The 115,343-nt window shown below is 37.1% G+C and carries 108 protein-coding genes, 1 pseudogene and 1 riboswitch (1 of these 110 running past the window's edge); of the genes and pseudogenes, 68 read left to right on the forward strand and 41 right to left on the reverse strand.

Annotated elements, in window-relative coordinates; genetic code table 11:
* Positions 1-258 precede the first annotated feature (258 nt).
* Complete coding sequence (locus ACFSY7_RS07410) at positions 259-807, forward strand: hypothetical protein (RefSeq protein WP_380147402.1); 549 nt, start codon at positions 259-261, stop codon at positions 805-807.
* 47 nt (positions 808-854) lie between these two features.
* Here the strand turns inward: ACFSY7_RS07410 and ACFSY7_RS07415 are convergent, their stop codons facing one another.
* Complete coding sequence (locus ACFSY7_RS07415) at positions 855-2,645, reverse strand: carbon starvation CstA family protein (protein ID WP_380147404.1); 1,791 nt, start codon at positions 2,643-2,645, stop codon at positions 855-857.
* Positions 2,646-2,982: 337 nt separating this feature from the next.
* On the opposite strand from ACFSY7_RS07415, the gene ACFSY7_RS07420 reads away from it, so the two are divergent.
* Positions 2,983-4,032, forward strand: coding sequence for a hypothetical protein (locus ACFSY7_RS07420; RefSeq protein ID WP_380147405.1), 1,050 nt, complete (start codon positions 2,983-2,985; stop codon positions 4,030-4,032).
* Between the two features lie 151 nt (positions 4,033-4,183).
* Positions 4,184-4,549 (forward strand): hypothetical protein, encoded by a 366-nt coding sequence (locus tag ACFSY7_RS07425; protein WP_380147406.1) that lies wholly within the window; start codon positions 4,184-4,186, stop codon positions 4,547-4,549.
* 40 nt (positions 4,550-4,589) lie between these two features.
* On the opposite strand, the gene ACFSY7_RS07430 is transcribed toward ACFSY7_RS07425, so the two are convergent.
* From ACFSY7_RS07430 to ACFSY7_RS07455, 6 genes are all read right to left on the reverse strand, one after another.
* The gene (locus tag ACFSY7_RS07430) at positions 4,590-5,402 is read right to left on the reverse strand and encodes an undecaprenyl-diphosphate phosphatase (protein ID WP_380147407.1); all 813 of its coding nucleotides are present in this window, start codon (positions 5,400-5,402) and stop codon (positions 4,590-4,592) included.
* 67 nt (positions 5,403-5,469) lie between these two features.
* The gene (locus ACFSY7_RS07435) at positions 5,470-7,440 is read right to left on the reverse strand and encodes an FtsX-like permease family protein (RefSeq protein ID WP_380147408.1); all 1,971 of its coding nucleotides are present in this window, start codon (positions 7,438-7,440) and stop codon (positions 5,470-5,472) included.
* The gene (locus tag ACFSY7_RS07440) at positions 7,430-8,191 is read right to left on the reverse strand and encodes an ABC transporter ATP-binding protein (RefSeq protein ID WP_126991566.1); all 762 of its coding nucleotides are present in this window, start codon (positions 8,189-8,191) and stop codon (positions 7,430-7,432) included. Before ACFSY7_RS07440 ends, ACFSY7_RS07435 begins: the two co-directional genes overlap by 11 nt.
* A 91-nt stretch (positions 8,192-8,282) precedes the next feature.
* Positions 8,283-9,236, reverse strand: coding sequence for a sensor histidine kinase (locus ACFSY7_RS07445; protein ID WP_380147409.1), 954 nt, complete (start codon positions 9,234-9,236; stop codon positions 8,283-8,285).
* Complete coding sequence (locus tag ACFSY7_RS07450; protein WP_126991564.1) at positions 9,229-9,912, reverse strand: response regulator transcription factor; 684 nt, start codon at positions 9,910-9,912, stop codon at positions 9,229-9,231. Before ACFSY7_RS07450 ends, ACFSY7_RS07445 begins: the two co-directional genes overlap by 8 nt.
* Before the next feature lie 62 nt (positions 9,913-9,974).
* Positions 9,975-10,400, reverse strand: coding sequence for a hypothetical protein (locus ACFSY7_RS07455; protein WP_380147410.1), 426 nt, complete (start codon positions 10,398-10,400; stop codon positions 9,975-9,977).
* 209 nt (positions 10,401-10,609) lie between these two features.
* Between ACFSY7_RS07455 and ACFSY7_RS07460 the strand changes: the two genes are divergently transcribed.
* Positions 10,610-11,026: a pyridoxamine 5'-phosphate oxidase family protein gene (locus tag ACFSY7_RS07460; RefSeq protein WP_380147411.1), complete on the forward strand. Its 417-nt coding sequence runs from the start codon at positions 10,610-10,612 to the stop codon at positions 11,024-11,026.
* A 12-nt stretch (positions 11,027-11,038) separates the two neighbouring features.
* Positions 11,039-11,452 (forward strand): pyridoxamine 5'-phosphate oxidase family protein, encoded by a 414-nt coding sequence (locus ACFSY7_RS07465; protein WP_380147412.1) that lies wholly within the window; start codon positions 11,039-11,041, stop codon positions 11,450-11,452.
* Between the two features lie 153 nt (positions 11,453-11,605).
* Here ACFSY7_RS07465 and ACFSY7_RS07470 read toward each other — a convergent pair whose 3' ends face one another.
* Complete coding sequence (locus tag ACFSY7_RS07470; RefSeq protein ID WP_380147413.1) at positions 11,606-12,379, reverse strand: GGDEF domain-containing protein; 774 nt, start codon at positions 12,377-12,379, stop codon at positions 11,606-11,608.
* A 113-nt stretch (positions 12,380-12,492) separates the two neighbouring features.
* The gene (locus ACFSY7_RS07475; RefSeq protein WP_380147414.1) at positions 12,493-13,188 is read right to left on the reverse strand and encodes a hypothetical protein; all 696 of its coding nucleotides are present in this window, start codon (positions 13,186-13,188) and stop codon (positions 12,493-12,495) included.
* A gap of 300 nt (positions 13,189-13,488) precedes the next feature.
* On the opposite strand from ACFSY7_RS07475, the gene ACFSY7_RS07480 reads away from it, so the two are divergent.
* Entirely contained in the window at positions 13,489-14,106 is a 618-nt protein-coding gene (locus tag ACFSY7_RS07480; protein ID WP_380147415.1) for a hypothetical protein, read from the forward strand.
* A gap of 66 nt (positions 14,107-14,172) precedes the next feature.
* On the opposite strand, the gene ACFSY7_RS07485 is transcribed toward ACFSY7_RS07480, so the two are convergent.
* Positions 14,173-14,613 carry a hypothetical protein gene (locus tag ACFSY7_RS07485; RefSeq protein WP_380147416.1) on the reverse strand — a complete coding sequence of 147 codons (441 nt, stop codon included), beginning with the start codon at positions 14,611-14,613 and terminating at the stop codon, positions 14,173-14,175.
* A 417-nt stretch (positions 14,614-15,030) separates the two neighbouring features.
* Between ACFSY7_RS07485 and ACFSY7_RS07490 the strand changes: the two genes are divergently transcribed.
* Positions 15,031-16,116, forward strand: a complete 1,086-nt coding sequence (locus tag ACFSY7_RS07490) for a C40 family peptidase (protein WP_380147417.1) — start codon at positions 15,031-15,033, stop codon at positions 16,114-16,116.
* Between the two features lie 106 nt (positions 16,117-16,222).
* Here ACFSY7_RS07490 and epsC read toward each other — a convergent pair whose 3' ends face one another.
* Positions 16,223-17,152 carry a serine O-acetyltransferase EpsC gene (gene epsC, locus ACFSY7_RS07495; RefSeq protein WP_380147419.1) on the reverse strand — a complete coding sequence of 310 codons (930 nt, stop codon included), beginning with the start codon at positions 17,150-17,152 and terminating at the stop codon, positions 16,223-16,225.
* 237 nt (positions 17,153-17,389) lie between these two features.
* On the opposite strand from epsC, the gene ACFSY7_RS07500 reads away from it, so the two are divergent.
* Genes ACFSY7_RS07500 through ACFSY7_RS07515 form a run of 4 tightly spaced genes read left to right on the forward strand, consistent with a single transcriptional unit; the run spans position 17,390 to position 20,304 of the window.
* On the forward strand, positions 17,390-18,493 hold the full coding sequence (locus ACFSY7_RS07500) for a helix-turn-helix domain-containing protein (RefSeq protein ID WP_186439571.1): 1,104 nt from the start codon (positions 17,390-17,392) through the stop codon (positions 18,491-18,493).
* Position 18,494: 1 nt separating this feature from the next.
* On the forward strand, positions 18,495-18,686 hold the full coding sequence (locus ACFSY7_RS07505; protein ID WP_126991553.1) for a PLDc N-terminal domain-containing protein: 192 nt from the start codon (positions 18,495-18,497) through the stop codon (positions 18,684-18,686).
* Entirely contained in the window at positions 18,683-19,540 is an 858-nt protein-coding gene (locus ACFSY7_RS07510) for an ABC transporter ATP-binding protein (RefSeq protein WP_139993702.1), read from the forward strand. Before ACFSY7_RS07505 ends, ACFSY7_RS07510 begins: the two co-directional genes overlap by 4 nt.
* Positions 19,537-20,304 carry an ABC transporter permease gene (locus tag ACFSY7_RS07515; RefSeq protein WP_126991551.1) on the forward strand — a complete coding sequence of 256 codons (768 nt, stop codon included), beginning with the start codon at positions 19,537-19,539 and terminating at the stop codon, positions 20,302-20,304. Before ACFSY7_RS07510 ends, ACFSY7_RS07515 begins: the two co-directional genes overlap by 4 nt.
* A gap of 69 nt (positions 20,305-20,373) precedes the next feature.
* On the opposite strand, the gene ACFSY7_RS07520 is transcribed toward ACFSY7_RS07515, so the two are convergent.
* From ACFSY7_RS07520 to ACFSY7_RS07530, 3 genes are all read right to left on the reverse strand, one after another.
* Complete coding sequence (locus ACFSY7_RS07520; RefSeq protein ID WP_126991550.1) at positions 20,374-20,640, reverse strand: GNAT family N-acetyltransferase; 267 nt, start codon at positions 20,638-20,640, stop codon at positions 20,374-20,376.
* Between the two features lie 255 nt (positions 20,641-20,895).
* On the reverse strand, positions 20,896-21,891 hold the full coding sequence (gene bioB, locus ACFSY7_RS07525; RefSeq protein WP_126991549.1) for a biotin synthase BioB: 996 nt from the start codon (positions 21,889-21,891) through the stop codon (positions 20,896-20,898).
* Position 21,892: 1 nt separating this feature from the next.
* Entirely contained in the window at positions 21,893-22,480 is a 588-nt protein-coding gene (locus ACFSY7_RS07530) for a biotin transporter BioY (protein ID WP_029500246.1), read from the reverse strand.
* Positions 22,481-22,809: 329 nt separating this feature from the next.
* Here ACFSY7_RS07530 and ACFSY7_RS07535 point away from each other — a divergent pair, with 329 nt between their 5' ends.
* From ACFSY7_RS07535 to ACFSY7_RS07560, 6 genes are all read left to right on the forward strand, one after another.
* Positions 22,810-23,265: a hypothetical protein gene (locus ACFSY7_RS07535; RefSeq protein ID WP_029500245.1), complete on the forward strand. Its 456-nt coding sequence runs from the start codon at positions 22,810-22,812 to the stop codon at positions 23,263-23,265.
* A gap of 141 nt (positions 23,266-23,406) precedes the next feature.
* Positions 23,407-23,634: a hypothetical protein gene (locus ACFSY7_RS07540; RefSeq protein WP_029500244.1), complete on the forward strand. Its 228-nt coding sequence runs from the start codon at positions 23,407-23,409 to the stop codon at positions 23,632-23,634.
* A gap of 230 nt (positions 23,635-23,864) precedes the next feature.
* Positions 23,865-24,476, forward strand: coding sequence for a TerD family protein (locus ACFSY7_RS07545; RefSeq protein WP_126991548.1), 612 nt, complete (start codon positions 23,865-23,867; stop codon positions 24,474-24,476).
* A gap of 16 nt (positions 24,477-24,492) precedes the next feature.
* Complete coding sequence (locus tag ACFSY7_RS07550) at positions 24,493-25,074, forward strand: TerD family protein (RefSeq protein ID WP_126991547.1); 582 nt, start codon at positions 24,493-24,495, stop codon at positions 25,072-25,074.
* Positions 25,075-25,311: 237 nt separating this feature from the next.
* Complete coding sequence (locus ACFSY7_RS07555) at positions 25,312-26,931, forward strand: YceG family protein (protein WP_380147421.1); 1,620 nt, start codon at positions 25,312-25,314, stop codon at positions 26,929-26,931.
* Positions 26,932-26,943: 12 nt separating this feature from the next.
* Positions 26,944-28,023, forward strand: coding sequence for a toxic anion resistance protein (locus tag ACFSY7_RS07560; RefSeq protein ID WP_139993714.1), 1,080 nt, complete (start codon positions 26,944-26,946; stop codon positions 28,021-28,023).
* 22 nt (positions 28,024-28,045) lie between these two features.
* Here ACFSY7_RS07560 and ACFSY7_RS07565 read toward each other — a convergent pair whose 3' ends face one another.
* The gene (locus ACFSY7_RS07565) at positions 28,046-29,533 is read right to left on the reverse strand and encodes a primase C-terminal domain-containing protein (protein ID WP_380147422.1); all 1,488 of its coding nucleotides are present in this window, start codon (positions 29,531-29,533) and stop codon (positions 28,046-28,048) included.
* A gap of 990 nt (positions 29,534-30,523) precedes the next feature.
* Here ACFSY7_RS07565 and ACFSY7_RS07570 point away from each other — a divergent pair.
* The 4 genes from ACFSY7_RS07570 to ACFSY7_RS07585 all read left to right on the forward strand — a co-directional run bounded on the left by ACFSY7_RS07570 (position 30,524) and on the right by ACFSY7_RS07585 (position 34,837).
* On the forward strand, positions 30,524-32,338 hold the full coding sequence (locus ACFSY7_RS07570) for an XRE family transcriptional regulator (RefSeq protein ID WP_380147423.1): 1,815 nt from the start codon (positions 30,524-30,526) through the stop codon (positions 32,336-32,338).
* A 150-nt stretch (positions 32,339-32,488) separates the two neighbouring features.
* Positions 32,489-33,484, forward strand: a complete 996-nt coding sequence (locus ACFSY7_RS07575; protein ID WP_380147424.1) for an LLM class flavin-dependent oxidoreductase — start codon at positions 32,489-32,491, stop codon at positions 33,482-33,484.
* A 241-nt stretch (positions 33,485-33,725) separates the two neighbouring features.
* Complete coding sequence (locus ACFSY7_RS07580) at positions 33,726-34,547, forward strand: ParA family protein (protein WP_126991541.1); 822 nt, start codon at positions 33,726-33,728, stop codon at positions 34,545-34,547.
* A 2-nt stretch (positions 34,548-34,549) separates the two neighbouring features.
* Complete coding sequence (locus tag ACFSY7_RS07585; RefSeq protein WP_126991540.1) at positions 34,550-34,837, forward strand: DUF5388 domain-containing protein; 288 nt, start codon at positions 34,550-34,552, stop codon at positions 34,835-34,837.
* 219 nt (positions 34,838-35,056) lie between these two features.
* Here ACFSY7_RS07585 and ACFSY7_RS07590 read toward each other — a convergent pair whose 3' ends face one another.
* Both ACFSY7_RS07590 and ACFSY7_RS07595 read right to left on the reverse strand, forming a co-directional pair.
* Positions 35,057-35,638 carry a hypothetical protein gene (locus ACFSY7_RS07590; protein WP_380147425.1) on the reverse strand — a complete coding sequence of 194 codons (582 nt, stop codon included), beginning with the start codon at positions 35,636-35,638 and terminating at the stop codon, positions 35,057-35,059.
* Positions 35,639-35,815: 177 nt separating this feature from the next.
* A complete protein-coding gene (locus ACFSY7_RS07595) occupies positions 35,816-36,223 on the reverse strand; it encodes a VOC family protein (protein ID WP_380147426.1) in 408 nt (135 codons plus the stop codon).
* Between the two features lie 76 nt (positions 36,224-36,299).
* Between ACFSY7_RS07595 and ACFSY7_RS07600 the strand changes: the two genes are divergently transcribed.
* Positions 36,300-37,091 carry an NUDIX hydrolase gene (locus tag ACFSY7_RS07600; protein ID WP_158621047.1) on the forward strand — a complete coding sequence of 264 codons (792 nt, stop codon included), beginning with the start codon at positions 36,300-36,302 and terminating at the stop codon, positions 37,089-37,091.
* 121 nt (positions 37,092-37,212) lie between these two features.
* Here ACFSY7_RS07600 and ACFSY7_RS07605 read toward each other — a convergent pair whose 3' ends face one another.
* Entirely contained in the window at positions 37,213-39,477 is a 2,265-nt protein-coding gene (locus ACFSY7_RS07605) for a right-handed parallel beta-helix repeat-containing protein (protein ID WP_380147427.1), read from the reverse strand.
* A gap of 417 nt (positions 39,478-39,894) precedes the next feature.
* Here ACFSY7_RS07605 and fabG point away from each other — a divergent pair, with 417 nt between their 5' ends.
* From fabG to ACFSY7_RS07620, 3 genes are all read left to right on the forward strand, one after another.
* Positions 39,895-40,623: a 3-oxoacyl-ACP reductase FabG gene (fabG, locus tag ACFSY7_RS07610; RefSeq protein ID WP_126991535.1), complete on the forward strand. Its 729-nt coding sequence runs from the start codon at positions 39,895-39,897 to the stop codon at positions 40,621-40,623.
* A 188-nt stretch (positions 40,624-40,811) separates the two neighbouring features.
* The gene (locus ACFSY7_RS07615; protein WP_380147428.1) at positions 40,812-41,063 is read left to right on the forward strand and encodes a hypothetical protein; all 252 of its coding nucleotides are present in this window, start codon (positions 40,812-40,814) and stop codon (positions 41,061-41,063) included.
* A gap of 60 nt (positions 41,064-41,123) precedes the next feature.
* Positions 41,124-41,312 carry a hypothetical protein gene (locus ACFSY7_RS07620; RefSeq protein ID WP_126991534.1) on the forward strand — a complete coding sequence of 63 codons (189 nt, stop codon included), beginning with the start codon at positions 41,124-41,126 and terminating at the stop codon, positions 41,310-41,312.
* 122 nt (positions 41,313-41,434) lie between these two features.
* Here ACFSY7_RS07620 and ACFSY7_RS07625 read toward each other — a convergent pair whose 3' ends face one another.
* Together ACFSY7_RS07625 and ACFSY7_RS07630 are read right to left on the reverse strand one after the other, a co-directional pair.
* Positions 41,435-41,680: a hypothetical protein gene (locus ACFSY7_RS07625; RefSeq protein WP_126991533.1), complete on the reverse strand. Its 246-nt coding sequence runs from the start codon at positions 41,678-41,680 to the stop codon at positions 41,435-41,437.
* 154 nt (positions 41,681-41,834) lie between these two features.
* Entirely contained in the window at positions 41,835-42,203 is a 369-nt protein-coding gene (locus tag ACFSY7_RS07630) for a VOC family protein (RefSeq protein WP_380147429.1), read from the reverse strand.
* 158 nt (positions 42,204-42,361) lie between these two features.
* Here ACFSY7_RS07630 and ACFSY7_RS07635 point away from each other — a divergent pair, with 158 nt between their 5' ends.
* From ACFSY7_RS07635 to phaZ, 3 genes are all read left to right on the forward strand, one after another.
* Positions 42,362-44,401 carry a bifunctional metallophosphatase/5'-nucleotidase gene (locus ACFSY7_RS07635; RefSeq protein WP_380147430.1) on the forward strand — a complete coding sequence of 680 codons (2,040 nt, stop codon included), beginning with the start codon at positions 42,362-42,364 and terminating at the stop codon, positions 44,399-44,401.
* Positions 44,402-44,568: 167 nt separating this feature from the next.
* On the forward strand, positions 44,569-44,829 hold the full coding sequence (locus ACFSY7_RS07640; protein ID WP_126991666.1) for a metal-sensitive transcriptional regulator: 261 nt from the start codon (positions 44,569-44,571) through the stop codon (positions 44,827-44,829).
* Positions 44,830-44,950: 121 nt separating this feature from the next.
* Positions 44,951-45,793 carry an intracellular short-chain-length polyhydroxyalkanoate depolymerase gene (gene phaZ / locus ACFSY7_RS07645; protein WP_126991531.1) on the forward strand — a complete coding sequence of 281 codons (843 nt, stop codon included), beginning with the start codon at positions 44,951-44,953 and terminating at the stop codon, positions 45,791-45,793.
* Positions 45,794-46,095: 302 nt separating this feature from the next.
* Here phaZ and ACFSY7_RS07650 read toward each other — a convergent pair whose 3' ends face one another.
* Positions 46,096-46,767, reverse strand: a complete 672-nt coding sequence (locus ACFSY7_RS07650) for a YczE/YyaS/YitT family protein (RefSeq protein WP_380147431.1) — start codon at positions 46,765-46,767, stop codon at positions 46,096-46,098.
* A gap of 117 nt (positions 46,768-46,884) precedes the next feature.
* On the opposite strand from ACFSY7_RS07650, the gene ACFSY7_RS07655 reads away from it, so the two are divergent.
* Entirely contained in the window at positions 46,885-47,787 is a 903-nt protein-coding gene (locus ACFSY7_RS07655) for a LysR family transcriptional regulator (protein WP_380147432.1), read from the forward strand.
* A 260-nt stretch (positions 47,788-48,047) separates the two neighbouring features.
* On the opposite strand, the gene ACFSY7_RS07660 is transcribed toward ACFSY7_RS07655, so the two are convergent.
* Positions 48,048-48,512 carry a hypothetical protein gene (locus tag ACFSY7_RS07660; protein ID WP_380147433.1) on the reverse strand — a complete coding sequence of 155 codons (465 nt, stop codon included), beginning with the start codon at positions 48,510-48,512 and terminating at the stop codon, positions 48,048-48,050.
* Between the two features lie 351 nt (positions 48,513-48,863).
* On the opposite strand from ACFSY7_RS07660, the gene ACFSY7_RS07665 reads away from it, so the two are divergent.
* The 7 genes from ACFSY7_RS07665 to ACFSY7_RS07695 all read left to right on the forward strand — a co-directional run bounded on the left by ACFSY7_RS07665 (position 48,864) and on the right by ACFSY7_RS07695 (position 59,688).
* Positions 48,864-49,598, forward strand: coding sequence for a glucose 1-dehydrogenase (locus ACFSY7_RS07665; RefSeq protein ID WP_126991527.1), 735 nt, complete (start codon positions 48,864-48,866; stop codon positions 49,596-49,598).
* A 145-nt stretch (positions 49,599-49,743) separates the two neighbouring features.
* Positions 49,744-50,421, forward strand: a complete 678-nt coding sequence (locus ACFSY7_RS07670; protein ID WP_380147434.1) for a response regulator transcription factor — start codon at positions 49,744-49,746, stop codon at positions 50,419-50,421.
* A gap of 32 nt (positions 50,422-50,453) precedes the next feature.
* Positions 50,454-55,490, forward strand: a complete 5,037-nt coding sequence (locus ACFSY7_RS07675; RefSeq protein ID WP_380147435.1) for an AAA family ATPase — start codon at positions 50,454-50,456, stop codon at positions 55,488-55,490.
* Between the two features lie 87 nt (positions 55,491-55,577).
* Positions 55,578-57,185: an HD-GYP domain-containing protein gene (locus ACFSY7_RS07680; protein ID WP_380147436.1), complete on the forward strand. Its 1,608-nt coding sequence runs from the start codon at positions 55,578-55,580 to the stop codon at positions 57,183-57,185.
* Between the two features lie 110 nt (positions 57,186-57,295).
* Positions 57,296-57,772: a hypothetical protein gene (locus tag ACFSY7_RS07685; protein WP_380147437.1), complete on the forward strand. Its 477-nt coding sequence runs from the start codon at positions 57,296-57,298 to the stop codon at positions 57,770-57,772.
* A 149-nt stretch (positions 57,773-57,921) separates the two neighbouring features.
* Positions 57,922-58,713 (forward strand): hypothetical protein, encoded by a 792-nt coding sequence (locus ACFSY7_RS07690; protein ID WP_380147438.1) that lies wholly within the window; start codon positions 57,922-57,924, stop codon positions 58,711-58,713.
* 93 nt (positions 58,714-58,806) lie between these two features.
* The gene (locus ACFSY7_RS07695; protein ID WP_380147439.1) at positions 58,807-59,688 is read left to right on the forward strand and encodes a VOC family protein; all 882 of its coding nucleotides are present in this window, start codon (positions 58,807-58,809) and stop codon (positions 59,686-59,688) included.
* Between the two features lie 74 nt (positions 59,689-59,762).
* On the opposite strand, the gene ACFSY7_RS07700 is transcribed toward ACFSY7_RS07695, so the two are convergent.
* Complete coding sequence (locus ACFSY7_RS07700) at positions 59,763-60,098, reverse strand: four-helix bundle copper-binding protein (RefSeq protein WP_380147440.1); 336 nt, start codon at positions 60,096-60,098, stop codon at positions 59,763-59,765.
* 99 nt (positions 60,099-60,197) lie between these two features.
* On the opposite strand from ACFSY7_RS07700, the gene ACFSY7_RS07705 reads away from it, so the two are divergent.
* Both ACFSY7_RS07705 and ACFSY7_RS07710 read left to right on the forward strand, forming a co-directional pair.
* Complete coding sequence (locus tag ACFSY7_RS07705) at positions 60,198-60,815, forward strand: HAD family hydrolase (protein ID WP_380147441.1); 618 nt, start codon at positions 60,198-60,200, stop codon at positions 60,813-60,815.
* A gap of 43 nt (positions 60,816-60,858) precedes the next feature.
* Positions 60,859-61,695, forward strand: a complete 837-nt coding sequence (locus tag ACFSY7_RS07710) for an aldo/keto reductase (RefSeq protein ID WP_380147442.1) — start codon at positions 60,859-60,861, stop codon at positions 61,693-61,695.
* Positions 61,696-61,859: 164 nt separating this feature from the next.
* On the opposite strand, the gene ACFSY7_RS07715 is transcribed toward ACFSY7_RS07710, so the two are convergent.
* Both ACFSY7_RS07715 and ACFSY7_RS07720 read right to left on the reverse strand, forming a co-directional pair.
* The gene (locus tag ACFSY7_RS07715; RefSeq protein WP_380147443.1) at positions 61,860-63,404 is read right to left on the reverse strand and encodes a diguanylate cyclase domain-containing protein; all 1,545 of its coding nucleotides are present in this window, start codon (positions 63,402-63,404) and stop codon (positions 61,860-61,862) included.
* Positions 63,405-63,419: 15 nt separating this feature from the next.
* Positions 63,420-64,760: a sensor domain-containing diguanylate cyclase gene (locus ACFSY7_RS07720; protein ID WP_380147444.1), complete on the reverse strand. Its 1,341-nt coding sequence runs from the start codon at positions 64,758-64,760 to the stop codon at positions 63,420-63,422.
* Positions 64,761-65,419: 659 nt separating this feature from the next.
* Here ACFSY7_RS07720 and ACFSY7_RS07725 point away from each other — a divergent pair.
* The 10 genes from ACFSY7_RS07725 to ACFSY7_RS07770 all read left to right on the forward strand — a co-directional run bounded on the left by ACFSY7_RS07725 (position 65,420) and on the right by ACFSY7_RS07770 (position 73,871).
* On the forward strand, positions 65,420-65,875 hold the full coding sequence (locus tag ACFSY7_RS07725; RefSeq protein ID WP_380147445.1) for a tetratricopeptide repeat protein: 456 nt from the start codon (positions 65,420-65,422) through the stop codon (positions 65,873-65,875).
* Between the two features lie 449 nt (positions 65,876-66,324).
* On the forward strand, positions 66,325-66,729 hold the full coding sequence (locus ACFSY7_RS07730; protein ID WP_126989299.1) for an acyl-CoA thioesterase: 405 nt from the start codon (positions 66,325-66,327) through the stop codon (positions 66,727-66,729).
* Positions 66,730-66,882: 153 nt separating this feature from the next.
* Complete coding sequence (locus ACFSY7_RS07735) at positions 66,883-67,374, forward strand: RNA polymerase sigma factor (RefSeq protein ID WP_139993762.1); 492 nt, start codon at positions 66,883-66,885, stop codon at positions 67,372-67,374.
* Positions 67,374-67,922: a zf-HC2 domain-containing protein gene (locus ACFSY7_RS07740; RefSeq protein WP_380147446.1), complete on the forward strand. Its 549-nt coding sequence runs from the start codon at positions 67,374-67,376 to the stop codon at positions 67,920-67,922. Before ACFSY7_RS07735 ends, ACFSY7_RS07740 begins: the two co-directional genes overlap by 1 nt.
* Positions 67,909-68,583 (forward strand): YfjL-like protein, encoded by a 675-nt coding sequence (locus ACFSY7_RS07745; RefSeq protein ID WP_380147447.1) that lies wholly within the window; start codon positions 67,909-67,911, stop codon positions 68,581-68,583. The genes ACFSY7_RS07740 and ACFSY7_RS07745 overlap by 14 nt, the downstream gene beginning before the upstream one ends.
* A gap of 93 nt (positions 68,584-68,676) precedes the next feature.
* On the forward strand, positions 68,677-69,114 hold the full coding sequence (locus ACFSY7_RS07750) for a hypothetical protein (protein ID WP_126989303.1): 438 nt from the start codon (positions 68,677-68,679) through the stop codon (positions 69,112-69,114).
* A gap of 180 nt (positions 69,115-69,294) precedes the next feature.
* Positions 69,295-69,735, forward strand: coding sequence for a MarR family winged helix-turn-helix transcriptional regulator (locus ACFSY7_RS07755; RefSeq protein WP_380147448.1), 441 nt, complete (start codon positions 69,295-69,297; stop codon positions 69,733-69,735).
* Positions 69,732-70,358 carry a nitroreductase family protein gene (locus ACFSY7_RS07760; protein WP_380147449.1) on the forward strand — a complete coding sequence of 209 codons (627 nt, stop codon included), beginning with the start codon at positions 69,732-69,734 and terminating at the stop codon, positions 70,356-70,358. The genes ACFSY7_RS07755 and ACFSY7_RS07760 overlap by 4 nt, the downstream gene beginning before the upstream one ends.
* 388 nt (positions 70,359-70,746) lie before the next feature.
* Positions 70,747-71,811, forward strand: coding sequence for a LysM peptidoglycan-binding domain-containing protein (locus ACFSY7_RS07765; protein ID WP_380147450.1), 1,065 nt, complete (start codon positions 70,747-70,749; stop codon positions 71,809-71,811).
* The gene (locus tag ACFSY7_RS07770) at positions 71,808-73,871 is read left to right on the forward strand and encodes a M60 family metallopeptidase (protein WP_380147512.1); all 2,064 of its coding nucleotides are present in this window, start codon (positions 71,808-71,810) and stop codon (positions 73,869-73,871) included. The genes ACFSY7_RS07765 and ACFSY7_RS07770 overlap by 4 nt, the downstream gene beginning before the upstream one ends.
* A 48-nt stretch (positions 73,872-73,919) precedes the next feature.
* On the opposite strand, the gene metE is transcribed toward ACFSY7_RS07770, so the two are convergent.
* Complete coding sequence (metE, locus tag ACFSY7_RS07775; RefSeq protein WP_380147451.1) at positions 73,920-76,205, reverse strand: 5-methyltetrahydropteroyltriglutamate--homocysteine S-methyltransferase; 2,286 nt, start codon at positions 76,203-76,205, stop codon at positions 73,920-73,922.
* Between the two features lie 149 nt (positions 76,206-76,354).
* Positions 76,355-76,532, reverse strand: a riboswitch (cobalamin riboswitch).
* A gap of 245 nt (positions 76,533-76,777) precedes the next feature.
* Here metE and ACFSY7_RS07780 point away from each other — a divergent pair.
* Positions 76,778-77,914, forward strand: a complete 1,137-nt coding sequence (locus tag ACFSY7_RS07780; protein WP_380147452.1) for a SpoIIE family protein phosphatase — start codon at positions 76,778-76,780, stop codon at positions 77,912-77,914.
* Between the two features lie 138 nt (positions 77,915-78,052).
* Here the strand turns inward: ACFSY7_RS07780 and ACFSY7_RS07785 are convergent, their stop codons facing one another.
* The 3 genes from ACFSY7_RS07785 to ACFSY7_RS07795 all read right to left on the reverse strand — a co-directional run bounded on the left by ACFSY7_RS07785 (position 78,053) and on the right by ACFSY7_RS07795 (position 82,063).
* Positions 78,053-78,880 carry a CheR family methyltransferase gene (locus ACFSY7_RS07785; RefSeq protein WP_139993781.1) on the reverse strand — a complete coding sequence of 276 codons (828 nt, stop codon included), beginning with the start codon at positions 78,878-78,880 and terminating at the stop codon, positions 78,053-78,055.
* Entirely contained in the window at positions 78,880-81,600 is a 2,721-nt protein-coding gene (locus ACFSY7_RS07790; RefSeq protein ID WP_380147453.1) for an ATP-binding protein, read from the reverse strand. Before ACFSY7_RS07790 ends, ACFSY7_RS07785 begins: the two co-directional genes overlap by 1 nt.
* 121 nt (positions 81,601-81,721) lie before the next feature.
* On the reverse strand, positions 81,722-82,063 hold the full coding sequence (locus ACFSY7_RS07795) for a hypothetical protein (RefSeq protein ID WP_126989313.1): 342 nt from the start codon (positions 82,061-82,063) through the stop codon (positions 81,722-81,724).
* Between the two features lie 317 nt (positions 82,064-82,380).
* Between ACFSY7_RS07795 and ACFSY7_RS07800 the strand changes: the two genes are divergently transcribed.
* Positions 82,381-83,889, forward strand: a complete 1,509-nt coding sequence (locus ACFSY7_RS07800) for a glycine betaine uptake BCCT transporter (protein WP_380147454.1) — start codon at positions 82,381-82,383, stop codon at positions 83,887-83,889.
* Positions 83,890-83,936: 47 nt separating this feature from the next.
* On the opposite strand, the gene ACFSY7_RS07805 is transcribed toward ACFSY7_RS07800, so the two are convergent.
* From ACFSY7_RS07805 to ACFSY7_RS07825, 5 genes and pseudogenes are all read right to left on the reverse strand, one after another.
* Positions 83,937-84,656 (reverse strand): hypothetical protein, encoded by a 720-nt coding sequence (locus ACFSY7_RS07805; protein WP_380147455.1) that lies wholly within the window; start codon positions 84,654-84,656, stop codon positions 83,937-83,939.
* Between the two features lie 252 nt (positions 84,657-84,908).
* Positions 84,909-85,025: pseudogene (locus ACFSY7_RS07810) on the reverse strand (IS3 family transposase); the annotation flags it as partial.
* A 247-nt stretch (positions 85,026-85,272) separates the two neighbouring features.
* The gene (locus ACFSY7_RS07815) at positions 85,273-86,769 is read right to left on the reverse strand and encodes a succinate CoA transferase (RefSeq protein WP_126989316.1); all 1,497 of its coding nucleotides are present in this window, start codon (positions 86,767-86,769) and stop codon (positions 85,273-85,275) included.
* A gap of 196 nt (positions 86,770-86,965) precedes the next feature.
* Positions 86,966-87,910 carry a LysR family transcriptional regulator gene (locus ACFSY7_RS07820; protein ID WP_126989317.1) on the reverse strand — a complete coding sequence of 315 codons (945 nt, stop codon included), beginning with the start codon at positions 87,908-87,910 and terminating at the stop codon, positions 86,966-86,968.
* Positions 87,911-87,931: 21 nt separating this feature from the next.
* Positions 87,932-88,801: a LysR family transcriptional regulator gene (locus tag ACFSY7_RS07825; RefSeq protein WP_380147456.1), complete on the reverse strand. Its 870-nt coding sequence runs from the start codon at positions 88,799-88,801 to the stop codon at positions 87,932-87,934.
* 112 nt (positions 88,802-88,913) lie between these two features.
* Here ACFSY7_RS07825 and ACFSY7_RS07830 point away from each other — a divergent pair, with 112 nt between their 5' ends.
* The 6 genes from ACFSY7_RS07830 (at position 88,914) to ACFSY7_RS07855 (ending at position 95,220) form a co-directional block, all read left to right on the forward strand.
* A complete protein-coding gene (locus ACFSY7_RS07830) occupies positions 88,914-90,095 on the forward strand; it encodes an acetyl-CoA C-acetyltransferase (protein ID WP_380147457.1) in 1,182 nt (393 codons plus the stop codon).
* Between the two features lie 116 nt (positions 90,096-90,211).
* A complete protein-coding gene (locus ACFSY7_RS07835) occupies positions 90,212-90,676 on the forward strand; it encodes a DinB family protein (protein WP_380147458.1) in 465 nt (154 codons plus the stop codon).
* Positions 90,677-90,721: 45 nt separating this feature from the next.
* On the forward strand, positions 90,722-92,515 hold the full coding sequence (locus tag ACFSY7_RS07840) for a M3 family oligoendopeptidase (RefSeq protein WP_380147459.1): 1,794 nt from the start codon (positions 90,722-90,724) through the stop codon (positions 92,513-92,515).
* Positions 92,516-92,606: 91 nt separating this feature from the next.
* Complete coding sequence (locus tag ACFSY7_RS07845) at positions 92,607-93,482, forward strand: DMT family transporter (protein ID WP_380147460.1); 876 nt, start codon at positions 92,607-92,609, stop codon at positions 93,480-93,482.
* An 87-nt stretch (positions 93,483-93,569) separates the two neighbouring features.
* A complete protein-coding gene (locus ACFSY7_RS07850) occupies positions 93,570-94,790 on the forward strand; it encodes a DUF819 family protein (RefSeq protein WP_380147461.1) in 1,221 nt (406 codons plus the stop codon).
* Between the two features lie 229 nt (positions 94,791-95,019).
* Positions 95,020-95,220: a hypothetical protein gene (locus ACFSY7_RS07855; RefSeq protein WP_380147462.1), complete on the forward strand. Its 201-nt coding sequence runs from the start codon at positions 95,020-95,022 to the stop codon at positions 95,218-95,220.
* On the opposite strand, the gene ACFSY7_RS07860 is transcribed toward ACFSY7_RS07855, so the two are convergent.
* Positions 95,213-95,623 carry an SLAP domain-containing protein gene (locus tag ACFSY7_RS07860; RefSeq protein WP_380147463.1) on the reverse strand — a complete coding sequence of 137 codons (411 nt, stop codon included), beginning with the start codon at positions 95,621-95,623 and terminating at the stop codon, positions 95,213-95,215. The genes ACFSY7_RS07855 and ACFSY7_RS07860 overlap by 8 nt on opposite strands.
* Before the next feature lie 79 nt (positions 95,624-95,702).
* Between ACFSY7_RS07860 and ACFSY7_RS07865 the strand changes: the two genes are divergently transcribed.
* A complete protein-coding gene (locus tag ACFSY7_RS07865; RefSeq protein ID WP_380147464.1) occupies positions 95,703-96,497 on the forward strand; it encodes a helix-turn-helix domain-containing protein in 795 nt (264 codons plus the stop codon).
* Positions 96,498-96,616: 119 nt separating this feature from the next.
* Here the strand turns inward: ACFSY7_RS07865 and ACFSY7_RS07870 are convergent, their stop codons facing one another.
* Entirely contained in the window at positions 96,617-97,561 is a 945-nt protein-coding gene (locus ACFSY7_RS07870) for a 5-oxoprolinase subunit C family protein (protein ID WP_380147465.1), read from the reverse strand.
* Positions 97,558-98,268, reverse strand: a complete 711-nt coding sequence (gene pxpB, locus ACFSY7_RS07875; RefSeq protein WP_380147513.1) for a 5-oxoprolinase subunit PxpB — start codon at positions 98,266-98,268, stop codon at positions 97,558-97,560. The genes ACFSY7_RS07870 and pxpB overlap by 4 nt, the downstream gene beginning before the upstream one ends.
* Before the next feature lie 220 nt (positions 98,269-98,488).
* On the opposite strand from pxpB, the gene ACFSY7_RS07880 reads away from it, so the two are divergent.
* The 8 genes from ACFSY7_RS07880 (at position 98,489) to ACFSY7_RS07915 (ending at position 109,410) form a co-directional block, all read left to right on the forward strand.
* Positions 98,489-99,247 (forward strand): LamB/YcsF family protein, encoded by a 759-nt coding sequence (locus tag ACFSY7_RS07880; protein ID WP_139993810.1) that lies wholly within the window; start codon positions 98,489-98,491, stop codon positions 99,245-99,247.
* Positions 99,248-99,264: 17 nt separating this feature from the next.
* A complete protein-coding gene (locus ACFSY7_RS07885) occupies positions 99,265-100,467 on the forward strand; it encodes an NRAMP family divalent metal transporter (RefSeq protein ID WP_380147466.1) in 1,203 nt (400 codons plus the stop codon).
* Positions 100,468-100,472: 5 nt separating this feature from the next.
* Positions 100,473-101,267: a putative hydro-lyase gene (locus ACFSY7_RS07890; protein WP_380147467.1), complete on the forward strand. Its 795-nt coding sequence runs from the start codon at positions 100,473-100,475 to the stop codon at positions 101,265-101,267.
* Positions 101,268-101,484: 217 nt separating this feature from the next.
* The gene (locus tag ACFSY7_RS07895; protein ID WP_380147468.1) at positions 101,485-103,140 is read left to right on the forward strand and encodes a dynamin family protein; all 1,656 of its coding nucleotides are present in this window, start codon (positions 101,485-101,487) and stop codon (positions 103,138-103,140) included.
* Positions 103,118-104,728 carry a dynamin family protein gene (locus ACFSY7_RS07900; RefSeq protein ID WP_380147469.1) on the forward strand — a complete coding sequence of 537 codons (1,611 nt, stop codon included), beginning with the start codon at positions 103,118-103,120 and terminating at the stop codon, positions 104,726-104,728. Before ACFSY7_RS07895 ends, ACFSY7_RS07900 begins: the two co-directional genes overlap by 23 nt.
* 1 nt (position 104,729) lies before the next feature.
* The gene (locus ACFSY7_RS07905; protein ID WP_380147470.1) at positions 104,730-106,073 is read left to right on the forward strand and encodes a hypothetical protein; all 1,344 of its coding nucleotides are present in this window, start codon (positions 104,730-104,732) and stop codon (positions 106,071-106,073) included.
* Positions 106,074-106,079: 6 nt separating this feature from the next.
* Positions 106,080-107,270, forward strand: coding sequence for a hypothetical protein (locus ACFSY7_RS07910; protein WP_380147471.1), 1,191 nt, complete (start codon positions 106,080-106,082; stop codon positions 107,268-107,270).
* A gap of 10 nt (positions 107,271-107,280) precedes the next feature.
* Positions 107,281-109,410 carry a dynamin family protein gene (locus ACFSY7_RS07915; protein WP_380147473.1) on the forward strand — a complete coding sequence of 710 codons (2,130 nt, stop codon included), beginning with the start codon at positions 107,281-107,283 and terminating at the stop codon, positions 109,408-109,410.
* Between the two features lie 36 nt (positions 109,411-109,446).
* On the opposite strand, the gene norA is transcribed toward ACFSY7_RS07915, so the two are convergent.
* The 4 genes from norA to ACFSY7_RS07935 form a co-directional block, all read right to left on the reverse strand.
* Entirely contained in the window at positions 109,447-110,637 is a 1,191-nt protein-coding gene (norA, locus tag ACFSY7_RS07920; protein ID WP_126989331.1) for a multidrug efflux MFS transporter NorA, read from the reverse strand.
* A 60-nt stretch (positions 110,638-110,697) separates the two neighbouring features.
* Entirely contained in the window at positions 110,698-111,534 is an 837-nt protein-coding gene (locus ACFSY7_RS07925) for a MerR family transcriptional regulator (protein WP_380147474.1), read from the reverse strand.
* A gap of 13 nt (positions 111,535-111,547) precedes the next feature.
* The gene (locus ACFSY7_RS07930) at positions 111,548-112,306 is read right to left on the reverse strand and encodes an IclR family transcriptional regulator (RefSeq protein ID WP_126989333.1); all 759 of its coding nucleotides are present in this window, start codon (positions 112,304-112,306) and stop codon (positions 111,548-111,550) included.
* Positions 112,307-112,404: 98 nt separating this feature from the next.
* Positions 112,405-112,710 carry an excalibur calcium-binding domain-containing protein gene (locus ACFSY7_RS07935; protein ID WP_233600503.1) on the reverse strand — a complete coding sequence of 102 codons (306 nt, stop codon included), beginning with the start codon at positions 112,708-112,710 and terminating at the stop codon, positions 112,405-112,407.
* 79 nt (positions 112,711-112,789) lie between these two features.
* Between ACFSY7_RS07935 and ACFSY7_RS07940 the strand changes: the two genes are divergently transcribed.
* The 3 genes from ACFSY7_RS07940 to ACFSY7_RS07950 all read left to right on the forward strand — a co-directional run.
* Positions 112,790-113,491: an alpha/beta hydrolase gene (locus tag ACFSY7_RS07940; RefSeq protein ID WP_380147475.1), complete on the forward strand. Its 702-nt coding sequence runs from the start codon at positions 112,790-112,792 to the stop codon at positions 113,489-113,491.
* A 673-nt stretch (positions 113,492-114,164) separates the two neighbouring features.
* Positions 114,165-115,007 carry a TetR/AcrR family transcriptional regulator gene (locus ACFSY7_RS07945; protein WP_380147476.1) on the forward strand — a complete coding sequence of 281 codons (843 nt, stop codon included), beginning with the start codon at positions 114,165-114,167 and terminating at the stop codon, positions 115,005-115,007.
* A gap of 98 nt (positions 115,008-115,105) precedes the next feature.
* Positions 115,106-115,343, forward strand: partial view of a MarR family winged helix-turn-helix transcriptional regulator gene (locus ACFSY7_RS07950; protein WP_380147477.1) — the 5' portion only. Its footprint extends 215 nt past the window's final position; the window shows 238 of its 453 coding nt (coding positions 1-238); the start codon lies at positions 115,106-115,108; the stop codon falls past the right edge of the window.

Here is a 115,343-nt window from a genome sequence, read left to right on the forward strand (position 1 = left end):
AACGATGAACAACGGCTGACAAGCAGATAAAAAAGACATTCATGATTTGAATAAAATCGTGAATGTCTTTTCTTATTGACTAGGGTTTTGTCCCAGCCTCTTTTTGTGTTTAAATTGTGTATGCAATTCATGTAAAGGGGTGTTATCGGTAGTTACGAAAACGGAGTATTTTTTTCTATCATCGCAGCTCCAAGAAACTTAATCATTGAATAAATAGAACCCATTGAAAAAAATAAGATTAAGAAAATTATTTCAAAAATGAAGAAAATCGCAAAATTAAGTACCGCTGTCTTACTTCTTTTCACATTAGCTGCCTGCTCGAATGATGTAGCAGAAAAAGCTGCTGCTAAAAAGGAAGCAGCACAATTGGCCGAGCAAAAGAAAGCGGAAGCACTAAAGATTGTACAACAGCAAGAAAAGCATGCCAGCAAAGTAGTTGCGAAGGCACAAAAGAAATTGGACTGGGCAACCTATAAAAAGGCGAAAAATGTCGTTAATCAACTACAACAAACAGATGAAAAAGACAAACTAGTAAACAAGTTAACAGGCATTAAAAAGACAATCGTTAAAAACGAACGCATTGCGGCAAAGAAAGCTGAAGCTGCTAAACAAGCCGAAATCGCTAAACAAGCCGAGGCCGAACATCAAACATTAACGGCTTTTGTTAATAAATATGGTATGTCTCCTGCAGCCTACAAGGTACAGTATCAAGGAATGTCAGAAGAACAGGCATTACGCTCAACGCCTGATGCCATGAAAACTTCAGGTGAAATGCAAATCGGTTATATCAAATACGGTATCGAATAATTCTCATAAAAAAAGGAATCGCCAGCTCGCTGACGATTCCTTTTTTATTATACCGTTGTTTTCACAAAGCGTGGATCCTGCCATTGTTGCTTCCACTTCATTGCAGAGGCAATAATGATGACGATACCAAGCGCCAACATAATACATGATAAAATACCGTTTAATACATTGAAGCCACCTGCTGCTGAATTCCAGTAAACATTTTTCACCATCCAGAACCCTGCTACATTGACCGTAATGTATAAGTAAACGAGTGGGATAAAGCATGTTAACGCATAAATACGTTTGTCTGCCACTTTCAATACATACGTGACACCACAGGCTAAGCCGATTGAGGCCATGAGCTGATTGGATACACCAAATAATGCCCATACAGATGCGATATCACCTGAGTTGAGTAAATAACCCCAAATCACACAGGCAAGCGCACTCGCAAAAATCGTGCCTGGTAGCCAATCTGTTTTCTTAAGTGGCTTATACACATTGCCTAAGAAATCTTGAATTAAATAACGTGCTGTACGCGTTCCCGCATCAATCGCCGTTAAAATAAACACCGCTTCAAACATAATCACGAATTGATAGAAATAGCGTGTTAAATGGCTAAACCACTCAACACCTGCAAAAATAGACGCCATACCAACTGCAAGCGTTACAGCACCACCTGTACGACCTTCTAAATCCATACCAACCGCTGCCGCAAGCTGTGGCAAATCAACCGTCGCCATTCCAAGTGCTTGGAAAGCTTCAGGTGTAGAGTTAATCGCAAAATAATCGCCCGGATGTAAAACCGTTGCGGCAATTAATGCCATCACCCCGACAAGTGATTCTACAAGCATCGCTCCAAACCCAACGATGCGGATATCCTCCCAGCGGTCAAGCATTTTTGGTGTTGTCCCTGATCCAACGAAGGCATGGAAGCCCGAAATCGCGCCACATGCAATCGTAATCGAAACGAATGGCCACACAGGACCTGCAACAATTGGACCGCCACCATTAATGAAATCTGGAATAATAGCTGGGAATTGGATTGTTGGATTAATAATAAAGACGCCAATAATTAGTGCAATAAAAACACCGATTTTCATAAAACTACTTAAATAATCACGTGGCGCTAATAAGAACCACACTGGCAGAGCTGCTGCGAAAAATGCATACACTGGTAAAATAATTGATAATGTCGCTTTATCTAATGTTAAAACATTTCCTAGCCATGTACCCTCAATGTATGGACCGTAGAATACGGCTGCCACTAAGAGTAAAATCCCAATCACTGTCGGAACCCATAAATTATTCATTAAACGCTGCATGACACCCATTAACATCGCAATTGGAATGGTTGCTGCCACTGCGAAGGTACCCCATGGATTTTCTGCTAACGCACCTAAAATAACCATCGATAAACCAGCCATTGTAATCGTAATGATGAATAGCATGGCAAGGCCTGTACAAAAACCCGCTACTGGACCAAGCTCCTCACGCATCACTTCTGATAATGATTTACCGCCTTTCATCATCGACGCAAATAATACAACCGCATCATGCACGGCACCCCCGATTACTGCCCCGATTAACAGCCATAAATAGCCTGGTAAATAACCAAACTGTGCTGCTAAAATTGGTCCTACAAGTGGACCTGCTGCCGCGATAGCTGCGAAATGGTGACCAAACGCCACCCATTTGTTTGTCGGCACATAGTCTTTGCCGTCATTTTTTTCATGTGCAGGCGTTGGTGCATCGTCATTGATTTTCAATACTTTTTTCGTAAAGAAAATACCATATAAACGATACGCTATTGCTAGCACACAGATTGCTCCAATTACAAGTGTAATGGCATTCATCTGTCATCCCCCTAAATATGTATAAAATTTGCACAGAATTTTCAGATAAATCACTACGAAAAGTAGCGTTTTATTCCGCGCATTTCCACAAAAGTTTTCTCAATTTTGTGAACATTTCTATTTTAACTAGAAAATGTTACAAAAAGATACCCTTTATTTAAAAAATAAGTAATTTTCGTCATTCTATTTTTTGAAATCAAACGATTAATGGATACATCTTCATTTATTTACTAAAAATGAACAGTTTCTATCATTTCATTCATCGAAATTAGCGCTTCTGTCTGCTATTTTTCTCTATTTCCTATTGGTACGCTAATAAGAAAAGGAGGCTATCTTTATGAAAAAATTAATTGCAGCAACTGCACTCATCACGCTTGCCGCTTCAAGTATCTCAACGCCCGTACAAGCCGCGAGTTACAAGGTCGTTAAGGGCAAGCTCGTCAATGCAAAGACCGGCAAAATTGTCACAAAAACAACGGTATTTAAAAAGCAACTTTATAAAAAAGGAGTGCTTGCAAAAGGGACTGTGCTTTACAAAAATACACTCTATGTTATAGGCTCGATTCCAAAAAACTACACATTATACAAGGGCACACTTTACGCAAAAGGGAAAAAACATCAGGGCGTGAATACATACAAAAATAAGCTTTATGTCGATGGTATTGTCTTTGAAAGCAATGCGCTATTTGTCCATGATGAAAAATTACATCAGGGCGAGCCACTTTACCCTGGTATGAAGGAATACAAAGGCATTCTTTATTCAGATGGCTACCCGTATACAGGTGTTGATGGCCAGCATTATTATCATAATGGCAGAGACATTTATAATGGTATGCTAAATGATACGATGGTGACGGTATCCTATACCGATGAGCAATCAGCCGTTGTGCGCATTTCAGGCATTCCTTCCGCTATTAAATATCCATCTGCTAGCACGATTATTTCTATGCAGGGAAGTCCCGCCACTTGGAAAATAGAGCCGGGCGCTGGTCAACTTGGTGATTTAGTATTTACATTCACCGGCATTCAATCAAATGGTTCATTTAACGTCACGATTTCCTCATTATTTTACGGCGAAGGACGCGGGGCACTCCATTTCAACAACAAAACGTTCTCGTTCAAATCACTGCTTCAGTTAAAATCAAATAGTGATTTCAATCAATTACTACATGATGTCGAAAAACTAAAACAAGTCGAAGCGGATCAAGGAAAATGGTTTACGACAGAAAATGATGCCCTGACAGCACGTGCCATTCGCTATGAAAGCCTCTTTGGACAGAATGGTACGACTGCGCAAAGTAATCCATCTCTTTACTATGCCGCGCATCAATTAAACAATGAACTGAAAGTGCTCAAGAAAAAATATGATGATAAGTATTTTAAGTAGCTAAATTTATGCTATTGAATAAAAATGAATTATTATCGTTTAAAAAATTTTGATTCAACGCAAGTTACTTTAATAGCAACAGACACTTCATCTACTTATTTACATATAGATATGGTATAATTATGTAAATAAATGTAAAGTAGGTGCTTTTATGGAGAAATATACAGCGATACTTGCTTATTTGCTATTCATTTTTATTCTGTATTTAGATTTCTTTAAAGAAGGCGTCAGCTTATTTCTACCATTAATAATTTTAGTCGCACTTGTCATCGTGAGCACTGTCCTTGCACGAAATGAGAAATTCGCATGGAAGATTTCAAAATCAAAATTTGCGTTTCTTAGTATTGTTGAAGCAACTATATTGATGCTACTGACAATTGCTTTTTACTGGATGGGTGGCCGTTCACAACATGGCATCAATCCAACAGGCTATGCCGTATGGATAGTCTATGTTATTTCCTTATTCCAAGCATTTAAAGAAATGAAAAAAGCCAAAAAAAGCGCACAAACGCATTAAAAAAACACGTCCTTGGCTTATACCAAGAACGTGTTTTCTTTTAGAAAAATACGAGTAATAACACAGCGACTGTAAAGCAATAGTAAGTGAAATATTGTAGCTTACCTTTTTTCATAATGCCCATAAACCACTTCATCGCAAAGTACGTCATCATAAATGTGGCGATAAATGCGGCAATATATGGAATCGCTAAATCTGCTTTATTTGGTTCATTTAAGAAATCGGATAAACCAAGCACTACACCACCTAGACTAACAGGGATATAGAGCATAAATGAAAAGCGGAGCGCGGTTTCCTGTTTCATTCCGACTGCAACAGCAGAAATCACCGTTGCACCCGAGCGACTAATCCCCGGTGTTAAGGCAACAGCCTGGCCTAAGCCAACAATCACCGCATCCTTCGCGGTAATATCACGATCTCCTTTGCTCCCTTTCATATTACGAATGAGCCATAGCGCAATCCCTGTCACAAACAGCATCATGGCAATAACTGTCATACTCACCGAATCGGCAATGACATCACTTAGTAACACGCCAAGGATACCCGCTGGAATCGACCCAATGATCACAAATAACGCAAAGCGGAAATCCGCCTTATACTGCGTTTGTCGCGTCATTATATAGCGAACAAATCCAACGATTAGACGCTGAATATCACGACGATAAATAATTAGAATGGCTAGTAATGAAGCCGTATTCGTTAAGATGGCGAACGTAAAACCTTGCTCCCCTACACCAAGCAACTGACTCGCTATCATCACATGTCCACTCGATGATACCGGAATCGGTTCTGTAAAGCCTTGTACAAGCCCAATAATAATGAGCTTTAGGGTATATAATACATCAAAATCCACTATTTTTTCTCCTATTCACTTCTTTTCTCTCTATAGTAACACGTATTTTCTTAGAAAAAGTTTCGCCTTATAAACTCTTTGTGATAATTTTACGATAATAACGTAATGTTAAGAGCGCAAATACTAAGTAAAGGACAATATAAACTGCTAATACCGTCATAAATGGTTTTTCAAAACCAATACCAAACATAACCCAGCCAGCTTTTACAGCAAAATAGCTATGGAAGATCCCAATGAGTAATGGGAATCCAAAGTTGAAAAGTTGTTTATAGCTTACACCTTTCATTAACTCCTGCTCTGCAAAGCCAATTTTACGTAGCATCGTAAATTGCGGTGCTTCATCTTCGGCTTCACTCATTTGTTTGAAGTATAAAATACTACCTGTTGTTAACAGGAATGCGAGGCCAAGGAATCCTGCTACGAAAATGACGATCCCCATTGTTTCAAGGAATACGCGATAATGTTGCTCCTGTGTTGAGAAGGACATTTTATAACTATCTTCGCCTTTCCCAACTTTCGCCATACCATTCGTCGTGTCCATATAGATTTGTTGTGCCTTTTCTAATTGCTGTTCATCATCAATATCGAAGCCAATGAATGATTGAATAGAAGGCAACTCTTTTGCATGCTTTTTGATTTCATTAAACATACTATCCGATACGACCATAGTCGGTGAGTTGCTTAGCGTCGATGGTAATACAAAGCGCTCTTCAATCATTGTAATCGTTGCTTTTTGCTTCAAATCAACAAGCTCAATTTTTTTATTTTTTTCTAATGGCATAAAGAACTCTGTCATTTTTGCATAGTTAAAGATAGCGACTTCATCATCGTTCAATATTAAATCCGGCATAACACTTTTCACTTGGCCTTCTTTAACAACAAGCAATGACATCGTATCATCTTGTAAAATGTCCGGTATCTCGCGTGAATACGCATTCTTTAAATCAAAGCCCGCTTCAAGAATATCAAATGTATACTTGTCATAGTCAATGCCAGCCTTATCAAATTTCTTTTCAAGTTGTATCGCTTGTTCTGTGACTGTACCAATATCAAAAGGCATACCCTCTTTTGCGCGTGTATCTGCTGATGTATACGCAATATACGATAACGTTAATACCGCAAGTGCAAGCGCTGTTAATATCGTAATTAACGATAAGGACAATGAATTTGTTTTCATACGATGCATAATCGGAGAAATCGCAACAATATCCACAATTTTCACATGACCCTGACGCGCTTTACGTTGTACATTCAAAAGTGCAGAAACACTAAAGCGGAAGAAAATATACGTCCCAATAATAACCGACCCTAAAATCGTCAACATGCCCACATAAAGGGCTGTTTGCGTGTTAAATTTATCACTCGTCAGCAATTGCGTTGAAAGATAATAGCCTAAAATAATTAAACCAATCCCCATAAAACCAATAATCATGCTAATCCATGAGAAGCGTTTTACACGTTGCTCTGTTTTTCCAGACGTATGGAATAAATCAATTAGCTTGGTACGGCTCATATGAAGAAGTGACTGTAAATACATCACAATAAATAAAATAACAAAAATAAGTGCTGTTTGAACGAGTGCATCTAGTGAAAACTCAACTGTTACACTACGTTCAACTTCGACAACTTTTAAAAATAGCAGTGCGAAAAAGCGACTAAAAATTGCGCCCATTCCAACACCAACAGCTACGGCGATTAGCCACATTACACTGTTTTCTAATAGAAGCATGCGTGCAATACGACCCTTTGGTAGTCCAATTAACTGATATAGCCCAAACTCCTTACTACGACGCTTCATAAATAATTGATTGGCATAAAGTACGAAGAAGAAAACAATCACAACTAAAATGACCGAACCCGCTTTAAACGCTGCCCCTGCCTTCATACTCGTTGAGTTCATTTCAACAACGCTTGGATTAGCAGCTAAAGTTAAGAATGAAAAATAAAGACCACTACTAAAAATTAATGCAAGAAAATAAAGGCCATATAATCGACTATTTTTCCACATTGTACGAAAGACAAGTGTGCTAAGCTTCATAACCATCACCGCCCAAAATCGCCTGCGTATTTAAGATGTTTTCAAAGAACTGTTTCCGTGTTTGTTCTCCTTTGTAAAGTTCTGTATAGAGCTTCCCATCTTTTAAAAACAGTACGCGGCTACAATAACTTGCGGCCACCGCATCATGTGTCACCATTAAAATCGTTGTTTTCTGCGCTTCATTTAACTGTGATAACTTTTCAAGTAAAGCCGCAGCTGATTTTGAATCAAGCGCGCCTGTTGGCTCATCACCGAACACAATCGCCGGCTTCATAATCAAAGCACGTGCCGCTGCAGTACGCTGCTTTTGTCCCCCACTAATTTCATTCGGGTATTTATGAGCTAGTTCTTGAATATCTAGCTCATTCATTAATTGCTGAACGCGCATTTCTGCTTCCTGTTTTGAAATATCGCTCACTGCGAGTGGCAGTAAAATATTTTCTTTTACCGTTAAGGTATCAAGTAAATTATAATCTTGGAAAATAAAGCCCATTTGGGTACGACGGAAAGAAGCAAGTTTTTTACTCGAAAGGGTTGTTAGACTTTGGCTGTTAATGGCCACATCCCCACTTGTCGGCTGATCAATCGAGCACAGTACATTTAATAATGTAGTTTTTCCCGACCCAGATGGCCCCATGATGCCAACAAATTCGCCTTCCTGTGCTGTAAAGCTAATTCCTTTTAGCACTTCAATTTGATTGCGACGCTTACCATACGTTTTATGAAGCTGCGTTGCTTTTAAAATATCCATAATGATTCCTCCACATTTCTTAATACGTTTAGTTTACGCATTATCGCGAACGAAATCGTTTGATTGACATGACAGGAACATGACAATTTTGTCACTTACGCACTTTCGCATACGTATTTTCTTCTGGAAAGCGAATAATTAAATCTGTGCCTTTATGAGACGTTGCCTGTAAAGTAAGTCCAAGTTTCTTCGCTGTTTGATTCGCTAAAAATAAGCCCATCCCCGTTGAAGCAGATTGCTTGCGCCCCGTAGAGCCTGTAAAGCCCTTTTCAAAAATACGTGGCAAGTCCTCCATCCGAATCCCAATGCCCTCATCATGAATGACTAACTCATTTTTCATGTAACGAATCGTAATAAGGCCACCTGTATGACTATACTTCACTGCATTTGATAAAATTTGGCGAACAATAAAGCGCAGCCACTTTTCATCTGTCACTAACACATCATCGCCAACTACTAAATCAATTTCTAATTCTTTTAAGAAGCACCAGTTTTGAAGTTCCTGTACTTCCTTTATAATCGCCTGGCGAATGGATACCTTTTCAAATAGCAAATCATGCTCCGCTGCAGATAAGCGTAGTGTATGAAGGGATTGATCTACTAATAAGTGAATACGAAGCCACTCTACTTCTAGTTGTTGCTTCGTCTCACTAGATGGCAATTCATCTAATAATAAGCGCATCGCAGTCAACGGTGTCTTCACCTCATGCACCCATGCCACCTGAAAATCATTCGTTTCTCGTATTTCCGCCTGCGTCTTATGCAGTAAACGAATCGCATCAAGCTCTGCCTGTTCCGTTTGAAGTTTAAAGGCATCCATATAATCTTCCGCATTGTGAAAATTCAACGCATACAATCGTCGATAGTCTCGTAAAAAGCGATAGCCTATAAATAAGGCGAAGAAAAACAACAGTGTCGAATTTAAATAAATTGTCGCGACACTTTTAAAATCCACCTCCAGCAATAGCAAGCCATTCATCCAGATTAAGCAAAAGAAGAAAAACAAGCCCGTTGCACGATGCTCTCGCCAAAATAATTTAATCATGATGTGTCACAGCCATATAGCCAAGGCCCTTTTTCGTCACAATAACATCAACCAATCCGAGCTCCTCTAATTTACCGCGCAGTCGATTGACATTCACCGTCAGTGTATTGTCATTTACAAAGCGTGCATCATCCCATAAGCGCTTCATCAAGTCATCACGCGACACAATTTCATCTGGGGATTCTAGCAAAACTTTCAAAATAAACTGCTCATTTTTTGTTAGTTCAATCACTTGCTCTCCCTTTGAAATGGTACTTGCCGCATAATCGACCTGTGCATCATGAAATTGATTATTCGCTTCCTTCACTTCCTGGTAATCATAGGTGCGACGTAACAAGGCCTGTACTTTTGAACGCAGAACATCCATATGGAAAGGCTTTTGCACATAATCATCTGCGCCCATTTGCATCGCCATCACCATATCTAGTGGCTGGTCACGCGAGGATAAGAATAAAATCGGCACCGTTGAAATCGCTCGAATTTGACGACACCAATGAAAGCCATCAAACGCAGGTAACTGAATGTCAATCATGACAAGCTGTGGCTCAATTGCTTCAAAATCCTTTAGTACTTCATGAAAATCCGTTGGTGTTTCTACTGTATAGTTCCACGATGCAAAATCCTTTTTTATTTGTGATGCAATAACCACATCATCTTCTATTAATAATATATTCATTTTCCCACCTCATTCCTTTCAAGCATAAAAAAACAGCCTGCATTACGCAAGCTGTTTCTATGCTAATCAAATTTCTGCTGATATAAAATCGATGTGTTAAAACGGAATTTTTTTAATAATGACGGATCTACTTCCACATAAACATTCGATGAGTCAAACATCCATTCACCTTCGTGGCAAACCATATTATTTACCCATAAATGTTGTTTTTGTTGTCCTTTTTCTGTATAGCGAACTGTTGTCACATAAATTTTACGCTCTTCATTAATTGAAAAATGTGCTACATCCATCAATTCAGGGTCTTCATTTGAATGATAATGTTTAAATAAATTTCCAAGCTCACTAATTGCTTGCTGCCCTTCATAGCGTTCCTCTTTTGAGCAAATTATCGTTAAACTGAAATGCTCCGTACACTGTGCAACCCACGCCTTAAAATCCTCGCTAGAAAATGTTTTCTGCACTTCATTACCAATCGAATAGAAACTCATTCAAAACCCTCCTCATATTCTATCTCAAAAAATTATTATTTATAGGATGTTACTTGCTTTCATTTTAATAAAAAATACCAGTTTGAGATAGCTTTTTTATTAAATATATGAAAAAAATCCATAATTACATTAAATTTATGAATACTTTTCAGTGATTTTTATTATTTTTTGTAAATTAAGGGAATACTTTAAGAAAGGAGTGAGGAGAAATGGACTCAAAACTGCAAGCACTAGAAATTTTAAAAAAGCAACCCTATGGCGTCATGGGCACCGTAGACGGCGATAAACCTTATGCACGCATTATGACATTTATTCACGATGAGGATTTAACGCTGTATACTATTGCCCCAGTCCATTCAAACATTTTAAAGCATGTTGAACACAATCCATTCACCCATATTTTATATGGCTATGAGGATCATGAAGATGATGTTTTTTTAGAAATTGAAGGTCAAGTTGAGCAAGCTGAAGATACTGAAAAAGCTATGGCGGTTTTACAAAATTATGACCGTATTCACCGCAATTCATTTAATGAACAGCATCACGTTCTACTAAAAATCAAACCGATTCGCATGCGCATTATGCATACAACGCGTAATGAGCCACTAGAAGTTATTATCCATTAAGGAGGGGATTTTATGACTGTAGAAGAACATATTCGCCTTGTTTTAGACCGCGCTTCTATTGGTACACTTTACATCGTCAAAGATGACAAACCAACAGGACGGTATATGACATTTAAAAGTGACGGCGCAACTCTTTATACGGTAACCGATAAAGATTCCGCTAAATTAATGGCCATTGAAAAAAATCCCAATGTACACATTATTTTAGGCTATCAACCTGGCACTGAATACAATTACTTAGAATTTGAAGGAAAGGTCACCGATGTAATGGACGACCAGTTACGTATTAAAATGCGTAATTTCTTTCGGTCCGTATTTCAAAAAGAAGCGGCAGAGGTTACACTACTTAAAATTGAACCATCTGTTATTTATTTGCATACACAAAATGGTTCACCAGCCCAAAAATTTGTTTTACCTATACAATAATAAAAAAAAGAGACTGAGACAAAACACGTCATTTTCCTTTTTTAGCGTTCGCAACGAAAAACCGGAACCGCGCCACCGCGCGATTCCGGTTTTTCTTATGCTCCTATGAGAGGTGATTTCTACACGTATGTCAAAGCCTCTTTTTTTGTACAATTATGATGCATACACACGATTTCTTCCAGACCGTTTCGCCATATACAGATTTTCATCTGCTTTATGCAGTAATTCTTCTACCGTTTCCTCATTCGTATATGTCACAACCCCAAAACTTGCGGTTACGCGCTTTAAATCGCGACCTAGATGCTCCAAATTGGCATGCTCAATTCGTTGACGGAGCTCCTCAGCTAAAGACATCGCTTGATCATCCTGCGTAATCAACACAAACTCTTCGCCACCATACCGTGCAAATAATACATTTGGAGGCAAGATTTTATTAATTATATCAACAAAAACCTTTAATAATTGATCCCCTGCGACATGACCGTAATAGTCATTGTATTGTTTGAATTCATCGATATCTATCATAATGAGTGACCATTTTTGCTGTTGCTGCTTTGCATGGTCAAATTGATTGGCAACCATTTCATTAAAGTATCGACGATTCGCAATACCTGTAAGCCCATCCTGCCAAACAAGCGCCTCTAGCTGTTCATTTTTCTCTTTCAACTGCTTTGTTTGTAACGCTACTTCTTCATCTAATGATTGATTAAGGCGAATTAATTCCATGCGCCCTTCGGCAAAATCCTTTGCGATAGCAATTAATTGTAGTAATAAATAAAGCGCTACAGCAGGCATTGTCATTTCATAACGAATCGTGATAACGCCACTACCTTTTAAATAATCTAAAATAACACCACTAAATACGATAATCGCCCCTATCATATTGAGACGAGACACCCATTTATTTAATCGGGCCGAATGAATCATGACATATAATAGATAGAAAAATACGGGTAGCATCACCCACGAAACACTAAAGAAGAGGGTTTGGAAAACAAGTGGTGGGGTCAATACTGTAATGACGATTAACAAACCACAAATTAACCAAACACTATATACAACCCACTTAGCAAAAAAACTTCATAATACAATTTCATTAAATAAATAAAAATAGCAAAGCATAAAAGTGTCCAAATATACTCCATCTTTGTCGCACCCACGTATGAAATGCTTGTCACCTTTTCATATAAAAATGGCACCGCAAAAAACGAACGGATTGCAAAGCTCACACAAAATAAACCGAATACAAAAAATTCACGTAAATCTTTTAAAAACCATGCAAAAATTAACATCAATAAGCCCATCATAAACATTAGCCCCGACACAACAGTATTCCGATAAAATTGCAAATTACTTTGTCGATCAACTGCTGCCTGATTTCCAATGTAAATCGAATTTTCAAAACCCCCACGCATCTGCTGGAAACTCGACATTTCCATTTGAAATGTCACCGTATCTTTTGATGGTGTGAAATAAGCTGTTCGAGAAGCTAACAATGTTTCATGTAGGTTTTCAGGACCAACTTCCCCTACAGAAACCAGTTTTTTCCCATCCACATAGAAAGCATATGCGCTATATTCAAAAGGAATATGTACAGCTAGACGATGATTACGCCATTCCTTCGGTACGGACCACTTCCGAATATACGTGCCATATGTATTCCTTACACCAACTGATTTTTGAAAAGAGCTCGGTATGTGTACAACCTTACCTTGTTCAAATGTACCTTTAGTCATCATTTCTTTGTGATAAAATACCTATTCACCATCAAGTGTATGCAAGCGATTTTCAGCTGATAATGTATGCGCTGAAACTGTGAAATTACCGCTAATGAGCGTGAATACAACTATAAATAATACAACGAACTGTTTCATGACATCTATACCTCAAACCAATTTCTTATTTTATTCCTATTTAACTACTATTTTAGCACCAAAATAGGTATTCGTTAATTTTAATTATAAACCCATACTGATTTTGTTATTTTTTTGCTTTAACGGATATCTGAAAGATAACAAAAAAACAGGAGGATGCTTATGCCAAAGGCAATGATTTATCAACTTCCACCAATTCATCGTCTCTTAACGATAGTAGCCAGTGTTTTGTTCACGGTTGAAATCGCGATTTTATTATCTGCGCCACTTTCATGGATAATCCAGCTATTAATTGCTGTTGAAGTCTTTCCCTTTGTCGTAACAGCTTTCCTTTATGCAACAAAAGGTTCTGTTACAGCGATTCCATCAACGGCTATCACAAGTATTCTTTATATGGCGTTAGATAGCTATCATCAGCGATTCCAAACGGAACGAACACTCTTACGCCTTCTTGTCGTGCAACAAGAGGCACCTAAAACAAATGAGAAAATTGCACCGCTTTTACGTCGCTACCCCGAAATCATTTATACGTACCGACTCATGCAGCTGCTTGGCAAAGATTCACTTGCAAAAAACAAACGAGTGAAAACCTTTTATCAAGATGCCTTTCAATCATGTGATGCGCGTGATTTAAAGGTATTAAATGACTTTGGTCTATCCGCAAAAATGATTATCAATTTATTAACAAATGGGCGTACAAGTGTCGTCGTTTATCGAACACTTTACAAAAAAGAAATTTCACATTGGTATACTGCGCTAGAGGAAACGTTAGCGCGCTAAAAACTGCAAATAGCGGTTCTCAACAAAAAGAGGGAATCACGCCAACGCGCGATTCCCTCTTTTTAGTTAGACATTTTCCATAATGACATAAATCCATTGATCCTCGTCACGATAGCATCGTAAAAATTGTCCTTCTGAAAGCGCGATTTTTTGCGCTGTATGTTCAAATAAAATAGCTCGTATTGTTACGTAATATACTTTTTTCAGTACAGTTTCCTCAGTTACTTGTTCGTATTGTGTTAGATTCCCACAGAATGACTGCGCCATCAAACCATCAAATGCTCGGTAATGCTGAAAGTAAACGAAAGCTGCTTTGAGATGCAGTAATAGATCTCGCTCATACGCTGTCACTATATGCACTTCCTTCGCATTCATATGTCTTTTCTCTTGCGCTAGTAGTTGCTCATTATACATTGCGAATGGCGCCTTTTCAATGCGCTCAATTGTTTCATTATCCAATGTCTTCACTGGTACATCAATCGTAGCATAGCGAACGTTTACTTTCATATTCCTCCACTCCTTAATTTAAAAAGAAATTTCTATCTCCCTATTTTCTATTTACAGAAGCTGTTTTCATTATAAGCCATCAAATGATTATTTAACATAAAAAATTAAAAAATTCTGAAAAATAAATTTTCAGAGGATTAACTTTAGACCTATACTCGTTTTTTAAATTGCGTTTTTTTATCTTTAGGTTCATTAAAAAAACAATGTTTCAAGATGTTTTATAACGGTTAAAGATTTTAGCCATCGTGATTTTTTAAAAATTTGGCGTTTTTTACAAGCTTTTTATTAAAAATTAATAAAAATATATAAAAAAAAGAGGATAACACTATGAAAGTAGGGTATATAAAAACCATACCAAATCCGAATATATTTAACTAGGTATTTAGAACCACTTATTATCCAGGAGGAAAGCTATTTATGAGAAAAGAACTAATTACGACATTTATGGCAACGGGAGCCGCAACAGCTTTCTTTGCTGCAACAGATACTGCAAGTGCAACATCAACGTATACGGTAAAGGCTGGCGATAGCCTTTCAAAAATTGCTGTTATGTACAACACATCCGTTGATAAGCTTAAAAAAATCAATAAACTAAAAGGTCCTTATATTTATATAGGACAAAAAATTAATATAAAAAGTTCCAAAAACACACTGAAAACAACGAAAAAATCGACAACAACATCACCTTCACATAAAACATCAAGCGCTTCAGCTACATATACAGTCAAACCTGGTGATTCTTTAAGTCTTATTGCTTCAAAGCACGGTATGTCATTACAGACATTAAAATCAATCAATGGTTTATCATCTGATCGAATCTTTGTCGGTCAATCGTTAAAAACGACTGGAAAAACAACAAAGAAAATTGTTGTTGCCTCACCAGCGACAAAAACCGTGAAAAAGCAAAAAGTTTCTACTTCGACATACACAGTTAAAGCTGGCGATTCACTTGGCCTTATTGCTAGTAGAACCGGCATTAGCGTGTCTGAATTAAAACGTATTAATGGTCTTACTTCTAACCTAATTCACCCAAATCAAACATTAAAATTAAAGGGCAAGGCACAACCAGTTTACGCAAGTAAAACAACGACCGTATCTAATAAAGTCTCATCTACAAAAACGACTACAGCGACATCAAATGCTGGTGGCGGTATTTTAAATCTTGCGATGAAACAGCAAGGCGTGCCTTATGTTTGGGCAGGGTCAACACCAAATGGCTTTGACTGTTCTGGCTTTATCTATTATGTATTTAAAAATAACGGCTACAATATTGGACGAACTTCTGTAGCTGCTTACCGCGCACAGGCACAATCTGTATCTGCTAGTTCTTTACGTGCTGGCGATATCGTATTCTTCCAAAACACTTATAAACAAGGCGTCTCTCATGCAGGGATTTATATTGGCGGTGGTCAATTTATCCACGCTGGCTCAAGTGGTGTGCAAATTACGAACGTGCAAGACAGCTATTGGTCGAAACATTTTCATAGCTACGGAAGACTTTAAAATTAAAAAGACATCGATAGTCGAAAAAAAGGAATTGTGCAATCAAAGCGCAATTCCTTTTTTATGAACCAATGAATGAAACTAAAATTCCTAGCTTCTTTTTTGATTAAATTTCGTATTCAATTGCCACAGCTTTACTACTACTAATATTAGGTGATGGTTGTGAATTGTAGACGCGAGAATACGGTACAATCGAATGTGTCAGCCAAATATTCGAACCTAAAATCGAGTCATGGCCAATTTTCGTTTTGCCCCCTAAAATAGTTGCCCCAGCATAAATCACGACATTATCTTCAATATCTGGGTGACGTTTAATGCCCTTAATTGGATTGCCATTTTCGTCAAGCGGGAAACTTAATGCGCCAAGTGTTACGCCTTGATAAACTTTTACGTTATTACCAATCGTACACGTTTCACCAATAACAACACCTGTACCGTGGTCAATAAAGAATGAATGCCCAATTGTCGCACCCGGGTGAATGTCGATACCAGTTAAATCATGCGCATGTTCTGACATAATACGCGGGATAATTTTGACATCCATTTTATACAACTCATGTGCAATACGGTGCGCGCATACAGCTTGAATAGATGGATAGCTTAATAAAATTTCTTCTAATGATACAGCTGCCGGGTCACCATTGTATGCTGCTTGAATGTCCGATTGAATCATTTTACGAATTGCCGGGAATTTATTTAATAAATCCATGACAATCTGATCGGCACACTCACGCGCATCTGTTGGACAATCTTTTTCGTTGCTATAGACTAGTACTTTTTCAACCATGTCACGTAAATCAACAGCCGCTTTACGCAAGTTGTTGCTAACAGCCATGTTCAGGCGTACTTCATCCATTTTCTTTTGGTCATAGATTCCTGGGAACAGTGCCATACGGAAGCTTTCTAACACTTTCACGATGCGGTCGCGTCCTTTAAATCCAATCGAATTTTCTGTATCGAAATGCTCGCGGTTAATTTCTGTTAATTCACGCGCGATCGACGGTACTTTATTATCTAGCCATTCATGTAATTCCATAATTCTTGGTGGCCTCCCTTAGCTATGTTACTTTTCCTATCAGAATTCTTAATCACTCTATTTTAGCGTATTTTGACATGACTTCCAACTAGGAAAACTCAAAAAGGGATATTTTAACTGAACATTCGGCACTTTCCACAAAAATCAACCTATAGTTGCATTTATCTACAAAATGCTACAATTACTCGCTAGTAAATTTCACGTTGAAACTATATGCTATTTGTAGGAGGTGGTGTTATGAATCTACAATTTTCAACGATTTTTACGACTCGCCGAAAAGAGCTTAACGTGACACAAGAACAAGTGGCACAGTACATCGGTGTGTCGCGGGCAGCCGTTTCAAAATGGGAGAAAGGCCAAAGTTACCCTGATATTACAATACTGCCAAAGCTTGCGACCTATTTCAATTTATCAATTGATACATTACTTGGTTATGAGCCGCAGTTGACGACCGAACACATCATTGCGCTCTATAAAGAACTGTCAACAGCGTTTCACGAGCAGCCATTTCATGAAGCCGAAGTAGCAGTAGAAGCACTTATTCATGATTATTATTCTTGCTTTCCATTTTTATTGAAGATGGCGCAGCTCTATTTAAATTATGCGGCGCTCGCTGATAATCCCGTGACGATAGCGGTACGCATTGAGCAACTCTGTTTACGTGTCGAGCAATATAGCGATGATTTTGATTCCTTAAATGAAGCGCGCATGATTGGCAGTCTAGCGCTCCTCATGCAGCAACGCGCTAGTGACGTCCTCGAAAAAATCGGCAACCGCGTGCAAATCCAATTTAATGAAGACCAAGTAATTTCACGGGCACATCAATTACTCGGCAATATCGAGCAAGCAACAGAAATTTTGCAAGCGAGCACATATCAGCATCTCTTTCTCGTCATTTCTACATGTACCGACAGCTTATTATTAGAAGAAGCCACTCATTTTGATGAAACTATTAAACGCGTCACACAGCTCATTGACACGTGGAATATCCAAGCGTTAAATCCAAATACGAGTCTTGTGTTTTATTTAACGGCAGCAACGGGCTATATGCAGCAACAGAAGCACGATGAGGCGATTGTGATGCTAAAAGAATATGCGAAGGCATGTACTAAGTTATCATTTCCGCTTCAGCTATGTGGTGATACCTATTTTAACTTAATCAATCACTGGCTTCATTCAACGATGCAACTGGCGACTGTCACACCACGCGATGAAGCTTCTGTACGCCGCGATATTGTGTCATCCATTACACAGCACCCTGCATTTGCACCACTACATGAACGCGATGATTACAAGCTACTTGTCCAAACAATTCACCATACATTAGAGAGGGAGTCATGACATGGATACTCTAAACTGGGCACTTATCGCCCCACTGATTGTTATTCAATTTGTACTTATGATTATGGCATTAATTGATATTAAACGCATCCACGCCACAAATGGACCAAAATGGGTATGGATTCTCGTCGTTATCGTCGTCAATACAATTGGGCCGATTGTGTACTTCATTTTCGGACGTAAAAACGTATGATTGCAGCTCATTTAACGAAGCAATTTGGCGCACATATCGTCGTCAATGATGTTAGTTTTACATTAGAACCACATACAGCAACTGCGCTCATTGGTCCAAATGGCGCAGGTAAGACGACGATTTTATCGATGCTCGCAGGTTTATTGAAACCAACAGCGGGCACAATCACAAATAATGATGTTCAAATCGGTTTCCTTCCGCAATATCCGCAATTTTATCCGTGGATGACAGTACTAGAGTTTACAGAAATGGCCGCGCGTCTAAGTGGTTTATCAACAAAAGAAGCGCGCAGCCGAGCACATGAAGCGCTATCATTTGTTGGACTAGAGGAAGTGCTAACGAAAAAAACAGCCGCATTATCAGGTGGTATGAAGCAACGCCTCGGCATTGCACAAGCTATTGTTCATCGCCCAGCCATTTTATTATTAGATGAACCAGTCTCGGCACTCGACCCATTCGGGCGTCGCGATATGATGAGTTTATTAAAAAAATTGCAACAGACGACAACCATTTTATATTCAACACATATTTTAAATGATGCAGAAGAAATGACTGACCAAATCCTCTTTTTAAAAGATGGTGCGCTCATTGAACAAGGGACTTTACCATCGATTCGCGCGCGTTACATGGACCCTCGTTTTGCGGTGACATTTTGCGAGCAAGCAGATGCCCAAGCATTTAGTACACAACATCAAGTTGAGCTAATTGAAAAAACAGTGTTCGTGCCAATGACAAGTTATCCAACGATGCAACACTTACTCTCTTTTTTAAGTACAACATATGCACCAATTGTTAAAATTGAACAGCATACGTCCTCTCTTGAAGAGATTTTTATGAAGGTGATGAGCCTATGATAATTTTATTAAAAAAAGAATGGCTTGAAATGCTGCGCAGTTATCGTATTGTATGGCTACCACTATTGTTTATTTTGCTCGGTATTAGCGATCCGCTCACGAACTATTATATGGAAGATATTTTAGCGACTGTTGGCAATATGCCAGACGGTTTTTCTATGACGATGCCAGAACTTGCGCCAAGTGATTTACTAATCGCCTCACTCGGTCAATTTCAAATGATTGGCCTCCTCGTTATCGTCGCAATCACAGCTTCGATGATTAGTCGCGAACGCCAAAATGGCACCGCAACACTCATTTATGTACGCCCTGTCTCTAATTTCTCGATTTATATGAGTAAATTAATCGCGATGGCACTGCTAACACTTGTGTGCACAATTGCCGGTTTTGGTGCATCGATGTATTACACGTATCTATTATATGGTGGCGTCTCAACGACTGCTTTTTTATTGTTGATGCTCTTTTATTGGCTATGGTTACTCATGGTAATCGCCACGACCATAACATTTAGCGCATTGTGGACAACGTCGATTGCAATGACTGTTGCAATCGTGCTGTTTCCACTTGGCATATTACTCGATTCTGTCATTGGTGCTTATTGGCATTATAGTCCATACAAATTGGCTCTATATGGTGCCTCTTGGCTAACGACACAGAGCGATTACTTATGGGGCACCTGTAGCATTGTTGTTGCATGGACGATTTTTGTTAGTCTACTTGGTATATGGGCTACTGGTTGGAAACGTAGCACAACGAAAATTTAACCGATTAAAAAATAGGAATGACGGGGTTGTGTCATTCCTATTTTCATGTCCTCATTATTCTTTTTACGATTAAATTTTCACATCATTATAAAATGCGCTATCCTCAAATTTCTTCACAACATATGGACAAATCGCCTTCATCTTGTAATCGTGGGCGCGCGCATACTCTACCGCCTCATTCAATAATTTTCCAGCGATACCTTGCCCACGCAACACTTCATCTGTATACGTTCCAGTCATTTGCATCACGTTATCCTCAACATACCATTCAATACGCGCAACACTTTTCCCTTGCTGGAATAATTCATAACCTTTTTCTGTCAATTCAAATTCCATAGTAATCACCTCATAATTACTATACCCACTTTTCGTCTAATGAAAAAAGAGGCCGGGACAAAACAGTTCATGTTCCTTTTTTAGCGTTCGCCACAAAAAACCAGAACCGCGCCACAGCACGATTCCGGTTTTTCTTATGCTCATCTGAGATAGTATTTTTACACTTATGTCCCAGCCTCTTTCTACCTTTTCACTAAACGGGGAGTTTTGTGTTAACTATATTATAAAAAAGGTTTACCATAAGTGCAAATTTTTTTAACAGCTTGCTTGCTGTAATGGCGTTAAATCAATTTCAAACCCTAATTGCTCTAACATTTTTTTATCATCATCGCCAGGTTGGCCATCTGTCGTTAAATAATCACCAAGGAAAATTGAATTAGCCGGGTATAAACCGAGTGGTTGCATATGCCCTAAATTAACTTCTCGACCACCCGAAACGCGAATCTCTTTCGTCGGATTAATGAAGCGGAATAATGCTAATACTTTTAAACAGTAACGTGGGTTCAGTTCGTTTATGCCTTCTAGTGGCGTACCGTCAATGGCATTTAAAAAGTTAACCGGAATCGAGTCTGCATCTAATGCATGCAAACTACGTGCCATATCCACCACATCTTGCTTTGTTTCCTTCATTCCAACAATGACACCTGAACATGGCGAAATTCCGGCTTCTTTTGCACGTTCAACCGTTTGTACACGATCGTCGTATGTATGTGATGTTGTAATATTCGTATGATTACGAGCAGACGTATTAATATTATGATTATAGCGATCTACTCCAGCCTCTTTTAACCGTTGTGCTTGTTCAGGCTTTAAAATTCCTAAACACGCGCAGACTGTCATTTCAGGATGGTGCTCCTTAATTTCCTTCACTGAATCTACTACAATATCAATTTCTTGATTACGCGGACCACGGCCACTTGCCACAATACAATAGGTCCCAACTTGTAGTGATGCCGCGCGATTCGCCCCATCAATAATTTCTTGTTGTTTCATCATTGGGTATTTTTCAATCGGTGCTGTTGATACAATCGATTGCGAACAGTACCCACAATTTTCTGGACATAAGCCCGATTTCGTATTAATAATCATATTCAGCTTTACTTTATTCCCATAATAATGGTAGCGGATACGATAGGCAGCATCTAATACAGCTAATAGCTCGGTATCTGGACTTTCTAAAATAGCCAATGCTTCTTCATCTGTTATCACATAACCATCGATAACTCGTTGTGCTAATTGTTGATAATTCATGTTAGTTTCCCACCTTTATGACGTGTCGTAATCGAAATGCAAATAAACCAGCTAGTATAGCCAACACAATATCTTTCGGTAGCGGCGGCAACATCCACGCCCACGCCATCCAATAACTAAAACCTTCCGGTGCAGCAGCCCATAATTTATAGGCGGCATACAACCAATTTGTACCAAGTAAATAACTAATCATCATGGCGACAAGTCCTGCTGCAACATACATTGCTTTTGTTGAACGTACTTCAATCATTTTTCCAGCGATGTAGGCCGACAAAATAAAAACAATAATAAAGCCAAACGTAGGACTCAATAATTGACTAATGCCGCCGCTAAAACGGGCAAAAACAGGTGCCCCTGCTAAGCCGACACACGCATAAACAGCTACCGCAATCGCCCCGCGTTTACTACCGAGCACAAGTCCTGCTAATATTGCAAAAAATGCTTGCAATGTAATGGGCACCCCTCCGACTACCATAAATGGCATAAATGATGTAATGTTTGCCCCTATCATCATCAATGCCGCAAACATGCCACAATACACAACATCATACGCAGTAAATCGTGCACGTACCCTTGTGTATGTCGTCATCTCTTTCCCCCCTCTCAACTATGAACGTTTTTTACTATAATCCATCCATTTATTTTAGTCAACAATTTTTATTTTTAAGTTAACTCTTATGTAGCATCATTCATAAACGCTCGAACAACGCAGGCGCTATCGTGCGGCCCAGCACAATTTTTTTAAATTGGAAACAGCCAAGAAACTTTATCAACAAATATTGTCATTGTAATCACTTGCGATTCTTATCAAAAATCGTTAGAATTAAATAATTGTTAACGCATTTGTCAATGTATAGTCAGTTGGATTCCAGCTGACTTTTTCTATGAATAAAAAATGACTAATGAAGGAGGGTTTGGATGGGTTCTTTAGATTTAGAAATGTACTTTGAACACCTTGTTTTAGCGAATGAGCTGAATGCTTGGCGTTTGCATGATTTAGAAGAGTTTAAGCTTTATACATGCGCAGATGATCTAGCGATTCAACGCGACCTCGCACACAATGCGGTGTTATACATGGATGAACGATTACTCATGCCCGAACAGGAAGATCTCACGCTTCTTCCTCTTTACGAGCAAGCTTACTTAGAAACACTTGAAAAGCATTGCCAAGTTTTAGCACATTATAAAACGACAGCTGACGATGGCACACCACTTTATCAAGTATCAATCGCTCTAGCGGTATCAGAAACAGAATCAATTGCAAATATTGTGAATGAAGCGACTACACTGCGTCACTTTATCCGCAACGAGATGATGTACGCATTCCGCCGCGAGCAAATTCGTCTACAAAATAGCACCAAAAAATCATGCTGAACAACACAATTCTTGGCGAATAAATACAGCAGGAATGGCGTCATTACGCGATTCCTGTTTTCATTTTCTTATGCAATAGCGTTTTAGCTATCGCATCTACATATAAACTTGTTTACATTTTTACAGAAAGAAGGGAATTCAATGCCTTATGATGGATTTGTACTTGATTTTAGTGAAACCATTCATGTGCTAAGCGCATTTCATCGCGATTTAGACGATCTACCAATTTCACCTGAGGAAAAATTTCGACTATTAAAAGAGCTTGACCGTAACCCGTATGAGCCAAATGGGGCACTCTTACAAACTACTGCACAATATGATTTTTTAGAACAAGCATTACGCGCTGCACAACATAAAAATAATCGCTAGTCTGGACTAACCTAAAAACAGTGACAATATAACAAAAGAAAGACACTTCTAAGGTATTAAAACTTTGGAAGTGTTTTTTGATGGACAAAACAACGGTATTCGATTGAATGTTCTTCATTTCTTTAACTATTTTTTAAAAAATGAAACTTTCTTGAAGCTAAGTCGTATAAGTAAGTGACTAGTATTTACGCTAGCACATTTCCATTTCATTAAGGACGGTGAAGTTTTTTATGGGTATCAATCTTCAAAAAGGCCAACGTGTTGACTTAACAAAAGGCAATGCAGGTCTTAGCAAAGTACAAGTAGGCCTAGGCTGGGACCCTGCTGAAAATAAAAGCAGCGGTGGTTTTCTAGGTGGTTTATTTGGCGGCGGTAATAAGGGAAGCAATGTCGACTGTGACGCTTCTGTTATTATGTTAAAAGACGATCATGTTAAATCTAAAGAGGATGTTGTCTTTTTCGGAAACTTACGTAGTAAAGATGGTTCCGTTCAACATTCAGGTGACAACTTAACAGGTGCTGGTGACGGCGACGATGAAGTAATTTCAATCAATTTACAAGCGATCCCTGCAGAATTCAATCGCCTTGTATTCGTTGTAAACATCTATGATGCTGTCAATCGAAAACAACATTTCGGCATGATTCAAAACGCATATATCCGCGTATTTAATGCAAACAACCATGAAGAATTAATTCGTTACAACCTATCAGATGATTATTCTGGTAAAACGACTCTAGTGACAGGTGAAATTTATCGTCATGGCACAGAGTGGAAATTTGCTGCACTTGGCAATGGCACAACAGATGCTAACTTAAGCGCTGTTGTAGCAAGTTATCAATAAGGAGGAAACAAATATTATGGGTATTTCATTACAAAAAGGTCAAAAAGTAGATTTAACAAAAGGTAATCCTGGGTTATCAAACATCGTAGTAGGTTTAGGCTGGGATACAAATAAATATGATGGCGGACAAGATTTTGATTTAGATTCTTCTGTCTTCTTACTTAACGATGCAAGCAAAGTAGACGATCCTGCTAACTTTATCTTCTATAACAATACAGTTGGTGGTAATGGTTCAGTAGAACACTCTGGCGATAACTTAACTGGTGACGGCGATGGCGACGATGAAACAGTAAAAGTGGCACTTAGCAATGTCCCACAAAATATTAGCCGCATCGCATTCACTGTAACAATTCACGATGCAGAATCTCGTGGTCAAAACTTCGGTATGGTTTCAAACTCATTTATCCGTATCGTAGACGCTGCTTCAAACGAAGAATTAATTCGCTATGACTTAGGTGAAGATTTCTCAATCGAAACAGCAATCGTTGTAGGTGAACTTTACCGCCACGGTAGCGAATGGAAATTCAATGCTGTAGGCGCTGGCTACCAAGGTGGATTAGCTGCACTAGCAACTGATTACGGTCTAGATGTAAACTAATTAACCAAACGCATAGGACATATTGTCTGCGCATAACACACTGAGAAACCGCGCAACCGCGCGGTTTCTTTGTCTTTACATAGGTAGAATCTCAAAATCTCATTTTTATGCGCGATGTGCACACTATTTGGATTCTATTTCCACTATTCTCATAAAAATGCGGTGTCTACCCAATAAAAAGATTAAAGCTATCCGTATGTGGTACAGTAGAAGAAGCAATAAAGGGGGCCTGAAACAATGAATCAACTAACGATTACACCTCTTCCATGGAAAGACACTGATGACTGGCTTAATTATTTCCTATTAGCTAGCACAGAGCGCCCTCGCTATAGTCTAACCGAGCAAAATCTCACATTTGAGCGCGTTGCTGTACGCGTTCTCGGTGTTCCATTGGACGATGTCGAGTACTTTAACACGTTGTACGAATGGCATACAGCGAGTGATGTCCATGTATTGAGTGAAGAGTTGAATAAACAAATACAAAATGAAGATTTCCAACTCCTTCAAAACATTTTGCAACAACATAAAGAATTACCTAAAGGCTTATCAATTAATCGGCTCGTTGCGATGATGTATGGTGCGAAACTTATCCCACAACACAAAGATCCACAAATGAATCGTCATTTACAGATGACACTGATTCGAGTCATTAAAACATTTCAACAACAGCAAGCACAAGGATTACTATCTAATGATTTTCGTCGCTTCTTAATCGACTTAGTCAAATGGATGAAAAATCACTGGATTGTGTGGATGAAAGATGCTACACCACAAACACCCTTTCCAAAAGTCGTGTGGTATGGTGATACGACGCAAAGCCAGCGATATTTTTTATTATTATTAATGTGGCTTGGCTGTGATGTTTTACTCTTCCATCCAGCCGGAAAAGATGATTTTCAACCACTTGATCCACATAATGAAGAATCAACCGTATATCGTTACGGTGATACAGCTCCTATGCAACCGTTTCCAACGCAAATAAGAGAAGTTCAAGCAACGGTCGGTTATCGTTCTACACAGCAGCTAGAACGTCTTATAGAGGACGAACATGGTGTTTATCGCCCCTGGCAGTATCAAAACTATGAACCACATAATGTCATGTTGCAACATACCTATGATGACATTTTCATTTATGCTAAAGAGCCCGCTATGATGCGCCCAGGCTTTAAAGCACAAAAACCAACTATCTACATTCCCAATATTTTTGCAAAAGTAAACGGGATGTCACGTGATAAGCAGGATTACTGGGAAAAGATGCATGCGCTTGTTGAACTACCTAACACTTTACTTATTCAGCAATTCCCATACGTAAAAGAATCAAAAGCCAATTTCCAATTTCATTACGATAAGAGCCTTGTCGGAGGAAATTTAGATAGTGAGCGAATGATGGGGACAAGTTGGTGGCAATATAAAGAGCTCTCACCTGAAATTCAAGTAGCCATTGCACGTATTATTATTGATTGCTGTGAGAACCCAAGCATTCAAAAAATAAATGGCGAAAAAGAGCGCGACCTTGCCATTACCACATTAAAGCAATTATCGATGGTACCAAAAGAGATTCTACGCTTTATGCAAAGCTTTGATTACGCTCAACAGCTACCTAAAATCGTTGTTTTCTATGATGAATCACTTGGGCATTTAACCCGAGCAGACGCCATATTATTTAGTTTCTTAAACCGTTTTGGCTTTGATATTATTTTCTATACCCCAACCGGTAAACAAGATATTGAAAATTACTTAGAACCATCTATTTATACCATTCACCGACTCGAAGAAATGGTCTTTGATGTCCACTATGAACAACCTACTAAAACACAATCATTTATTCATAAAATTCGTAAACGTTTTTTTGACTAAGGAGGAAATTATATGTCAGAGTTAATTCCATTACAAAAAGAAGGTCTAACAGAGCAAACAGCTAATGAAACACGTTTAGCACTTCGAAACGATCCAGAGGTAGCATCTATTATCAAAGCAGTTGATTGGCGTGATGCTAACGATATCTTAACTTTAGGTAAAGAGCCATCTCAGGAGCTATCACGTTTTACAGATAAAATTCTACATTCTATGACATTATCAAAACTAGATGATTCAAGTGATTTACTAAAACAACTTGAAAAAGTCATGAACAAATTTGATAAAGATGAGATTTTGAAAGAACCTAGCTTCTTTGGTAAACTATTTAATCGCGCTAAGAAAAGCATTGATTCTTTATTTGCTAAATACACATCACTTGGTGGTGAAATTGATAAAATTCATCAGCAATTTATGATTATTGAAGATGAATTAAAGAAAAACAACGTCGATTTAGAAGGCCTTTATCAAGAAGATATTCAATACTACTTAAATCTTGAAAAATATGCTGTTGCAGCTGAAATGAAGCTAGAAGAACTTCGTCAACAAGATATTCCTAAACTTGAAACACAAGTAGCTGCTGGTAATCAAATGGCACGTATTCAACTAGAAAATCTTCGTACAGCCGAAGAAATTCTAGACCGTAAAGTTGACGATTTAGAAAAAGCACGTATGGTTGCTGTTATTGCAGCTCCTCAAATTAAAACCATTCAACGTGGTAATAATGATTTAATCGCTAAAATTAATAGCGCCTTTGTAACAACGATTCCAATCTTTAAAATGGGCATCATTAATGCTGTCAATGCCAAACGTCAAAAGCTTCATGCAGATTCAATTAACGCCTTTGAAGATCGAGCTAATGAAATGCTCCGTGAAACAACAAAAGACATTATGAATCAAAGTGTAGATATTGCACGCAGAACCGGTACATCAAGCATTAAAATGGATACCATTGAAGATATGTGGGATACCATTACTAAAGGTATTGATGAATACAAACAGGTAAAAGATGAACAAGTTATCCAACGTCAACAAGACCGTAAACGTCTAGAAGAAATTCGCAATGAAGCAAAAGATGTATTTAGTGGTCAATAAATAATTCTTTTAAGCACAGTGATTATGTAATTGCTGTGCTTTTTCTATGCCTAGATATAGATATGTAATGGCATTGTGGACCATTTATTAAATTCATTTTTAGTTGCTGTAATTCTTCAATAAATGATATGCGTGCTAAAGAAACATCGCATGCTTCTACGGCATGGATGTATGTTGTTAAAAAAGCTAGGTATTGTTTTTTAGTATGTTTTTTCTTTCTTAAATAGAGTGATACCATTTCAGCATTAAAAAGAGTGCGTGTTGTAAAACCAGTCATCGCATTACGGCCTTTACCAAAAGTACGCGTTAACACAATGTTAGAATGCTTTAGAAGCTTGTTTAAAGTACTTTTAGGGATTCCTAGAGTTTTACATAGCTCTCGCTGAGTTGTCCATAAAAATCCATCTTGATGTGGTTGAGCTTCGATATATGTGATTAGATCTTGCTCCCATTCACTTAAATGGCTACGCGTACGAGCTGCACGTTCTTTTTTATGCTTATACCAGCCTTTATAGTTTACATACGGTTTTACGTTTGTATACGCTTCTGTTAATTGCTCAATATAAAAACGCTCAGGACCTTGGTAACGCCCACTATAGGCGGATTTCATAATGGCATGAAATTCACGTGCAGACAATGGTTTGAGAAGCTGTGCATTAAATGAGCCTAATGTGCACATTGCATCTGAAAATGAGATTTGATCAGCATAGCATGCTAGCGCCAGTGTGAATAATGTATTATTACGTCCTAAAACTCCTTTTCCACCATGAATATCAGGTGTTTGTAGCAGCGCTTTAAACCACTCTTGTTGTGTTAAGGATTGGCGTTGTGAGTTGTTTGACACGAAAAATGAGATTGTGTCATCCTCTTGCTGTTGCGACCAATTGATTAATTGAGAAATATCATATGTATGTGTCAAATCTACCCACAGCACATTTTTTTTTGTAGGCATGCGGAAAAAACCAAAATCATTGCAAAAGATATCTGCACCTACACAAGTAAGACTTTTCTTGAGTTGTGCAGCTATTTTTTTAGCCACAGCTAATCCAACCCCTCCTTTTTTCAAATGAAGCGGCTTACTTAAAATAAAATAAAGTTGATAGCCTCTTGTCGATTCTAGTAACAGTGTCGGTGTACCAATACTATCGTCCAAGCAAGCAAGTAAAATTTCTTGAGGAGAATAATTTTTTGTATCAATATCGATTACAAATGTATTCACTTGTAAAAGGTTTTGTTCTTCGAAGCCCTTTACATATTCTTTATAGCGATTCGTATAGCGATATTGTAAATAAGGATTCGGCGTAAAATGTGAGTAGTTATTTACACGTGAACATAATTGTTTTTTCGATGTAATAATATCGCCTTGTACTCCGTAAGCTGTTTGCAAATGTTCCTTTTGTTTAACGGCAAAAATACCGCCTTGTCGATTTGGTGTTTTCTCCATATTTTGTGCTGTTCGTAAGCTATCATGAAAGAGTGTATTAATAAAATCTTCAAAATGAAATTGCATAGGTATCCTCCTCTCGCTATTGTTAAATTATTATAAGCGAAAAAAAAGGTTACTTTTTACACTATCTCGTTTTTTGAAACCGTGATAAACGCTGTCATATCAAGTGTTACAGCGTTTTTTGAACAGTGATTCAGTTGTCAAAGTGTGCAACATACTACCGCAAAAATGAGATTTTGAGATTTTTAGTTTATATAAAAAATGCCGATTTGAGTTGTCAATAAAAGATTTTATACATATAACAAAAAATTTATTGGGTAGATGCAACCGCTTAAAATGATTTATTGGGTAGATGCAACCGCTAATTTTAATGGAATAAAAGACCATTTTTTATTGTTTTACAATAAAAAACAGCAAAAATAGCTTAATTTATTGGGTAGATGCAACTCAAAAAAAATTTTATAGGGTGTATCCACTTTTTGTGAAAAAAAAGTGAGAGCAAAATAGCACATAAAAAGCATCTTTTTTATAAAAATAGTTGATTTTTTTGATTTATTGGGTAGATGCAACGCTTAAAATGAGATTGCATGTAAAAAATGAGATTATAGAAAAACATTGATAAATCAGTATGTTCAAGAATTGTCAGAATATTTTATTGGGTAGATGCAACACTTAAAATGAGATTTTCAGCGCTTTATTGGGTAGATACAACCGCTATTTATTGAGCAGATAGAGCAAAAACATAAGATTTAATAAGAAAAAGAGTTTATTGGGCACAATATGCACGATAATGATATTTAATAGAATGCTTATATAGCAGGCTTTCTTTAGCAATTAATTAAATTTATTGGGTAGATGAGGTATAAAAATGAGATTATGTAGATAAACAAGGAGAAGTATTGGGCACATCTTGCAATAAGAGTGGTTAATCGATATTTTATGTGCCCGATAATTTATTGGGCACATATTACATAAAAATGAGATTATAAGATTTTACAATGGAGTTTTGATATACTTTTAATAAATATGAGAATAAAGGAGGCTGTATCCCCTATGGATTATTCAGCGATGCTTGATAATGTATATTTAACGAAGGATTTACAACCACTCGCAATTTGTGAAGCGGTACAGCCGTTATATATTGACGAATTTGAGCATGTAGCAGAATGGACAACTGATGTGATGATGATGCAACAAGAAGATGATTATAAGCCATCAAAAAGTTTTCAAAAACTTTTAAATTTTGTGCAGCTCATCATGCTCGATAATCGGGCATTTCGAAAAATTGATTTGCGTGAAAAACTAGCGGATGATACTCAACGTCATTTATTAGATCAAGTTATGCGCCCAGTTTTAGAAGAGGGTATTAAGCCAAAACCCGTTAAAAAGAAAAAGACTACGCCACCCAAAAAAGAACCAAAAGTAAAAAAACAAGAACTTGATAATATCAAACAGCCATCCCCTTCTAAGCCCTTTGATGATTTTATAATTGTTGAGCATAAGCCAGAGGAGCAGTTATCACTTGATATGCCAGATATTGGAACTGAACAAATTGTATCGGCAATAAAAGATCAGGAATATTTAATTACAAACTCTAGCCATAGTTATCAAGCTTTGCGTGATTTAGTAACAAAAAAAGATTTTGAGGAAAATGAAGATGGAGATTTACAAAAGGAAATTGTCGTAGATGGTGTGAAGCAAGGGACTGCGGAAATTCGTACAGATGAAGAAATCCAGCGATTACCAGCGGATACATTAGAAAAACAACGTATTTGGTTTTCACTCTTAGAATCAACGAATTCCGCTTTAGATGAACTATCTGCTGACTTATTTGATTTAATTGCATTTTCTTGGATGAAACAGCCTAAAAATGATTATGGCTATATTCATTTTGACAGTGACCAGGCATTACGATTAAAATTTGAAGACCCTTATGAAAAGTCATTCCGTGTACGAGAAAAAGAGCGGTTTGATATTATGCAGCGTGTTGCGACACTTGCATCTGTTTGGATTGCGATGGATAATGATGATTTCATTGTTATCAACCCAGAAACTGAAGATATTGACCGCCAAAATTATGAATTTGCAGATTTCCATCCATTATTCCAAATAGGCTCAATTGAGATGGCATATGACAAAAAAACAAAAAAAGCAAAAGGGATTTATTCAGTAACCATTAAACCCTCACCTTTAATCGACCGATTGTTAATTCATAATGACCAAGCATTTGCCTATTTAGATTATAAGGTATTTCAATACAATTATTATAAACATCGTCAGCATAAGCGGTTAGTGCGCTTTCTAAATTCGGAATGGAAAAACCAACGTAATTCAGAGGCATCAACCTTCCGTGTAGGACATCTAATTGAAATTATGGATTTTGGGAAAAATAGTGTACACGGGGCACGTTTGCGTGAGCGTGTAGAAAGAGTGCTAGATGATTTACTAAATGATGAAGTGATTAAATCTTGGAAGTATACAGAGCCATTTGAAGAAGTTGAAACGGCAAAACGATTATGGTATTTACATGTGTGGGAAAAACTAGATATTTCTATCACGCCCCCAGATCAACTTGTTGTAGAAAACAAACGTATTGCAGAATTGAAATTAGCTTCTAAAGTAATTGATGTTCCGCATGAGCCCGTTGAAGAAGTCGAAGAATTATCTTTAATGGAAAAAGTAGCATTTATTATTGAAGAACGAAGTATTACGATTAAGGTGGCAGCAGCAGAGGCGAATGTTTCCTACAGTACATTACATCGGTATTTAAAAAATCCACCGAAAAAGATTTCAATAAAAAATAGGAAGCCATTAGAAGCTTATTGTGAAAAATGGTTCTCACTTGTACAAATGAATCATAATAGTTAATAAGTAAAAATGTTTACAAGTAAACTCCGTTCATTTGAACGGAGTTTCTTCTATAAATATAGAGTTTTAAATGTAGGCAAATTTATAGGAAAATGAAATAAGAATTGCTAGTATAGAGATATCTTGTGAAAGTAGAAAGAAGGTCATAATATGAAATTAAGCATACTAGATCAAATCCCTATTGCTAAGGGAATGACGGCACAACAGGCGCTACATAATAGTGTAGCTTTAGCGAAGAATGCAGATGACCTAGGCTATGAGCGTTTCTGGCTGGCAGAACATCATAACACACGTACATTAGCAAGTAGCGCACCAGAAATTACCGCAACATATATTGCAGCACAAACAAATCGTATTCATGTAGGAACTGGTGGCATCATGATGATGCATTATTCTGCACTGAAGATTGCGGAGCAGTTTAATACGTTAAGTGCTTTTGCTCCAGGGAGAGTTGACTTAGGTTTAGGTCGTGCTCCGGGCGGAGACTATGCAGCAACGTATGCTTTGGCACAAGGGAAGCGACCTTTTGTAGATGAACAATATAATAAATTAATGGCTATCCAGCAATTGATGGCAGGAGAAAGAGCCGATGATCAAGCATATACAAATGTAATAACAACACCAGCTAAAGTTCCATTAGCTAGTATGTGGTTACTAGGCTCTACTGGACAAAGTGCAGCAAAAGCTGCAGATTACGGTGTAGGCTATTCATTTGCACAATTTTTTAATGGGCAAGCAACAAAGGAAATTTTTGATTTATACCGTGAACGATTTATTCCATCTGATTTTATGAAAGAGCCTCAAATTATTGTTAGTTATGCGGCAACAGTAGCTGATACAAAAGAGGAAGCAGAATATCGTGCGAAATCAATTGATATCTCTAGACTACAGTTGATGCGTGGTGAACCGCAACAAGCACTTACGCCAGAAGAAGCTCAAAATTATCCATTGTCGGAAATGGACTTAGCAACAATTGAACAAAACCGTAAATTACATTTAGTAGGTACTAAAGAACAAGTAGCTGAACAATTGCTAGCAGACCAACATTTATATGGTTTTGATGAAGCTATGATTAATTCAAATCAATCTACTTTTGAACATCGATTAGAAAGTTATCGTTTATTAGCGGAAGCACTTATTGATTAAAAGCTGAAATAAAAAAGACATCGTCAATAATTATTGACGATGTCTTTTTTAGAGTAAGTTAAGTTGCATAAGGCATGCTTCATTTTATGCGGGAGAAAAAAGATTAGTAGAAACAGTTTAAATGAATGTTCCACGTGAAACATTCATTTAAATATGTAATCATGTAAACATTTTTACTATTTTATTTATTTACTATTTTCATGTATAATAAATAACAACTATAGTATAAGGAGGGTTTTTAGTGACAAGAATTATTACGTTTGCAAACTTTAAAGGCGGTACAGGAAAAACAACAAATGCTGTCCTTTTCGCATATACACTTGCAAAACAAGGTTATAAAGTGTTAGTTGTTGATAAAGATCCACAAGCAAATGCGACAACATTTTTATTAAAAACGTATATGACTGAACGTGAGGAAACACCAGTTATTTCAAATTATATGTTAGATGGTGTAAAAGCTGGCGATTTAGCTACAACAATTTTTACGATTCACGATAATCTAGATTTAATTCCCAATACGCCAACATTCCACTTATATCCTAAATTCTTACAAAAGAAATTTCCGGGTATGACAGACCAGGCTGAGCGTGAACGAATTTTCTACTTCCGTGAATTATTAAAATCAATTCAAGACGAGTATGATTTTATTTTAATTGATGTTCCGCCGACTATTTCAGATATTACAGATGCAGCTCTTGCAGCAACTGATTATGTCGTATTGGTTTTACAAACGCAGGAAGCATCATTAGATGGTGCAGAAGTATTTATTAATTATTTACAAGATCTACTAGATGAAGATAAAGCACAATTAGAGATTGTTGGTATTTTACCGGTAATTTTAAAAGCAGATTCGCGTGTAGAACAAGCAACGATGCAAAATGCAATTGCTATTTTTGGTGAAGAAAATCTTTTCGAGCACCGTGTGAAAACAATGGAGCGTATTAAACGTTTTAACTCAGTGGGGATTACAAATGATGATATGCATGATCATCGTGTACATAATTTGTATGATGAAATTGTCGATGAGTTTATTAAACGTATTGTGGAAATTGAGGAGGATTAATGATGGCAAAAAAATCGTTATTACGTCATGATCGTGCATTACCTGATCATTTAAAATATAATAAGGATGAAGTAAGTGAAGAAATTAAAAGTGTAAAATCTGTTCAACATAAAGCAGCGATGCTACGTGTTGATGAAGAGACGAAAAATCGCATTTCAAATTTAGTGAAAGTATGTGAATTTAAAAGTGCGAATGAATTAGTAAATGATATGATTGATTCATATATGAAGTCATTAGATGATGAACAGCGTCAAGATGTAGAAGTAATGAATCGTATTTTAAATAAGTAAAAATGTTTACAAATATACATGTGTAATTATATTAATGGATAGTTAGAATGAATTAATAACTAATTACGCCAAAGTTAGTTAATTAGAGAATAACTTTGGCATACATAAAAACCCGTTCAAAAAGTTAATGGCTTTTTGAACGGGTTTTATAATGTAAAAATGTTTACATTTTTACGTGTTTATTTTTAAAGTACGAATAATAGCTAATTAATAATACCTCTAAATTTTCCCACAAGAAACGCAACGACGATCTGGATCATCTTCTCCATAAATACGGAGTTCTTTTACGACACCACAGCTTTCACATTGTCCCATTGAAATTTGTGGAAGAATACCCTGGCGTGCTAAAGGCAGCCATTCGGTCATATACATCTCGTAGGTCATGCCATAGTCAATTAACATAAGTTTGCCTTCTTTATTTAATGCGTAATTACTACTGTCAAAAATATCATAACAATCCATTTCATCTTTTAAAAGATGAATGGATTGTTTTAATGAATCTGTTACACGTGGGTCTGTTTCAAAATCGATTGCATAATTTCCAAAGTCAGCTGGAACAGGACGATAATAAGGCTGGACACATATTTGTTCATCCATGTGTAAAACAGGTGCAACATTGGCATGTAAGTTTTCTTTATATAAATGTTCATACATTTTTTGTTCTAGATAGCTTTGTTTCTTTCCAAGCGGATGTAAAAATGTTTTAATGACAAACTGGTCAAAGCGATCCACTTTACGTGTAGATCCTAAGCCAATAAATTTTCCTACGGTTTTGGGGGTTACGTGTAATAGTTGAATCATAGCTAACCAGCTCCTTCAATCATTTTATAATTAAATCTATTATATAACAGAATACAAAAAAATCAAGTAGTTATAGAACAAAAATAAGTGTAAAATGAGAATATTTCAGTTTTAGGTAGTTAAAACAATAGAAAAAGAGCTACACAGTGTGTGCAGCTCTGATATATAACAGATTGTTTATTCGTAGCTGAATTGCCATTCTATATCGTATTTATCTCGTATTGACCCATAAAGAGGACTAAGGAAAGTTTCTTGCAAATCCATTAAAATGTCACCCTCTTTAGAGAGATTAGTAAATGCTTGACGCATAAATTCTTTATCATTTGAAATAATGGCCAATGTAATATTATTACCAATTGAGGCAGGTGCGTCGCTAAATGTATCAGAGAACATAATTTTTTCTCCAGCCACTGATACATACCCATGCATTACTCGATTTTTAGCATCCATCGGTATTAAATGCTCAGGGTTTTCAGGTGCCTCGCCAAATGTCATAATAGATGTATCGTTACTTTGGAAAGCATTGGCGTAAAAAGTGATAGCTTCTGTTGCCTCGCCATTAAAAATTAAATAAGGTGTAATCAATGGAATTTCCTCCTTAAAGATAATATGGTATTGTTATTCCCTTTTGACAAAAAAATACTCTATGAAGGTGATAAAAATGGATACAACAAATATGACGGAACAGCAATTCATTGAATGGTATCAAGCGAATGAAAAAGGAAAATATGAAACACCTAGCATGACAACCGATATGATTATTTTTACGAATCAACATGAGAAACTTCAACTATTACTAATTCAAAGAAAGCAACATCCTTTTAAGCAGAGTTGGGCATTTCCAGGGGGCTTTGTTGATATGGACGAAGATTTAGATACTGCAGCTCTGCGTGAGTTGCAAGAAGAAACTGGACTTCAACAAATTTATGCAACACAGTTATATACATGGTCAGATGTAAATCGTGATCCTCGGATGCGCGTAATTAGCGCATCTTATTTAGCACTTGTAAATCGAGAGGCGTTATTGGCTGCAAAAGCAGCTGATGATGCAGCTGACGTAGCTCTTTTTACGATTGAACTTCCTGTTGTGAAAAAATATGTAGGAACACAGCGTATAATGTTACGCTTAAGTCATCCACAGAAAGGAACGTTGTCAGCTGAGCTGGATATTACGTATACACAAGTTGGAAAGCAATTACATGAAAAAATAAATATTGTTGAACAACAAAATATCGCATTTGATCATGCTAAAGCAATTGTCTATGCAATTTTACGTATGCGAGAAAGAGCACAAACTTCACCATTAGCACTTGAATTGTTACCAGAAACATTTTCGTTTGAACAACTCAAACAAGCATATGGGGCAATTATGAATGAGCAATTAGCTAAATCAACTATCTTACAGTACGTTGAAAAGATAAATAAGGATATGTATCAATTTAAACAAGTTTAAATGTTTACAAATTTACTTGTTGATGAAATATTCTTATAAGAACCAATAAATAAAACCCCGTATGCTAACGTTATTTGCTAGCATACGGGGTTTTTGTTTATTTGTAAACAAGTTTATTAATTTACGAACTGCGTTTGCGATACATCATATAGCCATTTAATGAAACTGTAGAGTTATCAAAAAGTGTAGCTCCACGTTCATTTGCACGTTTTGGCGCTATCTCACATTCTGTTAATACAGCTTCACTATCACCTTCTAAATAAAATTCATCTTTTTCGTGTTGTTTGAATGTGCTATCTGTAAAGGTAATTTGACTAGATTTTCCACGCACACCATAATCGGCTCCACCAGCAATAAAGCATTTCTTTCCAATAAGTGTACTTTGATCAATTGTGATTGTCGGATGGAGATGGTCTGTACAAGTTACCATATTAAAGGTAGCGTTCACTTTATTTGTTAATGCTAAAGCGGTTCCACCATTATTAAAATGAATTTGTTGTAATTGTAAAGTAGAACGAGTTGCATCAAATTGTATTGCAAGGTTTTGCGAGAATAAGACATCTAATAAATTAAATGAGCTACTTATTGCACAAATACCATGTTGTTTATTTTTGGATATTTGACTATCATTTAATGTTACTGTAGCACCCTTTGTATAAATTCCACTACCATTATTGATGAAATTTACATGCTCTAGTGAGAGTGTGCAATATTCACTAGCTAAACCATATTGATTAGCGCCACTAAATTTTCCTTGAGTCAATAATAAATGACCGTTTTCAAGACAACGAATACCATCTAATTTTTGGTTTTCACATTCGATATTATTAATAGTTAGTTTGCTATTATTTGCATAAATTCCATAAGTACCATCATATAATGTAAGATTTTTGAAAATAGCTTCACTATTAAGTAGATCGATATTAATATCCATATTATTATGGAATGTTAGATTTTCAGCCGTTCCACTACTGCGGTCGTTAATCTGCAATGCAATTGCATTTGAATTTGAGATTTGAAGTATATCAATTTTAAATTGAGTTTGTGCTAAGAAGATAGCTGGAAAGTCAGATGGATGCCCCATCACGATAATATTTTGTAATCGTATTGCACTATTATTTACATTGATTGCATTTCCTCCACAACGATCGAAACGACAATGTGTAATGTCAATATCACACTTAGCTGCCAATGTAATATGATTTTTAGCCGCAATGATAAAGGCACAATCGTTAATTGTACCAGTAACTTGCTCAGCTAATAAAATGGCACTAGCTAGCTCAGATTGAAATTCACATGCTGTTAGTTTGCAATTTCCACCAACAGCTTCTAGTTGAACGCCCCGGTGTGTCATAAAATGTGTAGTGCTAATAGAAAGCTCAGATTGTGTAGCAAAAATGGCACGGTGGCTACCACGATAAATAGCTGTATTATCGATATGTAACTGGCAATGATTTAATTGAATTTGAGCTTTTTCCTTTCCTTTATGCTCCATAATTTTACACTCAGTTAAATAAATCGCGCTATTTTGACCTAAGATGGCATGATGTTCACCATATGTTAATTCCATATGTTTTGCGCGGAATGTAGAATTTTGTGATGCAGTGATTTGTGTATCTGTTGTTTCTGTAAAAAGTGTTGCAGAAACAGATGCTTGACTATCGATTAATATAAGATGCTGTTTCGCTTTTTGAAACTGACTATTCGTTAAAATCATTGATGATTGAGCAAGTTCAATTTGCGTCCCCATTGTATGTTCAGAGAAGTAGCTTGTAGAAATATTGAGTGTTGTTTTTTTCGTTGCAACAATTGCTTGCACAGCTTGTTGAAAGCGACTATGAGTACTTGTTAATTGACTTTCTTCCATATAAAGATGTGTTTTTAATTGATTTTTAAAGAGTGTGTGATCAATTGTTAATTGGCATTCTTTCGCAAATATTGCGTAATATTTACCGTTAAATTGACATTTTGATAAATTGATTGTTGATTGAGCCACTGCTAAGAAAGCTTTGTTCGCTTCCTTAGCTGAGCTTTCAAAATAACAATCTGTCAAATTAATTGTTGAGTTTTGAGCTAAAATTGTATGCTCCGTATAGTTGCCTGCAAAACAACAATTTTCAAAATGTACAGTGGCTTCCTTCATTTCTAAAACATTTTCGAAATGTAAATTTTGGACTGTTGCCTCTACATTAGGTGCTACAACAAGATCACCTATAATACATACAGCACCATGTCCATGAATGGTTACAGGTTTACGTAGGACTAGCACTTCATCATAGATGCCTGCAGAAACTTCTAAACAATCGTTATCTTCTGCATGTTCCAAAGCCTCTAATAAAGACTGATAAGCCCCTTCTTTATAACGTGAAACGTATAATGTTGCCATCGAAACTCCTCCTTTTGTTTATTATACAAAATATTTACATGAAGTGATAATGCAATTCTTATAATCATTATATACATATAACAAACTACATAGAAAAGATATACCGTATGTAGATTGGTTTATTTTTTATACATGTCTATAATAATCGGCTGCCTCTATAGTAACTTCCCGATTTAAGCTAGTATTTTTTAATTTTTTCAAAAAAATTCAATAATTTGAAAAGAAAACATATTAAATTTCAAAAATTTGCTATAATTGACATATGATTTAGTAAAAATAGCAGACTAATTATTTACTATTTTTCCTAAATTACTTTTCTAATCTGGGACAATTTGAATTTTAAGATTAGAAAAAGCCAGCAATGTCACAGGGGTGTGACGGATTTTGCTGAGCGAATTTATATGAGGAGGGTTTTATATGCGTTTAGAAAACAAAGTAGCCATTATTACGGGTGCTGCAAATGGTATTGGGGAAGCAGCAGCGAAAAAATTTGTGGCTGAAGGAGCAAAAGTCGTAGTGGCGGATTTTGCTGATCATGGCGAAGAAGTGGCGAAAAATCTTGGGGATTCAGCTCGCTTTTTCAAACTAAATGTGACAGATAAAAAGAGCGTAGCAGAAATGGTGCAATTTGCAGTAGATCAATTCGGGACAGTTGATATTCTTGTAAATAATGCCGGCATTACACGTGATGCAATGTTACACAAAATGACAGATGAACAATTTGATCAAGTAATGAATGTGAATGTTAAGGGTGCATTTAATTGTACACAAGCTGTATATCCAATTTTAAAAGAGAAGCAATATGGTCGAATCATTTCGACATCTTCAGTAAGTGGTATTTATGGTAACATTGGTCAAACAAACTATGCGGCTTCAAAAGCGGCAATTGTTGGAATGACGAAGTCTTGGGCAAAAGAATTTGGCCGTAATGGTGTAACAGCAAATGCCGTAGCACCAGGTTTTATTAAAACAGCAATGGTTGCTGCAATGCCTGAAAAAGTAATTGAAAAAATGGAAGCGACTATCCCATTACAAAAGCTTGGTGAACCAGAAGATATTGCTAATGCGTATGCTTTTTTAGCTTCTGATGAAGCAAAATATATTACAGGGCATGTCTTACATGTAGATGGCGCGATAATGATGTAAGCTATATAAGTTGAGAGTAACGGTAATTCGTTACTCTTTTTTTATTCTGAAAATGCGTCATATATACAGGTATTTTAGATTAAAAAAGAAGAGAATGGGTATAGTCTACCAAAAGACATATATAGCTAGATGACGTTGGATGCGCTTATCATTTCAAATTGTTGACTTAATGAAAGGCGGGAAAATATATGAAGGCAGTCATGAAAAGAATCGAACGAGATGCTATTGTGTTAGAAATGGACGGACAAGAATATAAATTAATAATGGATAGAGACATGACACAGTATGTACATGTCATAATGAATGAAGGTTTCTATATTGAACCTGTACATTCTGACAAGCAACGAGAATTACTTATGATCTCTGATAATCCAGATGCAGACATAATGCTAAATAAAGTAATCTCTAATTCTTCAAAATTACCAGATGTTTATCAGTAAGATAAGGCGCATAAGGCGAGAGCTACAAATGTCTCAATATAAATGAAAGAGGCGGTGAGTATGAATAGCCAAGCGATGACGTGTTCAAAATGTAATCGAATTTTGAGTTTACAAGATCGTATTGAAATAGATCATGGTACGTTTACAGCGCTACATCACCCAACTTATGTTTACACATGCCCACATTGTGGACATATTGAAGCGAGCCATGATGACTTTGAAGAGAATGAACACTCTATTTCGTCATAAAGCCCAAAGGAATCGTGCACTTGTTACGGTTCCTTTTTTACGGTTAATATGTTTACAAGTAATTTTTTTTACAAATAAACAAAAAATCCATTCTTTGTAACAAACAAAGAGTGGATTCCTTTTTAACGATAATAATTTAATAAAGACTGTGCAAAAATAAGTGCAATCGCGATGACAAAAGCTGTTAATAATATATAGCTTGTACGCCATAATAATCGTTGTTGTTGTTCATGCGCTTCTAATAAAGCATTTTCTTCCTCTTCTGTTAATCCATCAACGATGACTTCAGATTTTTCGTTAAAGAGATAGGAGAATAAAGCTATCATTAAAAATGCGGTAATAAATGCGATAATACCTAAAAGATACATGGCCGCACACCTCCATACGTATATCATCGGTTATAAAAAAATGGTTTTTAGTAATGTACTTTAATTTCTTACAAGTTGGTAAAGTATCATGAATTGTACGAAGTTTCTTTTTGTATGAAAGTAAAAATGTTTACAAATATACAAAAGGTCAACGTTATGCTTGTTTAATAGCAAAGTAATTATTTTCTGGATCAGAAAAATTAAACACACGTTGTCCAGGCATATCCACAATTTCACCTACTGTAACATTTGCTGCTACTAATCGGGCATGGAGCTTCTCTAAATCGGATGTTGCAAATAATAATGAAGGTGTTGCCATATCGAGTTCTGGAGACATTTTCATTATTTGTTCGCGATTATGTAAAATGATGGTTGTTTCCGCATTTGCATGTGGTGAAAGTTCAATCATATACATATCACCATTCATTACTTCATTTTTAACAACAAAATCAAAATGCTTTACCCAAAAATCACGAATTTCTTTTTGATTTTCTACATATAGCATAAGTTGTGCAAGTTGCATACGTATACCCCCTTCAAAATGGTTAATTATTTGGTTCATATGACATTAAATTTAAATAAATTTCATATTAATAAACTTAAAATAACTATATTTTAGACTATCTTCTATTATATACTATAAACAAGTAAGACTATTTTGACAATTTTAGGAGGGTTTTGATGAAAAAGAAACAATTGACGGCAATTGCACTGAGCACGGCGATGTTCACGTCAGCGATTGCGATGGCGCCAGGAGTTACAAATGCGAAAACAACATACAAAATTGTTAATGGAAAATTAGTAGATGTTAAAACGAAAAAAGTAGTTAAAGGGTATAAAACGTACAACGGTAAGTTATATAAAGACGGCAAGTTATTTAAAGGAATTTACAAAAATACTTATTATAATAAAGGAAAGAAAGCTTCGTATTGGTATAACGATGTGTATTACCATCAAGGAAAGCCATATACGGGATACTCAGGGCAGCAAAAATTACGCTTTAAAGACGGTCTACCATTAACAGGGGAATACAATAAAATTCTTTTTGAAGATGGCAAGCGATTTAATGGGTGGAAAGATAGCAAGTATTATTTAAAGGGGCATTTAGCAAATGGAAATGTCACGATTAATGGTAAAACCTATAAATTCAAAGATGGCGTTAAACAGGATTTTTCATTAACGATTATGCATACAAATGATACGCATGCGCACTTAGATAGTGTGGCAAAACGTGTAACAGCAATTAATGAAATTCGTAAAGATAATCCAAGCAATGTGTTATTAGATGCAGGTGATGTATTTAGTGGAACGCTATACTTCAATGAATTCAAAGGACAAGCGGACTTAGAATTTATGAATATGATGGGCTACGATGCAGCGACTTTTGGAAATCATGAATTTGATTTAGGGTCATCTGCTGAAGGACACCAAGCATTAGTAGACTTTATCAAAGACGCCAACTTCCCGTTTGTTAGTGCAAATGTCGATTTTTCAAAAGATGATAAATTCAAAGGCCTATTCTCTGACTTGGTAAGTTCGAATCCAGAAAAAGGTCAAATTTATACAGGTATTATTAAAGAAGTTGACGGGCAAAAAGTGGGGATCTTTGGCCTGACAACAGCGGAAACAAAAGATATTTCAAGCCCTGGTTCAATAGAATTTAACAATTATATTGCAGAAGCGCAAAAAGCGGTAAAAGCATTTAAAGGACAAAATGTCGATAAAATTATTGCCTTAACACATATTGGTTACGATGATAGCCCGGTATATGACAATGACCAAATTTTAGCGAAAACAGTTAAAGGAATTGATGTCATTGTAGGTGGTCATACCCATACGAAATTAGATCAGGTTGTTACCGTTGATACAGATAATGATAATAATGAAAAAGCGCCAACTGTTATTGTTCAAACAGGTCAATATGGTGAAAATTTAGGGAATTTAAGTGTGACATTTGATAAAAAAGGTGAAGTTACTGCTTCTGAACAGCATTTAGTAAATGTTGCAGAAAAAGCAGAAAATCCAGCCGCTGCGGAAAAATTAAAACAGTATAAGGATCGTATTGCTGAAATTAGTAATGAAGAAACGGGCGTAGTGGCAGAAGAAGAATTAACGAATCCACGTGCATCCGCTACATCTACAGAAAGTGTTCGCGCAAATGAAACGGCACTTGGCGATTACATTACAGATGGCATGCTAGCAAAGGCAAAAACATTAAACAATAAAGTCGTATTAGCACTTCAAAATGGTGGGGGAATTCGTTCGTCGATTAACGCAGGTCCGATTACAGTCGGTGAAGTGATTGCTGTACTACCATTTGGTAATACGCTAGCGACGGTTGATATTTCAGGAGCAGATTTACGTGCAGCGTTAGAGCATGGTGTAAAAGATTCGCCAAAAGAAAGTGGTGGATTCTTACACATTGCAGGTGGTAAATACACATTTGATTCATCTAAACCAGCTGGCTCACGTATCGTATCATTCCAAATTAAACAGGGGGATGATTATGTAGATGTCAAGGATGATCAAACCTATACAATTGCAACAAACGCCTTTACTGCTAAAGGTGGAGATGGCTTTGCAACATTTGAAAAAGCGTATGCCGATGGTCGAGTACAAGATCTAGGTTTATCTGATTGGGAGAACTTTGAGGAACAATTAAAATCATTAAAAACTGTGAATAATAAAACAGAAGGACGTATTATTGACGTTGCAAAATAAAAAATAAAAAATGCCTGTTCAATTTGATCAGGCATTTTTTTATGGAAATTAGCCGTGCTACGGACATTAATTTTACTAAGCTATATATGAATAGTAGAGCAATAATAGTTGACTTATACGGATGGGGGTATTATGATAAGGGCATTAATGAACAAGGTGGTGGTTCGATGCAATACGATGCAAAAGCTATGAATCGTTTAAAACGTATCGAAGGTCAATTGCGTGGTGTTCTTCGAATGATGGAAGAAGGCAAAGATTGTAAGGAAGTCATTACACAACTGAGTGCAATTCGTTCAGGTGTTGATCGTACAATTGGCGTTATTGTAACAGATAATTTATTAGAATGTATTCGTGAGAACGAAGGCGATGATGATAAAATGAATGAGGTCGTGCAAGAAGCAATTACGCTTGTCGTAAAAAGTCGATAAAGAAAAGCGTTTTCGAAGAGTTTTCTTTGGAAATGCTTTTTTTTGTGGGGAAATTTGTCTTAATAAATAATAAAAGGGTATAGTTTAATTGGTAAAAAATACAATTTTAGGAGGGTTTATAATGGGGCTGCCAACAGTAGCATTAGAGAATGGGGAAATAATTGCATATCGTCATCGCCCAGGAACAGGGGACAAAACAATTGTACTGATTCATGGTAATATGACATCGTCACTTCATTGGGATACGGTAATGGAAGCGCTAGATGAAAAGTATACGATTTACGCTGTAGATTTAAGAGGTTTTGGGGAATCCTCTTATAGTAGAGAGATTGAGCGCATTGAGGATTTTAGTCATGATGTGGAAGAATGGATGGCTAAGTTAGATTTACGTAATGTAACATTGGTCGGCTGGTCAACAGGTGGTGCAGTAGCGATGGATATGTGCATAGATGATACAGAGCATCGTATCGAAAAATGCATTCTTGTGGCATCAGCATCAACGAGAGGGTATCCATTTTTCTTACAGGCGCAGCAGCGTATAGCAGAAACTAAAGAAGAAATTATTCATGATCCATTTGTGACAGTGCCTGTTGAGACCATGCAACGTATGAAAAACTATGCAGGTATCCAAGCAGTATGGGAGCAATTAATTTATACGCATTATAAACCAGATCACGATCACTACGGAAAGTATTTACGCGATATTTGTACACAGCAAAATTTAGGTGATGTATATTATGCACTACACACATTTGATATCACAGATGAAATCGATGAAATTCAAGTGCCTATGTTAATAATTTATGGGGATAGAGATTATGTTGTATCAGAAAAAATGACCCAGGAGATTATTACAGATTTTGGAGGTAAAGCAAAAGTTTTAAAAATTAAAGATTGTGGTCATTCGCCGATGGTTGACCAATTAAACATTTTAACAACAGCAATTCAAAAATTTATAAATTAAATACGAAATTTATTAGGAAACTGTAATAGATGTATGGTATGGTATTAAGGTACAGATTCTGTATAAATCGCTTACGCTTCTCTCACCCAATGAGAGAAGTTTTTTAATACATAAAAATATAAAGAAAAAGCCCGCCACCTGGGGAGTGACGGGCTTTTTCTTTATTTAGGGAGAATATAACATGGGTAAGAAGTTTATATTCTTACTAATCATTATATTCCCACACTACATAATTTGAAACGTAAATATTCAGATAATAAGCACGATTTACTTTTTGTTTACATGTAAATGTGTTTATTTTTTTACGGTTTATACTTTGAATGCATCATCCATTTAACAAGTGGTTGTTGCCAAGAGCGAATAAAAACACCTAAAATTTTCCCTATAAATAATGCCGCAATAATTGTACCGATACCGATAGAACCTAGTTGATGAACAGTTAGTAGGCAGACGATTCCTGCGATAATAACATTTAAAAGGTCACTTGTTACTTTAGCTTTACTAAATGTCATATTGAAATGGTCGCTGATGGCATAGGTTAAAGCATCGTAAGGCATCATTGGTAAGCGAGCAGATAAGTATCCAAGTAAGCCAAATGATACGACAAATAAACTAGCCATTAAATAAACGACGCGCAGTAGCATTGTTTCAGGCATTGGCAAAAAGGCTTGAACGAGCCAAAGAGTAAAATCAGCAAAGGAGCCGAAAAATAATGTAATAATAAATTGTGCTAAATAAGAACGAAACTTCCATTCACGTGTAATGATAATTTGAATAATAATAAATAAGACGTTGGCGATAATAGTAGTTAGCCCAACAGAAATTCCTGTTGCTAATGTAAAGGCATAAGCAAGTGAGGATACAGGCGAGACACCAAGGCCTGCATAAATAGAAAGGCTGATGCCAAGTGTTAAAATAAACAGCCCGCTTAAATAAACGGTTACCTGTTTAATTGTTCGATCATAATGTTTCAAAAAAAAGCCTCCTGTTTTAAACTGTCACTCATAGTTAGTATAAACTGTAAATATTAATATGAAAAATATATAATTTAGTCATAAAACATATAAAAAATATATAATGAGGTGAGAAAAATGGATTTAAAACAGTTGCATTATTTCACGGAAATTGTGAAGCATGGAAATATTTCGAAAGCAGCAGAGGCCTTGCATATGGCACAGCCACCCCTAAGTCAGGCATTAAAGAAATTAGAGCTAGAACTTGAAACGACATTAATTGAGCGTTACCGTACAAAATGGTCCATAACAGAAACAGGGCAGTATGTATTTGAACAGGCAGAGGCATTAAAATCACGTATGGGAATTATGCGTCGAACAGTAAAGGAGATTGAATTGGGCGAAGCGGGTACATTATCAATCGGACTTTCGACTGCATGTGCGCAGCTTTGTGTAGGTTCATTAAAAAAATTCAAACAGCAATATCCAAATGTATTTTTAAATATTCAACAGGGTAGCTCACATCAAATGGAAGAAAAACTTCGTGAAAATGATATTGAGTGCGCGATGATGTTAAAGCCCTTGTATGATCATGATTATGAAATGCGCACTTTGTCGCGAGAGATTTTTGTGGCGTTATTCCCAGAAAATTGGTCGCTCTTAGAAAATCATGTGAGCTTAGCTGAGTTACATACGATGCCATTGATTGTTTTAGGGCGTATGGAAGGTTATTCGATGTATGAAAATGTTTTAAATGCTTTTTATGAAAAAGGCTTAAAACCAAATATTGAAATTGAATGTCATGATATCGGTCTTGTACAATCTCTTGTGAAAAAAGAAATGGGGATTGGTGTTGTGCCACTGATGGGGGTGCAGCAAACGCCAGGAATTCAAATTGTACCAATTGATGACCTACATCTTATTTTTGAACCGGTTGTACTCCACCGTAAAGAAAGAGAATTATCACCAAAAGCACAGCACTTTTTAACGATTTTATTAGAGGATTTAGTAGAAGGGGGAACAATAAAAAAGAGGCTTTGACATACATGTAAAATAACTGCTCCCATGAGCATAAGAAAAACCGGAATCGCGCTGTGGCGCGGTTCCGGTTTTTCGTTGTGAAGACTAAAAAAGGAATATGACGTGTTTTGCCTCAGCATTTTCTAGGTCATTGAATTAATAATAACCTGTGCCTTTTCAATTGTTGCTAGACCCTGAGAAAATCTTTTAAAGGCGTTAGGTAGCGCATGAATTGTTTTTGTTTCGGTAATGGTTTCAAACTGAGTAGTAGCATCAATATATTATCTGAGGCCTTTTTTATAAAGTAGTAAATAATTTGTTTGCTGTGAGGATAAATTTTCATTTTCGATTAATGAATTAATCGAGTGAATACGTTCCTTTAATAGCGTAGATAATTCATTTGTGGCGATTTGTAGTGAATGAAAGTCTTTTGCTTTTGCGAGTTGTTGTAAATCATCAATTTGCACAGTAAGTGAATCACCGAAACGCTCAGCATATGTGAGTTTTGCTAAAAATTGTTCATCAGTTAATGTTTGTGACAATGGTGTAGTAGAGCATTGTTGGAGCTCAACAGATAGCTTGGCCCCTTGTATAAACGCGACACCTAATAAAGAAATTAGTAATCCTACTATAAAACCGGTTATTAATTTTCGCTTTTGTTGTTTTTGTACGTAACGAACGCCGAAAATTGTGACGACAATAAATATAGCACCCAGTAGTAATGTATTTTCGAGTGTTTGACTCATCACATATCTACCCACCTTCTTTTTAAAGGAATATATGATTAACCATTACCGTTATAACATGGCACGAAACGATGCCAATATGTTCTTTCTTTACTGTTTAAAGGGTGATTAGAAGGGAGTAGAAAATTACTGATTAATGAGTTAAATGGTCCTTTTAATAGAAGCTAATCACTTGACTTATAATGTGCTTTTAGATAAGTGTAAATTTTCTTTACTGTTAAACATTCCTAATTAATACAAGTATTCTTTAGTGTTAAAATAAATAAGTGATTTTCGTTGACATGGGATTATAAAAGATGGTAACTTACAGGCGTAGGCAATATCTACACATATATAAGGAGGCTATTTAACATGGCACGTTTAGAAGGTAAAGTAGCAATTATTACAGGCGCAGCACAAGGTATGGGTGCGGCTCACGCAAAATTATTCATTGAAGAAGGCGCAAAAGTAGTTTTAACAGACTTGAACGAAGAAAAAGGTCAACAAACTGCCGCTGAACTTGGCGACAATGCAATTTTCGTGAAACAAAATGTTACAAGCGAAGAAGACTGGAAATCAGTTGTAGATAAAGCAGTAGAAGCATTCGGTAAAGTAGATGTTTTAGTAAATAATGCCGGTATCACAATGGCAAAATCAATTTTAGATATGACACTTTCAGATTACCGTAAAATTGTTGAAATCAACCAAGTATCTGTATTCTTAGGTATTAAAGCAGTAGCACCAGCTATGATCGAGGGTGGCAAAGGCTCTATCGTTAATATTTCATCTATGAACGGCTTAGTAGGTGGCGCTGTCGGTTATACAGATACAAAATTCGCTGTACGTGGTATTACAAAAGCAGCAGCTCTTGAATTATCTCGTAAAGGTATCCGTGTAAATTCTGTACACCCAGGTGTTATTGCAACACCAATGGTTGTTCAAGAAGATACAAAAGCAGCCGTAGAAGAATTTTCTAAACATATTCCAATTGGCCGTGTAGCAGAGCCTTCAGAAGTTTCAAACTTAGTATTATACTTAGCTTCTGATGAATCTAGCTACTCAACTGGTTCAGAATTTGTTATTGATGGCGGTTTAACTGCTCAATAATCTAATATAGAGAAAAGAGACTGGCCCTAATGCCAGTCTCTTTTTTTATGTGAAAATAGTTCATTTGTTGTGTTAAATTATAAGAAATATTAAAAAATATGGTAAAATAAAAGGATTAGAAGGCTTATGAGAGGATGAGACTAATATGAAGGAACGAATTGTTGTTGTAGAAGATGACATAGATATTTTAGAGGTTTTATCAATCTATATTGAAAATGCTGGCTTTCAATTATTCAAAGCATCAACAGTAGCAGATGGAGAACGTATTATTTTGGAGAGTAAGCCGGACGTCATCGTATTAGATGTGAATTTACCTGATGGTACAGGTTTTGAATTAGCTAAAAAAATCCGCAGTAAGACGAACGCGGTGTTAATTTTTTTAACGGTAAATGAAATGATTGATTATAAGTTAATGGGATTTGAAGTAGGTGCAGATGATTATATGACAAAGCCGTTTATTCCGAAAGAACTTGTCGCAAGAATTCAAGCGCATTTAAAACGTCGTACTTCCAATCAAGATGCGAATGCGTTAACATTTGATGATTTAACGATTCAATTAGATGAAAAAGAAGTGTACCGTGCAGGAGAACGAATCAATTTATTTACGAAAGAGAAGCAATTACTGTTTTATTTAGTCGAAAATCGTACGCGTGTCGTAAGTTCAGAGCAGTTGCTTAATACAATTTGGGGCTATGATGGAATTGTTGATCCGAAAACATTGTCTGTACACATTAGTACATTGCGCAGGAAAATTGGTGATTCATCAACGAAACCAAGATGGATTCAAACTATCCGAGGTTTTGGCTATAAATTTAATGAATAAGTTTGAATTTTTTGCGAATAGGAGTGCTATTGATGGTTAAGAAAACGGAATATATGCCGCAGCTATTGCATCGTAAATATATAGAAATCTATGAATCAATGATGGTGTTACAAGTGATTCCGGATGTTACAACCTTACAGCAGGCACAAGAAAAATTACAATATGTAAAAAAGAATACGGAGCAGTATCCATTTTTGTTTCAACCACTCAACGTGCTTGAATTTAATGGACAATTTTTATTTTTATATGAAGATTTTACGGGCCAATCCCTTCGTCAACTGTTGTTGTCAAAACTGTCATTAAATCAAGTATTGCAAATTGTAATCGCTATCATTGCTGCAACTGAAAATTTGCATCAGCAAAATACGATATATCAGTTGATTAATCCATCCCATATTTTTGTGAATCCACAAACCCTTGAAGTGAAATTATTGGCGCCTGAAACATTAGTACAAGCGACAACAGAGGTAGACTGGGCTTATTTGGCACCAGAACAAACAGGGCGCATCGATCAAAAAAGTGATGAACGTGTGGATTTATATGCAATTGGGGCATTACTTTATGAAATGATTGCCGATAAGCCCCTTTTTGAAGCGGATACAGAGCAAGAATATGTATTTGATATTTTGACAAAACAAGTTGATCACACGGTGATTGTACAAAAAAGTCGTATGCCGATTTTAGGAAATATCGTCCAAAAATTAATTGCAAAGAGTTCGGGTGAGCGCTACCAAACAGCAAGTAGTTTAAAGTATGACTTAATTCGTGTTTTCGAAGCGCTTGCACAAGGGAAAATGAATATAGATTTTCAGCTTGCTGAAATGGAACAACACTCGGATATGATGGTTGATTCAAAATTATATGGACGTACAACAGAGAAGCAAATGCTTGAACGCGCATTTCAACGTGTTGTCAAAGGGGATGGTCAAGTTGTCTTTTTGGTGGGTGCATCAGGGACTGGAAAATCTTCGCTTGCAAAATCGATTATGGAACAAACTTTTTATACAAAAGGATATTTTGTTGAAGGGAAATTTGATCAGTTAAAAAAACAGCATACGTTCGATCCAGTTGTGGCCCCTTTTCGCGATTTATTAAAACAAGTGTATTTAGCAGGTGATGCCGAAATTTCACGTTTTAAACAAGGTATCAAGCAAGTGGATTTAATCGTTATGGATAGTTTGCTTCAACTCATTCCAGAATTATCCTGGTTCATATCAAAAACAACGAAAATTATTGATGACCGCGAACAAGCAACACAACAAATTTATGCGTATATTTTTTCTTCATTGCAAAAATTACTTACTGTTTTTGCAACGAAGAAGCGCCCGCTCGTATTTTTTGTTGATGACTTACAATGGGCGGATGATGTTGTTGTCGATTTGTTTAAGAAAATTTGTGCATATCATGATAGTGGCTATTTATTATTTATTGTAGCTATGCGTGATGAGGCATCTACAAAAAATCGTCTTATGGAGTGGCAACAAGAATTAGAAAGTTATAGCACTATTCAATTAGGATTACTGGAGCTTTCAGCTATTGAAGAATGGGTGAAAGCAGTATTAGGCGAAGGTCCGACTGCATATGAAATCGCTAAATATTTAGCGCGTTTAACACAGGGCAATCCATATTTTATTGCTGAGGCTTTTCGAATGCTATTAAAAACAAAGATTCTTTTTTATGAGGCAGCGACTGCAAGCTGGCATTATGATGCCCAAAAATTAAATGGTATTGTGACGAGTGACGGTTTATCAGAATTTATTACCCGACGAGTTGATTTATTGGAGCCGCATTTAAAATATATTTTGCAAACAGCTGCTTGTTTTGGGCAAACATTTGAATTTCAATTATTACTGAAGTTGTTAGATGTTCCGTATTATAATTTACTAAGTGATTTACATATATTAATGGAGCGTGGGTTTATACGAATGCGCAGTGTATACCAACGTACGCTACCAAATGAAAAACAACTATTCCAGTTTGTTCATGATGGTGTTCAACAGGCCGTTTATAATTCTATCCCTGAAACAGAGAGGATGTCGATACATTTTTCGATTGGAAAACTATTGCAAAAAGAAAATAATGGTGTGGAATTATTAGAAGAAATTGTGCGACAACTGAATTACTGTAAGAGTCGTTTAAGTACGATTGAGCATGAGCAGCTGGCATTATGGAATCATCAATTAGGTGTTCTAGCAAAGTCGGCTGGGCTTGTACAAAATGCACGTTATTATTTTTTAGAAAGTAAAACATTACTCCCTACAGACTGCTGGGAACGGTTACGAGTGGAAACTTTGCAAATTTATATGGATCTTGCAGAGTGTGAAGGTGTATTAATGCATATAGACGAATCGAATGACTATATGAATGAGGCGTTGACTCATGCGGAAACAAAGCTCGAAAAATTACGCGTATATTATTTGATGACACGTATGCATCAAGAACATGATTCTTCAGATAAGTTAATTGATATTGGGTTTCGTGCATTAGAACTTGGCAATATGAATATTACAAGATCAGTTAAAAAATTAGATATTGTTAAAGAGTTTGTAAAGGTAAAGTGGGCATTACGTCATAAAACAAATGAGGATTTATTAAATTTGCCCGCCATTGATAATGAAGAGATTGATATTCTTATACAAATAATGATTGCATTTAGTCGGCTATCTTCACATCCGAATATTTCAGCGATGCTATTTTTACGTTTACTTCGTTTACAGTTGAAATATGGTGCTTCTACACAGGCGCCTATCGTTTATTGTAATTATGCATTAATACTCATTTCAGGGTTTGATGATATTGAAGGTGCGCTACGTTTTGGAAGTCTAGCAAAAGAGTTAGCGGATGCTTCGGAGGATATTTATATTAAGGCGCGCGTATATTTTATTTATAGTATTTTCCTACATCATTGGCAGCATGATTTACCATCAGCTATTGAATTAATGCGCCAAAGCCAGTTATGTACAAATGAATTAGGGATGAACTATATTACGACATCGCATTCTTGTTTTGTTTGTAATACACGGTTTTTATCAGGTGATTCACTAGCAGATGTGCAACAGGAAATCGTGACTCAACAGGACCGTTATGGTCAGCACCCGAATCCTTTAGCAGAGGACTTTTTAGCAGAATTGCAGTATTGGATTGAAGCGTTACGAAACGGTGAGATTGTACCTGAATATCATATGCCGATTACGCTTGAAGATGAGGCGATGGTGAAAGCTATGCATTATATCTTGCGTATTCAAATGGCCTATTTCTTTAATGATCGTATAGCACAAGAGGAATTGCTCATGGAGTTAGAAAAACAAAAGCATGAAATTATCTCACTACCAATTGCACCATATTACTATTTCTTTAGAGCATTACATCAATTTAATCGACTGCGAGAGGATATTTTACCGCGTAAGGCGTTGTTGAAGGCTGTACGTGAAATTAAGGAAAGCTTATATAAATTTAAAACTTGGAGTACCAAAGCACCGCATCAATATGAGCATTTATACATGCTATTGGTGGCTGAAAATGAGTACCGTAAACAAATGTATGAGGAAGCAGCATTACGATATGATCGTGCGATTCAATTATCAAAAATTTATCACTATGTTCACCATGAAGCGATTTTTTATGAGCGTGCAGCACGTTTTTACCATAATCAACATGATGAAAAGAAAACGCAGCGCTATGTAGCTCAAAGTATTCAAAAGGTACGTTTATGGGGGGCATCAGTTATTGCAGAGCGCCTCGTAGAACTATATACGCATTATATTTTACCAGAAGGAACAACAACATCGAATGTGCCGGTTGATAGATTGGCTATATTTGAAGCAACAGAATCATTAGCACGTGAAACGACGATTGAAGAGGTTTATGAGCGCCTACTTAAATTATTAATGCGCCAGGCTAATGCGACGGCAGTCCATTTTATTAAAAAGCAAGAAGATGAATGGTGTGTCACAGCCTCTCTTTTAAGAGAGCAAGGACCAATACAATTAAATATGATTACAAAGCCATTAACGGCAGCGCAGCTTGTGATGATTCATGAAGTGCAGCAGCGAACACAGCCACTTATATTGCGTGAAAGTACGGATGAGGAAATTCGTTTATATGATAATACAGCAAAAACATTAATTTGTATGGCAATTCAATATAAAGGAGAAACGAGGGCTTTTTTATATTTAGAAAATCAGTATGTTGAACATGTTTTCCAAGTTGTTGATATGGATATTTTACGTCAGATTGCCTTGCAGTTATTAATTGCAGTTGAAAATGCGGAAGTATATGCAGATTTAGAAAATCGAGTGACATTGCGTACAAATGAGTTAGAAGAGAGAAATATGGATTTACAAATAGCGATGGGGCGTCTTGAAATGAGTGAACAGGAGCGTAAACAACTACTACAAAGTGTCTCCCATGAGCTACGATCACCAATTACTTCTACACTTGGCTATATTGAAGCAATTTTGGATGGTGTTGTAACAGATGAACAACAGCAAATGAAATATTTAGAACGCAGTAAAATGCGGTTATTAAATTTGAATGAGTTGATTCGTGATTTATTTGATTTAGCAAAATTAGAAGCAGGGCGTTTAGATTTCCATTATACACAGTTACCGGCACAACAATTGTATGAATCTTTATGCTATAGCTATGCAGAGGATGTTGCAAGGGCTGGGTTGATATATGATACAACAAGCACTGTTTCTGCAGAGATTTTGGTTGTAGTAGATGTAAAACGAATCGAGCAAGTTTTTGTTAATTTAATGACAAATGCGCTGAAATATACAGATAAAGGATATATTTCATTTAGTATGTATGTTGAAGATGAGTATGTCATATTTGAAATTAAAGATAGCGGCATCGGCATTCCAGCGAAGGATCTGCCTTATATTTTCCAAAGTAATTATCGTGCGAGCAATAGTAAGCATCGTGATTCACATGGTATTGGATTAGCTATTTGTAAGAAAATTGTAGAAGAACATAAAGGAATGATCGAAGCAAAAAGTGAAGAATCAGAGGGTACATGTATTCGATTTAAGTTACCGACCGATAATGAGTCTTTAGACTATAAATAATTAAGTAAAAGATGTGCTGTTTAACGTTGTTTTAACCTTTGAAGAATATAGTCTATATACAAACTATATCTAATAGGAGGGGTTTTAATGGCAGTGGCACAAAAAAGCTACGAATACTGCACCGTTCATACTGTGTGTTCAGGAGACGAATTATATAGTGATTTACGAGTTGAAAATCAAGTTTGGATGCGTAGTGGGCATATTTTAACAGAACATGAAATTGAGTTTTTGAAAAAAAGAAATATCAGGACTATTTGCGTGAAACGTAGAAAATTTAATGACATAGACGAGTCATTAAAATCTGTGACGGATTTATTTTTCCAGGCAGTTGGCTACAACAGCTTAGAGATGCGTTATGGTCGTACATTAAAGGATTCAACAGATATTCAATTTATTAAAGAGTTATTTTTATCATATATGAAAAATGCGCAGTGGCGAGAGCACTTCTTAATGCTGAAAGATTTTGATGGGTATTTGTATAGACATGCGACAGATGTTTTTACACTGGCAACATTATTTGCAAAGCATGAGAACATGCCAAATATTTCTCAATTTGCAATCGGTTATTTACTATATGATATAGGAACAGTCTATACATCGTTACTATTACTGCAAAAAAAGGACCCATTTACGAATGCAGAGAAACGTGTCGTGCAGCAACATGTGGAACGAGGCGAGATAATGCTTGAGTCACTAGGGCTTGAGCATGTTTCACATTTTTCAAAGCAACATCATGAAAGAATAGATGGAAGTGGCTATCCGTATGCACTAACAGAGGAAGATTTATCAGTAGAAGTGCAACTACTACAAATTGTTGATACGTATTCTGCACTTACAATGAAACGTGCGCATCAACCAGCAATGTCTGCATCAGAGGCTTTTGAGCATATGTATCGCCTTGGTACACAATTTAACAAGCAATTATTAAATCGTTTTATCGAGTTTATTGGTATTTATCCGAAGGGTTCCATTGTTGAATTAACAACAGGTGAAAAGGCTGTTGTAGAAGCCAATAATGAATTGATGCAGCTTTTACCACGCGTACGAACAGCGCATAAATCAATGATTTTGCCAATGGATTTAAGTATTACGATTAAACGTTTAGTGTCATATGAAGTAGATACGGCAAAAGAATTATTTACGCATTTATCGAATTATTTAATTAAAGGTGATACACAGCACGTACAACGCTATTATGAACAACTAAAATTATGCTATGAATGTAAAGATTGGAGCACGCAAATTTTTATTCCAATTTATCATTTACTACAGATGCTAAAACGCACAAATTATTTACAAACAGAGCATTTACAACATGCTTTGTCAAAATTACAGCTGCTATTAGATGATACATTACAGCAATTTAGAAATGAAAATGTTAAAGAGCCGACATTATTAATGACAACGAATACACTTGAAAATCCAACACTTATTAAAATTTTCAAAAGCTTATTATATACACAAGGTTGGTCTGTGTATGCGAAATCAAAAGAATCTTGCGAACAAGTGTTGGAGCAGATGTATCTTGAGCATATTATTACAATTGGGGATCATCCGTATCAATTTTCTACTAAGCAACAAAATTTTCATCTAACAGAACCTCAGTTAAATTCACTATTGGAGTATTTTTCTGGTAAATATATGACAGGAAAGGAACTAGAAACTTATTTGAAAAAGTATAAAAGACCTATTTAAATGGGTTTTTAGTTCTATTTTATTAAATAATCTGATAATTTAACTATTTTTTAACCTTTTTCTCTTATTGTAGAGTGTAACAACGTCTATAAAGAAGGGAGAAAGAACGTATGCAACTACAGTTAACGAAGGCTTATCGCCATGTGAATGTTTTAAGCTCTGGAGATATTATTTGCGAAAATGTAAAAGATGAAAAAAAGTTATTATTGCGTGCAGGCAGAAAATTAACAGGCCGTCTTATTTATTTGTTGAAACTGCATCATATTCGCTATGTCTATGTAGAACAGTCTTTACCACATCAATATGATGTCGAAACACGTACGTTTTTGACAGAATTTTTTACAATGATACGTGCAAATAATGAAAGAAATCGCTATGCACATTTATTTTTGAATAAAGAATATAGTTGTGTGATTCAAACATTATTAGCTGCGTATTTACAAGATACTAGATTGCGTGAGGCGATGCAGCATTTAATGCATCACAGTATGTTTTCTCAGGCTGTAGAACAGTTTTCACTGGGCACACTGTTAGCAAAACGTATGGGAATGGAACGCTTAGGGATACGGCAATTGCCTATCTCTTAATACCTTGCGAAGCACTTGATGATACGTATTTAAAGGGTTATTTTGAACGAATTGGACTTGCACATCTTTCACATATTCTAAACTATCACTGTATAGAGCAGCCCACATTAGATGTTCAGATTTTACAGGTCGTCCATACGTATGTTACGATGACGCGTGAAAATCCAATGATTTCTTTGCAAGAAATTTACCATTTAATGCATAAACAAAATCGTTGGAGTGATGAGTTATTGTATCATTTTCGGGAGCTCTTAGAAGCGGGGGAACGAAAAAAAGAAGGTTTTATGCAGTCGACGCAAACAACAACAGTGGCGACACAAGCATTGCCGGTACGTACGACTATTACATTATGTAAAATGGAGTCACCAGATTATGAACGACTACTATGTTTATTGCATTATGTTGTAGAGGAACAATATGAGCAAGCAACGACATATGTCCAAGAACTATTAGCGAAATCGACACCAGCAGATTGGTTGACGATGATTGTTATGCCGTTGAAGCAGCTTATTGAGGCGGGGGCATATGCACCGGCTGTGGAGCGCTTTATTGATGATTTATTAATATCGTTATTAAAGGAATTACGCTTACATGGCGAGCAAAAAAATGTGGCCCTACTCATTATTAATAAGAAAATGAAAAACCCACAATTATTAGCACTACTTGAAGGGATTTTGCGTACACAAAAACTGACGGTTTATCGGCCACCTTTTATTAAATCGGCGGCACAAATCGAGCGCCTTAAAGAGCATTACGAGGCGCAGCATATTATTGTCGTTGGTCATGCACCACAACTTGCAACAAATCCAAAGCATTATTACGAATTGCATGAAAATCAATTGGCGAGTCTATTGTATAGCTTAGCGGGTGAGAGAATTCGTGATTATGCATTTATGAAAAAGTTAGATAGATATGATAGGTTGCAGACCGAGAAGAACTAATTTTCGGTCTTTTTTGTTGACTTCTAAAGGTTTCTATTTTATAGTAAGTTACTAATAGTAATTAAATAATAAAAAATTAAGGGAAATATAATCATGACAACTTATCATAAAAAACCAAATGCATATGTGTCACATGTGCAATTAAGTGTATCAAATTTAGCCCGTTCAATTGAATACTATACAACAATTATTGGCTTCACTGTTTTAAAGCAAACAGCAACAACTGCTTACTTATCAGCAGATGGCAAAACAAGTCTTGTATCGATTAATGAAGTACCAGAGGCGGTATCAGCAAAAGGTTATACTGGGTTATATCATTTTGCATTACTTTTACCAACACGCAAAGATTTAGGAAATTTTGTGCAGCATTTTATTGAATATGATGTACGTATCGGTGCAGGTGATCACGATGTGAGTGAAGCACTTTATTTATATGACCCAGATGGTAATGGTATTGAAATTTATGTGGACCGTCCAGATACCGAATGGCAATGGGATGATAATAACCAAGTGTATATGACAACGCGTGAAGTTGATTTTACGTCAGTTCTTGCGGAGGCAGATGGACAATATAATGGCTTACCAGCAGAAACTGTAATGGGGCATATTCATTTATCTGTGGCAGATTTAACGCAAACAGAAAATTTTTATACAAATGTATTAGATTATGAAGTGGTGACAAGATATGGTCGCCAGGCGTTGTTTATTTCAACAGGCCATTACCATCACCATATTGGTTTGAATACATGGAATAGTGCAGGGGCAAGTGAGCGTCCTCATAATGCAGTTGGTTTAAAATCGTACACAGTCGTATTGAAAGATGTAGCCTATGCGGATACGGTAGCAGGGCAATTAAAAACGGCTGGGTTTCCTGTTGAAGCATTTGAAGAGGCACCCGCATTTGGTGGTGAACAACGCTTTTCAACAGTAGATCCAAATGGCATTCGTATTATTTTTACAATTGATGAGAATTAAAAAAACGCACAAATAGGTATGTGCGGCTAAAATATAGTGGAAAAGAATCACAGCAATGTGGTTCTTTTTTTACGTTAGCTTAGTGCTTTGACCATTAGCTCACACACCTCAGCACAGCGTGTACAAGCTTCTTCACATTTACGACAATGCTCATGATGCTCGGCGTGTTTGGCGCATTCGTTTGCGCAGGCATGACAAATTTCAGCGCAAAGAGCACAAAGTTGCTTTGCGAAGGGACTATTTCGTTCTAGCGCACTTGCAGTAGCATGACAAAAATCCGTACATTCTCGTGTTAATCGAATGCACTGGGCAACCATTGTGACATCCTGTTCTGCTAGGCATAAATCAAAGCAACGATTTGCAATTTTTGCTGTTGCGACACATTCTGCACTACATGTTTCCATATCCATATCTTAAACACTCCAATCTTTTTCTATTGTCAATCTCTTCCCGTCCTCTTGCAATTTAAACAAAAACAGGTAAAACTAAAGAAAAGGAGATGGTTTATAATGAAAGCAATTATTTTTGATGTAGATGGCACAATGCTAGACACAGAGCGTGCACAGCTGAAGGCGCTTCAACAAGTATTAGAGCAACATGATTTGATGTATACGATGGATGAGCTGCGAGTTGTTTTTGGTATTCCAGGTAAAGATGCATTGAAGCGTTTAGGTGTAGAGAATATTAATGAAGTACATAAAGAATGGGATAAAGCAGTCGAAGTTTATATGGACGAGGTACAATTATTTTATGGTGTCGAAGAAGCTTTAAAGACATTAACGGCACAGGGTGTAAAACTAGGAATTGTAACGTCTAAAACACGCGTACAATTTGTGAATGAATTTCAGCCGTTTGGATTGAATGACTATTTTGCATCTATTATCACAGCAGAGGATGCACCAAAGACGAAGCCGGATCCAGCGCCATTACAACTTTGTTTAACGGAGTTAGCAGTAGCGCCAGCAGAAGCGATTTATGTTGGAGATACGATTTTTGATTATCAATGTGCGAAAGGGGCAAGTGTTCCTTTCGCGCTAGCATTATGGGGTGCGCATTCAACAAAAGGAATGGACGATGCGGCGTATCGTCTTGAAACAGCTGAAGAGATTACAAATATTATTGTTTAAGCACTTCTTCTTGAGGTAACAGTACAACGAGGAAGGTGATTGAATGAATTCGACAAAAAAATTAGCAGATGGCTATGATATTCCATCCATTGGTTTTGGGACGGTATTTATGAAAGGTGAGGACTGTGCAAATAATGTAGCGCAGGCAATCAGACATGGTTATCGTTTAATTGATACGGCGATTCGTTATGACAATGAGGGAGCAGTCGGTGAAGGTATTCGCCGTTCCGGAGTTCCACGTGAGGAATTATTTGTGACGTCTAAATTACGTGCACAGTTTTATAAAGATCCTGACGTTGCACTCGAAATGATTGAAGAATCACTTTATCGTATGGGATTAGATTATTTGGACTTATATTTATTACATTGGCCAAATCCAAAGCAAGATTTATACGTACAGGCATGGCAGGTTTTAATTGAGGCGCAAAAACGCGGACTTGTCCGTTCGATTGGCGTGTGTAACTTCATGCCAGAGCATTTAAATCGTTTAGAAGATGAAACGGGTGTCCTTCCGGTCGTTAATCAGATTGAGTTGCATCCTTACTTTTCACAAGAAGAGCAACGTGCATTTGATGCATCTAAAGGCATTATTACCGAAGCATGGAGTCCACTTAGCCGCGGACGTACAGTTATCTATGATGAGACATTAAAGGCTATTGCGGCGGAAAAAGGAAAGACAGTTGGTCAAATCATTTTACGTTGGCATTATCAGTTAGGTGTTATCGCGATTCCAAAAGCAGGTTCTGAGGAACATCAGCTTGAAAATTTAGCGATTTTTGATTTTGAATTGTCTGATGAAGATATGCAAAAGATTAATGCGCTAACACAAGAAAATGGACGCATTGATAATCAAGATCCGAGGGAGTTTGAGGAATTTTAACCTAATAATTGTTTAGCTGAAAAATAGGCTAGAACATATGTGTAAAAATAACCGCTCCTAGAAATATAAGAAAAACCGGAATCGCACGGTGGCGCGGTTCCGGTTTTTCGTTGCGAACGCTAAAAAAAGGGAAATGACGTATTTCGTCTCAGTCTCTTTTTAGTCTATAAATCTCGTGCTTTTTTAATACGCTGCTTATCGACATACATCGCGTCATCTGCAAGCTGATAATAATATTCAAAATGAGCTGATACGTCAGCGTGTACAATAGCGTAGCCAATACTTGGTGAAATAATAAAGGATAGGTCTTCATACTGGAATGGATTTGACACAAAGCGAGTCCGTAAATCATCTACAAAACGCATCGCAAATGCCTCGTTACTATCAGGTAAATAAAGCACAAACTCATCGCCGCCTAATCGTGCTAACTCATGTGTTGGCTGTGCAGCATCGCGTAGTAGTTGTGCAGTATACTGTAGCACATAATCACCAATTTTATGGCCGTACGTATCATTAATTTGTTTGAATGAATTTAAATCCATTAAAATCAATGTGCCCATTTTTAGGGTGTTGATTAAGTTCGTCACTTTTGGGATGAAGTATGCGCGATTTGGCAAGTGAGTTAATTGATCTTCATAAGCGAGTTGATGTAAGCGCTGCTGTTGCTTCATTTCTTCTGTCATATCAAAATAAGATAAGTAATAAAAATAATGATGCTCCTCTTCTAAAATGGAGGCATTGACAGATAAAAAATACGCATCATCTGAAAAAGGGTCTTCCATACGAACAATATGATTCGTTAAAATCCCTCTTTTTGTTAATAAATCATAAATTGGCCCACTATGGTTGAGCGATAAATCATTAAAAAAAAGCTGATGAACAATATTTTCGACGCCATACTGTTCAATGGGTTCTCGCGCATTGTCGTTAATTTCAGAAATACGGAATTCATGGTCTAAAATAACGATACCAATCGGTGCCACCGTGATAAGTTCACGATAACGATTGGCGATGCTCGGCGATAGCTCTAGGTGAACCATGCCAGCGCCAACCGCTAATATGCAGGCTACTTGAATGTACATCGACATAAATGGAAATGTTGTTTGAGGTGGAAGAAGCCATTCCACTGTGTAAAATGCACCGATAATAATAATGAGTACACTTGAAAAATAATAAAACATTTTCTTTTGAATGCCGCGACGGATTTTTAAAGCGATATAGCTGGCAAAACCAAGCAGGCCCAATAAGAGGATTGCCGATAAACTATAAACAAGTGATATAAACGGTGTCATCGTATTTTGGAGCCAAATATTCCCGTTTTCAAAGCCTGTCGTTGGCAGGGGTGCAAAAAACGCACCGATAAAAACTGCTGCTGCAGGAGCGTAAAAAATAAAAGGTGCAAACGGAATCCGTACTTGATTTAAGTTACGAATGAGCCAATAGGCAAGGTGCATTAGGGCGCTAAGTGATAAAATGCCAATCGGGGCATGCACATAATTTGTTAAATACGGATGGATGGTTGGCTGTAAATGCGCAAAAAATATACTAATAAACGACACCATATAGCAACAGCAGATAAAGGCAATTAGTCGATTTTCTAGACTATGCAACCCGCGCGTTAATACGAATAAACTTAAACAAATTAAAATGGCTACTGGTAATAAAAAGGCACAGCAGTAAATTAAAAGCGTGGTCGCATCATACGTCAAAAGATTCACCCCTTTTTAAGCGTTTTTTAAATGCTTTTTTTCCTTGTACATATTTAAATCTGCTGTATGAAGCACAGTCTCCAAATTTTTAATCGGTTCCTTAGAAATAGCATATCCGAAGCTAGCGCTAATAAAAATTTCATTACCATCTTTTAAGGTAAGTGGCTTTGTTTGACATTGCACTCGTAATGTATAAATTAAGGATTCAATTGTGTCGATGGATGTACAATTATGCAAATAAATCGCAAATTCATCTCCACCTAGCCGAGCACTTAAATGAGGTGGGGTGATATATTCTTTAAAAAATGATGCAAAAAGCTGTAATAATTCATCTCCAATTTGATGACCATACGTATCATTTACTTGTTTGAAACGATTTAAATCACACAGAATTAAAGTGCCAGGTGTGTTTTTAGTGAGAATATAAGAATTAAAATACGTGCGGTTAGACAATGTCGTAATGGAGTCTACATAGGCCATTTCCCTAATTTGCCGTTGGCGTTCGATTTCACTTGTTTGGTCATACCAGACTAAGTAATAAAAAGGACCATCATTTAAATAAATAACAGAGGCATTACAAGAAAGATAGGTTGTTCTACCAGTTTCCGCGTGCTGAATCGTTAATAATTGCCCACGTAATGAATTTTCTTTTACAAGTCGGTCCATAAATGATTGGAACCGCAAAATATTTTCTTTTAGAATAAAAGAATCTTTTGCAGGCATACCTACTTTAAAATCTGCCCAAATCATTGCAGCATCATTAAAGTCAAATACGCGTTGTTTTTCATCTAGTAGCACAATTGCGTAAGGTGTTAATTTCATCATCGTTTGATAGCGATTCGCTAAACTTGGGGTAAGGTTAAAACGCAATATACCCCAAAATAGCATCAGCGGCGTGAAAATACCTAAATACAGCGGCCACATTGGTGGATAAGGTATAAGCGTGAAAGTCACAATACAGGTAATATACGTCGCAAAAACAATGAGTTGACCGATAAATAAAAATCGAATTAATCGGAAAATATTACGATTGCGGCAGCGACGATAGCCGACGTATAAAATCGGTAACGTTGAGAGTGAAATAGAACCAAATGCGATAAAAAATAATGTGGTATAGAATGGTACATCTCGGTAATACCAAACGGTGTGCGAATAAAAGTTATCTGAATTAAGACCGATAATTGGAATCATCGCAAGCATGAATACAACAGGTACATAAAAAATAATTGGCGCGAACCGAAACGGAATCGGTGTATATTTTGCAATTACAATATACATAGTATGCAATGTAAATGCGGCGCCTAGTAAAATAAAAGGTGCTACAATAAATTCAGTTAGCCACCAACTTTGATTCATTGGAACCATGTGGCGTACAAATTCGCTTATTAATGCAACTGCGTAGCTGCTAAAAGCATAGCCGATAAGCTTTGCTTCTTTTATAGAATAAGAGCGCGTGAGAAGAATGGTAATACAGCTAATTAAAAGAATTGCAGGAAGCAAAAAGATAGTTATATATATATAATGTAGGGATTGGCATCGTCAAAACCTCCAATAAGGCTTATAAGCATAATTCTATTGTATCGCTCTGTTTAATTAGAAAGAAAGGACAATTATGCATAATATATGTATAAGTTTGAGTGATTTTTTAGAATGCTCTTTTAAATAAAAAAGAAAAAAGGCTAGTGTGCCATTTTAAATATAAAACTTTTCAGCTAATCTATATAGAAAGAAGTCAATGCTTAACTTTACTACATGGTAAAACAGAAAAACTAGATAAAATACCCTTAATAATGAATAATTAATTAAGGAGTCTATACTAGCATTATAGAATATAATAACTTTAATTTTCAGTTAATTCAGATATTAATAATAGTCATAAATACTCTTTTTTTAATATTATTTTTCGTTTAAAAGATAAACATTGAGCATAAAGTATTGTTTTGCTTTGGTTGCCGTAAATAATATTCAAGTATTGGGGAAAAGGGAATAAAACAAAGGCAAAAGGAGTGATAAGGATGTGGGAATTAGCAATGCGCTTACGTAGTGCAGGGAAACATGAAGAAGCACTGAAACAATTTGAAAAAATAACAGTCGAAAATCCTCAAGACGCAGATGTACAGTACTATGCAGCAACAAATGATGTGTTAGGACGAGAAAAAGAAGCGGTACCGTATTATGAAAAAGCGATTGCGCTTGGCTATGATGAAGTGGATGCTTATATTGGATTAGGGAGTACATATCGCGTGCTCCATCGCTATGAGGATGCACGAAAAATCTTAGAGCAGGGCTATGAACAATTTCCAGATAACTTCGCTTTACCACCATTTTTGGCGATGACCTATTATAATTTACAAGAGCATGAGAAGGCAACGACCTTATTGCTACAATGTTACGTGAAGGCTTCTTTAGACAATGATGTACAGGCATTTAGTCGTGCAATTAACTATTATGCGACACATTTAAACGATTAAAAAAAGCAGAATGGTGACTCTTCGCCTTTCTGCTTTTTAAATGAACATTTTATGTTGCCCTTTTATCAGTTGCTGGTCATGATACATGCGTACATCGGTAGGCTGGTAAAGCGTTTCATATGGATCACAAGCAGTCGTTGCAACAGCGTAAGCCAAAGCTTGAGCCGAACTTGATATGTGTATGATGATGTGCGTATGGATTCAATGCAAAACTAATGCGCCATGCTGGTAAGCGACTATGAAAAGCCACTTTTGACGTGTGTGGGAAATAGCATACAAATTCATCTCTGTTAAGCGTGCAAGCAAGTCATTTTTTGTAAAAGCTTAGCAGTATGTTTAAATAACTCATCTCTCTGAAAAAACCTAGTACCTTTTCTTATTTTTTCAAACTACTTTCAAGCGTTGACGTAATGAAAAAAGGGAATAGACAATAAAAAGGAGGTCTTTGGATGTTAGTTGATATGGAGTTAGAAGTAATGGAGCCAGATACGGATTTGAATGGGCATATGAATCATGTGCAATATATTTATTATTTAGAGCAGGCGCGTCACACATGGTATAAGGGCATTGGCATGCCGGTAAAAAAATTAATTGAAGAAGACCGTATTGGGACAGTGGTTGTGCATTTAGAAACAGATTTTAAAAAAGAGGCGCGGCTTGGTGATAAGCTAATTATTCATACAACATTAGCCCATGTAGGAACAAAAAGTTTCACATTACAGCAGGAAATCATTAATGAACAGAAAGAAACAATCGCAGAAGCTTCTATTATAAGTGTGATGTTTGATTTATCTGCTCGAAAAGCGATTCCGGTTTGTCAGGAAATTCGTGATGCACAAAAATCGAGTAATTAATAAGTTCGTATGAAAGAAGAAAGATGATTTCTTCTTTTTTATTTTGTGCAAATACATAGAAAAAAACTTTTTAAAAAAAATTTGTACTTTTTTGTAACGAAATGAAAACTCAAGGTATTAATACTATGAACGAACCAAGAAGGGAGGTCGCTGATGAATAAAATTGAAGAATATTATGTGGATTTGCAACCGCAAGTCGAGGCTTTTTTCTACGCTAAAACGGCTAATCGAATGCTGGCACAGGATTTATGCCAAGACACATTTTATGAAGCATGTAAAAGTGTCGATACATTTTCTGGGGCAAGCACATTAAAAACATGGATTTTTTCGATAGCGAATAACTTATTAAAAAAATATTATCGAAAAAACCATTATGAAATCGATTTGCTAGGTATGTTATCAGCGCTCCCAGAACAAGAGGTGCCATCAACCGAACATTTAATTGAAGTGCAAGAAGATATGAAGCATTTTTTATATGTATTGTCGAAATTAAAAAAAGATGAGCAAGAACTCGTTTTACTACGGACATATGGTGAGCTAAGTTTTGCAGAAGTAGGCGAAATGCTTGGCAAGAGCGAAAACTATGCGCGTGTGACGTTTCATCGACTGAAGCGCAAGTTACAACAAGAAATGGAGGACATGTAATGAAAGAATGTCAAATTGTCGAAGACTTATTACCCTCATATGAGGAAGATTTATTACAGCCCGATTCAAAAGCATTTGTCGACGAGCATTTAAAGCATTGTGAGAAATGTCGAAAACTCGTAGCTGATATGGGGAAACCACTTCCAGCCTTTGAAGTGAAGCATGATGTAAGGAAACTTCAAAAAACAATTAAAAAATCAAGCTTCATGCAAATGCTGCTCATTGTCTTAATGGCAGCGGGTGCGGCGTATAGCGCATATGGAGCTGAAGAGGGTCTTTATTTTATCTTAATTTATCCGCTGCTAGGTGCGCTACTATACGGATTTTATGGCAAGATGCGCATACCACTTGTGATAGCAACGATTACAACGACAATCTTTGTGGCACTTATTCCGGCATTAGAGATGCCGACAATGTATGATACGTTGCAAGAATTTATCGGATTATTTATATACGTTCCAATTTTGTTATTATTCTTTATGATTGGCTTTTTACTAACAAAATGTTGGAACATGATGACAGGGAGAGAGAAATATGAAAAAAAATAAAATGATTGGTGCAATTGGCTTTATCGTCATTGTTGCCGCATTACTAATCGCTTACTTTTCAGTGAATGGCAATCCCATTGCGAAACAAAAAGCAAAAGATGTCGTGAAAGATTATTTAGAAATGACATACTCAAACGCGAAAGATATGGAAATTGTGAAGGCGGGCCACAACTGGTATATGGACACCTATTCTTTTGAAATAGAATTTAAAGATGGTTACGGTAATACAGAAACATTTATTGTTGATACAGTAGGTGATCGTCCATATGAAATTAATTATGATACGCGTTTTTCTAAATTAGAGGATACAAAAAAAAGTGAGCTATTTACAGAGCAAGCAACAAAAGAATTAAGAAAGCAGTTGGAGGCAGAAAATGTGCCACTTGTAACGAAGGATTATGCCGCAGACGAACTTTTAATTATTAATGTTGATAAAAAAAATACAGATAAAACATGGTCTCCAAATGTGAAAGCATTTGGCCCGGTAGGTGGGAACATCATATTAGATAACCATTTATCAAAAGAACAGTTTTTAGCTGAAGCAAAAAAAATCCAAGTGGTGTTAAATAATATGGGTGTGACATACGATAAAATAAATGTTTCAACAGATAATTACGATTATTATGTGACACCAAAGAAAATCGAAGACATTGCATATTAATGAAGGCCTAGAAGAGCAGATTTGCTTCTTCTAGGTTTTTTATGTGTGAAAATTGTATTTTAGTGGAACTATAATGATAAGGAGGGGATGCCGATGCATCAGGATCAATTAATTGTCAAAGAAGCGTTAGCTGGAAAGTCAGCCAAGGAAATTAAAAAAGTATTAAAAGATGAAAAAATTAATATGAAGGCAAAAGAAATTGTTGCAAGTCTTTCCACATATGGTTTTGTGTATGATGAAGAGGAGGGAAAATGGGTACAAGTGATGCCACTCCATCCATTCACAGATGACGAAGTGAAAAAATTAAAAGAACTTGCGACGGTGGAGTCGCAGGGGAAATTAAAACAAACACTTACGAAGGATATTACAGATGCAGCGGCAGCTCTATCATCAGAGGAACGGAAGAGTAAGACATTTTATATTGACCAGGGCATGGCACAGCAGGCAAAAGAGTTTGCGGAAGAAAAGGGTATAAAACTTGCTGAATTTGTTGAGATTGCTTTATTAGATGCTATGGAAAAATATCGATAAACGGAAATGATTCAGAAATCGCACTAGTAAAAGGTGCGATTTTTTTGATGGATTATTTTGGATTATTTTTAAAACAATTGATGTGTTTTTGATAATATAGGTGAAAAATATTGAAAAAAACATCATTTTTTATATAATTGACTAGTCAACAATTGATGCATCAATAAAGGAGTTTTTGCCATGAGTCAGGAAGAGATGAAGCAAGTATTAATGGAAATAAAGGGCATTGAACGTCAAGTGACGCAATGCTTTGAGAAATCAACGCATATGAGCTTGACGCGCTATGAAATGCTACAACAACTCTATCATAATGGGCGCATGGTACAAAGCGACTTACGTGATGTACTGAAAATCGACCAAGCTGCTGTTACAAGGCACTTAAAAGTGTTGGAGAAAGAAAACCTTGTGAAACGTGAACGAAATGCTGACAATAACCGAGAAATGTTCGTAGAGTTAAGTTCACAAGGACAACAGCGCCTGAGTGGCTGTTCTTGCAACCGTACGCAGTTTTTTGATGAATTGTATGCAGGGTTTTCAGAAGCGGAATTTTCACAACTGCAACATTTTGTGAAGCGACTTAATCAAAATGTAATAAATATGAAAGAAGGATTAACACAATGATCTCTACACAAACTGAACTTCAACGAATTATGAATGACCGTAAATCGGTACGTAAATATAAAGAGGGTGTCACAATTCCTCAAGAAAACTTAATGGAATTAGTACGACTTGCAACAACTGCTCCATCATCAAGCAATATGCAACCTTGGCGTTTCCTAATTATCCAAGATGAAGAAGCGAAAAAAGAATTATTACCAATCGCATTCAATCAAGAACAAATCGTACAATCATCTGCAACAATTGCTGTATTAGGTGATTTAAAAATGTATGAAAATGCACAAGCAATTTATGATGCAAACGTGGAACAAGGTTTTATGACACGTGAAATTGCGGACAATATGATTAAAAACTCTGTAAACTTATATGCTGGTTTACCAGAGGAAGCATTGAAAAATGTGATTCAATTTGATGCTGGTTTAATCTCTATGCAAATCATGTTATTAGCAAAAGAAATGGGTTATGACACCGTACCAATGGGTGGCTTTAACAAGCAACAATTTGCAGAGCACTTCAATCTTCCAGAGAATGAATTCCCTGTATTATTAATTTCTATTGGTGAAGCGGCAGCGCCAGCATACGGTTCTTCACGTATTCCTGCTGAACAATTAACGCGCTTTATCTAAATTATCGGAAGCAAAAGGCCGCCATTGTGCGGTCTTTTTTTTATCGTACATCATTTTTTTTGGCATTATTTTTAGGTATGAAAAAATTTTTTATGCAAATAGGCTAAAAATAAATACAGATTTTCAGTATAAAGAGTTGAATTGTATTTTCATTTTTGCTCATTTTGACAGGATGAATAGGAAAAATTAGATTGAATTGTATAATATAGCATTTAAACGTCTTTTTATGGCTGTTGATAAGGTATTTATTGCTATTTGACAGAGGCATTTTTTTAAGATATTTTCAATAAGGTTAACCAACAAAACATACTGATTTACTATTATGAAACTACATATCCTAGGCAATAGTGCCGTAATAAATTTAAAGCTATACGGAGGCCCAATATTTATGAAAAAAGAATTAGCAGTGACACTGTCTTCGGCTGTATTTTTTGCACCGATGACAGCTCTTGCTGATACTTATAAAGTGGAATTTGGTGATAATTTGTGGAACATTTCTAAAACACAAAACAAAGATTTCAATGAAGTATGGAAACTTAATAATCAAATAAACAATAAAGATTTAATTTACAAAAATCAATTAATCCAATTGCCACCGACAACTATCAAAAAGGCAACAAAAACGTACAAAGTCGTTGTTGCTGATAATTTGTGGTTAATTGCACAAAAGAAACAAGTTGATTTCGCTGCATTACTAAAAGCAAATCCACAAATAAAAAATAAAAATCTTATTTATCCGGGGCAAGAAATTAATTTGCCAGCAACCTTTACAGATGCGAAAGAACGAACGAAAGCGACAAAAGCGTTAGATGGAGCAAACGCATGGACGAATAAAAAGGAAGCAACTAAAAACTTGCCATCGCATGTAGCAACGAACAAAAAGCAACCAGCGAAAAAGAAAACAACCAAAGTTTTGGCAGGTGCTACGCTATGGAGCATTGCGAAGGATAATCATGTTAGTGTGCCTGAACTAGTGAAGGCAAATCCGCAAATAAAAGATAAGAATCTTATTTATAAAGAACAAACCCTGACGATTCCATCAAAAGATGCCAAAAAGCAGAAGAATGAAAATGTAACAGCGGCAAAACCGGTGGTAAAAGAAAAAACACCGACAAAATCAGCTGACAAAGATACGGTAAAAGTGCCATCAAATTCGGTTATCAAAGATACAGAAAAAGAAACGACAATACCAGCTACAGATGATACGCCAAAAGATTCTTCAGGGGATGCCTCAGGTTCTGTAGGTAGTGAGGAACCGATAGAGCAGCCGCCAACGACGGAGGACACGAAAGAAGAAATGCCGGATAAAAAAGGCAAGCAGGCAAAGGTGGAATTTTTTGATTTATTATCAAATGATAAACTTGATGCCTATGACAGGGTCTTTAAGGTTGCAACAGAGCGTATTGCAGCGGTCACAAATAACGGTGGTAAATACGCGCCAGCTCAGAGCTGAAGTATGCCACAGATAATGACACAACAACGCACTGGGAAACGGGTAAAAAAAATAGCGAAGATTTCACAAATGAAGTGAACTTTACGTTTACGGATATAGAGACAATCAATCGTATTGTGTATACACCACGTCCTGGGGGCAAGGGTTTTGCACAAGCATTTGATATTTACGGCTCTATGACTGAAGATGGTGAGGATTTCGGATTGGTATCACAAGGAACGTACACACGCTCTGTGACGGATACTGTTGAAATTACATTTGATGAGACAAAATTTAAGCGCTTAAAATTTGTCTTTACGAAAGCAAATCAAGACTGGGCAGCGGCAGGAGAATTTTCATTTTATGAAGAAGATGTCGTGCGCGATAAAATGGCTGATTTATTTACCGACAATACACAAAGTAAGGTAAGTAAAGCATTTAATACTAATAAAAAGTTAGATGCACTTGAAAAGGCAGCGAAAACACATCCACTTTATACACAATACAAAGAAGATATTGAGTTGGCACGTCGTTTGTTAAATGGTGAAGTGGACACTGCTGGTCGAATTATTACGTCTGAACAACGTGGGAATATGGCGAGCTATTCACAAAACGTATTGAAAATGCCTTTTGGTTCAAATAGTCAGCCAACAGGGATTGCAGCACGTGTAGGTGATAAAATTACAATTTATGTAGAAGCAGGTGCTAATGATCCGCTTCCACAAGTGTTGTTTACACAACAGCAGGGGAACTGGAATGCTTGGAATCGTAGCTTTAATCTGCATGTCGGGAAAAATGTTTTAACCGTACCACAAATGTACGATGGAAATGTAACACAGGGTGGACCGATTTATATCGTCAATCCATATACGTCTGAAAATCAATCAAAAGCACCGGTTGTCCGTATTGAAGGAGGCGAACGTTTCCCGTTGTTTGAAAAGGGAGGCAATGTCGCTGAATTTAAAACGTTCTTAAAAGACTACCAAACACGTTTAGCTGCTGATGTAGCGGCACATCCTGATGTGAAGGACCGTGAAATGATTGATGTCGCAGAAGTGATGAGTGACCGCATTTTATTCACAGGTACTGCTTCAAAAGCGTATAAACAATATGTGACGAATGCTATTAATCCTCAAAAAACTGCTGAGGGCTATGATGTATGGATTAAACGTATTTTTGATTTCTCAGGCCTAGATAGTAGTAAGCCTGAGCATGATCCACAACTAGTTCGTGAAAACATTCGCTATATGCAGCCATTTGGCTCGATGTATGCGGCTGGGAATCATACTGGTATTCAAGCCTATACCATTCCTTTCTTATTCTCGAGTGACTTCAGCAAAACGTACCCAGGCTGGGGCTTAACACATGAAATTGGGCACCGTATGGCTGTTGGGATGCGTGAATACGGCGAGGTAACAAATAATATGGTATCGATGGCGATGTCTGTGGAATACAATTCCCTGGATAACCGAATTCCATTTGAAACCATTTATCAACAAACGCTAGAAGAAAATAAAGTACAAATGGCAGATCAATCATTAACTGTTCGGTTAGGAACATTTTGGCAGCTAGAGCTTGCGCATCCAGGGTACTGGGCGGAGCTAAATAAATTATACCGTGAAGAGCCGATTTCATTATCGGACGGGGATGCGACACGTCAGCAATATATCGTGACGTATTCATCACGCGTCTTGAAAAAGGATTTAAGTAACTATTTTGCAAGACACGGCTTTACGGTTAATGACGAAACACGTAAGGAAACGAGTAAATATGCGCAGCCGAAGAAATTATGGTACTTAAACAATAAAGTTTTAGACTATAAGGGAACCGGCTTTAGTACAGGTGTGAAACCAAATGTGACAATGACGCATAGTACAACGAAAAATGTACTTGGTTTAAGCATGGATGATGCACAAGCAACGCATTTACTTGGCTATGAAATTTATCGAAATGGTGAATTAATTGCATTTACGGCGAATCCGAACTATACGGATGAAACGTCGGAAGCGGCAACGTATGATATCATTGCTTATGATAAAAAATTAGGTACGACAAAGGCAACAACAGTAAAAGCACAATAAAGAAAAAGGAGAAAGCGCTAAACTCGCGCTTTCTCCTTTTTTAGTCGTTTAATTCGTTTGTAATGTTTTTTTGCGTAATGCTTTTGCTGCTTCGACCATATGTTTTAGTGAGGCAACGGTTTCAGGTTCCTGGCGTGTTTTTAGACCACAGTCTGGGTTGACCCAGAAATGATTTGCTGGAATGACCGCAAGACTTTCTTCTAAAATCGTTGTCATTTCATCTGCTGATGGGACACGCGGGCTATGGATATCATAAACACCTAAGCCGATACCATACGGATAAGGATTTTCTTTTAGTGAATGAATTAATTCGCCGTGGCTACGTGATGTTTCAAGTGAAATGACATCGGCATCAAGTGCGGTAATAGGGTCAATAAAGTCATTAAACTCACAATAGCACATATGTGTGTGAATTTGTGTCGTAGTATCGACGCTTGACGTGGCAAGCTTGAAGGCATCAATAGCCCAGTTTAAGTAAGCTTGCCAGTTGTCTTGACGCAGCGGTAACCCTTCGCGTAGTGCAGGCTCATCCACTTGGATAATGCGAATGCCCGCTTCCTCTAATGCATGAATTTCTTTTCGAAGTGCTAGGGCAATTTGTGCTGCGACTACATCACGTGGAAGATCATTTCGAACGAATGACCAGTTCAAAATCGTGACAGGCCCAGTTAACATACCTTTCATCCATTTATCGGTATGTTGCTGTGCAAAGACGGTTTCTTTTACAGTCATTGGCGCAAGCCAGTCGACATCACCGTAAATAATTGGCGGCTTAACACAGCGTGAGCCATACGACACCACCCATGCAAACTTAGTGAATGCAAAGCCAGCTAGTTTTTCACCAAAGTATTCAACCATGTCCGTACGTTCAAATTCACCATGTACAAGAACATCTAAATCAATTTCTTCTTGTAAGGCAATCCAGCGCAATGTTTCAGCATCTAGTTTTGCTTCATATGCCGAGTCGTCTAAATCGCCACGTCGCCAAGCAGCACGCCATGAACGGACTTCTTTTGATTGTGGGAAGCTGCCAATTGTTGTCGTTGGGAATAATGGTAAATGAAGTGCCTGTTGTTGTAATGCAAGACGTTCTGTAAATGGGACGGTACGCTTAAAATCTTTCTCTTCTAACTTAGCAAGTGCTGTAGACACGCTTTCATTTTGACGACTTGCATGATTTTTTAATGCTTCAATACGCTTCATGCTAGCAGATACCGCCGTTGGTGTTGGCCACTCACCGCTTTCGATATAGCCACTTACTTCGACAAGTTCACCTAATTTTTCATCACTGAATGCGAGTGCATCTTTTAGTGTATCGAAGAGCGTTGTTTCATTCGCAACGGTCACCGGGCAGTGCTGCAAGCTACAAGAGGGTTGCAGCCAAATAGCTTGAGGTGATACAAGTGTTTGAACGGCTTGTACATCTTGTGCAACTTCCTGTAAATTACTTGCCCAAATATCACGACCATTAACCACGCCAAGTGCTAATGTTTTTTGTGGTGGGAAGCCATGCTGACGAAGCGCAGCTAAATTTTCTTTTTTGCCATGAATTAAATCTAATCCGATACCAGCCACTGGTAAATTCGTGATGCGTTCAAAATCTGTTAACGCTTCGAAATAGGTTGTCAGCATCACTTTTGCTTGTGGCACAGCCTCGACAAGTTGTGTATAAATAACTTCTGCTAAGCGACAATCTTCCTCTGATAGGGCAGTAGTCAAAATCGGCTCCTCTAATTGAATCCACTCTGCTCCAACATCTACAAGTTGCTGTAAAACCTGTGCGTAAAGAGGCAGTAGCTCCAATAAATAGTGGGCAAGTTCTTTATCACGATAGCCTTTCGTTAATTGAGAGAAGGTCATTGGCCCGATTAGTGTTGGTTTCACGTCAATATCAACCGCTTCTTTTGCCTCTAAGAACCAATCTACATAATGATTATGATTTAATTTCAGTTTCGCGCCCTCGTATTCGGGAACGATGTAGTGATAATTAGTATTGAACCATTTTGTCATTTCGCAAGCGACCGTGTCAGTCGTACCACGAGCCATCGCATAATATGTAGTAAGAGAAGGTACATCTTCTAGTGAGCGATAACGAGATGGGATTAAGTTAAAAAGAAATGCAAGATCGAGCATACGGTCATACATCGTAAAATCACCAGATGTTACTTGCGTTAGGCCGAGTTTTTGTTGTTTTTTTAAATGGGTAATGCGTAATTTTTTCCACTCTGCTTGTAATGTATCTTCGCTAATCGCTTGTTTCCAAAATTTTTCTACGAGACGTTTCCATTCGCGGTTTTCTCCGATATACGGGTAACCAATTGTTGTTGTAATCATGTATATTCCTCCTTTGGTGTATTACATAACTCCAAATAAAAAAGCTATTTCAATTAAGAAATAGCGGAAGAATCTATGCATTATTAAAAAAGTCGAATCCTTTTGACCGACCATCGCACAGAACACCGCCCATCTCCACGTGAGCCTTTGGTGTGTACTCAAAACAGGCAGGTCTCCTGACTTATCATCAACATGCTTAAAGCCTTCCCATTTACACAGTGGCGAATTTTTAAGCACTCCGAATTACAGTTGCGGGACAGCGACGGATTCACACCATACTTCCCTTTTAAGCATGTTCTCACATGCACCGGTTTGTAACACGTTATGTAATTGAACAATACTATAGCATATATTTTTCAGAAAATAAAATATATTTTGAAAATGAGCAGAATTTTACTTAAAACCATCTAAAACAATACGAGATGAATTATTTGATGTTATACTGTAAGAAAACATCGCTACACCCAATAATTTATACATAAAACGTAGTGTGCGAAAAACTTAGGTATATAGTATAACGCCAGATAATGGGCTGTTTTAAAATACTTATAGAAGAAATTAGGAGGGATACAATGACGATTCTACTAGTGGATGACAACAAGGTAAATCTATTTGTCATGGAGAAAATTTTAAAAAGTGCTGGGTACGATAATTGTGTATCTCTGACATCAGCTCAGGCACTGTATGATTATTTGAAAATTGATGAACTAAAGTATAAGCCAGATTCAGTGGATCTAATTTTATTAGACATTATGATGCCAGAAATTGATGGTATCGAAGCGTGTCGGACGATTCGTCGTGATGAGCGTTATAAAAATATCCAAATTTTATTTACAACTGCACTTGATGATAAGAAAAAATTATCAGAAGCACTTGGCGCTGGTGGTAATGATTATATTACAAAACCAATTAACAAAACTGAATTACTAGCGCGTATGGATGTGGCGCTCCGTTTAAAACAAGAGCTGGATTGGCATATGATTCATGATGAAAAGATTGAAAATGAATTAAATTTAGCAGCACATGTGCAGCGCAGTTTATTAAGTGAACCTTTTACTGATGACAAGCTTGCTGTACAAGTGGCGTATAAACCGTCATTTAATTTAGCTGGGGACATGTATTACTGGGAACAAATAGATGAGGATCGCTATGCCGTAATGTTATTTGACATGATGGGGCATGGTATTTCGGCTTCCCTCGTTTGTATGTTTATTTCATCTGCGCTGCGTGATAGTGTGAAGAAACGTGTAAAGCCGGCTGAAGTGATGATCGAATTAAATCGCTATATGTCCTTATTGCATACAGATAAAGAAAAAATTCCATACTACTTTACAGGTGTTTATATGCTAATTAATACGAAGGAAAAAACGATTGAGTATGTCAATGCAGGGCATCCGCATGGCTATGTGTGGCTGAACGAAGAAGAACTTGTACATTTGAACAACAATTCCTGTGCAATTGGCTTTTTCGATGATATTGATGTGAAATCACAAACGATTTCATACGAAAACTCGGCGCAAATTATTCTGTTTACAGATGGTGTGCTAGAGGCGATGCATCCAGATGAATTTGAAGCGGAGCGACGTATGGATAAGCTTGCTGTACAAACATTATCACTTGATAAACCATTACTTGATTATGTTATTCCGCGTGAACAGCAAGAGAATCAACCAGATGATATGTGTATGCTTGTGATTCAGGCAAATTAAAAAGAGGCTTTGACATATGTGTCAGAAAAGCCGCTCCTATGAGCATAAGAAAAACCGGAATCGCGCTGTGGCGCGGTTCCGGTTTTTCGTTGTGAACGCTAAAAAAGGAGCATGACGTGTTTTGTCCCAGCCTCTTTTTTAGTCATAGATTTTTTGATAAATTTTTTCATTCGTAATCGTTTCTTCAAATTTAGGCATAATATCTGAGAAGCGGAGCGATTCTTTTGCACCGAGGCAAAGGAAGCCACCACGTGATAGACTATCGTGGAAAAGCTTATATACTTTATTTTGAAGTGGTGGTGAAAAATAAATCAATACGTTACGACAAATAATTAAGTGAAATTCATTAAATGATTGATCTGTCACTAAGTTATGCTGTGCAAAACTAATTGATTCAAGAAGCTCCGGTTTTATATACGCAAAATGACTGTCCGTATAATAATATTCAGAGAAAGCTTGGCTACCACCCGCAAGCATATAATTTTTCGTATAGTTTTGCATTTTTTGAATGGGGAACCGGGCAGCCTGCGCACGCTCAAGTACGTCCTCATTCATGTCGGTTGCGTAGAGAGTAGCTTTATCAATCAACCCAAGCTCTGTAAGTAAAATGGCGACGGAAAAAACTTCTTCTCCCGTAGCGCAGCCGGCATGCCAAATACGAATGTCATCTAATTTTTTAAAACGCGGTAAAATGTCTTCGCGTAATGCTCTGAAAAAGCTAGGGTCACGAAACATTTCCGTGACATTAATCGAGAAGTCATTTAATAATTCTTTGCGTATTTTCTCATCATAGATTACTTTTTCCGTTAAACGAGAGATGTTTGGTAAATGCTCGAGTGCTAGACGATTATGCACTCGACGTGTAATAGAGGAGCGATTGTACTCTCTAAAATCATAAGAAGTTAATTGATAAATCGCTTCTAATAAAAGTGCTACCTCTAATTCTTCAGTTGCCGTTGTTTCCATTACATCACCTCAGTAGTTAACCAAACACGTAAAACAGAGAAAAGTTGCTCTAAGTTTAGTGGCTTACTAATATAATCGGTTGCACCTGCAGCAATGCATTTCTCGCGGTCTGATTTCATTGCTTTCGCTGTTAATGCAATAATCGGTAGCTCGATATTCATATCTTCGCGTAAAATTTGCATCGTATCATAACCATCTAGTTCAGGCATCATAATGTCCATTAAAATTACATCGACATGACGGTCCTTCTCAATAAAGTTTAAACATTCACGACCATTACGTACACTATCTACAATCATGCCATGTTGTTGTAATGTTTTTTCGAGTGCAAAAATATTGCGTTCATCGTCATCAACAATCAACACGCGCTTGTTTTTAAAGAAATTCTCTTCTACAATAGCTGGCATGTCAGTTTGAGTCGCATCAGGTGTTTCTTCTACTGATGGTACTTCAAAGATTGATTCTGCTGGCATCTCGACATTATTCGGTAAGCCCGTTGGTAAGCTAGGAATATAAAGTGTAAATGTACTACCCTCACCCTCCGTACTATCGAGTGTAATAGTACCACCAAGTAGTTGCGCAAATTCTTTACAAATGGATAGACCAAGACCTGTACCGCCATATTTACGAACAGTTGCTCCGTCTGCTTGTTGGAAGGATTCAAATATAAGCTCATGTTTTTCTTTTGGAATACCGATCCCTGTATCTGTGACAGAAATAGCTAACCACTGTTCAGAAATTCTTTGCTGTTCCTTCGTAAGTGAAGGATTGTAGAGATGGACATTCACAGAGCCATGTTCTGTAAATTTAAAGGCATTTGATAATAAGTTTTTCAAAATTTGCTGGAAGCGTTTATGGTCTGTATGAATAACATCTGCGACATCATCCTCTTTTACAACGTTAAAGACAACATCTTTGTCGTTACTAAAATGTGTAAAGGATTGTTTTAAATAAAGCGGCAATTCATTGATATTGACTTCTTCATAAATCATTTCTAATTTACCAGCCTCAATTTTTGATAAATCTAAAATATCATTAATTAAGTTTAAGAGATCTTTACCAGAAGAATTAATCACACGTGCAAATTCTTCATCTTCTTCTTGATTTTCCGCTTTTGCATTCTCTGCTAGCATTTCAGATAAAATTAAAATACTGTTAAGCGGTGTTCGCAGTTCATGTGACATATTCGCAAGGAATTCAGATTTGTATTTAGAACTTTGAATAAGCTCTTCGGCATTTCGTTCTAAATCAGATTTTGTAATTTCAAGCTCTGCTGTCTTTTCTTCTGCTTCACGCGTACGCTCTTCAAGCTGTTCATTAATATTTGTTAATTCTTCGGTCTGTGCTTGTAGTTCCTCTGATTGTGTTTGCAGTTCTTCCGATTGTGTTTGCAATTCTTCAGTCTGTGCTTGTAGTTCCTCACTCATGGCACGAGATTCATTTAATAATTGAACGACTTCCATACGAGTTAAGACGCTGTTAATCGTTAAACCAAGTGAACTTACGACTTCTTTTAGGAAAATACGATCTAACTTCTCAAAGGCATTAACAGTGGCAAGTTCTAAAATTGCAATCGTTTTTTCTTCAAATGTAATAGGAAGAATGATTACTTCTTTTGGCGGCATATCACCAAGACTCGTTGAAATCATTTGATAGCCTGTCGTATCCGTTAAGTGAATGACACGGCGCTCAAGTGCAGCTTGACCTGCAAGACCTTCGCCTAAAGCAATAGTTTCACGGCCAATTTTTGTATAAGAATTTGCAAAAGAGGCCTGCTGCTCAAATATTTTTTCTTCTTTATCATTGCGTACGTAAAGCGAACCATAACTAGCACGCGTAATACGAGCGACTTGCGATAAGAAAATAGAAGTTAATTGTTTGATAGCATCAATGCCTTGATAATTTTTCACGACTTGTGTGGCATTGCTTCGCACCCACTCACGGTTTTCTAAGTCATCTAATAAATCATTCGTAGCAACCGCTAGGTCACGTACTTCATCTTTAGTTGTAATTGGAATACGTGAAGTAAATGTCCCTTTTTCTTGTGCAATGTGACGAATAGCAGCGGTTGTACCGGTGATTGTATTTGCAATCGATTTAGAAATAAATGATGAAAAGAAAATTGCAACGATGGTTGCTATAAATAGGAATAGGCTCAACGTAAAGACAATTTTATTGTTTACGTTATCCAGTTTTTTCGCCTCAGATGCTAGGTGAGAAATTTCATCACTACGAATTTTCCCAAGTGTCGCCATGGTTGACTGGATTTCAGAACGACCTACTTCCTCGCGGTAAAATTTTTTAATACCAGCTTCATCATTGTTTCGTTTTAAATTAATAGAAGGCTCACCCGCTGTTTCAATCCAACGTGTGATATGTGTTTTAACAGAGTCTAGAGATTCTTGCTGGTCTGGGCGTCCCTCCATTAATACATTTAATTCATTCCAATTATCTTCCCAGTTTGCTTTTGCTTCACGATAAGGATCTAAATAGGAATCCTTACCTGTCACGATGTAACCACGCTGAGATCGGTTCATATTTAATGTGTGATTTTCTAAAGTGCTAAGAAGCGTTTGTACTTTTGCAGTGTTTGTCATTAATTTATTGCGCTCTGTTTGTAGTGTATTGACTTGAAAGCCGACTACAATGACGCCAATAATTAAACAAAGAATCAATGCAATATACCCGCTCGTTATTTTAGAACGGATTTTAAAATTCACGTTATTTCCAACCTTTCTTTCTAAATTGATAAAATATAGCATTTTAAGTGAATCATAGATGACTAAAAAACGCAAGAAAACGCCGCCCTTTCAATGAAAAAGCGACGTGTCCCTCCAGATTTTATTTCATTTTTAATTCAGGTTTATTTTTTTCTTTTAGGCCAGTTTGATTCATACCTGTAAGTGTGTAAGCTTCTTTTACAGTTGCTGTTAATTTACCACGTTTTGTTTGTACGTTAATCCACATAGAGTCAGGGCGTGTATTATTACTCATCGCTTTCTCTTCTAATTCCTCGATGAGGGCTTTAATTTGTTTTTCATCGTCCATTTTTGTTTCAATTGTATATTGTTGCATGCCGCGCACGACGGTATCTTTTACTACTTCATAGTCAGTATCGTTGCCACCACAAGCACTTAATAGTAAAACTGAAGAAAGCGCCATAGCGGATAAAATCTTTTTCATGTGTAAAATCCTCCTTACGAACTTCTTCTATTATAGCACCTCTACATGACGAAATTGTGACCGATTATGACTTTTTGAGGACAATCACCGTTTAATTGTTTACTGAAAGGGAAGGCAATAAGAGAGGGAGTTTTAGCGTTTTTTTGATACAAACCATTTAAACAAAATAAAGGTACAGAATCGATTTAATGCTACATAAAACACTTTTTAACCATTTATAAAATAATTTTCCAATAGTGAAAAAATTTACTATTACTTTTTTTGATGTTACAGTAAAAAAGTATAGTGAGAAAATTTTAAACGAAAAGGAGAAAAAAATGAAGAAATTAGGGATTGTTTTCTGGGTATCTGCAGTAGTTGCAATATTTGCAGCAACAGTAGGATTAATTGCACCAGAAATGTTTGAAACAGTTACTGGAAATGTTCAAAGCTTTTTGACGACGTCATTTGGCTGGTATTATTTACTAACCGTTGCTATTATCGTCGCATTCTGTCTATTTTTAATTTTAAGTCCGGTTGGTGGTATTCGCTTAGGAAAGCGTACAGACCGACCAGAATATAGTAATAAATCATGGTTTGCGATGCTATTTAGCGCTGGTATGGGGATTGGTCTTGTATTCTGGGGTGCCGCAGAGCCATTATCACATTTCGCGATTAGTGCACCATCTGCGGAGGAAGGCTCTCAGCAAGCGCTTAAAGATTCATTCCGTTATACATTCCTTCACTGGGGAATTTCTGCATGGGCAATTTATGGGATTGTAGCACTTGCCCTTGCTTATTTCCAATTCCGAAAAGGGATGCCGGGCTTACTAAGTTCAACACTTTATCCATTAATCGGCGAACGTGCTAAAGGATGGATGGGGCATACCGTTGATGTTATTGCCGTATTTGCGACGGTTGTCGGTGTAGCAACAACACTTGGTTTTGGTGCTCAACAAATTAACGGCGGTCTATCGTATTTAACATCGATTCCAAATAGCTTTACTGTACAATTTATTATCATTATTATCGTAACGGTACTATTCATGATTTCTGCTTCTACAGGTCTCAACAAAGGGATTCAATTACTGAGTAATGCAAATCTGTATATTGCCTTTGTGCTATTCGTACTCCTGCTTATTTTAGGGCCAACAGTACAAATTATGAATAACTTTACGAACGGCCTTGGGGGCTATTTACAAAACTTCGTACAAATGAGTTTACGTACCTCTCCAGGTGGAGAAGGGCGCGACTGGATTAATAGTTGGACCATTTTCTACTGGGCATGGTGGATGTCTTGGTCTCCATTTGTTGGGATTTTCATCGCGCGTATTTCACGTGGACGTACAATTCGTGAATTTTTAATGGGTGTTATTTTATTACCAACGATTGTTAGTCTGTTATGGTTCGCGGTATTTGGTACATCTGCGATTGATGCCTCAGAAAAAAATCCTGGCATTATTGATTTACCGACGGAGCAAGTGCTCTTTGGAGTCTTCGATCAACTTCCATTTGGTCTTATTTTATCAATTATTGCGATTATTTTAGTAGCGGTGTTCTTTGTGACATCTGCCGATTCAGCAACTTTTGTACTTGGTATGCAGACAACAGGTGGCTCGTTAAATCCATCATTTAAAGTAAAATTAATTTGGGGGATTTTACAAGCGGCCATTGCGACAAGTTTATTATTTTCAGGTGGCTTACAGGCGCTACAAAATGCTGCGATTATTGTTGCCTTCCCATTCTCGATACTCATGCTCATTATGATTTATTCGCTTTATAAAGCATTAATGCATGAACGACGAGAATTAGGCTTATACATTCGTCCGAAAAAACAACAGAAATAATGAAAAAAAGGCAGGAAACGCATAGGCGCTTCCTGCTTTTTTATTCGTTACGGGGCAACTGTTAAATAATGCGCTTTCCATACATCTCTGCGTTCTTCATAACTAGTAGCAGTCAAATCTTCATTATCAAACTGTAGTGTGTAATGATTTGGCGCATGGAAAATAATATTAATTGTCGACCAATTTTCATTATATAGTTCAACCCATTTATCATGGAATTGTATTAAAATTTGTGCGAATGATTTTTCCTTCCATTCGGTCGGTGTGTTGTAGACAACATCATCGCGGTATTCAAGCTCACCCTTTGTATTGTAAAGGCAATGATGACCACGCAAGTATGGGTTAGGTTCTGCAATCTCGCGGTAAAGGACACCATGGCCTTGCGTATATTTATGGGCAATGCGTACCGCTTTTTCCTCTAAACGATGTAGCTGTGCAAATTCTCCGAAGACATCTTCAGGAATGGCATTGACTTGTTCTACATCCCAAAGGCCGTCCTCAGGGTGCTTTGTAGCAATTAAAAACACATCACGTTCATTTTCCTCGCAGTGTGGTAAAATTTCTTTTTTTAATTTTTCAAGAAGCTCAAAATAGCGTTCATCATGAGCTGGAATAAGTACTTTTTCATTTTCTAAACCGAATGTGACTTTAAGAAAAATAGCAGGATAAATGATTTCCGCATCAATTAATACCTTATTTGCATTTGCGGGTAAATAAGGTGTTACGATTTTTTGGAAACGAATTAAATTTTCAGTGTTTAAACGCATAATTATCACTCCTCTGGCCAATCTATAAGCATCTTTGTATGCTACTTCTATCATATAGTAAATATAGGTAAAATGGTAAGGATATGTATGAAGTTACGCAAAAAAAGATGTACAGGAACTGACCCACGAAAGTAAGACAAAGAAAAAGACATGTTCTTTCAGCTAAATTTGACGGACGCTTTCCTGGGGCAGGGCGTAAGCCTCCTCGCTCGTAAGCTTACTGCGGGGTCTTCCACTCATGCTAGGGGCCCACTAGGAGTCGCCGTCAAATTCTTGTTGTGTCACCTTTTTCCGGTATTCAACTGAAGAAAGGTGGCTTAACTTTGAAAAAATTCGCGTATGATTATCGTAGTTGATGTATGCTTGAACGCTTTGAACGACAACATCATTTGTCGGACTTTAAGCTATCGAAAGAAGCAACCACCGGGTAATCTAAAAATTAGTGTGAGTGAAGTATGTCCGGATGTCGGGGCTAAGTTATTTTTCATGGAATGTACGATGATGCACAATGGCAAGCGTTTATAAACGCGCATTAAGTTCGGTGAAATTATTTGAAAATCTATAATAAAAACCAGGAGCCACACAATATGCGGCTCCTGGTTTTTAATGTATAGGATTAGGCCTTTACTTTCTTCTTCGCATTTTTGTATTCAATATGCCAAGAGAAAGCTTCTTCTAAAATATGTGGGGTTTGTGCATTATTCGTTTCTTCTACAGCACGGTTGTAGTAATCCCATAGTTTGTCTTTGAAGTTCGGGTGCGCGCAGTTATCGATAATGGCTTTCACACGCTCTTTTGGCGCCATGCCACGTAAATCTGCAACACCTTGCTCTGTAATGATAACATCAACATCATGTTCGGTGTGATCGACATGCGATACCATTGGCACAATTGATGATACGCTACCAGCTTTTGCAGATGATTTCGTAACGAAAATACCGATACGCGCGTTACGGGCATAGTCACCTGAGCCGCCGATACCGTTCATAATTTGTGTGCCGAATACGTGGGTTGAGTTGACGTTGCCATAAATATCCGCTTCAAGTGCTGTATTAATGCACACAAGACCGAGTCGGCGAATAACTTCTGGATGATTTGAAATTTCTTGTGGACGCAATACAAGCTTATCCGCGTATTTTTCAATATTGTTGTACACCTTATCACAGTAACGTTCACTTAATGTGATGGATGTACCAGAAGCGATTTTAATTTTACCAGCATCGATTAAATCAAAAACTGCATCTTGCAGTACTTCTGAATATAATTCTAAATCCGTTAAATCAGATTCTAAAAAACCGTTTAATACAGCATTAGCTACTGTACCAACACCAGATTGGATAACCGGTAGCTCATCTACGCGACCTGATGCAACTTCTTCACGTAAAAATTCGATTAAATGGTTGGCCATCACTTGTGTTTCTTCATCTGGCTCAATGATTAATGCAGGCGCATCACGTAGCTCTGAATGCACAATACCAGCAATCTTATCGACATCAACGCGAATGCCTAACTCACCAATACGGTCTGCAGGGTCAACAATTGGAATCGGCTGACGGCGACCTTTACCTGCTTTTTCCGGCACGTAAATATCATGAATACCTTCTAAATCTGGCTGAGCTGTATTGAGCTCGATTAAAATTTTATCCGCATATTGTGCATAGATGGGTGTATTACCGACCGAGTTTGTTGGAATGATAAGACCATCTTCTGTAATAGCCGATGCTTCGATAATGGCGAAATCGATTGGCCCGATGATGCCGTTACGTACAAGCTCTGCATTATGTGATAAATGCATATCTGTATAAAGGGTAATCCCTTCATTGATTGAGTTACGCATTAATTTTTCAGCTTGGTAAGGACCGCGCTTACGAATAATACCCGCTTCTACCATATAATGATCGACTTCTGGACCAAGAGATGCTCCTGTATAAACATCTAATTGAAATGGTTCTTTTTTTGCACGTTCGACAAGCGCTAATGGAATTTCCTTGGCGTCACTTGCACGACCAAAGCCACTCATGCCTACCACCATGCCATCTTTAAACCATGATGCTGCTTCTTCTGCTGAAACGATTTTATCGATAAGTTTTGGTAATCGGATACGTTCTTTCATTAAGTAATTGCCTCCTCGAATAGTGAATGTATAAGTTGGTGTTGCATTCAAAACATGATTTGGATAACTTTTTACAGAAAATCGTGACGCAGTCTAGAAGCTGCGTGCACGTAGCTATAAGATGTTTTAGTTCTAAGTTGTTACAATAAGTATAACTTTTGGAAATAAATGGTCCAACTGATAATTTCTATGATTATTATAGCGAGAAGCTATCATTACTTAGCAAAAGTAATGACATATGATCTTTTGCGACGATTCCTTTCGTACCTAAAAACCGTTCAAACATCGGTAAATATTCTTTTACTGCATAAGGTGGTTTTTCTTTTTTCGGAATAATTAGCACGACTTCTTTCAAAATATCACTATCAATAGGGCGTGCTTCGATATATGGATTACGGAGATGCGAATACAACGAACGTAGCATTACCGTGCTACCAAGGCGCTGCTCTAAAAAATGTAGCATCGCATGGGTGTTCTCTGTTTCAAAAATCGGATAATATTCAAGTCCCTGTTCAGCGAGCGTTTGATTTAATAGGATACGGCTATGATGCGTTTCTGGGAATAATGTTAATGGCTCATCTACAATATCTTTCCATGCCAATACCTCTTTTTGAATGAATGGGTGACTACGATGTGCGACAAAAACAAAGCTTTCATCATATAAAGGGATTTCGACGTAGCTACCATTAATGCGGTTGTCCTCATGATACGAAAAGGCGATATCTACCTCATCATTTTCAAGAAGCGTCGTTACGCGCTCATGTGCGAGCACTTTCGCTGGGGCAGTCGGAAATTGTTCAATATAATGAAGTACACTGAGTGAGATTAAATCGTAAATGGCGCCAGGGTAAGCACCGATTCGTAGCTGTTCATGATCAAAATGGTCGAGTGCCTGTAGCTGTATTTTTGTTTGTTCAAGTGTCGAAAAAATTTGTTGGCACTGGCTATATAAAATTTCACCGGCCTTAGATAAAGTGATTTTTTTGCCGATGCGGTTAAAAAGTAGCGCGCCAACAGTTTGTTCGAGTACTTTAATTTGCTGACTTAATGTTGGCTGTGAAATATGTAAGCGCTGCGCTGCACGGGTAAAGTGTAGCTCTTCACTGAGGACCATAAAATATTCTAGTTGTCTAAGTTCCATAAGGCACTTCCTTCCAAGCGATTAAAACATATCTAAAAATGCGCGCGTCGCATAAGATAAGTAACGTTCTTTTTTTGTAATCATGGCGATTTCCCAAAGATAGGGCTCATCACTATCGATAGCAATCATTTTGACATGCGGGTTGTTATGCTTTTCAAAAATGGATTTTGGTAATACGGCAACACCCATGTCAATCGCGATTAATTCGACCATCAAATCCCACTGTGAGGATTCGTAGGCGATATTTGGTTTGAAGCCATTTTTTGCACATAGCTTAATAACCATATCTCGCAGTGTAAAATCGGTTGTGAAGACGATAAATTTTTCATCAGCTAGCTCCGCGATTTTAATGCGTTCGCGGTAAGCAAGAGGATGATTATGAGATAAATAAATCATAAATTCATCAACGAAATACGGCTTTACACAGAAATTTCCTTCTGAGAAAGGCTTTACCGTAAAGCCGACATCGATTTTTTCTTCTTCCGCTAATGTCAAAATATGTTTGGCACCAAGCTCGATCAAGCGTAGCGTTACATCTGGGAAAGCGTGACTAAAACGCTGTGCAATCGACGGGAAGATGAGGGTTCCGATAACGGGTGGAATTCCTAATACAATTTCCCCTTTTTGTAAATTTTGAAGCTCATTCAGTAAATTAGGCATGTCTTGGAGCGGTTTTAAAGCCATGCGCCCTTGTTCGATAACGATTTTACCGGCATCAGTTAATTCGAGTTTACGTGTTGTGCGATTAAATAATGTGACATTGAGTTCTTCTTCTATTTGCTTCACAACCTTACTTAAATAAGGCTGTGTGACAAACGTTTTTTCAGCTGCCTTTGTGAAGCTTCCTTGCTCCGCAACAGCTAAAAATAATTCGATTGCACGTAAGTCCATTTTTGCACCTCCAAATATTTATAACCAATAGTAATAAAAAATATTCTTTATATGAATTTTACTAATAATTTAGAAGAATGTAAAATTTAGTAAGATAGGAAGGGGAGAGAGTATGAGAAATGTTGTAATTGTTGAAGCCGTTCGTACGGCAATTGGTAGCTTTAATGGCACATTACAAAATACAGCAGCGACGGATTTGGGCGCTGTTGTTGTGAAAGAAGTGCTAGAGCGTGCAAATGTTGCACCGGAGACGGTTGATGAAGTAGTACTAGGAAATATTTTGCAGGCTGGTCTTGGTCAGGGTCCTGCACGTCAGGCTGCAGTCAATGCAGGTGTGCCATATGAAGTACCATCCACAACAATTAATAAACTTTGTGGTTCAGGTTTAACAGCAGTACATTTAGCCGCGCAGGCGATTCAGCTTGGGGAAGCTGATATTGTCGTTGCGGGTGGTATGGAAAATATGACACAAGCGCCATATATTCTGCCACAGGCGCGTCAGGGATACCGTATGGGCGACGGTAAACTGATTGATACAATGTTACATGATGGCTTGACTGATGCTTTCCATCACTATCATATGGGGATTACAGCAGAGAATTTAGCAGAGAAATACAACATTACACGTGAAGAGCAAGATGCATTCGCGGCACAAAGTCAGCAAAAAACAGAAGCAGCTCAAAAGGCGGGGCGCTTCAATGATGAGATTGTGCCAGTTGAAGTCAAATCACGTAAAGAAACAATCACTTTCGACCGAGATGAATTTCCGCGTGCAGGCGTCGTAGCAGAGAAATTAGCTAGTATGCGTCCTGCATTTAAAAAAGATGGAACCGTTACAGCAGCAAATGCTTCAGGGATTAATGACGGAGCGGCAGCGCTTCTATTAATGTCAGAGGACAAAGCCAACGAGCTAGGCTTAAAGCCATATGCACGTATTGTAAGTAACGCTGTTGCGGGTGTAGACCCTGCAATCATGGGGATTGGGCCTGTACCTGCAACGAAAAAAGCACTTGAAAAAGCAAATTTAACAATCGATGATATCGATTTAATTGAAGCAAACGAGGCATTTGCTGCGCAGTCACTGGCTGTAGCGAAGGAGCTTGCTTTTGACACGAACAAAGTGAATGTCAACGGCGGCGCTATCGCACTGGGGCATCCAGTTGGCGCAAGTGGTGCGCGTATTTTAGTAACGCTTCTACATGAAATGAAAAAACGCGATGATGTAAAATATGGCTTGGCAACGCTTTGTGTAGGTGGCGGCCAAGGTGTATCAACAATCGTTGAAAAGCTATAGCATTTAGGCGATAACATGGGACTAATTTTGATAGACACAGCGTGTGGGAGCGCTGTGTTTTTTTGCGTGTAAGGATTTTATGGTAGGGAATAGAGTGCTAGAAAGTAGGTGTCATAATGAAGCATTTTTTTGAATACAATTGGCAAAAGCGAGAAGAGTGGTTTGACTGGTGTGAAAAGCTTTCAGAGGAACAGTTATGGCAGGAACGTGTAGGTGGTGTCGGGAGCATTGGCGAGACATTACTGCATATCGTAGGTGTAGAATATAGCTGGATTTGCGATATTTTAGAGAAGACAGACGAGGCGGTACCGAGGCATTCACTCGCAGGGATTCGCACCTTGTCTAATGAGCTACGTCCAGAAATTGTAGCATTTCTAACGACGAAGTATGACCCACAACAAATCGTAGTTGACCACGGTGATCGGCATACGATTGATGCCATTTTGCATCATATTATTATTCATGAAATTCATCATATCGGGCAGCTTTCTGTCTGGGCGCGCGAGCTTCATCTAGCACCTATTTCCGCAAATTATGTCCGTGAACACTTCCCATCACTTGAAAAATATTTCGAAAAGTGAAATAATTTGATTAAGTAATGCACTATTCAGTTAATTATAGGGGGAATGAATATGACAACGTATTCAGAAACATGGGATTTAAATGCGTTTTACGAAGGCGGTACGAGTGACTCAGCGGCTTTTTTAGCGCATATTGCGGAAGTACCGACATTGATTGAAGCATATAAGGAAGCGGTAGAGGCAGCAATTGCACAGCCATCATCTGCTACAATTGCAACCGCGCTTGATGTGCAAACAACGACCGTGCTTAATTTACAAAAAATTGGCGTTATGCTGTCTTGCTTAACAGCACAAAATACAAAGGACGAAGCAGCTCAAGTCATTCAAAGTAATATGCGTACACAATATGCCGCATTATCGGATGTGCGTAATCGCTTTGATAAATTAATTGAAGAACTAGATGATGCGACATTTCATGACATTATTACGAGTGAAGCACTAGCGCCTTTTGAATTTATTTTAACGGAGACACGTAATCAAACGAAACTACTACTGTCAGAAGCAGAGGAATCCATCATTACGAGTTTACGCGCAGATGGTGACCAGGCTTGGAGTAGCTTATACGATTTATTAATTGCAGATACGAAAATTCGTGTAACGGTTGATGGCGAGGAAAAAGTATTATCCGTTGGTCAGGCGAATAATTTACGCAATCATGAAAGTGCGACTGTACGCGCAGATGTCGATGCCGCGATTGAAGCGGCATTTACTGAGCGAGAAGCCTTTTTTGTGCATACATTAAATCATTTAGCAGGCTTCCGTTTAACAACGTATAAAAAACGTGGCTGGGAGGATGTTTTAGAAGAGCCACTGCGCATTAATCGTATGAAGCGTGAAACATTGGATGCGATGTGGGGGGCGATTGCGAAAACGCGTGAGCCTTTCGTCAATTACTTACAGCGGAAAGCAACTATTTTAGGGAAAGAGGCCATGACTTGGGCTGATTTAGATGCACCGATTAGCGCACCGACAACAGCGTTAAGCTTTAATGAAGGCGCCGAATTTATTTTACAGCATTTCGCGAAATTTGGACCAAAGCTTGAGGCTTTCGCGCGTCAGGCATTTGAAAATTCATGGATTGAGGCAGAAGACCGCGATAATAAACGACCTGGTGGCTTTTGTACGACGACGAAGCTTGACAATGCATCTCGTATTTTCATGACCTATGCAGGCACGATGAACAATGTATCAACGCTTGCCCATGAGCTAGGCCATGCGTTCCACTCGTATGCACTGCGTGATGTTCACCCACTCAATTCAGGCTATGCAATGAATGTCGCAGAAACAGCCTCTACATTTGCTGAAATGATTATTGCGGATGCAGCGGTGCAAGAGGCGACAAATGCGGATGAGCGACTTGCGCTATTAGAGGATAAAGTCCAGCGCTCTGTAGCAATGTTTATGAATATCTATGCAAGATTCACCTTTGAAACCCGCTTTTACGAGGAACGTAAAAATGGTGTTGTGCCGGCCGCACGTTTAAATGAATTAATGAGTGAAGCACAACAGGAAACATATGGTGGTGCACTTGAAACAACGCATCCGCATTTCTGGGCATCGAAGCTTCATTTCTATATTACAGGTGTACCGTTTTATAATTTCCCGTACACATTTGGCTACTTATTCTCACTAAGCATTTACGCGAAAGCAAAGGAAATCGGTACGGATTTTGAAGAGCGCTATATGGCCCTACTACGTGATACAGGATCAATGAATGTGGAGGACCTTGTAATGAAGCATCTAGGCGAAGATATTACACAGGAGGCCTTTTGGTTAAAAGGGGTGCGCTTAGCGGCACAGGACGCGGAAGAATTTCTGACATTGACCGAAAAAGCGTAAATTAACGGATCTTTTCTATGGGAATATATTCACAAAAATGCATAAATCGAGTATGATGAGGTGAATGTATACATAGAGAGAAGGCTTACGCATGGGAAAGTATAAAGGCGAGCTGCTCCTTGTGATTACCGCATTAATGTGGGGGAGTGGCTTTGTAGGCATGGCAGTCGGCCTAGAATATTGGACTGTCTTTCAGCTAATGGGACTACGCTTTACACTTGCAACGGTGTTACTATGCTTAATTTTCCATAAAAAACTACGGTTGATTAATAAAGCTGTGCTATGGAAGGGTGCTGTGCTTGGCGTCATTTTATTCGCTGCATTTGCGGTGCAAACGTATGGGTTACTCTATACAACACCTGCAAAAAATGCATTTTTAACCGCCATCAATGTACTGATTGTACCAGTGCTTGCCTATTTAATTTATAAACGACGCTTTGATCGCTATGAGGTAATTGCGGCAATCTTAGCTCTTGTCGGCATCGGATTCTTATCTTTAACAAGTTCATTCACGATGAATGTCGGTGATATTTTATCAATCTTATGTGCGGTGCTATTTGCATTCGACATTTTTTATACGAATGTCTTTGTGAAAAAAGAGGATGCACTTGCGCTCACAATTGTGCAGTTTATGACAGCATCGGTGTTAGGCATTGTGATGATTATACTCGGTGAAGTGCCAACGGTTGTTGAACCAACTGGGATTTATATTATTATTTATTTAGCAGTATTTTGTACATGTGTCGCCTATGTGTGTCAAAATATCGGTATGCAATATGCGAATCCTACAAAGTCAGCCATTATTTTATCAATGGAGTCGTTGTTCGGCACATTATTCTCGGTATGGCTTTTAAATGAGTTATTAACAGGCCGTATGATTTTCGGCTGTTTCTTAATTTTAATCGCGGTATTATTTGCCGAGCTCAAACCGAAGTTTGGCCTTGCGCATATGAAACAAAAAATTTAATGACGATACGAGCATTTCTAACTAGGAGATGCTCGTTTTGTTTTTTTCGAAACCTTTGCGGGTAAGAAAAAAAGGGGAGGGATACATATGAAGGAAACATGGATTGCGGCAGATGATACGCTCGTATTATGGGGCATTATTATTATTGTCGCATCAATTAGTATTGTATTAGAGCAACGTTTTAAATGGGCCTCACGTATTTCAGGGGCCATAATCGCGCTTGTTATCGCGATTATTTTGTCCAATACCGGCATTATTCCGACTGAATCTAGCGTATACGATGCGGTTTGGTCAGTCATTGTGCCACTAGCGATTCCATTATTACTGTTTCAAATTAATTTAAAAAAGCTTTTTCGTGAAAGTGGCCGGCTCTTACTGATTTTCTTAATCAGCTCGATTGGTACAGTAGCAGGAACAACGATTGCCTTCTTTATGCTGAAAGATCACATTCCAATGCTTGATAAGATGGCGGCGATGTTTAGCGCGAGCTATATCGGCGGTGGGGTCAACTTTGCGGCAATGGCAGCGAAGTTTGAAACACCAGGTGAGCTTGTTTCTGCCTCCGTTGTTGCGGATAATTTGACGATGGCCGTTTTATTTGTCGTATTGATTATTATTCCGACGATGAATTTTTTCCGTAAACGCTATAAGACGCCACATATTGATGAGGTGGAAAGTCGCGCGGGGAAGAATGAAAACTTAGCCAAGTCATACTGGAAGCCGAAATCGATTTCATTATTGGACATTGCGCTTGCTGTCGGGCTTGCCTTTACGATTGTGTTAGTTGCGAAGAAATTATCGGAATACTTTGATAAAGTGATTCCATCTGGGGATAATGTTAGCTTCTTTTGGAATTTAGCGAATGGTCTTTTTGGTGATATGTACTTGATGCTGACGACGTTAACGTTCCTAGCATTGCTATTATTCCCACGCTTTTTTGAGCGTCTTCAAGGAAGTCAGGAAATTGGCACGTATTTAATTCATATTTTCTTCGTTGTCATTGGGATTCCAGCGTCCATTCCGCTTATTTTACAGGAAGCACCATTATTATTCGTCTTTGCGGTGACGATTGTGATTGTTAATGTGACGATTTCACTCGTATTTGGTAAACTACTACGTTTTGATTTAGAAGAAATTATGCTGGCGATTAATGCAAATGCAGGGGGACCGACAACGGCCGCTGCACTGGCGATTGCGAAGGGCTGGCAAAATCTTGTTGGTCCGATTTTAATTGTCGGCACATTTGGTTATATTATTGGGAATTATGTTGGCACCGTCATGGGACTGTGGCTTGGGTCCTTTTTATAAATGGGGGAAACAGGGATTACTTCATGGGTAGTCCTTGTTTTTTTATTTTTTAAAATATAATAGAAATTTAATGGGTTTATATTTACCTAAGTAGTGTAATTATAATGGTATAAATCCATACTGGAGGGAGATGCAAACATGAATGAATTTTTGGATAGTTTAGACCGTTTAATTCAGTTAGAAGAAGCACAGCCACAAATCCTCTGAATCAATAAAAAAACGCCAGCGCGTGATTGAGGCTGGGCGTCTTGTATTATTAGAATCTGATATGCAGTCCATTCACTTTTTATCGGTTGAAATGGTCGCGAAGTATGAAGAATTAAAAGTAGCTTATATTGAATCGCTCAATAGTTTCTCTTATGAAGAGGTGTATCAAAGGTCAAATCATATACTAGCCTTTCATCATTTTCAATCTCAAAAAATCATTTGATTTGGTGCACATTTGTCCATGATAACGTACCACCTGCATAGCTATCACATCGTACATAACTTCCTTTTGGAAATAAAAATGTCCACGGCATACTCGTATGTGGTGGTATTTTTAATTGCGGCAGCGTAAAAAGAGCCGTCGCAATATGCTGTCCATCAAGCTCATAAGCAAGGGATGTTTGATCGAAAACGAGTGTTTTCTCACTGTGATTATGAATAAGCACACTAATAAGAAGTGTTTCCTGGTGATTAACCGCTTCTCGAATAGCTGTAAAATTTTCGCTTTTTTTTGCGTGAAGGAATAATTGCTCGATTCGCGTCCTATCAATGCTTGCGAGCGCTTTGTCCCAAGATTTCTCGTACTGTAACTGCATAGAATTCACCTCTGTTTTTAAGTTTATCATAAAATGAACTTTACAAATGCCTCATTTATTTGTAAGATTTAACTGATAATGATTATCAATTGAGAAAGAAGTGATGATAATGAAAACAGAAGAAGTCATGTCTTACTATGCACATACAAAAATTGAATTTAACGATATGTTTACACACCGCGTGCCTGCAACGATTAATGGGATGGTTCACCACAGTTCAACAGGATGCTGTAGCTTTGTGTTCCCACTTTCGGGTCAGGGGTATTTTACTTTTGATAATGTGCGCTATAAATTAATGCCAGGTATGGTGCTCCATATTAATAATACGGCTGATATCGATATGAAGCCGATCGGTGGCGAGGGCTGTCATTATGCGGTAATTTACTATGATGTCGAAGAAACGGTTATTGCGCATGATCCATTTGTCATTTCAATCGATGATTACGCTACTTGTCAACGTGCGGTTGAGCAAATGATGAAGGCGTTTACGACACCAGGGAATATTTCACGTGTACAAACAAAGGCGTACTTTATGCAATTTATTAGTGAAATGCTTGTCGCACACCAGCGCAGCAAGCATGTAGATCGTGAAGATGCGATGAGTGAGGCATTAGCCTTTATGCGCCAGTATTATCAATCTGGCTTAACGGTGACGGAAGTAGCGGAGCGCTTTAATATTGAACGTCGTCGTTTTGCGCATTTATTTGAACGTTATACAGGCATTAATCCAAGTAATTATTTGATTGAACTACGCATTCAGCATGCCAAAGAATTAATGCGTGCTACAGATGAAACAATCGCATCTATTGCTGAAAAGGTTGGCTATGACGATCCATTTTATTTCAGCCGTATTTTCAAAAAATATACAGGGAAAGCACCGACTGCCTATCGTCAGTGTCTATAAGCGCAAAAGTCTATTTTTTTAAGCTACAATGAGAACGCTTTTCATTTGGAATTACATAGGTTGATGCTTTAGGCATCACCAACAAAAAAGCCGAAATCCTAATAGATTTCGGCTTTTGCTTATAGCTGCTGTAAACGTACAGCTTGCGCTAATTTTCGTAAATACTGCGTTTGTTCAGTTAGTAAAGCATAGCTCTCTGTGAGTGTCACACATTCAAATTGGATGCTGTCGCCTGGCTTCATTTGGGCGAATACATGTAAATCACTCGCAATAACTTGTGCGATTCTTGGATAGCCGCCAGTCGTTTGGCGGTCGGCTAATAATACCGTGGGCTGTGCGTCATTTGATACTTGAATGGTGCCAAATAACACCGCATCTGATAACAGTTCCTCTGCTGAAACACGCTGCAGGGGGGTACCCTTCAGACGGTAGCCCATACGGTCAGCTGCCGCCGTAATGTTATATCGTGTTGTTAAGAATTGCTGCTGACTCTCGGCGGTAAACTGTGCCCACTCAGGACCAGCTGTTACATGCACGGTCCAGTTCTTCTTTGCATAATGGGGTAGTTCTGCCTGCCATTTTACTTGCTGTGCTGTATGTTTGTAGACGGTAAGCGCATCACCTTTTTTAAGTGCACGTCCTTCGTAGCCTCCAATACCTGCCCGTAAATATGTGCTTTTTGAGTTCATAATAGCTGGTACATCGATGCCGCCGCGAAAGGCAATATAGTTGCGACAGCCGCTAAGTAATGGCCCAAGCTGTACGGTATCGCCGGCCTTGAGTGCGACAGGTCGGTAGCTTTGAAGCGGGTCCCTACCGTTAATGGTTCCTTGAATGGCTGCGCCTGTCATCGCCACGACACAGTCATCGTCCGTCTTAAAACGTAGTCCACCCATCGTCACCTCAAGGACAGCCTCATCCTGTGCGTTGCCCACTAAAATATTCGCTGTTTGAAGTGCTAACGTATCCATGGCACCACTGACAATGACGCCATACTGTTGAAAGCCCTGACGCCCTATATCTTGAATGGTCGTCAGCATACCTGGTTTTTCAATGTGAATCATGCCATCATCTCCTCAAAATCTGCCGCTGAAATAGGCACGAATCGAATCATTGCACCCGCTTCGAGTAAAGTTGGCGGCATTTTTTCAGGCTGGAATAAAGCAAGTGGTGTCCGCCCGATAATCTGCCAGCCCCCGGGTGTTTCGATCGGATAAATTCCTGTCTGACTACCTGCGATGCCAACAGAACCTGCCTCGATTTTTAAACGAGGGCTCTTTTTCCGTGGCGTTGCAATGGTTTCATCAAGTCCACCTAAATAAGGAAAGCCTGGTGCAAAACCGAGCATATAAATTAAATAATGCGGTGTACTATGACGTTTAATCACTTCTTTGACCGATAGTTGATGATAACTAGCCACTTCCTCTAAATCAGGCCCGTATTCTCCGCCATAGCATACTGGTATATCAATGATTTTTGTAGTTGCCGCTGAAGTGGCCGCATCGACTGATACACAAGCTTTTAATGTCTCAATGACTGCCTGAGCAGGATTTTTAATACCTTGTGTTAGTAAATAAATGGCGTCATAGAGCACCGTTAGTGTTGTATAAGCAGGAATCATTTCTTGAATGTATGGGATGTTTTGCGCGTCAATTTGCGCCATGGCCTGCGTAATCTGTCGTTGTGTAACGTCCGATACACTTGTGCCAAACTGCATACGAATGGCCATCTCCCCAAATGGCATCCACTCAATTGCTTGCGTATTATGCATCACGTTGTCCCTCCAAATACCATTTTTCGGAATTGAAATTCTGAATATAGGAATAATTATAACGAAAACTAGGATAAATTCAATAAATTATCAGAAAAAAAATACAATTCGCAACTTTACATCAAATAGTTGATTGTGATAATATTCGGAATATAAGTTCCTAAATACGGAATTTAAAAACTGAATTATGGTTTTTAAAATAGCAATAAGGGGTGATTTGATGTATCAAATTGATTTAAATTGTGATCTCGGAGAAAGTTTTGGTGCGTATACACTTGGCAATGATGCGGCCATTCTCGATTATGTGACATCTGCTAATATTGCCTGTGGCTTTCATGCGGGTGATCCAACTGTTATGAAAAAAACGGTTGAGCTTGCGCTTGAGAAAGAGGTTAAAATTGGCGCCCATCCAGGATTGCCAGATTTAGTTGGCTTTGGTCGCCGTAATATGGCGATTGCACCAGAAGATACGAAAAATATTGTCATCTATCAGCTTGGGGCACTGCAGGCATTTACGAAGGCTTTAGGGGGACAAGTCGAGCATGTGAAGCCACACGGGGCACTGTATAATATGGCCGCAAAAGATGCACGGCTTGCTGAGGCCATTGCAGAAGCGGTGTATGCTGTTGATCCATCGCTTGTCTTGTATGGCTTAGCAGGGAGCGAGCTTATTACAGCAGGTAAGCGCATCGGTCTTCAAACAGCAAATGAAGTATTTGCTGACCGTACATATCAGCAAGATGGTAGTCTGACACCACGTACACAGCCTCATGCGATGATTGAAACGGATGAGGAAGCGGTACGCCAGGTGATGACAATGGTCAAAGAGGGACATGTTCAAACACAGCAGCAAACGAATTTTGCACTTGATGCGCATACGGTGTGTATCCACGGGGACGGTGCACATGCACTGACTTTTGCAAAATACATCCATGAAACATTAACAAACAACCAAATAGACGTTACGGCGTATCGTTAGACTTAGGGGGAACCACAATGGGAGAAAAAGTCACACAAAAAGCGAGCCGTAGCGTCCTGCTCGGTGCCGCATTCTTAATGGCCACTTCATCAATTGGGCCAGGATTTTTAACACAAACAACTGTTTTTACAGAGCAGTTACTCGCAAGCTTTGGATTCGTTATTTTAGTATCTGTCTTACTCGATATTTTCGCGCAGATGAATGTTTGGCGCATTATCGTCGTTTCAGGCCTACGCGGACAAGAAATTGCGAATAAAGTATTGCCAGGGCTAGGAATTGTTTTAGCAGTGCTAATCGTATTTGGCGGTCTAGCATTTAATATAGGGAATGTCGCCGGTGCAGGGCTTGGCTTAAATGCGATGCTTGGCATGGATACGGTGACGGGGGCCATTTTAAGTGCCATTTTTGCCATCGTTATTTTCTTATTTAAAGAAGCAAGTAAAGTAATGGACCGCGCTGCACAAATTGCCGGTGCTGTCATGATTTTCTTAATGTTTTATGTGGCTGTTTCAACACATCCACCTGTTGGCGAAGCGGTTGTGCGTACGTTCGCACCAACAGATATTAGCATTTTAGCAATTGTTACACTTGTTGGTGGTACAGTCGGTGGGTATATTACGTTCGCAGGTGGTCACCGCCTACTCGATGCGGGTCTTAAAGGCGTCGAAGCGATTCCAGAGGTCAATAAAAGCTCGATTACAGGGATTATAGTGACAGCAGTTATGCGTATTGCTTTATTCCTAGCAGTATTAGGTGTTGTATCACAAGGACTTAAACTTGATGCCGCAAACCCAGCTGCTTCTGTATTCCAATTAGCATTAGGTGATATTGGGTACCGTATTTTCGGTGTGATTATGTGGGCTGCCGCTGTAACATCAGTCGTTGGTGCCGCTTATACATCTGTTTCCTTTATTAAAACCTTCCATAAAAATATTGCAAAGTATGAAAACTGGATCATTATCGCGTTCATTGCTATTTCAACATTGATTTTCGCATTGATTGGCAAACCCGTAAATGTTCTTGTATTAGCAGGCGCATTAAACGGCTTAATTTTACCATTAGCACTAGGTACATTATTAATTGCGGTATACAAAAAAGATGTTGTCGGCAGCTACAAGCATCCGATATGGTTAACGATTACAGGTGCCTTTGTAGTTATCGTGATGGGTGTTCTTGGCATTATGACATTAATTGAACAAATCGGTATTTTAGTAGGCTAGGAGGAATGACAATGAACTATCAACAACAATCACCACAAGCAATTCGCGAAGCCGTTCGAAACGGGACCATTACAGGACCGACAGCTGGCTATGCGATGGGCTATGCGCAAGCTAATCTAGCTATTTTGAAAAAGGAGCATGCTTTTGATTTTCTATTGTTTGCACAACGAAATCCAAAAGCCTGTCCGATTTTAGATGTCATTGAGCCGGGGAGTGTATCGCCATCGCGTATCGCAAAGAACGCGGATATTCGTACCGACATTCCAAAATACCGCATTTATAAACACGGGGAATTAGTCGAGGAAGTGAGCGATTTGAAGGACTACTGGTCAGACGATTTTGTGTGCTTCTTAATTGGCTGTAGCTTCTCATTTGAAAATGCATTGATGAATAATGACATCGACGTGCGTCATATTTCAGAAGGCTGTAATGTCCCAATGTTTAAGACGAATATTGCCACAGAAAAAGCCGGTATATTTGAAGGGCCAACCGTTGTATCTATGCGTCCGATTCCTGAAGCAGAGGTCGTGCGCGCTGTTCAAGTAACATCACGCTTTCCGTCCGTTCACGGCGCACCACTGCATATCGGCAATCCAGCGAGCATTGGCATTCGTGATGTGACAAAACCTGACTTTGGTGATGCAGTACCAATCAAAGACGGCGAAGTGCCAGTGTTCTGGGCATGCGGCGTAACACCACAGGCCATTGCCATGCACGTTAAGCCGGATTTAATGATTACACATGCACCAGGGCATATGTTTGTGACCGATGTAAAAGATGCATTTTACGGGGTTTTATAGGGATACAACATAATCTAAAAAACGCGTTACTTTAGCATATAAAGTAACGCGTTTTTTAATTGTGTGAAAGATCTCATTCATAATTATAAAATAAGATTAGAATAAAAAATAATCTTTTATTCATATAAAATAATTATTTTATAACAAAAAATAGTTCATTTGATTTAAAAATATAGTTATAATAGTTTTAAATATTTGTTTTGAAAGGATGCTTTAAATGATATTACAAAAGAAATTTGAATTTATTAAAAAATTAAAAGAAAAATATAATCTACCATTACAAGAATTACAAGAACATATTCACTATATGCAAAATTTTAAGGTGACAACACCTATTATTGGAGGATTTAGCACAGGGAAATCTACAATGATTAATGCTTTTTTAGGAGAAAAAATTTTACGAACAAATATTACAGCAGAAACCGCGATTCCAACAGAAATTTCATATGGTGCTTTCAATATACAAGCAGTAAAAGGCCATAATAAAAAATCACTGACATTAGATGAGTTGAAAAATCGAGAATTTTCTATTCAGGATACTGAGTATATTGAAATTCAAACGAACCATGCAATGTTAGCACAATTACCAACAATAAAATTAGTAGATATGCCAGGATTTGATTCAGGTATTCAGGCGCATAATACAGCAATTGATCAATATTTACCTAAGAGTTTGGCATATATTTTGACATTTTCTGCTGAAGAACCCGTTATGAAAGAAAGTATTTCAGATTTTTTGAATGAATTAAAAATACATGATGTGCCTGTTTATGTGTGTGTGACAAAAGCTGACAAAGTAACATCATCGACACTTGAAAAAAATATTGAAGCTATTCGTGATAGCGTAACATATTCTTTAGGCCTTGCTCCTAAAAAAGTTGTACCAATTTGGGCAAAAAAGAAGTTAAATGAAAATAATGAGAAAGTGATTGATGTAAATGGTTTAAAGAGTATTTTAAAAGACATTGAAGAAAATAGCCGCTTTATTTTTGAAAAACATTTTTCTTCATTATTAAAACAACATGTAACGATAGTGGAACAATATTTACAAGAAATGTTGAGAAGTACAGAGTTAACTGTTTCAGAATTAGATGAAAAAGAAGTGAGAATCCAAAGAGATATTGAACGAGTACAAGAGAAAGTAACAGTTGAACAAAAACATTTTTCAACGCAATTAAGTAATAGTATTACAATAATTCAAGCAAAAATTAACGATGAATTACAAGCTAATAAAAATACACTTATTTCAATGCTTGCGAGTGGTCAAGATATTCAAACAAAACTTAATTTAATTGTTCGTATGGCTATCACACAAGGAATTAAAACAGAATTCGAACCAACTTTACAAAAGCATATAAGTAAACTATCAAATGCAATTCAGTTAGATATGCCGATAGATACATTTAGACCTGAACAAAATAATATAGATGAAAAAACACATGAAACACTTAAAAATATTGCTTTGAAATCAGCGCCGCTTATTTTTACCGCAATTGGAGTAGCCTTAACAGGGCCAGTAGCTGCTATGATTATAGCTTCAATTCCGATAATTGCAGATTTACTTTTCAACCAACATAAAGAAAAAGAAGCAAAGAAACAAGCAGAGAAAAAATTAGTAATGGAAATTATTCCACAAGTTTTACAAGTAGCAGATGTTCAAGTTGCAAATGAGTTGGAAAGTTATTCTGAAACTATTCATGCGATGATTCAAGAAGATTTAATAAAAAAACGTGATTTATTACAAAAAGCATTAGAGGATACACGTACACAAAAATTAAATGAGCAAGTTGAGCAACAGCAATTGATAAGTGAATGGGAGAAGGATCTTGAACAAGTAAGGGGGATTTTAAATGACGCTATCGTTACCATGTAGTGATGAGATTTTTCGGCAATTTGATTTGTTGAAAAATATTACACGTAATAATGATGTACAAACGATTAGTGTAAATTTAATAAAATTGGAAAAACTGTTGTATGAACAATTACCAGAAGAAATTAAAGATTTAGCACCTCCAAATTTCCCTGAATTATATTTTAATTTTAAAGTTGAGTATGGTAAAATGCGTGATTTTATGCTTTACGAGCCTCTTATTGGGAAACATGTTGTAGCATTAGGTGGAGGGTTTAGTAGTGGAAAATCTACATTTTTAAATACCTTACTAAACACAAAAGTTTTGCCCGCAAAAATTGATCCTTCTACTTCAGTTGCGACATATATTGTTTCTGGTGAAGAAATAAAAGTTCAAGGTATTAATGTATTTGATACGAAGATGAATTTATCTTTGGAAGATTTAAAAATGATTGCACATGGTTTTGGGCGTAGTACAGATAATGAAGGTGAAATCATTTCTGAAGAAATAACATTAGGGCATATTTTAAAAAATTTGTTTTTACAAATTCCTACACAATCTTTTGAAAATATTGCATTTTTAGATACACCCGGTTATTCAAAAGCTGATGTATCAACTCATTCAACTAAAACAGATGAAAAAATTGCACGTGCACAATTAAATACGGCGGATTATATTTTATGGTTTGTACCAGCAGATGCTGGAACGATTACTGAACAAGATATTCAGTTTATTAAAACGCTTTATACGGAAATACCACTTTGTGTCATTGTTAATAAAGCAGATAAAAAAACAGATAATGATTTGGAACTGATTGTAGAAAATATTAAACAAGTTCTAGATTTAAAAGGAATTCGCTATACGAACGTATTTACATTTTCACGTAAAAAACATCAAGAATATGATAAAACATTTATTTTATCTCAACTAGCAGAATGGGACAAAGCAGTATATGAGGAATCATTTGCCTACAATTTTAAAAAATTATTTGTTAGATGTAGAGAATATTATGAAAAACAAATTTCTATAGAAAATCGTCGATTAAATCATTTAAACCAGGCTTTGACGTTAGCGGAAAGTGAAATTCAGGACTATTTAATATCACTTGTATTAGAAAGTAAAGTACGTATTCAACTTTTAAAAGAAACGAAACAAAAATTAAAATTACTGCAAGATAATTTTTTTGTAGAATTAAAATTTGTAGCGGATCAAGTTGGTATTTGTATGCCAGAGCCAGAAGAAATTGAATTGTTAAAAGATAAGACACAAAATTTATCTCAATTATTGCAAGCGTATAAACAGAAACATAATATTAAAGAAAGCTATGATATTGAAGCGCTTTTAAGCAAAACATTTGCAAATACAGTATCAAAATTTTTTGAGCAACCAGGTCAAAAAAATTATGCGACTAGGTTAGCTGGAATATTAGAAAATGAACTTACTTTATTGCCAGAAGAAGTTAAATTTAATGATTATTTAAACCGTAACTCTGCTATTTTTAGTGTATTGAACAATAATTTAGAGATTTCAGAGGATAAGAAGGATCTTAATGTAAATTTAGAACAACTTAATCAATTCACAACGATATTAAAAAAGACTTTGGAGGATTAATATGTCTACATTACAAAGTGTGAATGACATTACCGCATTTTTTCAAAAAGAATTACCTAAACGAATAGCATTTCATCAGCATCCGCTAAAGCAAGAAACTGATTATCTAAAAGAAGTATATCTTACTATGCTAGCTGTAATTTTACAATGTGAACATACTCCTGAAACAGAGCAAATTACTTTTTTTAAGCGCTTGATTGAAGGGATAGAGAGTGAAATATCTGCAGAACAATATATGAGACAAGCGTTGGTAGTTACGGAACAACTTCCACAAGATTTTTATAATGAATTGTATAAAAATAAGTTATTTAAAAATTTTATTATAGATGCATTAGTAATGATTAATTGCAAAAAAAAAATGAATACGCAGCAGCTTTTATTTTTAGCAGATTTACTTAATATTTTTCAAATTTCAGAAGCTCAATTATGTGAGTGGAGTATGTTTGCAAAAAATATATTAATACAAAATAAAGAAGCTATTTTAAAATATGTTACAGATTATGCAGATTTCGAAAATTTGAAGTTATTTGCTTATTACAATTTAGATAGTAATTATGATTACTATCTAGATAATGGGGATGTTCAACAAATCGAACATCTTATGAATTCGGAATCGGACTGTGTTTTTTTTGAAAACTGTAATTTTACAAAAAATCTGCTGACATATACAATACATTCTAAAAAAATTGTTCATTTTAAAAATTGTCATTTTGAAGGAATTTCTATACCCTTACAATATTTAAATTTACATGCACTTATTTTTGAAGAATGTCATTTTAAAAACTTTGAACATGCAGTAATGCTTATTGATAATGTAGAACACATATTTGTTACTAAGTGTAGCATTGAAAATTTAAAAATTTCAACACAGGATACAGCGGCATTTATAAATGTATATGAAAATAGTGGGAATATTATGATGGTTAATTGTGATTTTGAAAATATTATATATGAAAATGATGGTGTTTTATTTACTGAAAATTTAATAGGTTTGTTACCTAAAAATATTAATATACATTTACAGGATAATGTATTTAGAAAGATTCCAACAATGAAGGTTTTCTCTTTGTTTTCTAAATATGATGAAAATTTTTCATCTAATAAAAACTTTTTATTCAATATAAAAAGTTCTTTAAGTAATAATATAAATACTCATAAACTTCAAGTTGATATCAAGTACAATTTGAATTTCGATAGAAAAGAATTTGTTGGAAAAGCAACACTAGATGCTTATATTAAAAAACATTTAAATTTAGGTGGAAATCAAAATATACAAATAGATAACGAAGTTATTGATGATAATGATAACCGTAATAATGATATAAAGATTATGAGAAGAGGTTAAATTTTTATGTCTATTCAACAACAATTACAAGATTTGTCTCGCCAAATTGCTGACTTAAGCATGCAGGTAGAACAATCGACTGCACAATCTAGGGAAAAGAATAGAATTGACTATACTCAATTAATGAAGACAGCGAAACAATATCAATTTACTAATCATAGGGCATCTAAATTAGATGCTTATGTTAAAGCAACATATATGCAAATATTATGTAGCTTACTACACTTGTCGGATGGAAAATTTGAAGAGCGATTAATATTAATTACTTGTATTGCAGATAGTATGGGTGATTTAGATAATATTAGACAACATATGATAAGAGCATCTACTTTAACAGAGAAAGATATTACTGATTTTATAGTTATTATGAAAGAACAACAGCTTGACGAAGCATTTGCTATAGATGCGTTGATGCTTATAGGTATTAGCATGGAAAATGGATTAGTTCAAAGTGTCACAAATTTATTAAGTTTACTAGAAATTAATGAGGAAAGTTTTATTGAAATTTGTCAGTTTGTAAATTCAATACTTACAAAGAATTATACAAGTGTTAAAGGTTTTCTTTTAGATAAACCGTATTTAAAGAAAAATAGTAAACCGTATATTCGAGCTATTTTTAAAGACATTTATATTAATGATAGTGGAACACGGGATAAAAAAATACATTCCCTAATTCAAATAATAGACAAAAAAATAACAAAAAATGTTGTTATCAAGAATGCTAAAGTGAAAATTGATGAAAATATAATAATTGGTAATTTAACAGAAATAACTCTTGAAAATTGTCAAATTTATTCGGATAAATTAGATGTGGTATTTGAAAATACCAAAATGATAAAGTTGAAAAATATTAATTTAAATACATGTAAAAAATATAAACAAATCAATATTTCAAATGTTGCTTTTGTTGAAATAGATAAGTTAAAGTTGAGCGATAAAGTAATTTATACAGATTATCCAATTGTAATAAAAGGCTGTAAAAATCTCATTCTAAAAAATAGTAAAATAGTGGATAATGTAGTGAATCCATTAAATAATAATATAAGACAAAAAAATTATAGAGGCGTAATTAATTCATCTAAACTATTAGTAGCTTCATTTATTCATTGTGAAGGAAGTACTAAAATAGAGTTAGAGAATAATCAATTTGAAAATAATAAATTAAGAACTGCAAAATTAACAACTATAATAAATTAGGAGAAATCAAATGATTATTTTTGATAAAACAACTGAGCAACAATTTGAACAACATCTTCTAGAAATTAGTCATATAACAGAACATCTTAATTTTTTGTCACAAGGGGATTTGCTAGGACTCCATAAATTAAAAAGAACTTTTCAAACAAAGGTTGATGATTTTTATCAAAAAGAACGTAAGCTAAACATAGGTATTATTGGTCAGGTTAAGGCGGGGAAATCTTCTTTTTTAAATACAATGATTTTTAATGGGGAAGATGTGTTGCCCCGTGCGTCTACTCTAAAAACGGCAACACTTACAAAAATTGAATATAGTGAAAAGAATAGTATTGAAATTTCTTATTATAGTCAAAAAGAGTGGCAAGAAATTGAAGAACGCGCTCGTGTAAATTCGGAATTAGACGAATATCGTGTAGCACGTGAGATTTTATCACTTGCGCAAAAAAATAGTATTGATATAGATACATATCTAAAAAAAGGAACTGAAATTATTACATTTTCTAATGAAAAAGATTTAATGAGGGAATTAAATGAATATGTAGGTGAAAATGGAAAGATTACAGCGCTTGTAAAGTATGTAACGCTGAAAATAAACAATGAAGCGTTAAAGGATATTTCTATAGTTGATACTCCAGGAATGAATGATCCTATTGCATCAAGGACAGATAAGACGAAGCAATTTATGGAAGTTTGTGATGTTGTATTTTTCCTAAGTCGAGGGAGCAATTTTCTGGACCAAACAGATATGCATTTGTTAACAGCTCAGTTACCTCAAAAAGGAGTTAATCGTCTTGTATTAATTTCAAGCCGTTATGATGAAGCAATGCAAGATACAATTGATGATTACGATTCATTAGAGGAAACTAATATTGAGACAAAAAAGATACTTCAGAGTAATGCACGAATTAAAATAACTCAGTATATAGAAGCTTTACGTAATCGTGGTATGAGTAATGATATAATTCAAGTTTTAGAAGAATGTAAAAACCCAATTTTCGTTTCTTCTATGGCACATAATATGAGCCAAAAAGAAGTACAAAGTTTTACTGAAGATGAAAAGTTAATCATGCGCAATTTAAATGAGCATGATGATTTGGATAAAGATATGTTGATAGATATTGGAAATATTCGTGAAATAAAACGCATTTTCGGCGAAGTAATAGCACGTAAAGAAGAAATTTTAATAGAGAAGACTGCTGCATTTCTACCATTAGCAAAAAAAGAACTTTCTCAAGAAATGAAAAATATATTAACATTTCAAAAACGCCGACTTACTTTATTAGTTGAACATGATTATGAATCACTTGAACAACAAAAAAAAGCAATTGCTAGTCAAATGCAAAATATTAAAATGGCTACGACAAGTATTTTTACAGATATATTTACGAAGCTAGAAATGTGTAAAGCAGATGGAACACAGGCACTACGCCAAGCGAGTTTAGAATATTCAAATTTGAATGAACGTAGTGGAACAGATTTAGAAGAACGTTCTCACAATGTATCAACTTCAAAATGGTACAACCCATTTTCATGGGGGACGAGTAGGAAAGAATATTATACAGTTGAAGTACGCTATAGGTATTTAGATATTTCAGACGCACTAGAAAATATAAGGAACTTTGGGAATGAATCTGTGAATACAGTTGAAGAGTATTTTCAAAAAACGCTTGATTTCCATCAGCTAAAAAATCGATTGTTAAATACGGTTATCGAAAACTTCGATCCCGGTTCAGAATATTATGATCCTAGTTACTTTAAGTTATTGACAGAGAAAACTATTCAAGCAATTGAACTTCCTATTATTCGTATTAATTTGTCAGAGTACTTAAAATCAATGGGAAATAATTTTTCTGGGGAAGTACGTAATGCAAGCTCAAAAGTAGAGTTACAGAGTAAACTTTCAAGTCATATTAGTCAATTATTTGATGAAATATTAATACAGTTTATTAATGAAATCAAAGTATTTAAAGAAAAATTGACTGCTATTGATAATAATTTTACAACACAATTATTAAAGAATATTATACACGAGTATGAAATTGTATTAGCACGATTTAATGATAAAGAAAAAGAAATTTTAGCGCTTCAAGAAGGCGTTAAAAAACTTGAAAATCTAACAGCTAAGAAAATTTTAATATAGCTACACAAAAAAACGAGTGCCGTAGCACTCGCTTTTTTATTTTGGCTCAATTGTTGCGTTTTTTTTCAGCAATGGATTTTTCCAAGCCATCGCAAGTCCTAGTCCAGCAAGGATAAAGACAGTTGCGAAGTAGTATGGATAGTTAATATCAATATCGAATAACACCCCGCCAATCACAGGACCAAACACATTGGCAAGTGATGTGAAGAATGAGTTCATCCCACCAACAAAGCCTTGGTCATTACCTGCAATACGTGATAAATACGTAGTAGCAGCCGGACGAATTAAATCAAAGCCGATAAATACCGTAAACGTCACCGCCATAATCATCCAGTAAGAGTTAACAAGTGTCATCGCAAATACGAGAACGGCAGATAACAGTAGCATAATACGAATTAAATTAATTTCGCCGAGCGCCTTCATCATTGGATCAAAGAACACTACTTGGAAAATCGCACCTAAGATGGCCCCACCGGTAATCGCAATGGCGATATCTGACGGGCTAAAGCTGAATTTATGGTCTACATATAAGCTAAAGAATGATTCGAAAGCGGCTAGACCAAATGATGAAATGAAAATAACAGCAAATGCGATGAAAAACATCGGCATTAGTAATTTACGGAAGCTACTTTTTCCTGCTGTCTCATCTTCTGTAACTGGAATAATTGGACGCTCTGGCTCACGTAGTAAAATCATTGAACCGACAGCGGCCACAAGTCCAAGGATACCTGCTGAATAGAACGGGACACGCGTGCCAATTTCTGCTAAGAAGCCGCCAATCCCCGGTCCGATAATAAAGCCTGTCGAAATTGCTGCTGACATATAGCCAAGTGCTTTTGGACGGTTATCTTCCGTTGTAATATCGGCGATAAAGGCAGTGACAGCTGGCATAATAAATGCCGCACTCAAGCCGCCTAAAATACGGGAAATAAATAACACATCAATCGTTTTCCCGAAACCGAATAATAGTTCTGACAAACCGAAAATAATTAAGCCAATGACAATCATAATCTTTCGTCCGAAACGGTCTACCGCCTTTCCGGCAAATGGGGAGAAGATTAACTGTGTTAAAGCGAACGCCGCTGTTAAATAACCAACGACCTGTCCACTAATGTTTAATTCGTTCATCAACCTTGGCAGTACAGGGATAACTAACCCAATACCGAGGAAGGCAATAAACAAATTGACTAATAAAACGCCTAACGTGATGGATACTTTTTTACTCATGTTGTTTTACCTCTACATCTTAAAGTACCTATAATGTTAAAGCCTACAGTAACTGTAAGGTCAAGCCTTAATTTTTACTTTTAGCTCCACAATGTACGTAGGAGCTTCGTTTGGCGAGAAGCTTGTCGGTAAAAACAGCTCATACACAGGTGACTGTGCTTGCCATCCGCGCGTGTTAATGGCCTGATAGAACTTTTGATAATTTGATAAATAGTGATCAAATGTATATTCAAACGCAATGCATGCATAGTGGCCCGCTGGAGAGGTAATCAGATCCATGTTCGTCTGTATATAGTCAAAAGTATGGGATGTAAGTAGTGGCATAAACAAATAATCATAGCGTAAATCCTCGATTTTTTGATAATTCTGTAGCGGATAAATACCGCCATAGCGCACATTTACAGCACTTCCACTTTGTTCTAGAGTTTCAATTACCGAATTAAAATAAATACTAGGGTCATCAGGGAAGGTGAAACCGGGTGTTTTGACAGCGAGTAGGCGCTCACCTTCATCATCCTTCTCATAAATTTCTTCATATACAGGGATTTTAATTTGCTCCTCCAACTGCTTCATCGTTTTTTGCAGTACGAGTTGCACCTCCTGCATTTTACGCAATTTTTCACTCACACGCTCTTGCTGTTCATTTAGAAATGAAAATAACTGCGCAGGCGTAAAATTTTGTGCATGTTTAATATCATTTAGCGATGTTCCAATATATTTTAATGATTTAATCAAGTCCATATTTGCTAGCTGCAGCTCGCTATAATAGCGATAATTCGTTGCAGGGTCGACATAGGCGGGCTTAAATAACCCGATTTCATCATAATAATGAAGTGTACGTACGGGTAGATGAATCATTTTAGATACTTCACCAATTGTAAAATAATTTTGCTTCATGTTGTGTCCTCACTTACGATTCAATATAGCCAAGCTTTGTCGAAATATCACTGGCTGCCTGTTTGCCAAGTGTAATAAAACGTTCAAGTTCCGCGCCTACGTAATCCTTTTCAATACCTGCAATGCTAATACCAGCGATAATATCCCCTTTATAATCTAAAATCGGGAAGGCAATGGCTGCGGTAAAGTCCTCAAGCTCTGAATAACTAATCGTGTAGCCAACATTTCGCGCTTGTGAAATGGAGTGACGCAACTCTTCAATCGTTGAAATCGTCCCTTTCGCAAATGGAATAAGCTCCACGCGCTTTAAATATTCCTCGCGCTCCTGTGCCGGTAGAAAGGATAAAATGACACGCGCACAGGCCCCCGCATAAAGTGGTGTCCGGCGACCAATCATTGTATACAGGCGCACTGGTTGAATCGATTGGATTTTTTCGATATACACTGCTTCGTCGCGGTCACGAATAATTAAATTAATCGCCTCGCCAAGCTCCTTATGTAACTTCTCCATCGCGGGCATCGCTAATTGACGGATATCCATACGTTCCGACACAAGATGACCAAAGCGTAAAAAAAGCACTCCGAGGCTATAGTGACCATTTGTATCCTTATCAAGTAAATCCATTTCTTCAAGTGTTTGCACCATACGATAAGCTGATGTTTTTGGAATGCCTGAATACTCGACAATTTCATTAAATGATAATTTAGCATGTCGAATAAATAAATTTAAAATTTCCATCGAGCGCATAACCGTTTTATTTTTACTCTGCATGTTGTAACTCCCCCTCGTGCTAGTCCTTTTATTATACCGAAAGAGGGGACGCATGACACAATGAAAAGAAGCACCCAAATAGGAGTGCTTCTGACGTACTATCGTTCACAGGCAATGCCATCCCGGTCACGGTCCAAATCTGAATTTTGACGTGTGGCCGCTTTGTAAATAGAAGCCGAAACTTTTGCGCGACTTGCTTCATAGACAACGCGACCATTCCGCTTCTTCACTTTATTTTTCGTACTTGCTGACTTTCGAACACCATAAGGATATGCTTTGTTAAATGCGGTACAATTATTATACGTGCTTTTTGCGTCGGCTGTTACTGGTGCTGCAGTTGTCGTACCAAAGAACGTCGCACTGAGCATCATAGCCGCAAATGAAAATTTCACCATTTTTTTCATTTGAATCCTTCCCATTCCTTTGCTCGTTACCCGTATTTATATACATTATTCATATTATTTAATAAGGAGGAATTAAAAAGTGGACGCATTTACACTTCATAACTATCAAATAACGGTGACAATCCCTGAAAAACCCCATCCAAAGGAAGGATTTCCTGTGTTGTATGTACTAGATGGTGCGCATAATGGTCCGGTTGTACGTGCCATTATTGATGCGCAGATGATGATGCGTAAGCTGACAAAAATTTCGCGCATGATTGTCGTGACAATCGAGCAGCCACCTGCAAAGCGCTTTTTTGATTTTACCCCACAAGCTCCGCATTACAATGTCACTAGCACATTTCCGATGCCAAAAGAAGGACCATTTGGCGGAGCAGAGGTGTTTCAACAATTTTTAGTACATGACGTAAAGCCATTTATAGCGGCACATTATCCAGCAAGCTCCCGTAGTACCTTATTCGGTCATAGCCTATCAGGTTCTTACGTGCTGTGGCATCTGCTAACAGCGCCAGAAGATTTTACGAGCTATATTGCGCTCAGTCCATCCGTTTGGTGGAATGACGAGGAATTATTGACGTACAGTACAGCACTTCTTGAAGCACATTCGCCAAAGAGCTTGTATGTTGCCGTAGGTGAGTTTGAGCGCTCCATGCATGCACCTATTGAGCGTTTACTAACACATTTATCTGCTGTGCCACACACTTTTTATATTGCACCAGAGGAAAATCATTTATCCGTTTTACCGACAGTGCTAAGTCGTGCGTTGCGATTTATTAAATAGCTCAGAAAAAATCATCGATAACCTCAGAAAGCAGCTTTTCGATACGACATATTTTTCGATAAGTGACAACTGTAAGTATATAGGCATAGTGTCGTCGTATTCATTTGCTCTTTATCAGCATTATCACAAATCATTATGATTTTTTTGGCGATTTGTAGTAAAAAGTCGTACACTATCCGAATTAAAAACACCCGTTAGAGCTACTCTAGCGGGTGTTTTTTGGCCGTTTATCGGCTTATAAGGGTTTTTTTAGCACAGAGAAATCATCCGGATCATGAAAATTTGTCAACCGTCGATTTTTTTGAATAAATGTCATTTTACTTCTGCTATAGCGGCTTTTTGTATGTCCGAAAAGGTCTTTTTTTGGTAGGAATTGTCCTTTAGGGAATCATTTTTGCCCTAAAATCGTTCTTTTTGGGAATTAAAAATAGTATTTATTTTTGATGACGTCGCGAAATAAAAGTTTAGTTGACAGATTTTGCACGATAAGTAGGATTTCGATAAAAAAACGTGCGCTAATGGTCCTGTTTTGACACATATTTTAAACTATGTCGTATCTAAAACACGCTTTCTGCACGTATGAGTGATTTCTGAAAAATCATTTCTCAAAAGCTACATTGAACATTCAAATCGATTATAATGAAACAAAGAATGGATAAAGGAAGTACATATGATGAATGAAAAACAATTTGCGATGCAAAAGGCGGCGCATCGTTTATTTAAAGAAAAAAGCTACGTAGAAACATCAATTGCGGATATTGTGAAGGAGAGTAATGTGTCGCGGGGCACATTTTACAATTATTTTGCATCGAAGGCGGCATTGCTCGTTGAGATTACGCGTTCTTTTCAGGAACATTTAAAAGAGGAGCGCACTTTACTAACAGTGCAGCATCGTGGAACGGATGAGGAATTACTGCGAGAGATCATTTATTTATGTCGTGAGAAGGAACAAAACTCACGCATTAATCAAATCGTCGCGGAGGCAGCTGGGGAGAAAGATATTGACTTGGTGCGCTATGCAGAAGATTTGCGTATCAATCGTATGCAGTGGCTTCATGTGTATGTAAAGCGGGCTTTTGGTAGCACGTATCCGAACGCGACACTTGCAGCTACACAGTTTGTCGAATCAACTTTAAATTATCATATTAGTTTTAATCGTATCGTCAATAAACCACGTACCTTACGAGAAATTGTTGATTATTGTGTGGATTTAATGATTTTTGCGTTGCCAAAACTAGAAGAAAAGCCACTTTTTTCTACAGATGATTTTTTATTTGATGACCAAATGACATGTAAGGAACGCTTTACAGAAGCGGCGGATCAGTTAATTCAATGGCTCCTAACGCATGAGGTTGATAATGCAGTGCTGCTTAAAGAATATATTGAGCTTCTCCTTAGCCACCGCGAATTACCACTTACAAATCCAGCGCTAACAGCACATATAAAAAAACAGCTAGTCGAGGCGTTAAATCCAGACTACCCAGCAATTCATAATTTTGTAAAACTCATTGGTTAAGGACAATGAGTTTTTTTGTTGACATTCAATAGTTCATAGGGGTAAACTATCAACATTAAAACAGTTCATGCATATGAACTATATAAGGAGGGCTAAAGATGGAGCGTATTGCACATGCTATTTCACTGCTTGAGCGTGTGATGATTTCAGGAAATGAACTCGTGACGAAGCAATTGAACGAAGAAAACTTCAAAGGATTATCATCAGAACAGTACGAGGTTTTGAATTATTTGAAAATCCAAGGCGATAAATATCCGAGTGAGATTGCGAAATTTCAAGGAGTCCAAAAAAGTGCGGTGTCGAATCGACTGAGTAAACTGCTCACGCAGGGGTATA

The organism is Kurthia populi, assembly GCF_042686175.1.
Taxonomy (GTDB): Bacteria; Bacillota; Bacilli; order Bacillales_A; family Planococcaceae; genus Kurthia; species Kurthia populi.

What these genes read in the sequence shown, in the direction of transcription:
- ACFSY7_RS07410 (WP_380147402.1), top strand. Translation starts at nt 259, where the DNA reads ATGAAGAAAATCGCAAAATTAAGTACCGCTGTCTTACTTCTTTTCACA.
- ACFSY7_RS07415 (WP_380147404.1), bottom strand. Translation starts at nt 2,645, where the DNA reads ATGAATGCCATTACACTTGTAATTGGAGCAATCTGTGTGCTAGCAATA.
- ACFSY7_RS07420 (WP_380147405.1), top strand. Translation starts at nt 2,983, where the DNA reads ATGAAAAAATTAATTGCAGCAACTGCACTCATCACGCTTGCCGCTTCA.
- ACFSY7_RS07425 (WP_380147406.1), top strand. Translation starts at nt 4,184, where the DNA reads ATGGAGAAATATACAGCGATACTTGCTTATTTGCTATTCATTTTTATT.
- ACFSY7_RS07435 (WP_380147408.1), bottom strand. Translation starts at nt 7,440, where the DNA reads ATGAAGCTTAGCACACTTGTCTTTCGTACAATGTGGAAAAATAGTCGA.
- ACFSY7_RS07440 (WP_126991566.1), bottom strand. Translation starts at nt 8,191, where the DNA reads ATGGATATTTTAAAAGCAACGCAGCTTCATAAAACGTATGGTAAGCGT.
- ACFSY7_RS07445 (WP_380147409.1), bottom strand. Translation starts at nt 9,236, where the DNA reads ATGATTAAATTATTTTGGCGAGAGCATCGTGCAACGGGCTTGTTTTTC.
- ACFSY7_RS07450 (WP_126991564.1), bottom strand. Translation starts at nt 9,912, where the DNA reads ATGAATATATTATTAATAGAAGATGATGTGGTTATTGCATCACAAATA.
- ACFSY7_RS07455 (WP_380147410.1), bottom strand. Translation starts at nt 10,400, where the DNA reads ATGAGTTTCTATTCGATTGGTAATGAAGTGCAGAAAACATTTTCTAGC.
- ACFSY7_RS07460 (WP_380147411.1), top strand. Translation starts at nt 10,610, where the DNA reads ATGGACTCAAAACTGCAAGCACTAGAAATTTTAAAAAAGCAACCCTAT.
- ACFSY7_RS07465 (WP_380147412.1), top strand. Translation starts at nt 11,039, where the DNA reads ATGACTGTAGAAGAACATATTCGCCTTGTTTTAGACCGCGCTTCTATT.
- ACFSY7_RS07470 (WP_380147413.1), bottom strand. Translation starts at nt 12,379, where the DNA reads ATGATTCATTCGGCCCGATTAAATAAATGGGTGTCTCGTCTCAATATG.
- ACFSY7_RS07475 (WP_380147414.1), bottom strand. Translation starts at nt 13,188, where the DNA reads ATGACTAAAGGTACATTTGAACAAGGTAAGGTTGTACACATACCGAGC.
- ACFSY7_RS07480 (WP_380147415.1), top strand. Translation starts at nt 13,489, where the DNA reads ATGCCAAAGGCAATGATTTATCAACTTCCACCAATTCATCGTCTCTTA.
- ACFSY7_RS07485 (WP_380147416.1), bottom strand. Translation starts at nt 14,613, where the DNA reads ATGAAAGTAAACGTTCGCTATGCTACGATTGATGTACCAGTGAAGACA.
- ACFSY7_RS07490 (WP_380147417.1), top strand. Translation starts at nt 15,031, where the DNA reads ATGAGAAAAGAACTAATTACGACATTTATGGCAACGGGAGCCGCAACA.
- epsC (WP_380147419.1), bottom strand. Translation starts at nt 17,152, where the DNA reads ATGGAATTACATGAATGGCTAGATAATAAAGTACCGTCGATCGCGCGT.
- ACFSY7_RS07500 (WP_186439571.1), top strand. Translation starts at nt 17,390, where the DNA reads ATGAATCTACAATTTTCAACGATTTTTACGACTCGCCGAAAAGAGCTT.
- ACFSY7_RS07505 (WP_126991553.1), top strand. Translation starts at nt 18,495, where the DNA reads ATGGATACTCTAAACTGGGCACTTATCGCCCCACTGATTGTTATTCAA.
- ACFSY7_RS07510 (WP_139993702.1), top strand. Translation starts at nt 18,683, where the DNA reads ATGATTGCAGCTCATTTAACGAAGCAATTTGGCGCACATATCGTCGTC.
- ACFSY7_RS07515 (WP_126991551.1), top strand. Translation starts at nt 19,537, where the DNA reads ATGATAATTTTATTAAAAAAAGAATGGCTTGAAATGCTGCGCAGTTAT.
- ACFSY7_RS07520 (WP_126991550.1), bottom strand. Translation starts at nt 20,640, where the DNA reads ATGGAATTTGAATTGACAGAAAAAGGTTATGAATTATTCCAGCAAGGG.
- bioB (WP_126991549.1), bottom strand. Translation starts at nt 21,891, where the DNA reads ATGAATTATCAACAATTAGCACAACGAGTTATCGATGGTTATGTGATA.
- ACFSY7_RS07530 (WP_029500246.1), bottom strand. Translation starts at nt 22,480, where the DNA reads ATGACGACATACACAAGGGTACGTGCACGATTTACTGCGTATGATGTT.
- ACFSY7_RS07535 (WP_029500245.1), top strand. Translation starts at nt 22,810, where the DNA reads ATGGGTTCTTTAGATTTAGAAATGTACTTTGAACACCTTGTTTTAGCG.
- ACFSY7_RS07540 (WP_029500244.1), top strand. Translation starts at nt 23,407, where the DNA reads ATGCCTTATGATGGATTTGTACTTGATTTTAGTGAAACCATTCATGTG.
- ACFSY7_RS07545 (WP_126991548.1), top strand. Translation starts at nt 23,865, where the DNA reads ATGGGTATCAATCTTCAAAAAGGCCAACGTGTTGACTTAACAAAAGGC.
- ACFSY7_RS07550 (WP_126991547.1), top strand. Translation starts at nt 24,493, where the DNA reads ATGGGTATTTCATTACAAAAAGGTCAAAAAGTAGATTTAACAAAAGGT.
- ACFSY7_RS07555 (WP_380147421.1), top strand. Translation starts at nt 25,312, where the DNA reads ATGAATCAACTAACGATTACACCTCTTCCATGGAAAGACACTGATGAC.
- ACFSY7_RS07560 (WP_139993714.1), top strand. Translation starts at nt 26,944, where the DNA reads ATGTCAGAGTTAATTCCATTACAAAAAGAAGGTCTAACAGAGCAAACA.
- ACFSY7_RS07565 (WP_380147422.1), bottom strand. Translation starts at nt 29,533, where the DNA reads ATGCAATTTCATTTTGAAGATTTTATTAATACACTCTTTCATGATAGC.
- ACFSY7_RS07570 (WP_380147423.1), top strand. Translation starts at nt 30,524, where the DNA reads ATGGATTATTCAGCGATGCTTGATAATGTATATTTAACGAAGGATTTA.
- ACFSY7_RS07575 (WP_380147424.1), top strand. Translation starts at nt 32,489, where the DNA reads ATGAAATTAAGCATACTAGATCAAATCCCTATTGCTAAGGGAATGACG.
- ACFSY7_RS07585 (WP_126991540.1), top strand. Translation starts at nt 34,550, where the DNA reads ATGGCAAAAAAATCGTTATTACGTCATGATCGTGCATTACCTGATCAT.
- ACFSY7_RS07590 (WP_380147425.1), bottom strand. Translation starts at nt 35,638, where the DNA reads ATGATTCAACTATTACACGTAACCCCCAAAACCGTAGGAAAATTTATT.
- ACFSY7_RS07600 (WP_158621047.1), top strand. Translation starts at nt 36,300, where the DNA reads ATGGATACAACAAATATGACGGAACAGCAATTCATTGAATGGTATCAA.
- ACFSY7_RS07605 (WP_380147427.1), bottom strand. Translation starts at nt 39,477, where the DNA reads ATGGCAACATTATACGTTTCACGTTATAAAGAAGGGGCTTATCAGTCT.
- fabG (WP_126991535.1), top strand. Translation starts at nt 39,895, where the DNA reads ATGCGTTTAGAAAACAAAGTAGCCATTATTACGGGTGCTGCAAATGGT.
- ACFSY7_RS07615 (WP_380147428.1), top strand. Translation starts at nt 40,812, where the DNA reads ATGAAGGCAGTCATGAAAAGAATCGAACGAGATGCTATTGTGTTAGAA.
- ACFSY7_RS07620 (WP_126991534.1), top strand. Translation starts at nt 41,124, where the DNA reads ATGAATAGCCAAGCGATGACGTGTTCAAAATGTAATCGAATTTTGAGT.
- ACFSY7_RS07625 (WP_126991533.1), bottom strand. Translation starts at nt 41,680, where the DNA reads ATGTATCTTTTAGGTATTATCGCATTTATTACCGCATTTTTAATGATA.
- ACFSY7_RS07630 (WP_380147429.1), bottom strand. Translation starts at nt 42,203, where the DNA reads ATGCAACTTGCACAACTTATGCTATATGTAGAAAATCAAAAAGAAATT.
- ACFSY7_RS07635 (WP_380147430.1), top strand. Translation starts at nt 42,362, where the DNA reads ATGAAAAAGAAACAATTGACGGCAATTGCACTGAGCACGGCGATGTTC.
- ACFSY7_RS07640 (WP_126991666.1), top strand. Translation starts at nt 44,569, where the DNA reads ATGCAATACGATGCAAAAGCTATGAATCGTTTAAAACGTATCGAAGGT.
- phaZ (WP_126991531.1), top strand. Translation starts at nt 44,951, where the DNA reads ATGGGGCTGCCAACAGTAGCATTAGAGAATGGGGAAATAATTGCATAT.
- ACFSY7_RS07655 (WP_380147432.1), top strand. Translation starts at nt 46,885, where the DNA reads ATGGATTTAAAACAGTTGCATTATTTCACGGAAATTGTGAAGCATGGA.
- ACFSY7_RS07660 (WP_380147433.1), bottom strand. Translation starts at nt 48,512, where the DNA reads ATGAGTCAAACACTCGAAAATACATTACTACTGGGTGCTATATTTATT.
- ACFSY7_RS07665 (WP_126991527.1), top strand. Translation starts at nt 48,864, where the DNA reads ATGGCACGTTTAGAAGGTAAAGTAGCAATTATTACAGGCGCAGCACAA.
- ACFSY7_RS07670 (WP_380147434.1), top strand. Translation starts at nt 49,744, where the DNA reads ATGAAGGAACGAATTGTTGTTGTAGAAGATGACATAGATATTTTAGAG.
- ACFSY7_RS07675 (WP_380147435.1), top strand. Translation starts at nt 50,454, where the DNA reads ATGGTTAAGAAAACGGAATATATGCCGCAGCTATTGCATCGTAAATAT.
- ACFSY7_RS07680 (WP_380147436.1), top strand. Translation starts at nt 55,578, where the DNA reads ATGGCAGTGGCACAAAAAAGCTACGAATACTGCACCGTTCATACTGTG.
- ACFSY7_RS07685 (WP_380147437.1), top strand. Translation starts at nt 57,296, where the DNA reads ATGCAACTACAGTTAACGAAGGCTTATCGCCATGTGAATGTTTTAAGC.
- ACFSY7_RS07690 (WP_380147438.1), top strand. Translation starts at nt 57,922, where the DNA reads ATGACGCGTGAAAATCCAATGATTTCTTTGCAAGAAATTTACCATTTA.
- ACFSY7_RS07695 (WP_380147439.1), top strand. Translation starts at nt 58,807, where the DNA reads ATGACAACTTATCATAAAAAACCAAATGCATATGTGTCACATGTGCAA.
- ACFSY7_RS07700 (WP_380147440.1), bottom strand. Translation starts at nt 60,098, where the DNA reads ATGGATATGGAAACATGTAGTGCAGAATGTGTCGCAACAGCAAAAATT.
- ACFSY7_RS07705 (WP_380147441.1), top strand. Translation starts at nt 60,198, where the DNA reads ATGAAAGCAATTATTTTTGATGTAGATGGCACAATGCTAGACACAGAG.
- ACFSY7_RS07710 (WP_380147442.1), top strand. Translation starts at nt 60,859, where the DNA reads ATGAATTCGACAAAAAAATTAGCAGATGGCTATGATATTCCATCCATT.
- ACFSY7_RS07720 (WP_380147444.1), bottom strand. Translation starts at nt 64,760, where the DNA reads ATGAATCAAAGTTGGTGGCTAACTGAATTTATTGTAGCACCTTTTATT.
- ACFSY7_RS07725 (WP_380147445.1), top strand. Translation starts at nt 65,420, where the DNA reads ATGTGGGAATTAGCAATGCGCTTACGTAGTGCAGGGAAACATGAAGAA.
- ACFSY7_RS07730 (WP_126989299.1), top strand. Translation starts at nt 66,325, where the DNA reads ATGTTAGTTGATATGGAGTTAGAAGTAATGGAGCCAGATACGGATTTG.
- ACFSY7_RS07735 (WP_139993762.1), top strand. Translation starts at nt 66,883, where the DNA reads ATGAATAAAATTGAAGAATATTATGTGGATTTGCAACCGCAAGTCGAG.
- ACFSY7_RS07740 (WP_380147446.1), top strand. Translation starts at nt 67,374, where the DNA reads ATGAAAGAATGTCAAATTGTCGAAGACTTATTACCCTCATATGAGGAA.
- ACFSY7_RS07745 (WP_380147447.1), top strand. Translation starts at nt 67,909, where the DNA reads ATGAAAAAAAATAAAATGATTGGTGCAATTGGCTTTATCGTCATTGTT.
- ACFSY7_RS07750 (WP_126989303.1), top strand. Translation starts at nt 68,677, where the DNA reads ATGCATCAGGATCAATTAATTGTCAAAGAAGCGTTAGCTGGAAAGTCA.
- ACFSY7_RS07755 (WP_380147448.1), top strand. Translation starts at nt 69,295, where the DNA reads ATGAGTCAGGAAGAGATGAAGCAAGTATTAATGGAAATAAAGGGCATT.
- ACFSY7_RS07760 (WP_380147449.1), top strand. Translation starts at nt 69,732, where the DNA reads ATGATCTCTACACAAACTGAACTTCAACGAATTATGAATGACCGTAAA.
- ACFSY7_RS07765 (WP_380147450.1), top strand. Translation starts at nt 70,747, where the DNA reads ATGAAAAAAGAATTAGCAGTGACACTGTCTTCGGCTGTATTTTTTGCA.
- metE (WP_380147451.1), bottom strand. Translation starts at nt 76,205, where the DNA reads ATGATTACAACAACAATTGGTTACCCGTATATCGGAGAAAACCGCGAA.
- ACFSY7_RS07780 (WP_380147452.1), top strand. Translation starts at nt 76,778, where the DNA reads ATGACGATTCTACTAGTGGATGACAACAAGGTAAATCTATTTGTCATG.
- ACFSY7_RS07785 (WP_139993781.1), bottom strand. Translation starts at nt 78,880, where the DNA reads ATGGAAACAACGGCAACTGAAGAATTAGAGGTAGCACTTTTATTAGAA.
- ACFSY7_RS07795 (WP_126989313.1), bottom strand. Translation starts at nt 82,063, where the DNA reads ATGAAAAAGATTTTATCCGCTATGGCGCTTTCTTCAGTTTTACTATTA.
- ACFSY7_RS07800 (WP_380147454.1), top strand. Translation starts at nt 82,381, where the DNA reads ATGAAGAAATTAGGGATTGTTTTCTGGGTATCTGCAGTAGTTGCAATA.
- ACFSY7_RS07805 (WP_380147455.1), bottom strand. Translation starts at nt 84,656, where the DNA reads ATGCGTTTAAACACTGAAAATTTAATTCGTTTCCAAAAAATCGTAACA.
- ACFSY7_RS07815 (WP_126989316.1), bottom strand. Translation starts at nt 86,769, where the DNA reads ATGAAAGAACGTATCCGATTACCAAAACTTATCGATAAAATCGTTTCA.
- ACFSY7_RS07820 (WP_126989317.1), bottom strand. Translation starts at nt 87,910, where the DNA reads ATGGAACTTAGACAACTAGAATATTTTATGGTCCTCAGTGAAGAGCTA.
- ACFSY7_RS07825 (WP_380147456.1), bottom strand. Translation starts at nt 88,801, where the DNA reads ATGGACTTACGTGCAATCGAATTATTTTTAGCTGTTGCGGAGCAAGGA.
- ACFSY7_RS07830 (WP_380147457.1), top strand. Translation starts at nt 88,914, where the DNA reads ATGAGAAATGTTGTAATTGTTGAAGCCGTTCGTACGGCAATTGGTAGC.
- ACFSY7_RS07835 (WP_380147458.1), top strand. Translation starts at nt 90,212, where the DNA reads ATGAAGCATTTTTTTGAATACAATTGGCAAAAGCGAGAAGAGTGGTTT.
- ACFSY7_RS07840 (WP_380147459.1), top strand. Translation starts at nt 90,722, where the DNA reads ATGAATATGACAACGTATTCAGAAACATGGGATTTAAATGCGTTTTAC.
- ACFSY7_RS07845 (WP_380147460.1), top strand. Translation starts at nt 92,607, where the DNA reads ATGGGAAAGTATAAAGGCGAGCTGCTCCTTGTGATTACCGCATTAATG.
- ACFSY7_RS07850 (WP_380147461.1), top strand. Translation starts at nt 93,570, where the DNA reads ATGAAGGAAACATGGATTGCGGCAGATGATACGCTCGTATTATGGGGC.
- ACFSY7_RS07860 (WP_380147463.1), bottom strand. Translation starts at nt 95,623, where the DNA reads ATGATAAACTTAAAAACAGAGGTGAATTCTATGCAGTTACAGTACGAG.
- ACFSY7_RS07865 (WP_380147464.1), top strand. Translation starts at nt 95,703, where the DNA reads ATGAAAACAGAAGAAGTCATGTCTTACTATGCACATACAAAAATTGAA.
- ACFSY7_RS07870 (WP_380147465.1), bottom strand. Translation starts at nt 97,561, where the DNA reads ATGATTCACATTGAAAAACCAGGTATGCTGACGACCATTCAAGATATA.
- pxpB (WP_380147513.1), bottom strand. Translation starts at nt 98,268, where the DNA reads ATGCATAATACGCAAGCAATTGAGTGGATGCCATTTGGGGAGATGGCC.
- ACFSY7_RS07880 (WP_139993810.1), top strand. Translation starts at nt 98,489, where the DNA reads ATGTATCAAATTGATTTAAATTGTGATCTCGGAGAAAGTTTTGGTGCG.
- ACFSY7_RS07885 (WP_380147466.1), top strand. Translation starts at nt 99,265, where the DNA reads ATGGGAGAAAAAGTCACACAAAAAGCGAGCCGTAGCGTCCTGCTCGGT.
- ACFSY7_RS07890 (WP_380147467.1), top strand. Translation starts at nt 100,473, where the DNA reads ATGACAATGAACTATCAACAACAATCACCACAAGCAATTCGCGAAGCC.
- ACFSY7_RS07895 (WP_380147468.1), top strand. Translation starts at nt 101,485, where the DNA reads ATGATATTACAAAAGAAATTTGAATTTATTAAAAAATTAAAAGAAAAA.
- ACFSY7_RS07900 (WP_380147469.1), top strand. Translation starts at nt 103,118, where the DNA reads ATGACGCTATCGTTACCATGTAGTGATGAGATTTTTCGGCAATTTGAT.
- ACFSY7_RS07905 (WP_380147470.1), top strand. Translation starts at nt 104,730, where the DNA reads ATGTCTACATTACAAAGTGTGAATGACATTACCGCATTTTTTCAAAAA.
- ACFSY7_RS07910 (WP_380147471.1), top strand. Translation starts at nt 106,080, where the DNA reads ATGTCTATTCAACAACAATTACAAGATTTGTCTCGCCAAATTGCTGAC.
- ACFSY7_RS07915 (WP_380147473.1), top strand. Translation starts at nt 107,281, where the DNA reads ATGATTATTTTTGATAAAACAACTGAGCAACAATTTGAACAACATCTT.
- norA (WP_126989331.1), bottom strand. Translation starts at nt 110,637, where the DNA reads ATGAGTAAAAAAGTATCCATCACGTTAGGCGTTTTATTAGTCAATTTG.
- ACFSY7_RS07925 (WP_380147474.1), bottom strand. Translation starts at nt 111,534, where the DNA reads ATGAAGCAAAATTATTTTACAATTGGTGAAGTATCTAAAATGATTCAT.
- ACFSY7_RS07930 (WP_126989333.1), bottom strand. Translation starts at nt 112,306, where the DNA reads ATGCAGAGTAAAAATAAAACGGTTATGCGCTCGATGGAAATTTTAAAT.
- ACFSY7_RS07935 (WP_233600503.1), bottom strand. Translation starts at nt 112,710, where the DNA reads ATGAAAAAAATGGTGAAATTTTCATTTGCGGCTATGATGCTCAGTGCG.
- ACFSY7_RS07945 (WP_380147476.1), top strand. Translation starts at nt 114,165, where the DNA reads ATGAATGAAAAACAATTTGCGATGCAAAAGGCGGCGCATCGTTTATTT.